The sequence below is a fragment of the Vreelandella profundi genome, from assembly GCF_019722725.1.
In the GTDB taxonomy this organism is placed as follows: domain Bacteria; phylum Pseudomonadota; class Gammaproteobacteria; order Pseudomonadales; family Halomonadaceae; genus Vreelandella; species Vreelandella profundi.
In genome coordinates, this window is sequence record NZ_CP077941.1 from 2,182,306 (window position 1) to 2,297,648 (window position 115,343).

Annotated in this window: 99 protein-coding genes and 4 tRNA genes (2 of these 103 only partly in view); 43 read left to right on the top strand and 60 right to left on the bottom strand. The window is 53.8% G+C overall.

Annotation, left to right across the window (positions count from 1 at the left end; genetic code table 11):
- The 9 genes from KUO20_RS10045 to KUO20_RS10085 form a co-directional block, all read right to left on the bottom strand.
- A protein-coding gene (locus KUO20_RS10045) for a multidrug effflux MFS transporter (protein WP_235039742.1) crosses the window boundary here: on the bottom strand, nucleotides 1-783 show its 5' portion. 414 nt of this gene lie to the left of the window's left edge; the window shows 783 of its 1,197 coding nt (coding positions 1-783); its start codon is at nucleotides 781-783; the stop codon falls past the left edge of the window.
- A gap of 274 nt (nucleotides 784-1,057) precedes the next feature.
- Entirely contained in the window at nucleotides 1,058-1,576 is a 519-nt protein-coding gene (locus tag KUO20_RS10050) for an STAS domain-containing protein (protein ID WP_235039743.1), read from the bottom strand.
- Nucleotides 1,566-2,759 (bottom strand): PP2C family protein-serine/threonine phosphatase, encoded by a 1,194-nt coding sequence (locus KUO20_RS10055; RefSeq protein ID WP_235042463.1) that lies wholly within the window; start codon nucleotides 2,757-2,759, stop codon nucleotides 1,566-1,568. The genes KUO20_RS10050 and KUO20_RS10055 overlap by 11 nt, the downstream gene beginning before the upstream one ends.
- Nucleotides 2,760-2,767: 8 nt before the next feature.
- Nucleotides 2,768-3,595 (bottom strand): MlaA family lipoprotein, encoded by an 828-nt coding sequence (locus tag KUO20_RS10060; protein ID WP_235039744.1) that lies wholly within the window; start codon nucleotides 3,593-3,595, stop codon nucleotides 2,768-2,770.
- Between the two features lie 31 nt (nucleotides 3,596-3,626).
- Nucleotides 3,627-4,748 carry a beta-ketoacyl-ACP synthase III gene (locus tag KUO20_RS10065; protein ID WP_235039745.1) on the bottom strand — a complete coding sequence of 374 codons (1,122 nt, stop codon included), beginning with the start codon at nucleotides 4,746-4,748 and terminating at the stop codon, nucleotides 3,627-3,629.
- Between the two features lie 118 nt (nucleotides 4,749-4,866).
- Nucleotides 4,867-8,871, bottom strand: coding sequence for an ATP-dependent RNA helicase HrpA (hrpA, locus tag KUO20_RS10070; RefSeq protein ID WP_235042464.1), 4,005 nt, complete (start codon nucleotides 8,869-8,871; stop codon nucleotides 4,867-4,869).
- Between the two features lie 117 nt (nucleotides 8,872-8,988).
- On the bottom strand, nucleotides 8,989-10,659 hold the full coding sequence (locus KUO20_RS10075) for an AMP-binding protein (RefSeq protein ID WP_235039746.1): 1,671 nt from the start codon (nucleotides 10,657-10,659) through the stop codon (nucleotides 8,989-8,991).
- Between the two features lie 192 nt (nucleotides 10,660-10,851).
- Nucleotides 10,852-11,631: a class II glutamine amidotransferase gene (locus KUO20_RS10080; RefSeq protein WP_235039747.1), complete on the bottom strand. Its 780-nt coding sequence runs from the start codon at nucleotides 11,629-11,631 to the stop codon at nucleotides 10,852-10,854.
- An 81-nt stretch (nucleotides 11,632-11,712) separates the two neighbouring features.
- Nucleotides 11,713-12,138, bottom strand: coding sequence for a hypothetical protein (locus KUO20_RS10085; protein ID WP_235039748.1), 426 nt, complete (start codon nucleotides 12,136-12,138; stop codon nucleotides 11,713-11,715).
- Between the two features lie 62 nt (nucleotides 12,139-12,200).
- On the opposite strand from KUO20_RS10085, the gene KUO20_RS10090 reads away from it, so the two are divergent.
- Together KUO20_RS10090 and KUO20_RS10095 are read left to right on the top strand one after the other, a co-directional pair.
- Nucleotides 12,201-14,297: a S9 family peptidase gene (locus KUO20_RS10090; protein ID WP_235039749.1), complete on the top strand. Its 2,097-nt coding sequence runs from the start codon at nucleotides 12,201-12,203 to the stop codon at nucleotides 14,295-14,297.
- A 227-nt stretch (nucleotides 14,298-14,524) separates the two neighbouring features.
- Nucleotides 14,525-14,683, top strand: a complete 159-nt coding sequence (locus tag KUO20_RS10095; protein WP_235039750.1) for a hypothetical protein — start codon at nucleotides 14,525-14,527, stop codon at nucleotides 14,681-14,683.
- A gap of 11 nt (nucleotides 14,684-14,694) precedes the next feature.
- Here the strand turns inward: KUO20_RS10095 and KUO20_RS10100 are convergent, their stop codons facing one another.
- From KUO20_RS10100 to grxD, 8 genes are all read right to left on the bottom strand, one after another.
- Nucleotides 14,695-15,150 carry a YcgN family cysteine cluster protein gene (locus KUO20_RS10100; protein WP_235039751.1) on the bottom strand — a complete coding sequence of 152 codons (456 nt, stop codon included), beginning with the start codon at nucleotides 15,148-15,150 and terminating at the stop codon, nucleotides 14,695-14,697.
- Nucleotides 15,151-15,184: 34 nt separating this feature from the next.
- Nucleotides 15,185-15,760, bottom strand: a complete 576-nt coding sequence (locus tag KUO20_RS10105; RefSeq protein ID WP_235039752.1) for an acyl carrier protein phosphodiesterase — start codon at nucleotides 15,758-15,760, stop codon at nucleotides 15,185-15,187.
- Nucleotides 15,761-15,768: 8 nt separating this feature from the next.
- A complete protein-coding gene (locus KUO20_RS10110; RefSeq protein ID WP_235039753.1) occupies nucleotides 15,769-16,071 on the bottom strand; it encodes a YcgL domain-containing protein in 303 nt (100 codons plus the stop codon).
- The gene (gene rnd, locus KUO20_RS10115) at nucleotides 16,068-17,204 is read right to left on the bottom strand and encodes a ribonuclease D (RefSeq protein ID WP_235039754.1); all 1,137 of its coding nucleotides are present in this window, start codon (nucleotides 17,202-17,204) and stop codon (nucleotides 16,068-16,070) included. Before rnd ends, KUO20_RS10110 begins: the two co-directional genes overlap by 4 nt.
- Before the next feature lie 63 nt (nucleotides 17,205-17,267).
- On the bottom strand, nucleotides 17,268-17,873 hold the full coding sequence (gene recR, locus KUO20_RS10120; protein ID WP_235039755.1) for a recombination mediator RecR: 606 nt from the start codon (nucleotides 17,871-17,873) through the stop codon (nucleotides 17,268-17,270).
- A 3-nt stretch (nucleotides 17,874-17,876) separates the two neighbouring features.
- On the bottom strand, nucleotides 17,877-18,203 hold the full coding sequence (locus tag KUO20_RS10125; RefSeq protein ID WP_096279178.1) for a YbaB/EbfC family nucleoid-associated protein: 327 nt from the start codon (nucleotides 18,201-18,203) through the stop codon (nucleotides 17,877-17,879).
- Between the two features lie 60 nt (nucleotides 18,204-18,263).
- Nucleotides 18,264-20,270 carry a DNA polymerase III subunit gamma/tau gene (dnaX, locus tag KUO20_RS10130; RefSeq protein WP_235039756.1) on the bottom strand — a complete coding sequence of 669 codons (2,007 nt, stop codon included), beginning with the start codon at nucleotides 20,268-20,270 and terminating at the stop codon, nucleotides 18,264-18,266.
- A 30-nt stretch (nucleotides 20,271-20,300) separates the two neighbouring features.
- Nucleotides 20,301-20,651, bottom strand: coding sequence for a Grx4 family monothiol glutaredoxin (gene grxD, locus KUO20_RS10135; RefSeq protein ID WP_235039757.1), 351 nt, complete (start codon nucleotides 20,649-20,651; stop codon nucleotides 20,301-20,303).
- A gap of 157 nt (nucleotides 20,652-20,808) precedes the next feature.
- On the opposite strand from grxD, the gene argF reads away from it, so the two are divergent.
- Nucleotides 20,809-21,729 carry an ornithine carbamoyltransferase gene (argF, locus tag KUO20_RS10140; protein WP_235039758.1) on the top strand — a complete coding sequence of 307 codons (921 nt, stop codon included), beginning with the start codon at nucleotides 20,809-20,811 and terminating at the stop codon, nucleotides 21,727-21,729.
- Between the two features lie 78 nt (nucleotides 21,730-21,807).
- On the opposite strand, the gene KUO20_RS10145 is transcribed toward argF, so the two are convergent.
- Nucleotides 21,808-21,883, bottom strand: a tRNA-Ala gene (locus KUO20_RS10145).
- A 190-nt stretch (nucleotides 21,884-22,073) separates the two neighbouring features.
- Here KUO20_RS10145 and uvrY point away from each other — a divergent pair.
- The 6 genes from uvrY (at nucleotide 22,074) to KUO20_RS10175 (ending at nucleotide 25,658) form a co-directional block, all read left to right on the top strand.
- Entirely contained in the window at nucleotides 22,074-22,724 is a 651-nt protein-coding gene (gene uvrY, locus KUO20_RS10150) for a UvrY/SirA/GacA family response regulator transcription factor (protein WP_235039759.1), read from the top strand.
- 42 nt (nucleotides 22,725-22,766) lie between these two features.
- A complete protein-coding gene (gene uvrC / locus KUO20_RS10155) occupies nucleotides 22,767-24,581 on the top strand; it encodes an excinuclease ABC subunit UvrC (protein ID WP_235039760.1) in 1,815 nt (604 codons plus the stop codon).
- Nucleotides 24,582-24,675: 94 nt separating this feature from the next.
- Nucleotides 24,676-25,224, top strand: coding sequence for a CDP-diacylglycerol--glycerol-3-phosphate 3-phosphatidyltransferase (gene pgsA, locus KUO20_RS10160; protein ID WP_235039761.1), 549 nt, complete (start codon nucleotides 24,676-24,678; stop codon nucleotides 25,222-25,224).
- 101 nt (nucleotides 25,225-25,325) lie between these two features.
- Nucleotides 25,326-25,400 (top strand) — tRNA-Gly (locus KUO20_RS10165).
- Between the two features lie 11 nt (nucleotides 25,401-25,411).
- Nucleotides 25,412-25,485, top strand: a tRNA-Cys gene (locus KUO20_RS10170).
- 86 nt (nucleotides 25,486-25,571) lie between these two features.
- Nucleotides 25,572-25,658, top strand: a tRNA-Leu gene (locus KUO20_RS10175).
- A 596-nt stretch (nucleotides 25,659-26,254) separates the two neighbouring features.
- Here KUO20_RS10175 and KUO20_RS10180 read toward each other — a convergent pair.
- Nucleotides 26,255-27,244 (bottom strand): phage integrase, encoded by a 990-nt coding sequence (locus KUO20_RS10180; RefSeq protein ID WP_235039762.1) that lies wholly within the window; start codon nucleotides 27,242-27,244, stop codon nucleotides 26,255-26,257.
- Nucleotides 27,245-27,448: 204 nt separating this feature from the next.
- Here KUO20_RS10180 and KUO20_RS10185 point away from each other — a divergent pair, with 204 nt between their 5' ends.
- Together KUO20_RS10185 and nadB are read left to right on the top strand one after the other, a co-directional pair.
- The gene (locus tag KUO20_RS10185; RefSeq protein WP_235039763.1) at nucleotides 27,449-28,024 is read left to right on the top strand and encodes a hypothetical protein; all 576 of its coding nucleotides are present in this window, start codon (nucleotides 27,449-27,451) and stop codon (nucleotides 28,022-28,024) included.
- Between the two features lie 413 nt (nucleotides 28,025-28,437).
- Complete coding sequence (nadB, locus tag KUO20_RS10190; RefSeq protein ID WP_235039764.1) at nucleotides 28,438-30,039, top strand: L-aspartate oxidase; 1,602 nt, start codon at nucleotides 28,438-28,440, stop codon at nucleotides 30,037-30,039.
- Here the strand turns inward: nadB and KUO20_RS10195 are convergent.
- Together KUO20_RS10195 and KUO20_RS10200 are read right to left on the bottom strand one after the other, a co-directional pair.
- Nucleotides 30,016-30,441: a hypothetical protein gene (locus tag KUO20_RS10195; RefSeq protein ID WP_235039765.1), complete on the bottom strand. Its 426-nt coding sequence runs from the start codon at nucleotides 30,439-30,441 to the stop codon at nucleotides 30,016-30,018. The genes nadB and KUO20_RS10195 overlap by 24 nt on opposite strands.
- Nucleotides 30,401-30,694 (bottom strand): FAD assembly factor SdhE, encoded by a 294-nt coding sequence (locus KUO20_RS10200; protein WP_235039766.1) that lies wholly within the window; start codon nucleotides 30,692-30,694, stop codon nucleotides 30,401-30,403. Before KUO20_RS10200 ends, KUO20_RS10195 begins: the two co-directional genes overlap by 41 nt.
- Nucleotides 30,695-30,900: 206 nt before the next feature.
- Between KUO20_RS10200 and KUO20_RS10205 the strand changes: the two genes are divergently transcribed.
- The 3 genes from KUO20_RS10205 to lapB all read left to right on the top strand — a co-directional run bounded on the left by KUO20_RS10205 (nucleotide 30,901) and on the right by lapB (nucleotide 32,808).
- Nucleotides 30,901-31,197 carry an integration host factor subunit beta gene (locus tag KUO20_RS10205; RefSeq protein ID WP_008959540.1) on the top strand — a complete coding sequence of 99 codons (297 nt, stop codon included), beginning with the start codon at nucleotides 30,901-30,903 and terminating at the stop codon, nucleotides 31,195-31,197.
- 99 nt (nucleotides 31,198-31,296) lie between these two features.
- Nucleotides 31,297-31,602 (top strand): LapA family protein, encoded by a 306-nt coding sequence (locus tag KUO20_RS10210; protein ID WP_096279160.1) that lies wholly within the window; start codon nucleotides 31,297-31,299, stop codon nucleotides 31,600-31,602.
- Complete coding sequence (gene lapB / locus KUO20_RS10215; RefSeq protein WP_235039767.1) at nucleotides 31,603-32,808, top strand: lipopolysaccharide assembly protein LapB; 1,206 nt, start codon at nucleotides 31,603-31,605, stop codon at nucleotides 32,806-32,808.
- 55 nt (nucleotides 32,809-32,863) lie between these two features.
- Here lapB and pyrF read toward each other — a convergent pair whose 3' ends face one another.
- Nucleotides 32,864-33,565 carry an orotidine-5'-phosphate decarboxylase gene (gene pyrF, locus KUO20_RS10220; protein ID WP_235039768.1) on the bottom strand — a complete coding sequence of 234 codons (702 nt, stop codon included), beginning with the start codon at nucleotides 33,563-33,565 and terminating at the stop codon, nucleotides 32,864-32,866.
- Between the two features lie 279 nt (nucleotides 33,566-33,844).
- Between pyrF and KUO20_RS10225 the strand changes: the two genes are divergently transcribed.
- On the top strand, nucleotides 33,845-34,129 hold the full coding sequence (locus KUO20_RS10225; RefSeq protein WP_235039769.1) for a ComEA family DNA-binding protein: 285 nt from the start codon (nucleotides 33,845-33,847) through the stop codon (nucleotides 34,127-34,129).
- A 152-nt stretch (nucleotides 34,130-34,281) separates the two neighbouring features.
- Here KUO20_RS10225 and KUO20_RS10230 read toward each other — a convergent pair whose 3' ends face one another.
- The 6 genes from KUO20_RS10230 to KUO20_RS10255 form a co-directional block, all read right to left on the bottom strand.
- A complete protein-coding gene (locus KUO20_RS10230; RefSeq protein ID WP_235039770.1) occupies nucleotides 34,282-35,778 on the bottom strand; it encodes a bifunctional 2-methylcitrate dehydratase/aconitate hydratase in 1,497 nt (498 codons plus the stop codon).
- A 38-nt stretch (nucleotides 35,779-35,816) separates the two neighbouring features.
- The gene (gene prpF / locus KUO20_RS10235; RefSeq protein ID WP_235039771.1) at nucleotides 35,817-36,995 is read right to left on the bottom strand and encodes a 2-methylaconitate cis-trans isomerase PrpF; all 1,179 of its coding nucleotides are present in this window, start codon (nucleotides 36,993-36,995) and stop codon (nucleotides 35,817-35,819) included.
- Nucleotides 36,996-37,013: 18 nt separating this feature from the next.
- Nucleotides 37,014-39,623, bottom strand: coding sequence for a Fe/S-dependent 2-methylisocitrate dehydratase AcnD (gene acnD, locus KUO20_RS10240; protein ID WP_235039772.1), 2,610 nt, complete (start codon nucleotides 39,621-39,623; stop codon nucleotides 37,014-37,016).
- 65 nt (nucleotides 39,624-39,688) lie between these two features.
- On the bottom strand, nucleotides 39,689-40,816 hold the full coding sequence (gene prpC, locus KUO20_RS10245) for a bifunctional 2-methylcitrate synthase/citrate synthase (protein WP_235039773.1): 1,128 nt from the start codon (nucleotides 40,814-40,816) through the stop codon (nucleotides 39,689-39,691).
- 101 nt (nucleotides 40,817-40,917) lie between these two features.
- Nucleotides 40,918-41,808, bottom strand: coding sequence for a methylisocitrate lyase (gene prpB / locus KUO20_RS10250; protein ID WP_235039774.1), 891 nt, complete (start codon nucleotides 41,806-41,808; stop codon nucleotides 40,918-40,920).
- A 43-nt stretch (nucleotides 41,809-41,851) separates the two neighbouring features.
- Nucleotides 41,852-42,640, bottom strand: a complete 789-nt coding sequence (locus KUO20_RS10255; RefSeq protein ID WP_235039775.1) for a GntR family transcriptional regulator — start codon at nucleotides 42,638-42,640, stop codon at nucleotides 41,852-41,854.
- A gap of 285 nt (nucleotides 42,641-42,925) precedes the next feature.
- Between KUO20_RS10255 and pabB the strand changes: the two genes are divergently transcribed.
- Nucleotides 42,926-44,281 (top strand): aminodeoxychorismate synthase component I, encoded by a 1,356-nt coding sequence (gene pabB, locus KUO20_RS10260; protein WP_235039776.1) that lies wholly within the window; start codon nucleotides 42,926-42,928, stop codon nucleotides 44,279-44,281.
- Between the two features lie 133 nt (nucleotides 44,282-44,414).
- Nucleotides 44,415-45,035: a phosphoadenosine phosphosulfate reductase domain-containing protein gene (locus KUO20_RS10265; protein ID WP_235039777.1), complete on the top strand. Its 621-nt coding sequence runs from the start codon at nucleotides 44,415-44,417 to the stop codon at nucleotides 45,033-45,035.
- Between the two features lie 11 nt (nucleotides 45,036-45,046).
- On the opposite strand, the gene cysB is transcribed toward KUO20_RS10265, so the two are convergent.
- A complete protein-coding gene (gene cysB / locus KUO20_RS10270) occupies nucleotides 45,047-46,021 on the bottom strand; it encodes an HTH-type transcriptional regulator CysB (RefSeq protein WP_235039778.1) in 975 nt (324 codons plus the stop codon).
- Nucleotides 46,022-46,385: 364 nt separating this feature from the next.
- Between cysB and trxA the strand changes: the two genes are divergently transcribed.
- Nucleotides 46,386-46,709 carry a thioredoxin gene (gene trxA, locus KUO20_RS10275; protein WP_096279135.1) on the top strand — a complete coding sequence of 108 codons (324 nt, stop codon included), beginning with the start codon at nucleotides 46,386-46,388 and terminating at the stop codon, nucleotides 46,707-46,709.
- A gap of 78 nt (nucleotides 46,710-46,787) precedes the next feature.
- On the opposite strand, the gene KUO20_RS10280 is transcribed toward trxA, so the two are convergent.
- Nucleotides 46,788-47,891, bottom strand: a complete 1,104-nt coding sequence (locus tag KUO20_RS10280; protein ID WP_235039779.1) for an AI-2E family transporter — start codon at nucleotides 47,889-47,891, stop codon at nucleotides 46,788-46,790.
- Between the two features lie 179 nt (nucleotides 47,892-48,070).
- On the opposite strand from KUO20_RS10280, the gene KUO20_RS10285 reads away from it, so the two are divergent.
- Nucleotides 48,071-48,928, top strand: a complete 858-nt coding sequence (locus tag KUO20_RS10285) for an SIMPL domain-containing protein (protein ID WP_235039780.1) — start codon at nucleotides 48,071-48,073, stop codon at nucleotides 48,926-48,928.
- Here the strand turns inward: KUO20_RS10285 and serS are convergent.
- Nucleotides 48,873-50,150 (bottom strand): serine--tRNA ligase, encoded by a 1,278-nt coding sequence (gene serS, locus KUO20_RS10290; protein WP_235039781.1) that lies wholly within the window; start codon nucleotides 50,148-50,150, stop codon nucleotides 48,873-48,875. The two genes, KUO20_RS10285 and serS, sit on opposite strands and share 56 nt — an antisense overlap.
- Before the next feature lie 230 nt (nucleotides 50,151-50,380).
- Here serS and KUO20_RS10295 point away from each other — a divergent pair, with 230 nt between their 5' ends.
- The 3 genes from KUO20_RS10295 to ydiJ all read left to right on the top strand — a co-directional run bounded on the left by KUO20_RS10295 (nucleotide 50,381) and on the right by ydiJ (nucleotide 55,663).
- Complete coding sequence (locus KUO20_RS10295; RefSeq protein ID WP_235039782.1) at nucleotides 50,381-51,628, top strand: dicarboxylate/amino acid:cation symporter; 1,248 nt, start codon at nucleotides 50,381-50,383, stop codon at nucleotides 51,626-51,628.
- A gap of 190 nt (nucleotides 51,629-51,818) precedes the next feature.
- The gene (locus KUO20_RS10300; protein WP_235039783.1) at nucleotides 51,819-52,409 is read left to right on the top strand and encodes a DUF4202 domain-containing protein; all 591 of its coding nucleotides are present in this window, start codon (nucleotides 51,819-51,821) and stop codon (nucleotides 52,407-52,409) included.
- Nucleotides 52,410-52,522: 113 nt separating this feature from the next.
- Nucleotides 52,523-55,663 carry a D-2-hydroxyglutarate dehydrogenase YdiJ gene (gene ydiJ / locus KUO20_RS10305; RefSeq protein ID WP_235039784.1) on the top strand — a complete coding sequence of 1,047 codons (3,141 nt, stop codon included), beginning with the start codon at nucleotides 52,523-52,525 and terminating at the stop codon, nucleotides 55,661-55,663.
- Between the two features lie 29 nt (nucleotides 55,664-55,692).
- Here ydiJ and trpC read toward each other — a convergent pair whose 3' ends face one another.
- From trpC to KUO20_RS10320, 3 genes are read right to left on the bottom strand one after another with little or no spacing between them, the layout of a single operon-like run.
- A complete protein-coding gene (gene trpC / locus KUO20_RS10310) occupies nucleotides 55,693-56,496 on the bottom strand; it encodes an indole-3-glycerol phosphate synthase TrpC (RefSeq protein ID WP_235039785.1) in 804 nt (267 codons plus the stop codon).
- Between the two features lie 40 nt (nucleotides 56,497-56,536).
- A complete protein-coding gene (gene trpD, locus KUO20_RS10315; protein ID WP_235039786.1) occupies nucleotides 56,537-57,556 on the bottom strand; it encodes an anthranilate phosphoribosyltransferase in 1,020 nt (339 codons plus the stop codon).
- Nucleotides 57,557-57,592: 36 nt separating this feature from the next.
- Nucleotides 57,593-58,198 carry an anthranilate synthase component II gene (locus KUO20_RS10320; RefSeq protein WP_235039787.1) on the bottom strand — a complete coding sequence of 202 codons (606 nt, stop codon included), beginning with the start codon at nucleotides 58,196-58,198 and terminating at the stop codon, nucleotides 57,593-57,595.
- Between the two features lie 321 nt (nucleotides 58,199-58,519).
- Between KUO20_RS10320 and KUO20_RS10325 the strand changes: the two genes are divergently transcribed.
- The gene (locus tag KUO20_RS10325) at nucleotides 58,520-59,434 is read left to right on the top strand and encodes a metal ABC transporter substrate-binding protein (RefSeq protein WP_235039788.1); all 915 of its coding nucleotides are present in this window, start codon (nucleotides 58,520-58,522) and stop codon (nucleotides 59,432-59,434) included.
- A 10-nt stretch (nucleotides 59,435-59,444) separates the two neighbouring features.
- Here the strand turns inward: KUO20_RS10325 and trpE are convergent, their stop codons facing one another.
- Together trpE and KUO20_RS10335 are read right to left on the bottom strand one after the other, a co-directional pair.
- Nucleotides 59,445-60,932 carry an anthranilate synthase component I gene (gene trpE / locus KUO20_RS10330; protein ID WP_235042465.1) on the bottom strand — a complete coding sequence of 496 codons (1,488 nt, stop codon included), beginning with the start codon at nucleotides 60,930-60,932 and terminating at the stop codon, nucleotides 59,445-59,447.
- Complete coding sequence (locus tag KUO20_RS10335) at nucleotides 60,932-61,660, bottom strand: phosphoglycolate phosphatase (RefSeq protein WP_235042466.1); 729 nt, start codon at nucleotides 61,658-61,660, stop codon at nucleotides 60,932-60,934. Before KUO20_RS10335 ends, trpE begins: the two co-directional genes overlap by 1 nt.
- 132 nt (nucleotides 61,661-61,792) lie before the next feature.
- On the opposite strand from KUO20_RS10335, the gene KUO20_RS10340 reads away from it, so the two are divergent.
- Entirely contained in the window at nucleotides 61,793-63,091 is a 1,299-nt protein-coding gene (locus KUO20_RS10340; RefSeq protein ID WP_235039789.1) for an NAD(P)/FAD-dependent oxidoreductase, read from the top strand.
- Between the two features lie 20 nt (nucleotides 63,092-63,111).
- On the opposite strand, the gene rpe is transcribed toward KUO20_RS10340, so the two are convergent.
- The gene (gene rpe / locus KUO20_RS10345) at nucleotides 63,112-63,807 is read right to left on the bottom strand and encodes a ribulose-phosphate 3-epimerase (protein ID WP_235039790.1); all 696 of its coding nucleotides are present in this window, start codon (nucleotides 63,805-63,807) and stop codon (nucleotides 63,112-63,114) included.
- Between the two features lie 247 nt (nucleotides 63,808-64,054).
- Between rpe and cysP the strand changes: the two genes are divergently transcribed.
- The 5 genes from cysP to KUO20_RS10370 are packed head-to-tail and all read left to right on the top strand — an operon-like array spanning nucleotide 64,055 to nucleotide 68,518.
- On the top strand, nucleotides 64,055-65,065 hold the full coding sequence (gene cysP / locus KUO20_RS10350; protein ID WP_235039791.1) for a thiosulfate ABC transporter substrate-binding protein CysP: 1,011 nt from the start codon (nucleotides 64,055-64,057) through the stop codon (nucleotides 65,063-65,065).
- A gap of 26 nt (nucleotides 65,066-65,091) precedes the next feature.
- Nucleotides 65,092-65,946, top strand: coding sequence for a sulfate ABC transporter permease subunit CysT (gene cysT / locus KUO20_RS10355; RefSeq protein ID WP_235039792.1), 855 nt, complete (start codon nucleotides 65,092-65,094; stop codon nucleotides 65,944-65,946).
- Nucleotides 65,946-66,773: a sulfate ABC transporter permease subunit CysW gene (gene cysW, locus KUO20_RS10360; protein ID WP_235039793.1), complete on the top strand. Its 828-nt coding sequence runs from the start codon at nucleotides 65,946-65,948 to the stop codon at nucleotides 66,771-66,773. Before cysT ends, cysW begins: the two co-directional genes overlap by 1 nt.
- Nucleotides 66,770-67,864, top strand: coding sequence for a sulfate/molybdate ABC transporter ATP-binding protein (locus KUO20_RS10365; RefSeq protein WP_235039794.1), 1,095 nt, complete (start codon nucleotides 66,770-66,772; stop codon nucleotides 67,862-67,864). The genes cysW and KUO20_RS10365 overlap by 4 nt, the downstream gene beginning before the upstream one ends.
- Before the next feature lie 60 nt (nucleotides 67,865-67,924).
- On the top strand, nucleotides 67,925-68,518 hold the full coding sequence (locus KUO20_RS10370; protein ID WP_235039795.1) for a YajG family lipoprotein: 594 nt from the start codon (nucleotides 67,925-67,927) through the stop codon (nucleotides 68,516-68,518).
- Nucleotides 68,519-68,561: 43 nt separating this feature from the next.
- Here KUO20_RS10370 and KUO20_RS10375 read toward each other — a convergent pair whose 3' ends face one another.
- From KUO20_RS10375 to KUO20_RS10385, 3 genes are all read right to left on the bottom strand, one after another.
- The gene (locus KUO20_RS10375; RefSeq protein ID WP_235039796.1) at nucleotides 68,562-69,194 is read right to left on the bottom strand and encodes a class I SAM-dependent methyltransferase; all 633 of its coding nucleotides are present in this window, start codon (nucleotides 69,192-69,194) and stop codon (nucleotides 68,562-68,564) included.
- Nucleotides 69,195-69,244: 50 nt separating this feature from the next.
- Nucleotides 69,245-69,880 (bottom strand): TIGR04211 family SH3 domain-containing protein, encoded by a 636-nt coding sequence (locus KUO20_RS10380; protein WP_235039797.1) that lies wholly within the window; start codon nucleotides 69,878-69,880, stop codon nucleotides 69,245-69,247.
- Between the two features lie 88 nt (nucleotides 69,881-69,968).
- Entirely contained in the window at nucleotides 69,969-70,298 is a 330-nt protein-coding gene (locus KUO20_RS10385; protein ID WP_096279094.1) for a DUF1820 family protein, read from the bottom strand.
- A gap of 219 nt (nucleotides 70,299-70,517) precedes the next feature.
- Here KUO20_RS10385 and KUO20_RS10390 point away from each other — a divergent pair, with 219 nt between their 5' ends.
- From KUO20_RS10390 to KUO20_RS10400, 3 genes are read left to right on the top strand one after another with little or no spacing between them, the layout of a single operon-like run.
- A complete protein-coding gene (locus KUO20_RS10390; RefSeq protein ID WP_235039798.1) occupies nucleotides 70,518-71,741 on the top strand; it encodes an ATP-grasp domain-containing protein in 1,224 nt (407 codons plus the stop codon).
- A gap of 30 nt (nucleotides 71,742-71,771) precedes the next feature.
- A complete protein-coding gene (locus KUO20_RS10395) occupies nucleotides 71,772-73,820 on the top strand; it encodes a hypothetical protein (RefSeq protein WP_235039799.1) in 2,049 nt (682 codons plus the stop codon).
- Nucleotides 73,821-73,862: 42 nt separating this feature from the next.
- Nucleotides 73,863-74,636 (top strand): TlyA family RNA methyltransferase, encoded by a 774-nt coding sequence (locus tag KUO20_RS10400; protein WP_235039800.1) that lies wholly within the window; start codon nucleotides 73,863-73,865, stop codon nucleotides 74,634-74,636.
- On the opposite strand, the gene mscK is transcribed toward KUO20_RS10400, so the two are convergent.
- Nucleotides 74,633-77,995, bottom strand: coding sequence for a mechanosensitive channel MscK (gene mscK, locus KUO20_RS10405; protein ID WP_275415634.1), 3,363 nt, complete (start codon nucleotides 77,993-77,995; stop codon nucleotides 74,633-74,635). The genes KUO20_RS10400 and mscK overlap by 4 nt on opposite strands.
- A gap of 164 nt (nucleotides 77,996-78,159) precedes the next feature.
- On the opposite strand from mscK, the gene KUO20_RS10410 reads away from it, so the two are divergent.
- From KUO20_RS10410 to KUO20_RS10425, 4 genes are all read left to right on the top strand, one after another.
- Nucleotides 78,160-79,203 (top strand): phospholipase A, encoded by a 1,044-nt coding sequence (locus KUO20_RS10410; protein ID WP_235039801.1) that lies wholly within the window; start codon nucleotides 78,160-78,162, stop codon nucleotides 79,201-79,203.
- A gap of 79 nt (nucleotides 79,204-79,282) precedes the next feature.
- A complete protein-coding gene (locus KUO20_RS10415; RefSeq protein ID WP_235039802.1) occupies nucleotides 79,283-79,615 on the top strand; it encodes an ElaB/YgaM/YqjD family protein in 333 nt (110 codons plus the stop codon).
- Nucleotides 79,615-80,019 carry a phage holin family protein gene (locus KUO20_RS10420; protein WP_235039803.1) on the top strand — a complete coding sequence of 135 codons (405 nt, stop codon included), beginning with the start codon at nucleotides 79,615-79,617 and terminating at the stop codon, nucleotides 80,017-80,019. Before KUO20_RS10415 ends, KUO20_RS10420 begins: the two co-directional genes overlap by 1 nt.
- Nucleotides 79,994-80,305 carry a YqjK family protein gene (locus KUO20_RS10425; protein ID WP_235039804.1) on the top strand — a complete coding sequence of 104 codons (312 nt, stop codon included), beginning with the start codon at nucleotides 79,994-79,996 and terminating at the stop codon, nucleotides 80,303-80,305. Before KUO20_RS10420 ends, KUO20_RS10425 begins: the two co-directional genes overlap by 26 nt.
- Before the next feature lie 187 nt (nucleotides 80,306-80,492).
- Here the strand turns inward: KUO20_RS10425 and KUO20_RS10430 are convergent, their stop codons facing one another.
- Entirely contained in the window at nucleotides 80,493-81,677 is a 1,185-nt protein-coding gene (locus KUO20_RS10430; protein ID WP_235039805.1) for a BaiN/RdsA family NAD(P)/FAD-dependent oxidoreductase, read from the bottom strand.
- 93 nt (nucleotides 81,678-81,770) lie between these two features.
- Here KUO20_RS10430 and KUO20_RS10435 point away from each other — a divergent pair, with 93 nt between their 5' ends.
- Nucleotides 81,771-82,853 (top strand): efflux RND transporter periplasmic adaptor subunit, encoded by a 1,083-nt coding sequence (locus KUO20_RS10435; protein ID WP_235039806.1) that lies wholly within the window; start codon nucleotides 81,771-81,773, stop codon nucleotides 82,851-82,853.
- Complete coding sequence (locus KUO20_RS10440; RefSeq protein ID WP_235039807.1) at nucleotides 82,853-86,005, top strand: efflux RND transporter permease subunit; 3,153 nt, start codon at nucleotides 82,853-82,855, stop codon at nucleotides 86,003-86,005. Before KUO20_RS10435 ends, KUO20_RS10440 begins: the two co-directional genes overlap by 1 nt.
- A 68-nt stretch (nucleotides 86,006-86,073) precedes the next feature.
- Here KUO20_RS10440 and KUO20_RS10445 read toward each other — a convergent pair whose 3' ends face one another.
- Nucleotides 86,074-86,502 (bottom strand): DUF3617 domain-containing protein, encoded by a 429-nt coding sequence (locus KUO20_RS10445; protein WP_235039808.1) that lies wholly within the window; start codon nucleotides 86,500-86,502, stop codon nucleotides 86,074-86,076.
- 129 nt (nucleotides 86,503-86,631) lie between these two features.
- On the opposite strand from KUO20_RS10445, the gene KUO20_RS10450 reads away from it, so the two are divergent.
- On the top strand, nucleotides 86,632-86,841 hold the full coding sequence (locus KUO20_RS10450) for a zinc ribbon domain-containing protein (RefSeq protein WP_235039809.1): 210 nt from the start codon (nucleotides 86,632-86,634) through the stop codon (nucleotides 86,839-86,841).
- A 6-nt stretch (nucleotides 86,842-86,847) separates the two neighbouring features.
- Here the strand turns inward: KUO20_RS10450 and KUO20_RS10455 are convergent, their stop codons facing one another.
- From KUO20_RS10455 to KUO20_RS10470, 4 genes are all read right to left on the bottom strand, one after another.
- Nucleotides 86,848-87,687: an ABC transporter permease subunit gene (locus KUO20_RS10455; RefSeq protein ID WP_235039810.1), complete on the bottom strand. Its 840-nt coding sequence runs from the start codon at nucleotides 87,685-87,687 to the stop codon at nucleotides 86,848-86,850.
- 42 nt (nucleotides 87,688-87,729) lie between these two features.
- Nucleotides 87,730-88,638: an ABC transporter permease subunit gene (locus KUO20_RS10460; protein ID WP_235039811.1), complete on the bottom strand. Its 909-nt coding sequence runs from the start codon at nucleotides 88,636-88,638 to the stop codon at nucleotides 87,730-87,732.
- Between the two features lie 36 nt (nucleotides 88,639-88,674).
- The gene (locus KUO20_RS10465) at nucleotides 88,675-89,856 is read right to left on the bottom strand and encodes an ABC transporter ATP-binding protein (RefSeq protein ID WP_235039812.1); all 1,182 of its coding nucleotides are present in this window, start codon (nucleotides 89,854-89,856) and stop codon (nucleotides 88,675-88,677) included.
- A gap of 95 nt (nucleotides 89,857-89,951) precedes the next feature.
- Complete coding sequence (locus KUO20_RS10470) at nucleotides 89,952-91,055, bottom strand: polyamine ABC transporter substrate-binding protein (RefSeq protein ID WP_235039813.1); 1,104 nt, start codon at nucleotides 91,053-91,055, stop codon at nucleotides 89,952-89,954.
- Nucleotides 91,056-91,413: 358 nt separating this feature from the next.
- Between KUO20_RS10470 and ahpC the strand changes: the two genes are divergently transcribed.
- Together ahpC and ahpF are read left to right on the top strand one after the other, a co-directional pair.
- Nucleotides 91,414-91,977 carry an alkyl hydroperoxide reductase subunit C gene (gene ahpC / locus KUO20_RS10475; RefSeq protein ID WP_235039814.1) on the top strand — a complete coding sequence of 188 codons (564 nt, stop codon included), beginning with the start codon at nucleotides 91,414-91,416 and terminating at the stop codon, nucleotides 91,975-91,977.
- A 118-nt stretch (nucleotides 91,978-92,095) separates the two neighbouring features.
- The gene (gene ahpF / locus KUO20_RS10480) at nucleotides 92,096-93,652 is read left to right on the top strand and encodes an alkyl hydroperoxide reductase subunit F (RefSeq protein WP_235039815.1); all 1,557 of its coding nucleotides are present in this window, start codon (nucleotides 92,096-92,098) and stop codon (nucleotides 93,650-93,652) included.
- 116 nt (nucleotides 93,653-93,768) lie between these two features.
- Here ahpF and phaC read toward each other — a convergent pair whose 3' ends face one another.
- From phaC to prmB, 5 genes are all read right to left on the bottom strand, one after another.
- Nucleotides 93,769-95,640, bottom strand: coding sequence for a class I poly(R)-hydroxyalkanoic acid synthase (gene phaC / locus KUO20_RS10485; protein ID WP_235039816.1), 1,872 nt, complete (start codon nucleotides 95,638-95,640; stop codon nucleotides 93,769-93,771).
- A gap of 113 nt (nucleotides 95,641-95,753) precedes the next feature.
- A complete protein-coding gene (locus KUO20_RS10490; RefSeq protein WP_235039817.1) occupies nucleotides 95,754-96,164 on the bottom strand; it encodes a phasin family protein in 411 nt (136 codons plus the stop codon).
- 169 nt (nucleotides 96,165-96,333) lie between these two features.
- Nucleotides 96,334-96,780 carry a hypothetical protein gene (locus KUO20_RS10495; protein ID WP_235039818.1) on the bottom strand — a complete coding sequence of 149 codons (447 nt, stop codon included), beginning with the start codon at nucleotides 96,778-96,780 and terminating at the stop codon, nucleotides 96,334-96,336.
- A 75-nt stretch (nucleotides 96,781-96,855) separates the two neighbouring features.
- Nucleotides 96,856-97,947 (bottom strand): chorismate synthase, encoded by a 1,092-nt coding sequence (gene aroC, locus KUO20_RS10500; RefSeq protein WP_235039819.1) that lies wholly within the window; start codon nucleotides 97,945-97,947, stop codon nucleotides 96,856-96,858.
- A gap of 13 nt (nucleotides 97,948-97,960) precedes the next feature.
- Nucleotides 97,961-98,920 (bottom strand): 50S ribosomal protein L3 N(5)-glutamine methyltransferase, encoded by a 960-nt coding sequence (gene prmB / locus KUO20_RS10505; protein WP_235039820.1) that lies wholly within the window; start codon nucleotides 98,918-98,920, stop codon nucleotides 97,961-97,963.
- 186 nt (nucleotides 98,921-99,106) lie between these two features.
- Here prmB and KUO20_RS10510 point away from each other — a divergent pair, with 186 nt between their 5' ends.
- Nucleotides 99,107-99,676, top strand: coding sequence for a Smr/MutS family protein (locus KUO20_RS10510; protein WP_235039821.1), 570 nt, complete (start codon nucleotides 99,107-99,109; stop codon nucleotides 99,674-99,676).
- 3 nt (nucleotides 99,677-99,679) lie between these two features.
- Here KUO20_RS10510 and KUO20_RS10515 read toward each other — a convergent pair whose 3' ends face one another.
- The 4 genes from KUO20_RS10515 to KUO20_RS10530 form a co-directional block, all read right to left on the bottom strand.
- Nucleotides 99,680-100,687: a patatin-like phospholipase family protein gene (locus tag KUO20_RS10515; protein ID WP_235039822.1), complete on the bottom strand. Its 1,008-nt coding sequence runs from the start codon at nucleotides 100,685-100,687 to the stop codon at nucleotides 99,680-99,682.
- A gap of 14 nt (nucleotides 100,688-100,701) precedes the next feature.
- Nucleotides 100,702-101,607 (bottom strand): alpha/beta fold hydrolase, encoded by a 906-nt coding sequence (locus KUO20_RS10520; protein ID WP_235039823.1) that lies wholly within the window; start codon nucleotides 101,605-101,607, stop codon nucleotides 100,702-100,704.
- Between the two features lie 235 nt (nucleotides 101,608-101,842).
- Nucleotides 101,843-104,410 (bottom strand): ABC transporter permease, encoded by a 2,568-nt coding sequence (locus tag KUO20_RS10525; RefSeq protein WP_235039824.1) that lies wholly within the window; start codon nucleotides 104,408-104,410, stop codon nucleotides 101,843-101,845.
- Nucleotides 104,407-105,228: an ABC transporter ATP-binding protein gene (locus KUO20_RS10530; protein ID WP_235039825.1), complete on the bottom strand. Its 822-nt coding sequence runs from the start codon at nucleotides 105,226-105,228 to the stop codon at nucleotides 104,407-104,409. The genes KUO20_RS10525 and KUO20_RS10530 overlap by 4 nt, the downstream gene beginning before the upstream one ends.
- On the opposite strand from KUO20_RS10530, the gene KUO20_RS10535 reads away from it, so the two are divergent.
- Nucleotides 105,227-105,916 (top strand): arylesterase, encoded by a 690-nt coding sequence (locus KUO20_RS10535; protein WP_235039826.1) that lies wholly within the window; start codon nucleotides 105,227-105,229, stop codon nucleotides 105,914-105,916. The genes KUO20_RS10530 and KUO20_RS10535 overlap by 2 nt on opposite strands.
- A gap of 3 nt (nucleotides 105,917-105,919) precedes the next feature.
- Here KUO20_RS10535 and KUO20_RS10540 read toward each other — a convergent pair whose 3' ends face one another.
- The 4 genes from KUO20_RS10540 to bcsA all read right to left on the bottom strand — a co-directional run.
- Nucleotides 105,920-106,924 (bottom strand): family 8 glycosyl hydrolase, encoded by a 1,005-nt coding sequence (locus tag KUO20_RS10540; protein WP_235039827.1) that lies wholly within the window; start codon nucleotides 106,922-106,924, stop codon nucleotides 105,920-105,922.
- 44 nt (nucleotides 106,925-106,968) lie between these two features.
- The gene (gene bcsD / locus KUO20_RS10545) at nucleotides 106,969-107,448 is read right to left on the bottom strand and encodes a cellulose biosynthesis protein BcsD (RefSeq protein WP_235039828.1); all 480 of its coding nucleotides are present in this window, start codon (nucleotides 107,446-107,448) and stop codon (nucleotides 106,969-106,971) included.
- Nucleotides 107,432-111,508, bottom strand: coding sequence for a cellulose biosynthesis protein BcsC (locus KUO20_RS10550; protein WP_235039829.1), 4,077 nt, complete (start codon nucleotides 111,506-111,508; stop codon nucleotides 107,432-107,434). The genes bcsD and KUO20_RS10550 overlap by 17 nt, the downstream gene beginning before the upstream one ends.
- A gap of 77 nt (nucleotides 111,509-111,585) precedes the next feature.
- Nucleotides 111,586-115,343, bottom strand: partial view of a UDP-forming cellulose synthase catalytic subunit gene (gene bcsA, locus KUO20_RS10555; protein WP_235039830.1) — the 3' portion only. The gene runs 769 nt beyond the window's last position; the window shows 3,758 of its 4,527 coding nt (coding positions 770-4,527); its start codon lies off the right edge, out of view — the gene reads right to left on this strand; the stop codon is at nucleotides 111,586-111,588.

Consider the following 115,343-nt stretch of genomic DNA (forward strand, 5'->3'; position numbering starts at 1 on the left):
GGAAAGCGCAATAACCAGTACGTTCACACCAAACACAAGAGGATAAGTGCCTGGAGACAAACAAAAATAGTCTAGATAAAGAAAGGGCGACGCGGTTACAAATGCAAATAGGCCGGCAAACGAAGAAGCGACGGCACAAATATAGCCCATTCCCTCCCGGTGCTTAAGCACGCTGGCATAGTTACGAATAACCTGCCGTGGTGACGCTGCCGGTAATGACATATCGCGTGTTTCAGGCAGGCGCGTACCTAAAAGCCATAGTAAGAAACCGGCATAGACCGCTAAAAATACGAAAATTAGCCACCACCCGGCCACATGAAGCAGCAAACTGCCCACCGCCGGTGCTACGAGCGGCGCCAGCATCATTATCATCGCCATAGTAGACATGACTTTGGCAGCCTCTCGGCCGCTAAAACAGTCGCGCACAATCGCGGCCGAATTGACCACGCAGGCACCTCCGCCAAGCGCTTGTATAAAACGCCAGAAGAGTAGCGTAGACAAACTATCCACCGTGGTAATCGCTAGGCTTGCCAGCATAAAAACGACTAAACCACCGAGCAGTACCGGCTTGCGCCCCATTCGATCAGATAGCGGACCAAAGCAAAGCTGGCCTAATGCAAAGCCAAACAAAAAAACGCTAATGGAAAGCTCAGTACGATGAATGCTAGCACCAATGCTCTCAGCAATGATGCCTATAGCGGGCAAATACGCATCAATAGCAAAGGGAGCAAGCGCAGTATTGGCAGCGACCAACAGTGCCACCCGGCGAGGATTAAGGTGCATGGGTCTCCTTAGGAGGCACAACAGGTGCGCACAGGGATAGATAGGCCGCTAAGCATAGACGATTTGATTACATTTGTCGGTATTTACACGCTGTTACCACTGCTTCGCCCAGCCTAAGCGTTCTAATCAAAGCTTGATGGATAGGGCGAAAAATTTAGATAGCAACAGATAAAGAGGCCAGCACGCGCAAGCGATCATAAAAAGCAGGAACACGACGGCTCAGCGTACTACGCAAACCCCGCTATTTTAGCCGCAGGGTCAGTTCAAAGGCGTGCTAGCAATGAGTTGCCGCACACTGTGATTCAAGCATCTCCACCAGCGGCTGAAACTGCTCGCGGTTATGCTCGTTCATGTGCATTAAAATGCGGTGGGCCTCAAGAATTCGCTCACGCAGGCCTTCTTCGTCTGCGGGTTCTTCTGGCAATTCTTCAAGAGAGTCACTGAGCGCGACCGGTTGCTGCAAAGGCGCTTCCATTAAGGTAAAAAAGCGCGCAAAGCCCATCACGTCCAGCATTTTTCGAACGTCAGGATTATCGACAATAATGGTTGGCGGCTGCTCCAGGCGTCCTTTGACAGCCATCGCTACCTTAGCGAGAAAGCCCAGTGCGGTGGAGTCCACGTTAGTAGCCTCTCGCAGGTCAATCAATACGGCGCGCAGCCCCGGCGTCTCGGCAAGACGTTGGGCTTGAGAGTCAAGCGTAGCGCATAGCGTCAAGCGCACATCGCCACACAGCTTTAAAACAAAAACACCAGTATCGAACGCCGCTTTAATGCGACCTTCTTCAATCAGCATGACCAAATCCGCTCACCATCATGATTGTAAGATCATCGGGTAAAGCATCACGCTCCTGATTAGCATCAAACTGCGCATCCCCTTTCGCCAGGAGTGCGTTAGTTCCTACTAATCGATCGCGCAACTGCTCAAGCGTTACACTCTCGCTTACTAATTGCTCAAGTTCCTTGAGCCGCGTGTCGAGCGTCTTACCCGGCAAGCATTCCAATACACCGTCTGAACATAGCCACAAACGAAACTCAGGCGGCAAGGAACAGCTCAGCGAAGGATACTCTACATCGGGGAAAAGGCCTACCGGCATTCCTTCGCCTTCTAAGCGGCTTAGCTTTCCCTCTACCACTAACAGAGGCATGGGCAGCTGAGCGCCGAGCGAATAGTGCAGAGTCTTTTCCTCATGGTCAATAACACCGACAAATAACGTCGCGTGCTTGCCAATATCAGTGCCCTGCAACTCACGGTTCATGGCCGTTAGCCAATCTGGCGGTAAGTTCTCAGGCTTTTGACCATCCCACTCACTGAGCCAGCGGTTACATAAATACTTCAAAAGCACCGTCACGAATGCTGATGAGGCACCATGCCCCGACACATCCGCAAAGTAAAAAGCGCTATAGCGTTCGTTATAGCGCTGATAATCAAGAAAATCCCCGGATAAATACAGCGAGGGAGCAAACCAGTAATCGAAATACACCCCGTTGATGACTTTAGGATGAATCGGCAGTAAGCGCCGCTGGATATGGCCTCCGCTCTGCTGATCCATACGCAGCAGCGCTAGGTGCGTCTCTAGGCTTTCATTTAGCTCAGCCAGGCGCTCGTGGTCGCGTTCACGCTCCAGGGCAAGATCATTAAGCTCAATTGCTTTACGAATCATCCGACGTAACAGCTCAGCATGGCGCAGTGGATGAACAATATAGTCCACCAGGCCAACATCAATCGCCTTAATAAGATCCGCATCTTGGCGCGAGTCGCTGACCACCAGCGTCGGTAGGCGCCGGGTTAGCTGCGACCACTGCTGCCTAGGTACCGCTCTGGCATGCGCAACAATAAGCGCAGTGCCAGCGGGTAAATGCTCAATACTCTCTGATGCAAACACCCACATGCCATCGCAGGTAATGGCTTCAGCCAGCGCATCGCGCCCACGACCCGGTTCATCGATGACCGCGATCAGCTGCTTAGAATGATCCATCATTAGCCTCAATCGGCGCTATTATCGCCATTAACGCCGTCATCACTAAGGTCGCTATCATCACTAAAGTCGCTATCATCAAAATCAAAGGCATCGGCGGCAAATGGGTCATCGCCCAGTTCTCCATCACTCACCTCAAATTGACGACTCTGTAAGAAAGCATCACGGATAAAGCTATAACGATCACCGCGGATCAACTCCTCCTGATCAAGCAAGCCTGCACGAACATCGATTACCCGCAGTGCAGTAAGGCTTATACGAGCGGTATCATCATCGACATAGGTGACCGGGTACGCAGCCATGTCGGCCGGTAAGCCGGAAGTGTCACGCAGCGTACTTGGGCCTAACAAAGGCAGTACAAGATAGCGCGAATCATCCCACCCCCACACTGCTAGTGTTTGACCAAAATCTTCTTTATCGGCGTTTATTTCCATCAAGGTGGCATAATCTAATAACCCACCAATGCCCACGGTGGAGTTAATCAAAAACCGTGACGTAGCAAGGCCCGCGTTTGCTGGTTTGCCCTGAAGAAGACTATTAAGCGCCGTTCTCACTTCGCCTAAATTGGAAAAAAAGTTACCTACTCCCGTTTGTACCGGATCAGGCGTCACCGTGCGGTAGCCTTGAGCGACTGGCTTCAGCGCATAGCGATCTAACACGTCGTTAAACGCAAACACTTTGCGGTTAAAGCCTTCCCAAGGATCATCAGGATTAGTGTCTTGCGCCACCTGCGTGCTGGCACAGCCACCGGTTGCCAATAACGCCACCAACAGTAGCGGCAATCCTCGTGTACGCCAGGTAAGCGCTGACTTTTCTTTATTTAACAACGGCTGCATGACCTTTTCCTTTATCAATTTCAGCGCCACGTTACCGGCGACGAACCACCACACTTCCAGCACTGTAACCCGCCCCGAAGGAGCAAATTACGCCAATGTCGCTCTCAACCAGCTCTTCGCGATGAAGGTGAAACGCAATAATCGAACCCGCAGAGCTAGTGTTCGCGTAGCGATCCAAAATAATCGGCGCCTGGGCGGCGCTTGGGTCGTAGCCAAGCACTTTGCGGGCAATCAAGTCATTCATATGCTGATTGGCTTGATGCAGCCACATACGCTTTAAATCGCTGCCACTCAGCTCCAAAGACGCTAAATGATCGGTGATCAATTTAGCCACCATTGGACAGACCTCTTTAAAGACCCGCCGCCCTTCTTGTACAAACAGCTTATCAAGGGCCAGCGGATCACTGTCCGTTACACGGTTGAGAAAGCCAGCGTTATTACGAATCGCATTGGAAAACTTAGTAACTAGGCGCGTACCCAGGATTTCAAACTGTTCATCGGCAGTGGCCATCGCGCTATTTTCTAGCACAATGGCGGTGCAAGCATCGCCGAAAATAAAGTGACTGTCACGATCTCGGAAATTGAGATGCGCCGAGCAAATTTCCGGATTGACCACTAGCGCGCGCTTAATGCTGCCAGACGCTATCGCATTGGCCGCGGTTTCCAACGCAAACGTCGCTGAGCTGCAAGCGACATTCATATCAAATCCGTAGCCACTGGTACCCAGCGCTTCCTGCACTTCTACTGCCACGGCGGGATAAGCACGCTCTAAATTCGAACAGGCAACGATCACAAGCTCAATGTCAGCAGGATCAACGCGCGCAGCGGCCAAAGCTTGGCGCGCAGCGGCAGTAGCCATTTCACACTGAAGTGAGGCTTCATCATTATTCCGCTGTGGCAGTTTAGGCCGCATACGCTGTGGGTCAAGTATACCCTGCGCATCTAGGACGTAACGATTCTTAATACCTGATGCTTTTTCAATAAATTCACTGCTCGAGTGAGCCAGTGGCTCATGCTCTCCTCGGGCAATTGCGTCAGCATGCTGATGATTCTCACCGTCTACCCAAGTATTAAAGGCCGTCACTAGGGCGGCATTATCAACGGCGTGTTCCGGCGTATAGAGACCTGTTCCGGTGATCACCACATGTGTCATGCCAATCTCCTTTTAGCGGCTTACCGACGTCATTTTCGGCGCAACCATAACGTTACTGTGTGCGTAAAATAGCGCTTTTTCCAGCAACTTTTTTTCGACACCTATTTTAGCCAACGCACTAGGTGCTAATAATTTCTTGCCAGCGCTTTTCTAGCCGTTTCACCGAAACCGGCATGCTGGTACCCAGCTGCTGAGCGAACAGTGACACCCTGAGCTCCTGTAGCCACCAGCCGAAAGCAACCAGCTCGGGGCCTTCCACCTGACCACGCCGCTCACTCTTACGCCGCGCATCAAAACGCGCCTCCAGCGCTTGAACATCGTGCATCATCATTTGATCACGGCCACGCTCCCGGGCAGCTTTTTCAAGGCGTAGAAGCGCCGCTTCGGTATAGCGCGGATATTCATCTAGCCAAGCGCCAGCATTGCGAATGAAGCCGGTATAAACCAGGCGCTGCATCTGTGCGCTGACATCGCTATACACCAGCGCAAGGGCAAAATTGAGTTTTCCCTTTAGCAGCTTACTAATCGCTAAATGGCCCTTTAGCGCGGCCTCTACCCGTAACAGTAGAGCGCTCGTCTCGTTAACAAGCTGGTTCTGAGTATCGTTGAGTCGTTGGCTCAACTCCCCGGCCGAGCGCGGCAGCGGATGCTGAGCCGCCACCTGAGTAAACACCGCCAGCAGCAGATCATCCACCAGCGCTTGCTTACTTCCCACTTTAGCAAACAGCAGCGCGCACTTCTCAACGCCAGGTAACTGCTTGATCGCTTTGACCTGCTCCGGCAATTTGGCAATAGCTAGCCGCGCAATGCCTTCCTGATGGGCGGCATCAGCTTTCGCAGGATGATCGAACAGCGCAACTTTAAACTCACTAGCTTGCGCTACCAGAGCAGGGTACGCCTCAACGCGAATACCTGCCTGAGTGGTAACGCGGGAAGCCGGTAACGGGGCCTCAGGCAGACCGGCAACGGCAGGCTCAATGCTGACCTGTTCGGCCAGGGCTTGAGCACCTGCGCTGGCCGCCGCTTCATAGCGCCGTTCTAGGGCGCGCAGATCGCGACCCTGACCCAGGGTTTCACCCGCGTGATCCACCACGCGAATATTCATAATCAGGTGCGGCTCAAGCAAATCTAAGCGCCAGTCTTCGAGCTGCACGCGTGTCGATGTACGACGGCGAATAAACTCCCCAAGAGCCTCGGTTAATGGGCGCTGATCAGGCACCAGGGTTTCCAGCGCAGCATCGACCCAATCAGGAATTGGCACAACCTGACGGCGAATACTTTTCGGCAGCGACTTCAATAGCGCAATGCACTTTTCACGTAATAGCCCGGGCACCAGCCATTCTAAAGCATGCACCGGCACCTGCGGCAGCATGGCCGCGGGAACGGTCAGCGTGATGCCGTCGTCTTCTGCGTCAGGGTCAAAGTGATAGCTAACCGGATACGCAACGCCGGCCAAGGTTAAATAATCGGGATACTGCATTTGGGTGACGTCGTCAGCATCGCGCGCTTTTAACGACTCAAGGTCGAAATGCAGTAACTCTGGATCACGCTGCTCGGCTTGCTTGCGCCAGTGTTCAAACCCTTTGCCGTTAACCGTTTCGGCGGGGATACGCGCATCGTAAAAATCAAAAAGCGTGTCTTCATCGACCAAAATATCGCGCCGTCGAGCGCGATCTTCTAGCGCCTCGACTTCGCTGACCAACGCTCGGTTGTGGGCGAAAAAAGCGCCTTTAGTCTGAAACTCACCTTCCACCAGCGCGCGGCGAATAAACAGCTCCCGAGACTCCTTAGGCGCTATTGGCCCGTAATGAACACGGCGCCTCGCGACAATCGGCAGACCAAACAGCGTGACCTGCTCAAACGCCACCACCTGTGCCCGCTTCATTTCCCAATGCGATTCGCTGTAAGTGCGCTTTATCAGATGCTGCGCCTGGGGCTCAATCCAGTCTGGGTCAATTTTGGCCACCGTACGGGCAAATAGCTTTGACGTTTCGATCATCTCAAACGCCATCATCCACTTGGGTGATTTTTTAGCCAGCCCAGAGCCAGGGTGAATCATAAACTTTCGGTTGCGGGCGCCAAGATATTCACGATTCTCAAGCAGCGTGCCCACATTAGAAAGCAGCCCTGACAACAACGCCTGATGCAGCTTGCCCGAGGTTTTACGCCGCATCTGTCGAGCCTGCTCTTCGCTCTCTTCTTCGTCACGCGGCAAGGGAGCCGGTACATCAATATCCATATCGCGCAGCAGCTGGCGCAGCTGCCGGAAGGTATCGTGCCACTCGCGCATGCGCAGGTAGTTGATGTAGTGCTCGCGACACCAGCGGCGCAATTGATTTCCGGACAGCGCCTCGCGGGCGTTTTCGATGCCGTGCCAAAGGTTCAGCAATGCGACAAAGTCAGAATCCGGGTCGTGCCAGCGCTGGTGCGCTTGATCAGCTGCCTGGCGTTTGTCCGCCGGCCGGTCGCGGGGGTCCTGAATAGCCAACGCCGAGACCACAATCAGCACATCGCGCAAACTACCCATATCGACGCCTGCTAACACCATGCGGGCTAAGCGAGGGTCAATCGGCAATCGCGCAAGCTTACGCCCCAGCGGAGAAAGGCGCTGCTGCTCATCCACGGCGCCCAGCTCGAACAGCAGCCGAAAACCGTCCTTAACGAAGCGACTGTCCGGCGGATCTACAAAGGGAAAAGCTTCTATATCGCCAAGCTTGAGGCCCAGCATCGAGAGAATAACCGACGCTAAGTTAGTGCGCTGAATTTCAGGGTCAGTAAAGCCTGGCCGAGATAAGAAATCCTCTTCGCTGTAAAGACGAACACAGACCCCGTCGGCAACTCGACCGCAGCGCCCTTTACGCTGGTTCGCGCTGGCTTGGCTCACCGCTTCTACGGGCAGGCGTTGAATTTTTGACCGATAGCTGTAGCGGCTGATACGCACAAGCCCAGGATCGATCACATAGCGAATGCCGGGTACCGTCAGCGAGGTTTCTGCAACGTTGGTGGCCAGCACAATTCGGCGCCCGCGGTGTGAGGCAAATACACGGTTTTGCTCTTCGTTGGAAAGGCGTGCATAAAGAGGCAGAATTTCAGTGCCTTTTAAGTCCGCGCGGCGCAGCGTATCCGCAGTTTCTCGAATTTCACGCTCGCCGGGTAAAAATACCAGCACATCGCGAGGGCCATGCAGCCAGCCTTTTTCACGCTCAATGGCCTCGATTTCTTCTACCGCATGCAGAATGCCCTCTTGCAGCGTGCGGTCTTCCTCATCGTCGTCATCACGCACCAGCGGCCGGTAGTGCACCTCAACGGGATAAGTCCGACCGGTCACTTCTACTACCGGCGCGGGCGTCTTAGCGGTGCCGAAATGCTGGGCAAAGCGCGCCACGTCGATGGTCGCCGAGGTAATAATAACTTTCAGGTCGGGCCGCTTGGGTAATAAACGCTTCAGATAGCCCAGCAGAAAATCAATATTCAGGCTTCGCTCGTGAGCCTCATCGATGATGATGGTGTCATAGCGCAGCAGCAGCGGGTCGTGCTGCGTTTCAGCCAGCAAGATACCGTCCGTCATCAGCTTGACTAAGGTGCTGGGCGTACTCTGATCACTAAAACGTACCTGATAGCCGACCTGCTCGCCCAAAGAGACGTTCAACTCTTCGGCCAAACGCCCTGCTACGCTTCGGGCGGCAAGGCGCCGTGGCTGAGTGTGACCAATCAAACCACGGCGGCCACGCCCCAGCTCTAAACACATTTTTGGCAGCTGGGTAGTTTTGCCTGAGCCTGTCTCCCCCGCCACCACGACGACTTGATGGTCACGAATGGCGTTAAGAATATCTTCTCGCCGCTCGACTACCGGCAATTCAGGCGGGTAGTTAAGCGCGACCTGCTGCGCCTGACGCAGGCTTAGCAGCTGCTGAGCGCGGCTGATCTCGCGCTGCACCTCATCTAAACCGCGGCTGATAGGTTTGTTATCGCGCAGGCGACGGCTCAAACCACTCAGGCGTTTCTCCAGCCTCTCGGTATCGCGCAGCATCACATCGCCCGCTGCCTGTGTCAGCGATGCAAGGCGTTGGCTATCGGTGGGGGCTGTGGGGGTGTCAGTGGTCACGATTGAGTAGGCTTCCATTCGCTTGAGTGGCACAAAAAATCAACCCGCTCAAGTGAGCGGGTCGTAAGTACAGCCTCATAGTGTAACGCTTTCATTAGCTCGGCGCCTAACACAGCGCCTGTGTGCGTTAAGCGCTTACGCCTTTGGGGCGTCTTCGTCGCGCAGCTGGCGGCGCAGCACTTTGCCCACGTTCGTTTTGGGCAGCTCATCACGAAATTCGATAACTTTAGGCACCTTATAGCCGGTGAGCTCTTTTTTACACCAGTCACGCAGCGTTTTTTCATCAAGCTGGCTATTTTTGCTAACGACAAACAGCTTGATCGCCTCACCAGAGTTTTCATCCGGAATGCCTACCGCAGCCGACTCAAGCACATCGGGATGGCCAGCTACGACATCCTCAATTTCATTGGGATAGACATTAAAACCAGAGACCAGAATCATGTCTTTTTTCCGATCAACAATGCGGATGTAGCCATCATCTTGAAGTATGGCGATATCACCGGAGTGAAACCACCCACCTTCATCAATGGCCGCGCGGGTGTCATCCTCGCGCTGCCAGTAGCCTTTCATCACCTGCGGCCCTTGCACACACAGCTCACCTGGCTCGCCCATCGCTACGTCGTTACCGTCGGCATCGACGACTTTGACTGCCGTACCCGCCACGGGCTTGCCAATCGTGCCCAGCTGGATCGCATCGGTAGGATTAAAGCTAACGATAGGCGATGTTTCAGTCAGCCCGTAGCCCTCGGCAACCGGGCAGCCGGTCGTTTGCTCCCAGCGCTGAGCGACGGCCTTGGTCAAGGCCATACCGCCAGAAATCGTCAGTTTTAATTTAGAAAAATCTAGCTGTTTAAAATCGTCACGGTTACACAGAGCATTAAACAGCGTATTAAGGCCAATGAAGGCGGTAAAAGGCAGCCCTTTGAGTTCTTTAATAAAAGCATCCAAGTCGCGAGGATTGGTGATCAACAAAGAGTGGTTACCGGTCTCCATCAAAAACAGGCAGTTAACGGTAAAGGTGTAAATGTGGTAGACGGGTAGCGGCGCGATAACGAGCTCTTCGCCATTACTTAAGTGTGCCCCTATCGCTTCACGTGCCTGCAGCATGTTAGCGACCAGATTACGGTGCGTCAGCATTGCCCCCTTGGGCGTGCCCGTCGTGCCTCCCGTGTACTGGAGGGCCGCTAAGTCATCGTGTGTCTGCTTGACCTCGGTATGACTTAACGAAGCGCCTTTTTTCACAGCCTCTCGAAAATCAGTCGCGCTGGGCAGTGAGTAGGCAGGCACCAGCTTTTTGACGTGCTTAACTACTGCGTTGATTAACCAGCGCTTGGGAACATCGTGTAAATCCCCGAGCTGCGTCACCACAACGTGCTTGATATCCGTTTTATCGAGCACTTTCTCAAGCTTGTCCGCCATGTTGGCCAGAATAACAATCGCTTTCGCGCCGGAGTCTTTGAACTGGTTCGCCATTTCCCGCTCGGTATAAAGCGGGTTGGTATTGACCAACACAAGGCCTGCGCGCAGCGCGCCAAAGACTGCCACGGGGAATTGCAATACGTTGGGCAACTGAATGGCGATTCGGTCACCGGGAACCAGGTCAGTTTCGTGCTGCAACCAGGCGGCAAAATTCCCCGACAGGCGGTCAAGGTCGGCAAAGGTCAGCGTTTTTCCCATACAGGAAAAGGCAGGCTTATCTTTAAAACGCTCTACTGCGGAATGAAAAACATCGGTGACTGAATCATATTGATCCAATCCTTCAAGCGCTGGGCCACGTAAAACGGCGGCGTTGGCGTGTTCACTCATGGGCAATCTCCGCTATCCGTGTCGGCGAGATCACCGACCTTGTTGTTGTCGCGAGGTTGAGAGAACCAACGATATACGACGCGTAAAGACCTGTAAAACGATGGATTAAAACTTACGTTTCAATCTTAGCCGGACGCCAAACATGCTTTATTCATTACTCTCCCTCACCTGCTACTTTAGCAACTCATTCATTTATGGACAGTATCGCGCCTGAATTTCTCCATCGCGCCAGACTAATAGCTCGCCAGGCACCATTTTCTCCCAGGCTTCATTATGGGTAAGTGGCTCAGTGGCAATGACCGAAACAATATCATCGGGAGTGGTATGCTCAGCAAAATTAACCGTCATTTCAGCATCTGACAGCTCAGCATCGCCAAACGGCGCACAGCGGGTAATGTGCGCAAGCTTAGTAGTACAGAATGTATATAAATAGCGGCCATCAGAGAGCAGCATATTGAATACGCCCAGCGCTCTTAGCTGCTCACACAGCTGGTGCAAGCATTCCCACAGGCTTTCAGGTGAATCGGGCGGGGTAGGAAAGGCGCGTCGTAGCTCGCCCAGCAGCCAACAGTAGGCATGCTCGCTATCGGTACTGCCCACCGGGGTGTAACTGCCTAACGGTAGGTTTTCCCAGCTGCTTAACTGGCCGTTGTGCGCATAACACCAGGGGCGCCCCCACATTTCGCGCATAAACGGGTGTGTATTAGACAACCGTACTCCGCCTACGTTGGCTTGCCGGATATGGCTAATCACCACGTTGGACTTAATAGGATAGTCGCAAATCAATCGAGCAATAGGCGAATTGACCGAGGGGTGTGGATCACGAAAATCGCGATAGCCGCCTTCTTCATAGAAGGCGATACCCCAGCCATCACGATGAGGACCCGTCCCGCCCCCACGGTGTAAAAAGCCCGAGAAACTAAAACAAATATCTGTGGGTACATTAGCGCTCATACCCAGCAACTCACACATGCCTAGCCACCGGTAAAGATCTCAACTTAATTTGGGATACTGGGCAGACCACCAAGTCAGCCACCCATACGCATAAAATCATTAGCCAATCACCGGTTCGCGGCGACGTGAAGGCTGCGCATCACCGGCGCGCTGTTCGTCCTGCTCGACATCGTTGTATTCATCAGGGCGGCGCCACCACCAAAGAGCAACACCCATAAGCGCACCCACGGCGACGCCAAAGATCAGCCACATCAGGCCGCCACGCAGCGCTGCACCGTTATGTTCTAAAAAACCAACCGCTGACACCATCGCCGACGGTGCCCAACCGGTATAGAATTCATCCTCTTCTATCAGCGGCAGCCGAAAACTAGCGGGCATCAGCACAGCGCCAGCGACAGACCATGTCAGTACCAGCCGTGGTAAACGGGGCAGCAGAGATAGCGCAAAGTAAACAGCGACAATCACTAATAGCGCTATCCCGTAGTAACTCAACCACAACATTGACGTTGAATTTGCAAATAACATAATACCCCTCATGTGGGTGAACTCACCCGACGTTGATTTCTCGTTATGGTACCTATGAATTTATGAAAGCACAGCCAAGCATCCACTCAAACTTACCCGCTGCGCGCTATTATCGCGCTAATGACCCTCAATGGCACTGGTTAGAAAAGCGCGATGATGCAGAGGTTACTGCTTTTTTAGAAGCTGCCAATGAGCAGCAGACTACTTGGTTCGCCCCGCTTGCACCGCTAGAAGAAGCGCTCTATCAAAGCCATTTAGCACGCCGCGAGCTAGCGGTGACCAGCCTTAAGACAGCGCTTGACCACTTCACGTTCTGGAGCGAAACCGGCGCTAAAGACGATTACCCCTGCTGGTGGCGTCATCCTAACGCTAGACACGAGCAGCAGGAGTGTTTTTTTGATGTCGGTGCCCGCGCCGCAGAACATGACTTTTATGACATGGGCGATATGGCACTCTCCCCGGATGAGCAGTGGCTAGCCTGGACGGAGGACACTCAGGGCGACGAGCGCTATACGCTGTGGTTAAAAGCACTGCCTAACGGCCAGCCCCGGCAACTGTTGAGCGATATTGGCGCAGGCCTTTGCTGGGCAGAAGATCAAACAGCAAAGACGGCAACGTTGCTTTTCACGCGCTTCGACGACACCCAGCGCCCCGATAGCGTATGGCGTTTACCGCTAGCGCTGACAGAACCACATGCCTTAACGACCCCCGTCCTTGTGCTACGCGAAGATGATCCTGAGTTTTGGCTGGGTATCGGCAAAACGCGGTCAAAGGCGTGGCTACAACTTGAAAGCGGCTCAAAAGATACCAGCGAAATTCATCTTTTACCGGCGCACTCTCCTGCCTCTACGCCGATATGCATTCAAACACGCCAAGCAGGCGTTGAGTACAGCATCGACCATCGCCCTGGGTCGTTTTACCGCTTACACAATCAAGCCGGCGCTCACTTTCAGCTTGATCACCTGCCGGAAAACCAGCTTGGTCAGCCCCAGCCTAAGTGGCAGACGCTCATCAGCCATCGCGAAGACGCAACGCTTGAAGGCATTGATGCATTTTCCTGGGGACTGATGCTCGCGGAGCGTGACCATGCCCAGGCACAGGTGCGCCTACGGCGGCTTGTCTTAGATAGCCAGCATTGCTTCACGTTAGATGAGTATTTGACACTACCCGAGCAGCCCTGCTCACAGCTATTAGAAGACGCGCCTCATTTTGATAGCCAAGTGCTTCAACTGCGCGAAGAGTCCTTTACCCAGCCGCCCAGCTGGTTCGAGCTCGATCTTACGAACGGCCAGCGCACGCTGCTAAAACGCGTGCCCGTTTACGGCAACCTTTTACCCGAGCAACTCGTCAGCCGCCGCCTATGGGCGACCAGTCAGGACGGCGAGCAGGTGCCTGTCTCCATCGTCATGCGTGCAGACCTGGCAGATCAGCCACTACCCACGCTGCTGTACGGCTATGGTGCCTACGGCGAAGCGCTTGATCCCTGGTTCTCTATCGCACGCTTAGAACTGCTGGAGCGCGGCGCAGCCTTTGCCGTTGCCCACGTGCGTGGGGGCGGCGAGCGCGGCGAACCCTGGTACTTAAACGGCAAGATGGCCCACAAAGAAAACAGCTTTAATGATTTTCTGGCCGCGCGTGAGGCACTTGTCGAACAGGGCGTCAGTGATCCTCAACGCATCGTAGCCTGCGGCGCAAGTGCCGGCGGACTACTGGTCGGCACCTGCATCAACCGGGCACCCGAGGCGTTTTGCGCCGCACTGCTAGACGTGCCCTTTCTTGATGTATTACGCACCATGCAGAATCCTGAACTCCCCCTGACCACCGCGGAGTACAGCGAATGGGGCAATCCAGAAGAAGTAGACGTCGCCGAGCGCATTAGCGGCTATTCCCCGATCGACAACATCAAACCACAGGCATATCCTGCGCTTTGGATTGAGGGCAGCTGGTTCGACACGCGGGTGAGTTATTGGGAGCCTGCCAAATTCTATGCTCAGGTATCTCAACAGCAGCAGGGCTCAGCGCCTATTCTAATGCGCACTGATATGAGTAGCGGCCACGGCGGCGCATCCGGACGTTTTAAAGCATGGCATGACACCGCAAGGCAAGATGCGTTTGCTCTCTGGGCGATGGGCCTCGCGGAACAGGCAATGCCCAGCTAACCCTCCCACATTATTAGGTATACACAAGAGTCACTTTAAAGCAGCGCTTCAAGCGCTGCTTTTTAATGGCTTTCAATAAACACCTACTGCTGAGCAGCCCTCGTCAATAGCTCGCACCACATTTTATGGAAATACTTTCCATAAAATATTCACAGACCAATAAAAATACGCCATACTAGACATTAGTCGCATACACTATCGTCTAATCAAGACTGTCTGGAGATATTATGAAATACCAAGACCATTTTCCCACTATTTGGGATGCGCCACGCCAGAAAACAGTTGTAAGCAAAAAGCCAGCAAACGCAGTCCCTGCTAAACAAGAGCGCTCAGCATTCAAGGATGTGTTTCTGTCTATTTGGGATACACCTAAATCCAACGCTTAAACAAGCGAAGGCTACATCGGCAGAATCGCGATGATGTGAGATTCTAGCTGTTGCTCCGGCACATCATCTTGCGATACGGCAAAACTGCGCACACTGATCCCCTTGCGATGAACCCGCTCTGCATCGTTACTCAGTAGCGGATGCCAGCCGGCCAGCTTGCGGCCTTCCGACACTCGCCGATAGCCGCAGCTTTGTGGTAACCAGGTAAACTCCTTAACCAGTGCAGGCGTGAGCTGGGTACAGTCAGGCACGCTGTCAAAACGATTCGGGTAGTCACTGCATTGGCACGATTGAATATCCAGCAAACGGCAGGCAACGTTAAGCACCGCTAGCTCTTGAGTTTCTTCATCGTGCAACTTTAGCAAGCAGCACTGCCCGCAGCCGTCGCACAACGCCTCCCATTCCGGCGGCGTGAGCTCTTCAAGCGTAAAGCGCTCCCAGAAACGTTCGCGCATGGTGGTTTCCATCGCCTCCTCCTTCGTTGTCACGCAGCAACACACGCTATAAAGCTGTGTTTTGGCGACTTAGTGTTTCAAATAAAACCGGCCATAATGACTGAAAATCTTGCTCTAGCCTTGGATAATCATCATGCAGCCATGGCACAAGGGCCGCAAGCTGATTAGGGCCGGATAAGCGACGCCCAATGCCAGCAACGGCGCGGCAAGTGAACTCAAAGTCAGCGTAGCCTCTTAGCCAGTCATGCTTGACCAGCAGCGGCATCATACCCGCTAAGCGATTAGGGGCTGGGCGCGTCGACAGCAGCTGATAGCAGCGCTCAACCAGCTGCTCTTGATCTCGTCGACCGGCCATATCCCGCGCTAAGAAATGATCCCAAACCATGTCTAACGCGATTCCCGCATAGCGACGCTGAGCGGTTGGAGCGCGACGCCTTGCCCCCGCCACACAGGGGTGACTATCAACCCAGGCATCTACGCGGCGGTGATGGCGAATACCCTGAGCAGTCGCATCCGACCAGTCGCTTAAATCGCGCCCTTTAACGCCATCAGCAATCAGGTTGCCGTATAGAAAATCATCGCTACCGGCGCGCGCCAACCATGCATGGGCTAGAAAATTCATGGTACCGGTTATTCAGCGTCTGAGCGGGACGCGACATGGGCGCGGTGCACATCGAGCAGATAGGCTTCTTTAGGAGGAGGCATCTGCAAATAATATCCTTTGTCCTTAATCCCTTCGACCACATCAGCCGCACTGACGCGTGAAAGCTTTTTGTCAGCAGTCAGCAGCATGGTAAACACAGGCAGCGGTTTGCCAAACGTCTCCATGAGCAATTCAGGCACCTGTGACATGCCCTGACGCTTATCAACGTATAGATACATTTCATCTTTGCACGAGCTTTTGAAAACATCACAAATTAGCTTGTCGCTCATGATGGTAGCTCCTCAAGGGCCTGAACCAGCGCAGTATTTAAACACTCGCCGCGCCAACCGCTGGGTAATGAATACGGCTCACTGGCCAAATTCTGCATCACGAGCGTTTCAATATCTCGACGGCGCATCAGCATTTCAGGCGCCATGCCCAAGTCATCGGCTTTGGCGGTGATCACTTTTTTAAGGGCTTTAAAGCGCGTTTTAAAAGTAGGGTGCATCGGGTCAGGCCAACGTACCGGTAGGACCGACTCCTCGCAATGCTGTGCCTGCTTTACCATTGCCAGCAGCGCGTCACCCTCTTTTTTGATCAGCACTGGCTTAACGCCTTCCACCTCGGCTAGCTCAAAGCGATTGCCGGGCATTTTTTCTGCGATCGCAAACAGTAACTTATCGCTAATTAGCCAATTACGGGGTAAATCACGCCGACGTGTTTCGCCCTCTCGCCACGTGGTCATTAAACGATACGCCTCCATTTGGCGAGGCGCTAAGCGCCAAAGCTGGCGTTGCCGGGTATACCACTGCTGGTCGTTTTCAACACTGCGACCCGCCTGCTCAATTAAACTGGCGCACTCAGCATCCACCCATTCGCGGCGACCCAATATAGCGAGCTTTTCAGCCTGGAACTCCCATACTTTCAATAAATAAATAACGTCTAGCGCGGCGTAATGGCACTGCGCTGGGGTTAGTGGACGCACTAACCAATTCGAGCGTGTTTCCTCTTTGGGAAGCGTTTCATCGAACCAGAATTCGACCAGCTTTTGATATCCCATGCTGGGGTTCTCGCCTAAAAAACCCTGCGCCACCTGCGTGTCCATTAACGGCGTAGGCAAAACGCCGGCCCAGCATTGAAATACTTCCAAATCCTCGCTGCAGGCATGCAACAGTTTGATCGCGCTATTTTGCAGCAAAGCACGAAATTTTTCGGTACACGGCACCGCCACCGGATCAATTAAATATGCCTCCTCTCCCGCGGTAAATTGTAATAGCGCAGGAACGGGGAAAAACGTGTTCTCTCTGAAAAATTCGGTATCCAGTGCAATCACCGAGGCATCGGCTGCTTGCTCACACGCTGCATCGAGCGCATCTGGGGTATCAAGCCATTGAAAAGCGGGAGTAAGAGAGGACAAAAGCATTCTTCCAAGTTGACACACAATCGCCAGAGCGTTTGCGGTTAGAGAACTACTGATTAAGTAGGCTTATTCACTGATAAAAGGCAGACGCCCATTAAATGCGCGGCTCAATGTGCCCCCATCGACGTATTCAAGCTCCCCGCCCATTGGCACCCCATAGGCTAGCCGAGAGAGTTTGACGCCATATTCAGAAAGCTGCGAGGCAATGTAGTGGGCCGTCGCTTCGCCTTCGATGGTGGGGTTAGTGGCCAGCACCACTTCTTCGACCAGCCCTTCTGCGACCCGCGCTTCTAGCAAATCTAAACCAATCGACTCGGGGCCAATGCCATCCAGCGGCGAAAGGTGCCCATGCAAGACAAAGTAGCGCCCCTTAAACCCACCGGCTTCTTCAATGGCTAACTGATCAGCGGGCGACTCTACGACACATAGCAACGCATCGTCACGACGCACACTCTCACACAGTGCACAAATTTCAGCCTCTGTCAGAGTGCGGCAGCGTTGGCAGTAACCCACTTCCTCAATCGCTTGTTGAATCACCGCGGCAAGACGCTGCCCGCCTGGGCGCTCGCGCTCGAGAAGGTGCATAGCCATGCGTTGGGCCGTTTTAGGCCCAACGCCTGGCAGAACGCGAAAAGCCTCCATCAACTGCTCAACGAGGGGAGAAAAGCGCATTGCTTAGAACGGCATCTTAAAGCCGGGGGGAAGGCTCAGCCCGGACGTCGCTTCTTCCATTTTCGCCTTAGAGCTAACTTCTACTTTACGTACCGCATCATTAACCGCCGCCGCCAGCAAATCTTCCAGCAGCTCCTTATCTTCTTCCATGACGCTGGGATCGATAGTCACATTGGAGACGTCATGACGACCGTTCATAGTAACTTTCACCATGCCAGCACCCGCTTCGCCCTGAACCTCAACCTTGGCGACTTCTTCCTGAGCGTGCTGCATTTTTTCCTGCATTTCTTGGGCTTGTTTCATCAAGTTGCCCATTCCGCCTTTAAGCATGATTCGATCTCCGATATGGCTGAAAAAAACGTCTTAGAAAATGAGTCGCAGGATGCGCAGTTAGCGCAATTGCTCGGCAGGCTTCACGCTAGATTCTATCAGCTTTGCGCCAAACGCCTGCTGTAACTTTTGTACATGGGGGTCATGGTTGAGTAGATCAACCGCCTGGGCGTGCCGCTCTTTATTAAGACGCTCTTCGCGCTTGCGAGGTGTTTCAACATTTTCAGACAGCTCTGCGACGTAAAACGCCACTCGGCGTGGCATTCCTTGCTCGCCAAGCGCACGCTCGATGCGCGTCTGATGAACTTCCGCCTGCATAGCAGCCTGGCTTGGATCTAAGCGCAGCGTTAACAGCTTGCCATCATCACTTTCCACTAAGCAGTTGCCCGCAAGGTTTCGCGTCAAACCACCCAGGCCGAGAGAATCAAATGACTGCAACCAAAGCCCGTTATCCAAGATACCTGAGCCATTTTCGGCCATAGCACTCGACGGCATCACGATGTCCGGCTTAGCAGCTGGCTCTGGCTCTGGCTCTGGCTCTGGCTCTGGCTCTGGCTCTGGAAAGGATGCTGGCTCTTCCGGCTCAGCAATAGGTTCGGGGGCAGAAACGAACGCTGGCTCAGCGCGAACATCAGGCGCAGGTGAGGGCTCGGGGGTCGCTACTTCGGTGTCGACTGCCCAAGGTGGGGGCTCTTGAAGCGGCGGCTCTTGTTGAGCCACTGGGACTACAGACTCAACTGATTGAATCTGAAAAGGCTGAGCTGAAAAGACCTCTTGAGGAGCTATTTCGTCGCGCTGACCGCCCTCTCCGTGACTCTCACTAGGCGTGGACTCAATGGGCGGCGAAGGCTCGGGCGCAGCCGAGGGTGCGCGCGCAACCTGGGCAGCGGTATTGGCATCAGTCGCTGCTATTCCGGAAGGCTCACTTCTCAGCGGTAGCGGCGTACGCGGCGGTTTCGGCACGCCCTGGGGTCTAAAGGCCAGCATGCGCAGCAGCGTCATCTCTAATGCACTGCGTAAATCTGGCGCGTGCACCATGTCGCCACGGCCCTGAATACCGATTTGATAATAGAGCTGTATATCTTCAGCGGTAAAACGACTCGCCAACTGTAAGATAATGTCACGATCGCCGTGGCTGTTATCAACCGCGTCCGGCACCATCTGCGCAACCGCTAAGCGGTGCAACATACTTGCAAGCTCATCCAATACAGCTGCAAAGTCAGGGCCCTGCTCTGCGAGCTGAGATACTTCTGCCAGCAGCCGCTGCACGTCAACATCGGCTAACGCTTCTGCCAGCCCAAGAATATGGCGATGATCCAGCGTGCCCAGCATTGAGGCTACATCGGCGTGGCGCACCGAGCCTTGGCCAAACGCGATGGCCTGATCCGTTAAGCTCATGGCATCACGCATTGAGCCTTCGGCGGCCTTACCCAGCAGCCAGAGTGCGCTTTCATCGAACGCAACACCTTCTTCACCCAGCACATACGTCAGATGCTCAACCACCCGCTCAGGCGGCATGTGCTTAAGCGTAAACTGGAGGCAGCGTGAGAGTACGGTCGGCGGCAGTTTTTGCGGATCGGTGGTCGCCAGCAAAAACTTAACGTGAGGGGGTGGCTCTTCTAGTGTTTTCAGCAGCGCATTAAAGCTGCTGGTAGAAAGCATGTGCACCTCATCAATCAGGTACACCTTGTAGCGTCCTTGAGTGGGCGCGTACTGCACGTTATCTAGCAGCTCGCGGGTATCTTCCACCTTAGTGCGTGAAGCCGCATCAACCTCAATCAAATCAACAAAGCGGCCTTCATCGATGGCCTGGCAGCTAGCACACTGGCCGCAAGGAGTAGAGGTAACGCCCTCCTCTCCACGTCCGTTGGCGGTGCAGTTCAAACACTTGGCAAGAATACGCGCCAGCGTGGTTTTACCCACGCCGCGAGTGCCGGTAAACAGATAGGCATGATGCAGGCGGCCTTGGTCAAGAGCATTGACCAAGGCGCGCTGAACATGGGCCTGGCCCACGAGTTCGTGGAATGTGCGGGGTCGCCACTTGCGGGCCAGAACCTGATAACTCATGAAGCTGTTTTTCCTTCGAGAGGGTATTGCTTAAGCGTTGTCGCCGCCTTCTACCGCACCAGCGCGCTGAGCAGCGGCTTTTACTAGCTTTTCTAATTCGCCGTTTTGATGCATTTCTACCACGATGTCACAGCCGCCTACGAGTTCACCTTCAACCCACAGCTGGGGGAACGTCGGCCAGTTCGCAATTTTCGGCAGCTCGGCGCGAATATCCGGATTATCCAGGATATTAACGAACGCAAAACGCTCGCCACAGCTCATTAGCGCTTGAATCGTCTGGGCAGAAAAACCGCACTGAGGCAGCTGCGGCGACCCTTTCATGTAAATAAGGATCGGGTTTTCGCTAATTTGGCGCTGAATGTTTTCGGCAGTCGTGCTCATACAATTTTCCTCGCATAAAAATAGCCCGTGCTCACTCACTAATGCCCGAGTGGAACGCTAGGCTTTAACGTGTGGGCATCATTCTACGCATGCCGTACGCGTTGCGCATCCCCTGCCGCATCGCTAGGATAGTGTTTTTACGCGGAGAGAAGCCCCCATGGCGACACGCCATTTCCTGACCTTGCTAGATTTGTCCCCGGATGAGCTGGACTATTTAATCCAACGCGCCATTACGATTAAGACCAATCTTAAGGCCCAAGGCCCTGTTTATACACCATTATCCAACCGCACTCTGGCGATGATCTTTGAAAAATCATCAACGCGCACGCGGGTGTCGTTTGAAACAGGAATGGCGCAGTTTGGTGGCCACGCGCTCTTTCTCTCTCCCCGCGATACGCAGTTAGGCCGAGGCGAACCGATTGAAGACACCGCTCGCGTGCTGTCTGAGATGGTCGATGCGGTGATGATCCGCACGTTTTCACACGCAGGGCTGGAAACCTATGCCAGCGCTAGCAGCGTGCCGGTCATTAACGCGCTAAGCGATGACTATCACCCTTGCCAGCTACTCGCTGACGTAATGACCTGGACCGAGCTACGCGGCAGCGTTAAGGGCCGCACTGCAGTATGGATTGGCGATGGCAATAACATGTGCCATTCATGGATCAATGCGGCCCGCCAGTTCGGCTTTCATCTGCGCGTATGCTGCCCGAAAGGCTACGAGCCGCGCGCTGACATAATGGCGGCCGCCGGCGATCACGTTAGCATGCTGCACGACCCCCAGGCAGCGGTCAAAGACGCTGACTTAATCACCACCGACGTCTGGGCCTCGATGGGTCAGGAAGAAGAGCAGGCTAAACGCGAAGCAGACTTCGCAGGTTTTCAAGTCACCGAAGCGATGCTTGATGCCGCCCGCCAGGACGTGCTGTTCTTGCACTGCCTGCCGGCGCATCGCGGCGAAGAAATTAGCCTCACTCTACTCGATGACCCGCGCTCGGTCGTTTGGCAAGAAGCAGGCAACCGCTTACACGCGCAAAAAGCGCTTATCGAGTTTTTGCTGCTAGGCAAAATTGCAGCTTAGCCGCTGAAATTAAGCCAAAAAAAAGCCTCGCTTAAACCGCGAGGCTTTTTTATCGATGATCGTTAACTTTTAATATAATGGTGGAGCCTAGCGGGATCGAACCGCTGACCTCAACACTGCCAGTGTTGCGCTCTCCCAGCTGAGCTAAGGCCCCACTTACTGCGCGTATCTGCAGCGAGGCGGATACTACGATGAACATTTATCTCAGTCAAGTTTTTGAATCACCTGCTTTTATCTAATTCTCCTTTGTCGTTAGCTGTGGCACTCTATATGCAGTTAATACGATAGAGAGCGTACAAGGCCAACGCCTGAGCCCAAGATGTTTCCATGCAGGAGCCTGTCCATTGATCAGTGTCCTTATCGCCGATGATCATCATCTCGTTAGAACTAGCATCGCCCACCTGCTAAATGAAGAGTCCGACATTAAAATTGTGGGCGAGGTCGACGACGGTGAAAGCGCGGTAACTCAGTCCCGCCAATTGAAGCCTGACATCGTGCTGATGGATATTCGTATGCCGGGAATTGGCGGGCTGGAAGCGACGCGACGCATTCGCCGCACGATGAAAGACGTTAAAGTTCTCATCTTAACGGCGCACATGGAAGACAGCGTACTACGACGCATGCTCGAAGCCGGTGCATCAGGGTTTTTAAGCAAAGGCGCCGGTGCGCTAGAAATGACCGAGGCCATACGCCAAGTGTTTCATGGCGGCCGTTACGTCAGCCAGGAAATTGCCCAGCGCTTAGCTCTTTCGCATTTCACCAATGAAGACAATCCGTTTAGCCACCTCTCCCATCGTGAGCTACAGATTGCCCTCATGATTGTTAATTGCCAGCGGGTGCAAGATATTTCTGACCGCCTGCATTTAAGTCCTAAAACAGTAAACACCTATCGCTACCGACTCTTTGATAAACTACAGGTTGCCTCTGACGTTGAGCTAACCCATTTAGCGCTTCGGCATGGGCTGGTCGAGGGGTTTGACGCCACCCAAATATAACCCCACCTTCCGTCCGCTGTAATCGGGTACCGACACGCTGATATGACCTTTGATTCAAAACAGTTCTTGAGCTCCGTAAGCACCTCCCCCGGGGTTTATCGCATGCTCGATGAACAAAGTAATACGCTCTATGTCGGCAAGGCCAAACGCCTCAAGGCCCGCCTATCCAGTTATTTCCGTGGTCAGTTGAACACCAAAACCCAGGCAATGGTTGGCCGCATTGCCGACGTCCAAGTCACCGTTACGCGCACTGAAACAGAGGCTCTGCTACTCGAACAGACGCTGATCAAACAGCTGCGTCCGCCGTACAATATTTTGCTGCGTGACGATAAATCGTATCCCTTCGTATTTGTCACCGACCGTCATGCTTACCCAGCGCTAGAGTATAAGCGCGCGCGTCAACGCCGCGACGATGGCCGCTACTTAGGCCCCTACCCTAGTAGCGGCGCCGTGCGTGAAAGCCTTTCGTTGATGCAAAAAATATTTCATATCCGCAACTGCGAAGACAGCGTCTTCGCGCACCGTTCACGGCCATGCCTGCAGTATCAAATCCAGCGCTGCAGCGCGCCTTGCGTTGACTATATTTCAGCAGAGGATTACCGACGCGACCTTGAACATGCGGTGATGTGTCTAGAAGGTAAAAGTGAAAATGTGACTCAAGAGCTGGTAGCGGCGATGGAAGCAGCCAGCAAAGCGCTAAATTTTGAGGAAGCCGCGCGCCTTCGCGACCAGGTACAGCAGCTGCGCCAGCTGCAACAGCGCCAGTTTGTCGATACCGGCGGCGGCGATGCGGATATTTTCGCCCTTGCCACGCGCCCCGGTGCGCTGGGCGTTTCTGTACTCAGCGTTCGCGATGGCCGATTGCTGGGCGCGCGCCATCACACGCCGAAAAACGATTTAGACCTGCCAATTGAGACACTGCTTACTGAAGTCGTAAGCCAATATTATTTTGGTCAGCCGCATAACGTGCCCAGCGAAGTCATCACCAGCCACCCGCTAGAGGACAGCGACCTGATTGCCGAAGCGCTGACCCAGCAGGCGGGCAAGCGCATTCGTGTGACTAGCCAGGTGCGCGGCCACCGTGCCCAGTGGCAGCAGCTTGCTATCACTAACGCTGAGCAGCAGCTGGCATCGCATCTTGCCAATCAAACCCAGCTGACCCAACGTTTTAGCTCCTTACAGAAAGCGCTGGGGCTCGACGAAATACCCCAGCGCCTCGAATGCTTTGATATTAGCCATAGCCATGGCGAAGCCACCGTTGCTTCCTGCGTTGTCTTTGATCACCAGGGGCCGCGTAAAAGCGACTATCGGCATTTCCGCATTGAAGGAGTCGCCGCCGGCGATGACTACGCTGCTATGCAGCAGGCGCTGACACGCCGCCTCAAGCGGGTTAAAAGTGGTGAAGCGGTGGCGCCCGACATTGTGATTGTCGATGGCGGCAAAGGTCAGCTCAACATGGCGCGTGGCGTGTTTAAAGCGTTAGATATCACCAATATCATTCTTCTTGGCGTTGCCAAAGGCACGACGCGGAAGGCGGGGCTTGAAAGCCTATTCTTAGAAACAGCTGACAATCCACTCGACCTAGACCCTTCTTCACCGGCGCTGCACCTAATACAGCACATTCGGGATGAGTCACATCGCTTTGCGATTGCCGGGCATCGCGCTCAGCGCGACAAAGCAAGACGCACGTCTACCCTACAAGACATTCCAGGCGTTGGGCCTAAACGCAGACGCGAGCTATTACGCTTTTTTGGCGGCCTTCAAGGCGTACAAAAAGCCAGCCGTGATGAACTTATACGCGTACCGGGTATCAATGCGGCACTCGCCGAAAGTATTTACCGGGCGTTAAACGGATAAACACCCTGTTAGCATGGATGCTATCGGCTAAGGGGGATAGAATGACTCCAAACATTTCGAATCCTATGATTTCCAGCAAGGATCGCTTCCTGCGATGAATATACCCAACATACTGACCTTGGCGAGAATCGCCTTCATCCCGCTGCTCGTGGTGCTGTTTTATCTCCCGTTTAGCTGGAGCATGCCCGTGGCAGCGGGGCTATTTGGCCTAGCCTCGATTACTGACTGGCTAGACGGCTATTTAGCGCGTCGCTGGAATCAGTCAACGCCGTTTGGCGCTTTTTTGGACCCCGTGGCCGACAAACTTATGGTCGTGGTGGCTCTGGCGCTATTAATTGAGCGCTACGACACCTTAGTGCTAACGCTTCCCGCGCTCGTCATTATCGGCCGTGAAATCGTTATTTCAGCGCTGCGAGAATGGATGGCGGAAATGGGCAAGCGTGGCATGGTGGCCGTTTCATGGGTTGGCAAACTCAAAACAACGCTGCAAATGGTCTCCTTGCTCATCTTGCTAGCCTTCCCGCCAGCGCACCCGCTTGCGCTGGTAGGCGTTGTCGTAGTGTATGTCGCCGCCGCCCTAACGCTCTGGTCAATGATTCAGTACTTGAAAGCCGCCTGGCCGCATCTTAGCCGTTCGATGTAACTAGCCGCTCCATGTAAGCTGCTGATAAATAAATAAGGATCGCAGCTTAATTCATTGATTGACAACTCGCCGGTGATCCGTATAATTCGCCATCGAGTCGAGCGGGAATAGCTCAGTGGTAGAGCATCGCCTTGCCAAGGCGAGGGTCGGGAGTTCGAATCTCCTTTCCCGCTCCAATGACTCTTGAGGCTGGATGGCAGAGTGGTTATGCAGCGGACTGCAACTCCGTGTACGCCGGTTCGATTCCGACTCCAGCCTCCATATTTCTCGTGTAGTGATGCTTTTTCAAAGCATAATTTTTCAAAGAACTTTTTGAAAATAACTTTGAAACAACATTGCGATGATTTGCCCGGATGGCGAAATCGGTAGACGCAAGAGACTTAAAATCTCTCGGGGGAAACCCCGTGCCGGTTCAAGTCCGGCTCCGGGCACCATTATTTTCAATAAGTTAGATACCATATCTGACTTACCCCTTCTTGAAGCAAATGCTCGATGTCCACAAAGTGTCCACACCTGGGAATTTCTCTGTGTGCTCTGATTACTTTGAATGGTGGTGAGCGAAGCGAATGCATGACAAACAACAGACTTGCGGCATCCCCTCTTTTCGTCGCGGTCTCATTCCTTGCTCAATCCCCTTACTCCCCATCGCGGCCCTGGTAAACATTGGTTTTAACCACTCCGTCACCTATCGCCGTCGGTCGCACCTGATCAACGCCATGCTTATGGGGTAGCGTCATACTCTGCGCAGCACGGGTTGACGCGGCCCCATAAGCATGGCCGAATCCAATGCGACTGCGGCGAGCTGACGACGTGGTTAATCACTCTGGATCCTGGAGCCCGAGTGAGCGGGGATGCCGAGAAGGCAGAGAAACAACATTGGAGCCCTTTAGTCGCTCAATTACCCTGCCATACTCAGCGTGCAGGCTTTCTAGCATCTGAATATTCAAGTGCCTGGGTAAAACCCCCAACTCAACTATTCCCGGCGCTGCCCCAATGCGTGCGGAAACGTCTCTAAAATGCTGCTCAGGCGTCATTTGATAACCTCCAGAACATTCAGCTTTTTGGCCTCTTCGAGGTGATCCGGCGCTAAATGTGCATATCTCATTGTCATGGTAATGGTTGAATGATCTAAGATGCGCTGCAAGGTCAAGATACTGCCGCCTTGCATAATGAAATGACTGGCAAAAGTATGCCTAAGCACATGTGTCACCTGCCCCTTTGGCAGAGCAATGCCCGCTCTATCAATCGCATTTTTGAAAGCCTCATAGCTTCCTTTGAATAGCCTTCCCGGGCCACCAGCAGCAAGTATCTCAGCTTCAAGCTCTTGGCTTATAGGGATGTGTCGTGGCTTACCATTTTTCGTGCTCCAAAATGATGCTAAGCCGTTTTTAATATTCTCCCTTCGTAACGTTTCAGCTTCAGTCCACCGCGCACCCGTTGCTAGACATACTTTGGTAATTAACAAGGCTGAACCATTCCTTGATGCCCCCAACTCTTCAAGCAAGCGCTTAACTTCCTCTTTAGAAAGGTACCTCAACTCACGGTTATCATATTTGAGCTTTCTGCTTTGCCTAACAGGGTTAGGCTTGTCCCACTCCCCTGCTCTTGCCAATTCGTTGAACAAGGCATTCAAGTATGCCCTGTCATGATTCATCGTATTTGCCGAAACAGATTCGCTCCTAGCCTCTCTAAGTCGCGTAAACCACTCTTGATCTAGCTCATCTGCCAGTGGGTCACCAGAAAGCTCACAGAGCTTCATTAAGCGCTGTTTGCGCGACTGCCCATCAGTGTTGTGCTTTCCATGAACCTGATACCAGCGCTCAACTAAGTCCGAGAGTTTGCGGGCATCTTTTTTAGGCGGTTCCCAGTCAGGGGCTTGAACCACCTTAGCTTTGATGTGATTCTCGTACCTAAGCGCTTCAGCCTTGGTCTTAAATTTCTTTCTGAAACGCCTAGACCCTCTGCCGTTTCCTCTGAAATCAGCCAACCAGCTTCCATCCTCTTGTTTGCTTACTCCCATCGGTTGAGACCCTCCATGTAACACGTCTCCCAGAATAACAATCAAACCCGCTGTAACTCGTCACTGATGCACAGTACAGCATGACCTATATAGGTAGCCTATCATAAAACCTATATAGTTACGCAATAGAAACTGCATAGAATTATTGACCTTCTTAGGCCATGAAGCTATTTTGTTTCTATATATAAACTATAGGGCTTAGAAATGGCTTACTCTCTGGATAAAGAGCAAAGGCGGCGGCTTTCGACTTACCTTAAGAAAGGAAAACCTGAAGGCTGGAGAAACCTTCTTGAAGCAATGAACAATGGCCCTGGCTGGAAACAGTTTGGTCTGTATTACGAGTGCGTGCGCTTCGGAAGTGTAAGTGATAACGTATTCTGGGAACGCTGGTCGGTTGGCGGTCAGATGCTACTATTACCGTCGGTCGCAACCCATACGGAAAAAGGCCTAACTGATTTCTTGCTTTCGATTCGTCAGCAAAAGCTTTCAGAATCGTCCTCGCAGTCGTCCGACCAGCCTTCCACCCCACCTGATTCGAGCACCCTAAGGCAAACTACAGCGACCTCCAGCTCCCATGAACCGTTAGAGCAACCGCCTTCTAAGCCAACATCTAAAGAAAAGAAACGCACTATTTCTATGATGATTGAGCCCTCGCTTTACGATGAAGTTAAGCGCCTAGCCGATTTAAAAGAACGGTCTGTAGGTGCCCAGATACGCCACTCCCTTAAACAAAGCCTTAAAGCCAATGCCCACCTTTTAGGCTATGACGAACCGTATTGAGGAAATGACCACAAAATGTCCACTTTACTGTGCCACACTGCCATTCAGTGATCACTTTTCGAACCTAACTATTTGTTTTTAATAAGCACTGACACATAATGAGCTTCTATCAATGAGACTTAAAATCTCTCGGGGGAAACCCCGTGCCGGTTCAAGTCCGGCTCCGGGCACCATTTCTTTTGTTTGATTCTTCATTTATCTACAGCCATTGGCTGTCCTCCTTTCTATTGAGTTAGCTATTCTTATTGCCCCAGGCGAAAGCTTGCAGGGCCTATTTTGCGTTCACAATATCGTCATTCAGTCATTGCCACGCTATGATGCTCGCCTTTCGTTCGCCTTAATGTCGACCGTGCACAGATATCTGGCAGGCACGCGACTAACGCCGTTTCAGCCAACAATAAGGAGCGGGCATTATGAGCACGCCAATACCCGACGTACTGATCATTGGCGGCGGCGTTGCCGGACTAACGCTTGCTCTCGACATCGCTGACCACCTGTCAGTAATACTCGTGCGCCCCGCTCAAGACGACCAAGGAGCCAGCCGCTGGGCACAGGGTGGTATTGCCGCGGTTCTTTCGCCTGACGATAACCTCGAAGCACATATTAACGACACGCTGATTGCTGGAGATGGCCTGTGCGATACAGAAGCCGTCCGTTTTACCGTCGCCAACGGCCCCTCTGCCATTCAGTGGCTGATCGATAACGGCGTTCCTTTTACGCCTGAGACCGACCCTAACGCACGCTACCCGTATCATCTGACTCGTGAGGGTGGTCACAACGCCCGACGCATCATCCATGCTGATGACGCCACTGGGCGCGCCGTAGTAGAGACGCTATTAGATAAAGTCGCCAAGCATCCTCAGATTATACAGCGCAATGACCTAACAATCGTTGGCTTGCTACAAGATGACAGCGGCACGTGTCGAGGCGCCTATGGCAGTGACCTCAACCAACAGTGGCACTCGATCACGGCACGCCATACCGTTATCGCCACTGGCGGTGCTAGCGGGCTTTATCAACACACCACAACGCCAACCCCTAGCAGCGGCGAAGGCATGATGATGGCCGCCGAGCTAGGCGCTCAGCTAATGAACTTGGAATTTCAGCAGTTTCATCCGACCTGCCTATTTGACCCAGAAGGGCCCGCTTTTTTGATCAGCGAGGCAGTGCGAGGCGAAGGCGGATACCTGCTCGATGAAGCCGGCCAACGCTTTATGCTAGCGCTAGATCAACGCGCCGAGCTTGCGCCTCGTGATGTCGTCGCCCGGGCTATTGATGCGGAGATACAGCGCGGTACACTCGGTCACGTTTGGCTGGATATTCGTCACCTAGGCGCCGAGGTGATTCGCCACCACTTCCCGACTATTCAGGCTCACTGCATCACTCGGGGCATTGATATTACCCAGCAAGCCATTCCCGTAGTGCCTGCCGCCCACTATAGCTGCGGTGGCATCGCCACCAACCTACAAGGCGCTACCAGCGTTGCTAGCCTTTACGCCATTGGTGAAACAGCGTGCACAGGCCTGCATGGCGCTAACCGAATGGCAAGCAACTCGCTTCTGGAGTGTCTGGTGTTTGCCAGGAGCTGCGCACGAGCGCTATTGGCCTGCGCGCCAAAACAAGAGAAAGACTTACCCAGTGATGAGCTCCATCCTCCCGCTCAGCCTGTGGCTGGGGCTATTTCTCAATCGGCTCTGTCCAACATCCGTCAAGAAATGCGCCGAGTGATGAGTCAGCATGTGTGCATTGTGCGCAGCGAAGCCGGATTAAAAACGGCGATGGAGCAACTCAAGGCGCTGTTAAACAGCGCGGAAGGATTAGAAGGCATCCACGCCAATCCAGAGGGCCGTCGCCTGACGCAGGCGCTGCAGCTAGCCACGTTAACGGTACTGGCTGCCCAGCAGCGGCATGAATCACGCGGCCTGCATTTTACGACCGACTGGCCTAATCACCAGCCTAACGCCACCGCTTCAATGCTTTCAAGCATGCACTTAGCGCCCAGGTCGATGAAATAGCCGCCTTACTTCACGCAAGCGCTCAGGCGGCGCACTGTCCGGCCAGAGCCAAATCCGCTGCTTACCAACATAAAGGCCGATCAACCAAGGCCCCAAATAGTCGCAGCGCACTTGATACTCATCGCCCAGTGATGGACGGCTATTCATTGGCGGCTCTGGATCAAACGGCAGCAGCCAGCGGCCATGACATGACGACCCCGTTGAGCTCAGGCAAAGCAATCCTTTCGGGGCTTGAGTGTAAGCACGCCAGAGGGCAATACCTCCTAGCGCACTCACCAGCATCAGCACTAACGTACCGCCGACCCAATAGCTCAGCGCCGCCACACCAATAAAAAGGCAGCATTGAGCTGACAACCAATAGCTAGAGGGTGCGATAGGCAGAGTTATCGGTGGTTTCAGCATGTTCAACAATCATTTGTACAATTCGGCGCTGACTGGCTTCTTCAGGCCACTCTCGATGCATGAGCCAGACAAACAGATCCTGGTCTTCACCTTCAATTAATTGCTCATAGGCCAACTTATCCTCATCACTAAGCTGATCAAAACGTTGCTCAAGAAATGGAATTAGCAGCAAATCAAGCTCCCACATACCGCGTCGGGAGTGCCAATAAAGTCGCTTGCGCCGTACAGCTGCTGGGGATGTGTCGTCGCTCAACGTCAGCCTCTCCGTTCAAAAAAATGAAAAGCCAGTATACCTAAGCTGCAGGGTCGCGCCAGCGCCACACTTCGCCTATGCTGCTAATGAGTCTAGAACCTTGTTTTATCTGAATTGTTTTATATTCAATAGCGCAGTATGCTGAATTTGATGTTAGTGAGGTCGGGAGCGCGTCACGGCCTTCAATGTTCGCAGGGAGCTAACCGATGACTAAATCTGAATTAATCGAACAAATCGCGATGCGTCAGCCGGAATTATCCGCCAAAGATGTTGAAACGGCGGTGCGTATTATCCTAGACGATATGACCGACTCACTCGCAAGTGGCGGTCGCGTTGAGATCCGTGGGTTCGGCAGTTTTTCGCTGCACTACCGGGAGCCACGCGTCGGACGCAATCCCAAAACAGGCGATGCCGTTGATTTAGAAGGCAAGTACGTGCCGCACTTTAAGCCGGGCAAAGAGCTGCGTGAGCAGGTCGACGCTAGCCGCGCTCTTGGCTACTAGCGATCAGTTATTGCGCTACTCGGCCGAATCTGGGATGACGCCGGGCCTTCAGTCGTACACAATAGAGCTACCGTGAATGTAACAGACTAGGGAACTCTCATGCGTTGGATAAAAGGGCTGATTTTAGCCGTCATTTTACTGGCAGTTGTGCTGGTAGGCATCTTATTTGCCGTCAATAATCAGCAAACGATTGCCTTGAATCTAATTTGGCTAGAGCTACCGGCAGTATCGCTTTCGGTCTGGCTGCTAGCGACATTAGTCTTTGGCGTTCTGCTAGGCATGCTCGCGATGCTAGGTGTTTACGTGCGGTTGAAAGCAACACTAGCACGCAGCCAGCGGCATAATAAGCAGCAGCGTAAGGAACTCGATAGCCTGCGTACCCAGGAGTTCAAGGAACTGGCATAAATGCTGGATACTGCGCTGTTAGGCGTATTACTGACCGCTATTGCCATCGGTTACGGGTTAGGTTACCGGCAGGCTACACGTCGCCGGCAGCAGCATCTGTCGTCCGCGCCGCCTTCGCAGGCCTTATCGCGAGATTATTTCGTCGGGCTCAACTATCTGCTTAATGAGCAGCCCGACGAGGCAATCAATACGTTCATCAACGTGCTGACGGTGAACAGCGACACTGTAGATACGCACATTGCCCTAGGCAAATTATTTCGCGCCCGCGGCGAAGCCGACAAAGCGGTAAGCATTCACCAGAACTTGTTAGCCCGCCCAGAGCTGCCTCAGCATACCAACGAACAGATCCAGCTAGAGCTTGCCCGCGACTTCATGGCACTCGGTGTCCATGACCGCGCCCAACGCCTGCTTAATATTCTGCTGGAAAATAGCACCGACGATAGCCACCGCTATGCCGCTAAACAGCTGCTCATCGATCTATTAGAGCGTGAACAAGCATGGCAAGAGGCGTTAGAGGTTATTCAGCCCATACTCAAACAGCGTCCGGCAATGCGGCGGCCCGCAGCCCATTGGCTATGTGAGCTAGCGCTCAAAGAAATTAGTGAAGCCAGCCGTGCGATGGCGAAAAAGCACCTCAAAAAAGCGCTTCAACTGGACGAAAACTGCGTTCGCGCTACCCTGCTACTGGCCAACTTAGAGATGGATAACGGCCACTGTGGCCGCGCCATTGAGCGATTGGATTGTATCGTGCATCAGGAAACCGCCCACATACCCACTATGTTGCCGGCGCTTAAGCGCGCCTACTTACGCCAAGATGACGAAGCGGGTTATGAAGCACACTTGTTTCGCCTCCTTGAGCAAGCGCCTTACACCAGTATTATCATTGCCCTGGGGGAGCTCGTTCATCAGCGTGACGGCGTCGACAAAGCCATTGCGCTAATCGGTGAGCACCTACGTGCCGTGCCTAGCCTAGGCGGCCTGGACTACTTAATCGACCTGTATATTGAAAGCCAGCGACAAAGCGGCAAAGAAACCCCTGACACTCGCCTGCTGTTGCTTAAGCATCATACCGATGCGCTGCTTCTGAACCGCACGCGCCACCGCTGTCAGCGCTGTGGCCTTGCGAGTGACGCACTCCAGTGGCAATGCCCCAGCTGTCGTTACTGGGGAACGATAAAGCCCATTATTGGCGTAGAAGGTGAATAGCATCTCGCCTTTATAGCCCCTACTCCCCCTTACCCTTTTATTCGCTTGCTTTGACTTAGCGCTGCCCCAACTCCGCTTCAACCATATGTAGCGCGGCCATAGGATCATCAGCCTGCGTAATAGGACGGCCAATCACCAAGTGCGTGCTTCCTGCTTCAATAGCGGCGCTAGGCGTCATAATCCGCTGCTGGTCATCAGCCGACGCAAACGTAGGTCGAATGCCCGGCGTCACTTTCAAGAAGGCATCGCCGCACAGCGCTTTAATATCAGCAGACTCCTGCGCTGAACAAACAACGCCTTGCAGGCCGCTGTGCTTTGCCAGCAGCGCCAAGCGCGCGACGTGCTCCTTAACCGAGATATTGATACCGACATCAGCTAAGTCATCGGCTTGCATGCTGGTTAATACAGTAACGGCAATCAGATGAGTCGTTAAACGATGCTGGTCTAAACGCTGAACGGCTGCTTCCATCATCCTCCGACCACCGCTGGCATGCACATTAACCATCCATACGCCCTGCTCTGCGGCCGCCTGTACGGCACTCGCCACGGTGTTAGGGATATCGTGAAACTTAAGATCCAAAAACACCTCAAAGCCTCGCCCGTGCAGCGCATCAAGCACCGCAGGCCCGCTGCGCGTAAACAGCTCTTTACCGACTTTCACCCGGCAGCGGGCAGGATCTAGCTGGTCAGCCATGCACAGGGCAGCATCTAACGAGGGATAATCTAGCGCAATAATAATTGGGGAATCAGTGGCCACAGCGTTGCTCCAAATACGTTTTCAACCATTATATCAGCCTCCCCCCTCTTCTCGCGCCCTGAGTTTGTAAGCCATTTGCCATATATCCGTAGCTAAAAACTTACAACTGCTGTCACACATCGCTTACATAATCACTCAACATATAGCGCTAAGTTAACTATGGCGCGACGGTTATCGAGATGATATTTATTGTCTACAACGGTAATGCTCTCTATGGCATAGCGCCTGCACTATCTATCAATAATTTTTATTAGCAACCGTTATTAAAAGGATCACAAGATGAACATGACACTTAAAGGAATGTTAGTAGCACTACTGCTAAGCGTCAGTTTAGGGCTTTCAAGCGGCGTTCTAGCGCAGCAGCTGGCCCCCATCAATGTTAACACCGCCGACGCTGAGCTCCTGGCAGAGCTGCCGGGGATCGGCCCAAGCAGAGCAGAGGCTATCATTGAAGAACGTCAAACTAGCGGCGCGTTTGATAGCGCTGACGATCTTACTCGCGTGAGCGGCATTGGATCAGCGACCGTTGATAGCATGCGCGACCAGGTAACCTTTGAAGATTAAAACAATCATTCTGATGAATTAGCTCTGAGAAATTGGTTCTGATGAATTAGCTATAACGAACTAGCTCTTATAAATAGCTGCCCGGTCGCGTCGCAACGCGCCGGGCAGCTATTGGCCGGGCACTATTGGCCGGTAACTATTGATAGAGGCGCTTAGATCATCCACGCATTCATAAACTTATGAACGGGCAGCTGCTCCAGGGCGGCCTGGTCACTGCATAACTGGGCAATATGATGGCAGCGATCTTGCGCAAACCGCGTCGTTAGGTGGCGCTTAAACTTATCGATAAGTAGCGGCATCCCCTCTTCTCGCCGACGCCGATGCCCAACCGGATACTCCACGGCAACGTTATCGGTCGCGCTCCCATCGGTGAAAAAAACCTGTATAGCGTTAGCGATCGAGCGTTTTTCCGGATCATAATAATCGGCCGAATACTCAGGGTTCTCTTTTACCTGCATTTTACTGCGCAGCTCATCAATCAGCGGGTTCGCCGCATGAAAACTATCTTCATAGTGTTCGGCGCTAAGCGAGCCAAAGATAAGCGGCACTGCGGTCATGTATTGCAAGCAGTGATCACGATCCGCGGGATTCGCTAGCGCGCCGGTTTTAGAAATAATTCGAATGGCCGAGTCATGGGTGGTAAGCACAATTTTATCAATATTGGCCAAGCGATCCTTAACCTGTGGGTGTAGCGCAACGGCGGCTTCGCACGCCGTTTGGGCGTGGAACTCGGCGGGAAAAGAGATCTTGAACAAGATGTTTTCCATTACATAGCTGCCGAATTCGCGCTGAAACCGAAAACGTCGCTCAGCCGCTGGCTTTAAGCTCAGATCTTTATTGGCATGGCTAAACAACACATCGTAGAAGCCCCACTGAGGTGCCGAGAGCGCACTGGGGATACCCATTTCACCCCGCAAGGCGATATCGGCCAAACGCACACCTCGCGAGGTAGCATCACCGGCCGCCCAGCTTTTACGTGAACCCGCGTTCGGCGCATGACGATACGTCCGCAGGCTTTGACCATCGGCCCAGGCGTGAGAAAGCGCTGAAAGCATCTGCTCACGATTGGCCCCGGAAAGCTTGGCGGCTACGGCGGTAGACGCCACCTTTACTAACACCACGTGGTCTAGCCCCACGCGATTAAAGCTATTATCTAACGCCAGCACGCCCTGTATTTCATGGGCCATGACCATGGCATTAAGCACATCGCGCATTACCAGCGGTGCTTCGCCTTGAGCAACCCGCCGCTGGGAAAGGTGATCGGCAACGGCGAGTATCGCGCCAAGGTTATCGGAGGGATGCCCCCACTCGGCGGCCAGCCAAGTGTCGTTATAGTCCAGCCAGCGGATAATACAGCCGATATCCCACGCCGCTTTAACCGGGTCTAAGCGTAGCGAGGTGCCCGGCACCCGAGATCCGAACGGCACCACGGTGCCTTCCACAATGGGCCCCAGATGCTTGGTGCACTCAGGGAAGCGTAGCGCCAGCAGCCCACAGCCTAACGTGTCCATCAGGCAGTAACGCGCGGTTTCCAGCGCCTCAGAAGACTCCACCTGATAATTCAATACGTAGTCGGCAATAGCCTGTAGTTCAGGGTCATAATCCGGGCGCTCATTGGCTTCGGATGTTGCGGATGCTCTAGTGGACATAGTGCTCTCCTAATGTATAACCACCTATTCAGTATGGCCTAAAAGCTGTCACCGGGAATTCTCACGACGCCCTCCATCAGTACCCGCGCGCTCCGGCTCATAATGGCCTGATCAATCTGCCAGCGTCCCTCAACCAGATTAGCTTCAGCGCCAACACGCAAACTGCCCGAAGGATGGCCAAAGGTAACCGCCTGACGCTTTTCACCGCCAGCGGCCAGATTAACTAGCGTGCCCTCAATGGCAGCAGCCGCCGCAATGGCCACGGCAGCGGTTCCCATCATGGCATGGTGCAGCTTGCCCATAGAGAGCGCCCTCACCAGCAAGTCAATATCGGCGGCCTGCACCGGTTTTCCGCTCGATGAGACGTAATCTGCAGGCGGCCCAACAAATGCCACTTTCGGCGTGTGCTGTCGATGAGCAGCTTCACTCACATCGTTGATCAGCCCCATACGCACGGCGCCGTGGGCACGAATGTCTTCAAACATTTTAAGCGCGCGGCTATCGCTATTAATCACATCCTGCAATTCGGCACCGGTATATCCAACGTCGGCCGCATTGATAAACACCGTGGGTATGCCTGCATTGATCAGCGTGGCTTTCAGCGCGCCAACGCCAGGCACATCCAGATCGTCAATAAGATTGCCCGTAGGAAAAATAGCACCTTCACCATCAGCGGGTTCCATAAAAGCCACCGCAATTTCAGCCGCTGGGAAAGTCACGCCATCGAGTTCAAAGTTACCGGTTTCCTGCACTTGCCCGTTCACAATAGGCACCTGAGACACGATGGTTTTCTGAATATTGACCTGCCAAATTCTTACCTCAGCTAAACCGTTTTCGGGAATGCGTGAAGCATCCACAAGGCCATTGGCAATCGCGAAGGGACCTACCGCCGCCGAGAGATTGCCGCAGTTACCGCTCCAGTCAACCACCGGCTTGTCGATTGAAACCTGCCCAAAAAGGTAATCCACATCGTGCTCGGATGACTCACTTTTAGATAGAATCACCGTTTTGCTGGTACTTGACGTTGCGGCCCCCATCCCATCAATCTGCTTTTCATAAGGGTCGGGACTGCCAATCACCCGCAGCAATAGCCGGTCCCGTTCGGGCCCGGCTTGCTGAGCCACGCTAGGTAAATCACAGAGCTTAAAAAACACGCCTTTGCTGGTGCCGCCGCGCATGTAGGTCGCCGGTATTTTTATTTGTGGAGCACTGGCCATAATGCGATCTCCTAAAAGCTAAACGGCGGTTGATTCAAGAAAGTCCTGGGCAAAACGCTGTAAGACGCCGCCGGCGGTATAAATCGACACTTCTTCAGCGGTATCTAGGCGACACTTCATCGCCACACGCTCGCTTTCACCATTTTGTCGATGAATGACCAGCGTGAGCATCGCGCCGGGCGCGGCCGAACCTTCGACATCAAATATTTCAGTGCCATCAAGGCCCAGCGTCATACGCGTGGTGCCCGCTTCAAACTCCAGAGGCATGACGCCCATACCAATCAAATTAGTGCGGTGAATACGCTCAAAGCCTTCGGCGGCAATCGCTTCGACGCCCGCCAGCGCGACACCTTTGGCCGCCCAATCCCGCGAAGACCCCTGGCCGTAATCCGCGCCGGCAATAATAATCAGCGGCTGTTTGCGCGCCATATAGGTTTCGATGGCTTCCCACATGCGGGTCACCTCACCTTCGGGCTCAACCCGTGCCAGCGAGCCTTGCTTTACGCTGCCATCGGCCTCGCGCACCATCTCATTAAACAGCTTAGGGTTAGCGAACGTGGCGCGCTGGGCGGTTAGATGATCACCGCGATGCGTGGCATAGGAATTGAAGTCTTCCTCAGGCAGGCCCATTTTGGCCAGATACTCGCCCGCCGCGCTGTTCAGCTGAATAGCGTTAGAGGGCGACAGGTGATCGGTGGTGATATTGTCCGGCAAGATAGCTAGCGGACGCATGCCCTTAAGCGTGCGCTCTTTGGCCATGTTGCCCTCCCAGTATGGCGGGCGGCGGATATAGGTGCTCTCGGGGCGCCAGTCGTAAAGCGGGCTCACCAGGGTACGGGCGCTTTTATCCAGGTCAAACATAGGGATATAGGTCTGCCGGAACTGTTCAGGCTTCACCGCGGCTTTGACAATGGCGTCGATCTCTTCATCGGCTGGCCAGATGTCCTTCAAGGTGACGGAGTTACCTGCCTGGTCGATACCCAGCACATCCTTTTCGATATCAAAACGTATTGTGCCCGCAATGGCGTAGGCAACGACCAGCGGCGGTGATGCTAAAAAGGCCTGCTGGGCATGCGGATGAATACGACCATCGAAATTGCGGTTGCCGGAAAGCACGGCGGTCGCATAAAGATCGCGATCAATAATTTCCTGCTGAATGGCCGGATCAAGCGCCCCAGACATCCCGTTGCAGGTGGTACAGGCGTAAGCAACCACCCCAAAGCCGAGCGTTTCCAGCTCACTCATCAAGCCAGCTTCTTCCAAATACATCTTGACCGTTTTCGAACCAGGCGCCAGCGATGACTTCACCCATGGCTTACGCAATAAGCCCAGTCGATTGGCGTTGCGGGCAATCAACCCTGCCGCCACCATGTTGCGCGGGTTAGATGTATTGGTGCAACTGGTGATAGCGGCGATAATAACCGCGCCATCAGGCATCTTGCCGGCTTTCTCTTCTTCACGTGCGGCCTCAAGCCCCACGGCGATGCCGCGCTGAGCAAGCTCTGAGGTAGGTAAATGCGCGTGAGGATTAGACGGCCCCGCTAGTGTGCGATGTACAGAAGAAAGGTCAAAGCTCAGCACTCGCTCGTAGGTAACGCCAGCTAAGCTGTCTGCCCATAGGCCGGTGTGTTTGGCATAGGTTTCTACCAGCGCCACCTGTTCATCTTCACGCCCGGTGAGCTTCAAGTAGTCGATGGTTTGGCTGTCGATGTAGAACATCGCCGCCGTGGCGCCATATTCAGGCGTCATGTTAGAGATAGTCGCGCGATCGCCCACGGTCAGCGCATCAGCCCCTTCGCCGTAAAATTCTAAGTAGGCCCCCACTACCCGCTGTTTACGCAGAAATTCGGTAATTGCCAGCACCATATCCGTGCCGGTTATACCCGGCTGCAGCTTACCGGTTAGCTCAACGCCCACAATATCCGGCAGGCGCATCATGGATGCGCGCCCCAGCATGACGCTTTCGGCCTCCAACCCACCTACGCCCACTGAGATCACGCCCAGCGCATCGACCATCGGCGTGTGGCTGTCGGTGCCCACACAGGTATCCGGGTAGGCAATGCCATCGCGGTTCTGCACCACGGGTGACATTTTCTCCAAATTAATCTGGTGCATGATGCCATTGCCGGGTGGGATGACATCGACGTTTTCAAACGCCGTCTTAGTCCAGTTAATAAAGTGGAAGCGATCGTCGTTGCGACGATCTTCAATCGCTCTATTTTTTTCGAAGGCGCCTTCTTCTGAACCAGAGTGCTCAACCGCCAACGAATGATCGACAATTAGCTGGGTCGGCACAACGGGGTTCACCTTGGCGGGATCACCGCCTTTCTCGGCAATAGCATCGCGCAGCCCGGCTAAATCGACCAGTGCGGTCTGGCCAAGAATATCGTGGCAAACCACGCGGGCAGGATACCAAGGAAAATCCAGGTCGCTCTTACGCTCAATCAACTGCTTAAGCGCATCGGTCAGTAGCTCAGGATTGCAGCGGCGCACCAGCTGTTCAGCCAGCACGCGGGAAGTGTAAGGCAGCTGTGCATAGGCACCGGGCTGGATATCTTCAACCGCCTCGCGAGCATCAAAGAACTCAAGCTCGGTGCCAGGCAGTGGTTTTCGGTAGTCGGTATTCATAGCAGGCAGGCTCACAGGAAGGGGCTGAAAAAGCCCGGTCGCTAAGCCACCGGGCAGCACGCAGGTCAGTCTCGTGCTTCTATCGGCACCCACTCGCTCTTCTCGGGGCCGGTATAATCGGCGCTGGGGCGGATAATGCGGTTATTAGCGCGCTGTTCAAACACGTGGGCCGCCCAGCCTGTGACGCGCGACATAACGAAAATCGGCGTAAACAGCTTGGTGGGAATATCCATAAAGTGATAAGCACTAGCGTGAAAGAAATCAGCATTACAGAACAGCTTCTTCTCGCGCCACATAACCTCTTCGACCCGCTCGGAAACGGCGTACAGGACATCATCGCCCACATCGTCAGAGAGCTTTTTCGACCAGTGCTTGATAATCGCGTTGCGAGGGTCAGACTCGCGATAAATCGCGTGCCCAAAGCCCATGATCTTGTCCTTGCGCTCAAGCATGCTCATGATCTTGCTTTCCGCTTCTTCCGGCGACGTCCAATCCTCAATCATCGCCATTGCAGCTTCGTTAGCACCGCCATGCAGCGGGCCACGTAGCGAACCAATCGCCCCGGTCACGCAGGAATGCATATCAGAAAGCGTTGAGGCACACACACGAGCGGTAAAGGTAGAGGCATTAAATTCGTGCTCGGCATACAGAATCAACGATACGTTCATTACCCGTGCATGCAGCTCAGAGGCCGGTTCGCCGCGCAGCATATTGAGAAAATGACCGCCCACGGAGTTATCGTCAGTTTCAGTATCAATGCGCACGCCGTCGTGGGAAAAGCGATACCAGTAGCAAATGATAGAGGGCAGCACCGCTAATAAACGGTCTGAGACATCCTGCTGTTGATCAAAACTCTCCTCGGTTTCCAGATTGCCCAGCATTGAGGCACCTGTGCGCATCACATCCATAGGATGCGCGTCTTTGGGAATCTGCTCGAGCACGGTCTTCAAAGCGTCAGGCAGCCCACGCAGGCTTTTCAGCTTGCTAATGTACTCATTAAGCTCGGCTTGATTGGGCAGCTTGCCCTTTAGCAGCAGGTAAGCCACTTCTTCAAATTTGGCTTTTTCAGCCAGCTCTTTAATATCAAATCCACGATAGGTCAGGCCCGAGCCTGTTTTACCTACCGTGCACAGCGCAGTGCTGCCTGCACTCTGACCACGTAGTCCTGCACCTGTCACGGGTTTATCAGCCATGGTGTGTCTCCTATCGCTACTTTTATTTTGAGAATTTTATTGAGGTATTTTGTGTGAGCGCAGTTGGCTATTACCTTGGGGTCACTACCCTGAAGTAACGTTTATTGGCCATCGCCTTGCTCAACGAACAGCGCATCCAGCTTCTGCTCAAAATCGTGGTAATTCAGAAAATCGTACAGCTCGTCGCGTGTCTGCATCAGTGGCACCACCTCTTTTTGGTGGCCGTTATCAAGAATACTTTGATAAACCTGCAGCGCCGCCGCATTCATGGCGCGAAACGCAGAAAGTGGATAGAGCACCATGCGACAGCCAACATCGCCCAGCTCCCTTTGAGTAAATAGCGGCGTGGCACCGAACTCAGTGATATTGGCTAAAATGGGTGCGTTGACGCGTTCACAGAAAGCTTTGTAATCATCCAGCGTGTGGACTGCCTCAGCAAAAATCGCATCAGCGCCGGCGTCAATGCAGGCATTTGCGCGCTCAATAGCCGCATCCAGCCCCTCTTTTTGAAACGCATCGGTGCGAGCAATTAAATAAAAATCGGGATCAATTTTGGCATCGGCGGCGGCCTTGATGCGGTCCACCATTTCCTGCTGAGACACAATCGCCTTATTAGGGCGGTGACCACAGCGCTTCTGAGCAACCTGATCTTCCATGTGAATGGCGGCAACGCCTGCACGCTGCATTTCTTTAACCGTGCGCGCAATATTAAAAGCGCCTCCCCAGCCCGTATCGATGTCTACCAGCAGCGGCAGCTCAGTGGCGCCGCAGATCCGATGAGCATCTTCGACCACGTCGTTCATGGTTGTCATGCCCAGGTCCGGCAGGCCGAATGAGGCATTGGCAACGCCACCACCGGAAAGATAAATCGCCTGGTGACCCACTTTATCGGCCATCAGCGCGGTGTATGCATTGATAGTGCCTAAAATGGGCAGCGGGCGATTGGCTTCAAGCGCGGCGCGGAAACGAGCACCGGGAGTCATCTGTGACATGGGGCATTTCTCCTAGTTAATGTTTAGTTATTATTAGCTATTTTTAACGCTGCAATGTAGATACAGACTGTTGCAGGGCTGCTGCATAGCGGTCAGCCACATTGGCTCGAGAAGCGCTTACATGGCGGCGCATCAGCAGCTCTGCTAGCTCCGCATCGCCTGCCTCTATAGCATCGACAATGCGGTGGTGTTCCACAAAAGCGCGCTGCGGGCGGGTGCCGCTGGCACTAAACTGGGTGCGATACAGGCGCACTAAATAGTAGAGGTCATCGCACAGCAGGTTCATCAGCATTTTATTGTGGCTGCCCTGAACGATGCAGTAGTGAAAATCAAGGTCACCTTCACGCTGATAATAGGCCTCGCCTCGTTGCAAATCGGCTTGACCTTCATGTAGCGCCAACACATCACGTAAGCCCTGAACCTCTGCGGCTGACATATGCTCCGCGGCTAGCCGAGCGGCCATACTTTCCAACGCTTCGCGCAGATCAAAAAGCTCTAAAAGCTCTTTCATGGAAAGCTGAACCACGCGTGCGCCCACGTGAGGAACGCGCTGAATCAAACGATGTGCCTCTAAGCGCCGCATTGCCTCGCGCAGCGGCCCCCGTGAGATACCGTAGGTTTTCGAAAGCCCAGGCTCGGTAATTTTGCTGCCTGGTGCCAGCTCGCCGCGCACAATGGCATCCTGAAGCTGGTGAAATACCCGTTCGGCAAGGGTGCGAACTTCGGGCAACGTTGCTGCTGAAGCAGCGATTTCAAAAGGGGTGCTCTCTTCGCCCGTCGCTTTAGATGGTGCAGTAGCGGCGGGAGAGGAATGAGAAGTCAGTGTTGCCATAGATAATTGTCGACAATTGAAAAGTAAACAAACTTTAGCGCGTGCAAACTTAACCGTCAACCAGTCAATTTTGCCGATTTTATGCGCCTTTCGTCGTATGCATAGACTTATTCGAAACAGGCCTGTCAACAACCACGTCCTTTTAGACATTCTATCGTGACGCCGCCTTTCTTTTTTTCTTGAGCTCGCCAGTGCGTGAAAAAGGCGTCGAAGCCTAGCGCTGGTGTCATTAGTCAAGCCCCTTTAAAATGTCACGCCCCTCTTAACTGGTTAGGCGTTTGCTTCATGCTCAAGGCGTTAACGATTACTGCCCTGCCCTATTCGACCGACCCTTTGGGGGCATTCGCCTGCCTACGTAAACGCCCTGGCGCCGTTCTACTTGATAGCGGCCGACCTATCGCCACCGGCCGCTTCGACATTCTTAGCAGTGACCCGCTCGCCACCCTTGAAGTGAGCAGCGATGGCATGGTGAGCGTGGAATCTAACCAGCTTAGCCCACCGGCACAGCTAGCCAACGATGCGTTCGCAGTTCAGCAATGGCTATTAGATCAACTTAAAGTCCCTAGTGAGCCTAGCGAACTACCTTTCCTAGGCGGCCTGATCGGCTATTGGAGCTATGATCTAGGCCGTAATACGCTGTCTATCTCTGACCTGAAAACCAGCGCTGCCTCACTCCCCCAGGCGCGCCTAGGGCTTTACGACTGGTGCATCACGTTTGACCACGTGGCCCAACAGGCATGGTTAATCGCCACACCAGAGCGCCGTAGGCAAGTAGAAAACTGGCTTGCTCAAGAGCCAGTGCAAGACAGCGTCTTCACATTGAGCAGCACCTTTAAGGCTGAGCTTACTCCCGCCGAGTACGTCACGCGCTTTGATGCCGTTCAGCGCTATATTCGCGCAGGCGACTGCTACCAAATCAATCTGGCTCAGCGCTTTTATGCTGACTACCAAGGGGATGAGTGGCAGGCATACCTTTTGTTGCGCAAAGCGACGCCAACGCCTTTTTCAGGCTTTATGGCCTGGAATGACAGCGCCGTGCTTTCACTTTCGCCAGAGCGCTTTATTCAAAGCCGCGAGGGCCAAGTGGAAACACGCCCGATTAAAGGCACTCGCCCGCGTGGTAAAACGCCGGACGAGGATAAGGCGCTAGCGGAACAGCTTCTGAGTAGCCGCAAAGATCGCGCTGAAAATGTCATGATTGTCGACCTACTGCGTAACGATCTGGGCCGCGTGTGCCTGCCAGGGTCCATTCGCGTGCCGCAACTATGTCATTTAGAGAGCTACCCTAACGTCCACCATTTGGTCAGCGTGGTGCAGGGAACGTTAGCCGATGACTGTAGCCCGCTTGCGCTTCTCAAAGCCGCCTTTCCCGGCGGCTCGATTACCGGCGCACCGAAAATTCGTGCAATGCAAATTATTGACGAGCTAGAGCCCTGCCAAAGAAGCGTCTACTGCGGCAGCTTGGGCTATGTAGATGTGCGCGGCAGCATGGATACGTCTATCGCTATCCGCACGATGGTGGCAGAAGCTGGGAGGCTGCACGTATGGGGCGGAGGAGGATTAGTTGCCGACTCTCAAGCCGACGAGGAGTACACCGAAACGTTGGATAAAATCCGCCACCTCATTGAGGCTTTGGAATAAGCAACGTTAATTAAATATCAAAAAGGAATATAAAAGCCTAACCAAACGGTATTGGGGGAACCTGGCCTGAATTTGGTAGCCTAGCGCCTGATGAGCTTAGCAGCGATGACTCTACACCTGAATAGGAGGCGACATGTCCTCAGAGCTTGAAGCGGTTAACCGCGACTTCGCCAACAACCCCCAAGGGCTAATTGAATGGGCGCTGACCCAGGGCGAGCGACCTATCTGCACCACTAACTTTCGCCCCTTTGAGGCGGTGATCCTGCATATGGTAAGCCAGGTGCGCCCCGACATTCCTATCGTATGGATGGACAGCGGCTATAACACCGAGGCCACGTATCAATTTGCCGATAGCGTTATTCAACAGCTCGATTCAAAGGTAGTGAGTTTTCTACCTCGCCGCACCCGCGCCCACCGCGAAGCGTTGGATGGCCCGGTGCCGGGCATTGACGATGCGCGCCACGCGGACTTTACTCAAGAAGTGAAACTTGAACCCTTTGAGCGCGCACTGCGTGAAATGCAGCCCGACGTGTGGTTCACCGCGCTACGCGCTGAGGACACCCCCGAGCGCGCTAAGATGCAGCCGGTCAGCCGCAACAGCGACGGCCTGTTAAAAGTGGCCCCGCTGCTGCAGTGGAGTGCAAAGGATATGTACCAGTATCTAGAGGCACATGGCCTACCCAACAACTTCGATTACTTTGACCCGACCAAGGTTGAAGAGAAGCGCGAGTGTGGGCTGCACCTACAGCATTAATAATCGCAGCATTAATGCTCTGGCAGGTCTATATCATCAAACAAAGACAGCTCATGGCGTGGACCTGCCGTTAACGCTTCATCGACGAGATCACGGGTTAAATGAGGCGCAAAGCGCTGCAAAAAGTCATACATATAGCCACGCATAAACGTACCGCGACGAATGCCAATTTTGGTCGTAGAGCTTGCAAATAGATGGCTAGCATCCAAAGCGACGAGATCAGTATCAATCGCCTCATCGACCGCCATATGGGCCACGATCCCGACACCCATTCCCAGCCGTACATAGGTTTTAATCACGTCTGCATCCGCCGCCGTCAGCACCACGTTAGGCGAGAGCCCTTTCGCTTTAAAGGCATCGTCTAGCTGCGAGCGACCGGTAAATCCAAAAACGTAAGTGACCAGCGGATGCTCAGCCAATGCTTCAAGCGTCAAAGGCCCTTTGTGCGTTGCTAACGGATGCCCTTTCGGTACAAGCACACAGCGATTCCAGCGATAGCACGGCAGCAGCACTAAGTCGGTAAACAGCTCTAATGACTCAGTGGCAATGGCAAAATCTGCCTGTCCTTCACTGACCATTTGCGCGATCTGTTTAGGATTGCCCTGCTGCATATGCAGCGCAACATCAGGATACTTTAACGTGAATTCGCTGATGATAGGCGGCAGTGCATAGCGCGCCTGGGTATGCGTCGTCGCGATTGCCAAGCTGCCACGCCGCTCGTCGCTATGCTCTTGCGCCACCTGCTTGATATTATCCGTAAGGCGCAGAACCTGCCCGGCCAGATCAATAATCGACTGCCCGCCCGATGTCACTCGCGTTAGATGCTTGCCGCTACGGGCAAAAATTTCCACACCTAGCTCGTCTTCTAATAAACGAATTTGTTTAGAGATACCTGGCTGTGAGGTAAAGAGGCTTTGTGCTGTGGCTGAGACGTTCAGATTATGCCGACTGACTTCCCAGATATAGCGGAGCTGTTGTAGCTTCATATCCTCACCTTATTTGTTTGTCTATACAGACCACGCCTGAGCGTTCATCCTGACCTTGCAGCGGCGATGCGCTCAGCCACCTCAGTTAGTGGCAGTACGCTCCATAATATCAGATAGAATAAAAAACATTTTGATAATACTTTTATAGTATAAAAAATTTTTCTGACCGGCACTCATTAATTTCTACTTTTGTGATCATTTAGCGCACAGGAAATTTGCCAGCAACCCTCGCGAACGCTAACATCTGCCCACGATTATCGTGATAAACAGGAAGCGCTGTGAAAGAGCGCCAATTGATCGCGTAATGACCGTTGCTCCATTTGAGGCAACGAAACAGTAAGAGCAACGCAAACGGGAGAATCAAATGGCTAATAATGTTGATGTCACCAACGCCAACTTTGAGCAAGAAGTCCTCAACGCTGAACAGCCTGTGCTGATGAAATTCTGGGCGCCGTGGTGTGGGCCGTGCAAAGTGATGGCCCCGGTCGTTGACGAAGTAGCTGCTGAACGTCAGGACAGCCTGAAAGTGGTTAGCGTCAATGTCGACGACGCACCTGAAATTGCCGCTGAGCAAGGCGTGCGCGGTGTTCCTACCGTCATGCTGTTCAAGTCAGGCACCAAAGTTGCTTCACTGGTTGGCGCGCAATCCAAATCACAGCTGACGCAGTTCATCGAACAAAACGCTTGATGAATGTAGCTACCGCCGATCACGTCGGCGGTAGCACTCTTCTTTAGTATCTTTCTTCTTCGCTATCTTTCTTCTTCGTTATCTTTCGCGCTTCCATGGCGGCAGGCGCGCATCGCTAGATCTGGTATCTTTTAAACGACGTTTTCCAGGTCCTAATAAGCGCGCCATCCATCGGGTTTGCGGATGGCTATCCAGCGCGATCTTCAAGGTCATCGTAAGCACTACTGAGAGCAACATCCCCGCGGCACCAAAGATCCACCCCCATACTACCAGCGACAAAAACGCCACAAAGGTAGAAAGACCTAACGCCTGCCCCATGATTCGCGGCTCAATCAAGTTACCAATCACAAAGTTGATGCCCAAATAGGCCGAGGCCAAAAGCATGGCCTGAAAAGCGCCGCCATCTTGAGCAACCAGCAGCAATAGTACCGGCGGAATAGCCGCTAGCGCAGAACCGATATTCGGAATGAAGTTTAAGGCAAAAGCCAACACCCCCCACAGCAGTGCAAACTCGACGCCAATGATGATGCATGAAAGCCACACCATCACCCCAGTGGCCAGGCTAATCACGGTTTTGACCGCTAAGTAGCGCTTTAACGTTAAGCTAAATTCGCTGAATCGCTTTAAGCTCGGGGCAGGATTTTCAAGCGCTCGCGAGATTTTATCGCGAAAATTGAGCGTCTCAAAAAGCATAAAGATGACCAGCAACCCTACGATACAGCTTTGCATGAAGAGATTGCCTATCTCCCCCAGCAGTGTTGGCATCCAAGAATCTTCATCATCCATGGCAAACATTGAGTTGACCTGATCTGGACTAACGGCCATACCATGCACAGACAATGCATTGAGCAAATTCCAATACTGCTCGTAGAGCCGAGACTCAATATCCGGTAACGCGGCCAAAAACGTGCTGAAACTATTCACCACCAGCAAGCCGATAAGCGAAAGAAACCCCAGCATCACCATTAAGGTCAGAAACGCCGATACTCGCAGACTCAAGCCACAGCGGTGTAGCCATTGCACAGGGGAAGTACATACAACGGCAATAAATATTGCCAGCAGCAGTGGCACCAGCAAATCAGACCCGACCTTCATTCCCGCAACGATTACTACCAGCGAAGCGAGTGCCAAGGTGGCATGAAGAGGAACCGTACGGTAATCCTCGTCCGATAATTTCGACATAAACCCATCCCTAGACTGTTGTCATATTCATGGTGGCTGCCAGCACGATCATGCACCAACCGTGCAAGCAATAAGCAACTGTTTTACATCCATTCTTCAGCACTGAACTTTCCTTTCCAATGCGTTTCCAAGTCTTGACGATAATTAACATTAGCCTACCGACAGCAAGGATCTTTCATATGATAGCGACATCGCTACGAACTCAACGATTTGCGTCAAACCGGCTGCGTTACAGCCTGCTAGGTGGTGCCTTATTGGCACTACTTTGCGCGCCTCTTGCTCAGGCATCGCCCGCTCAACAACCGCCTCCCAGCCTGCACGTTCAGGCACAGTCATGGGTTGAGGTAGAACCTGACAAAGCGACGCTCAATGCTCGCCTATGGGAAAACACACCTGCGCTTTCCACGCTAGAAGAGAGTGATAGTAACGCACTAACCGATGCACGTGAGCGCCTGGAGACCCGTGCCCGCGAATTAATTGAGCAGATGGAAGCGACTGGCCTTGAACGCAGCGCCATTAATGCAGGCTCATTAAATGTTTATCCCGAGCACGTTCAAGGACAGCGTAACGAAAACGGCGAGTCTGAAACATTGCAGCGCACACGCCTTGAACGCCCGATCACCGTTGAATTAACGGACCTCGATCAGCTAAGCGAAGTGTTAGACGCGCTGATCGCCGCTGGCGTTAACGCCTTAGACGGCGTCCAGTTCGATTTACAAGACCGTGACTCAGCCACTGACGAGGCCTTAGTAAAAGCCCTTGAAAAAGCGCAGCATAAAGCGAACTTAATGGCAGGCAGCTTAGATGCCGAACTTGGCCCAGTGCAGCGTATTGAAGAAACTCAGTCACCGATTTTTCAACCGCGCATGATGATGATGCGAGCTGAAAGTGCTTCTGCCGATGCTGGCCAATCCGGCGCCGTCAGTGATTACAGCCCCGGCACCATTCGTATTGATGCCGGCGTTAACGTTGAGTGGGCGCTTAAAGGGCCAGACGCTCCAAACCGCCAAGGTAGCGACGTAGCGGCTCAGGAATAATTACCGAGCCATCCGCCTGCTGGTGGTTTTCAAGCACCGCCAGCAGGCAACGCCCTACTGCCAACCCTGAACCGTTCAACGTATGTAGCAACTGCGGCTTTTTCGAATCTGGATGACGATAACGCGCCTGCATGCGCCGCGCCTGAAAATCCTCGCAATTTGAAATCGAAGAAATCTCCCGGTACGTTTCCTGACTCGGCAGCCACACCTCTAAATCGTAGGTTTTGGTGGCACCAAACCCCATATCCCCAGTACACAGCGTTACCACACGATACGGCAACGCCAGCGCCTGTAAGATAGCCTCAGCGTGGCCGCGCATCTCTTCAAGTGCCGTATAGCTGTTCTCAGGCTCTACGATCTGAACCATTTCCACTTTATCAAACTGATGCTGACGGATCATGCCGCGGGTGTCGCGACCGTGCGAGCCCGCTTCGGCGCGAAAACACGGCGTATGCGCCGTAAGCTTCATCGGCAGTGCCGCCTGCTCGACGATTTCATCGCGAACAAAGTTCGTCAGCGGTACTTCTGAGGTAGGAATTAAATGATACCCGCGCTCATCATCCAGCTTAAACAGGTCTTCGCCAAATTTAGGCAGCTGGCCGGTTCCCATCAGCGAATCGCGGTTCACCATATACGGCACATAGCACTCTTCGTAACCGTGCTGCTCCGTTTGGGTATCCAGCATAAATTGCGCTAACGCCCGGTGCAGCCGCGCGATAGGACCACGCATCACGGCAAAGCGAGCGCCGGTAATTTTAGCCGCCAGTTCAAAATCGAGATAACCCGACTGCTTACCCAAATCAACGTGGTCTAAAACGGTAAAATCAAATTCACGGGGCGTACCCCAACGGTGCAGTTCAACGTTATCGTCTTCGTTTTTACCTTCCGGCACGCTGTCATGAGGCAGGTTAGGAATACCGCTAATCGCCTCATCCCATTCGACCTGCACAGCGGCCAGCTCAAGCTTGGCAGCGTCCAAACGATCGCCTAAATCGCTGACCTCATCCAGCAGCGGCTGAATATCTTCACCGCTGGCCTTCGCTTTACCAATCGCCTTAGAGCGCGTATTACGCGCGCTTTGCAGCTGCTCGGTTTGCGTTTGAAGCTCGCGGCGGCGCGACTCCAACGCCTGCAGTTCCGCTTTATCAAGCACAAAGCCCCGGCGGGCCAGTTGTTGAGCAACCGTATCAAGATCACCGCGCAGCAGTTTCGGATCGAGCATGAATCCTGTCCCTTGGCCTGAAAACAATAAGAGCAGCGCGCCAGCGCGCGTGCATAAAGGCGCCTATTGTAGGCAAAAGCGCGGCAAGGAGCCATGGCTGGCAGCACCAGGATAGTGTTTAGCTTCACTTCCACGCACCCCATCATTTCTCAAAAGTGATAAAGTGCCCGCCGATTCGACTGGCGAATCGCCGAAGGATAGGCTTTTATACTTTTGATAGGAGGTGGGCAGTGCCAGAAACAGCACAGCAAGGAAAATTTGCCTGGTGGCGACGAATCGCCTTATGGAAGAAGATTTTAGCCGGCTTGGCGCTGGGTATTTTAGCGGGGGCGCTGCTAGGCGAGACCGCTAGCGTATTTAAACCACTCGGCGACATTTTCATCAACGCGATCATGATGCTGATTGTGCCCCTGGTGTTTTCTACGCTGGTGGTAGGCATTACCTCGATGCGTGACCCGCAGAAAATGGGCCGCATTGGCGCTAGAACAATTACGCTCTATTTGATCACCACCGCCTTTGCCATCAGCATCGGCATGCTGTTATCTACCTTGCTGCAGCCCGGAGTAGGCGTCAATTTAAGCTTTGATAGCGAAGTGGCTGCAAACGAAGCCCCGTCGCTGATTTCTATTCTGGTTGATTTAGTGCCACGCAATCCGCTGGATGCCCTGGCCAACGGCAACATTATGCAAATCATTGTGTTTGCCATTGGCCTGGGTATTTCACTGACGCTCATTGGCGATAAAGGCGAGCCAGTGATGAAGGTGTTCGACAGCTTTGCCGAAGCCATGTACAAGCTCACGGGCATTGTAATGGCCTTTGCACCCTTTGGCGTATTTGGCTTGATCGCGCATGTCTCTGGCCAATACGGCCTAGAGATACTGCTACCGCTGGCCAAGCTGATTGGCGTCGCGTATCTCGCCAGCATCCTTCACGTCCTGCTGATCTACTCCGGCTTTGTCTATCTGATTGGGCGCTTAAATCCTATGCGCTATTTGCAGGGTAGCCTGGACGCTATTGTCGTAGCATTTTCGTCGGCGTCTTCTGCCGGCAGCCTGCCCATATCTATCCGCTGTGCGCAGAAAAACCTTGGCGTTTCCGAAGGTGTTTCAGGATTTGTGCTACCGGTAGGCGCCACTATCAATATGGACGGCACGGCACTTTACCAGGGTGTGGTGGTGCTGTTTATCGCTCAGATGACCGGCACTGATTTGAGCATGATGGATTACGGTATGATTGTTGCCACCGGCACGCTGGCCTCGATTGGCACCGCAGGCGTACCGGGCGCTGGCTTAATTATGCTCTCGATTGTCATGGCGCAGGTTGGCCTGCCGCTAGAAGCGATCGCGGTCGTCGCGGGGATTGACCGCATCCTTGATATGGCGCGCACCAGCGTCAATGTCGCCGGTGATTTAATGGTGACGACCCTCGTAGGTAAGAGCGAAGGCGAGCTCAACGAAACCGTCTATAACGCCCGCTAGACCTAACGCAGGCCGTTATTAATCAAAATCGTCCGCCTGCTGCGCTTTGCAGCACGGCGGATTCAAGCTTTTCCCACTCAGCCGTTGTGATTGGCGCTGTTTCGCGGCAACCTAGTGTCTATTCAAACTAGAAGCCATTCAATCTAGAAGCCATTCAATTTCACCATTCTCTTAGCCGAGCACCGCTGCTATGCCGACTGCTTTTGATCAAACGCTCGCTGCCATTGATGCGCTGCATGCACAAGACCCGCGCACCATTAGTCTCGCTGATGGCACGTCAATGCCGCAGGAACTGGCCTATTCTCAGCGCATGAGTGGCTGGCTAGATAGCGTGCATGACGAACCTGATGAAGTACTCCGCCTGGCGATACGTGCTCAGCATCTGCAACGCTGGTTAGTACCCCGCGAGCAGTACCCTGAAGGGCGCGTGGGTTACCTCACCTGGCGCCGCGACCAGGGCATTCGCGCTGGCGATACAAGCGCTCAGCTAATGCGCGATGCCGGTTTTTCAGCCGAAGACGCCGAACGAGCCGCCACCATTATTAGCAAGAAAGGCCTCGGACGCGATGCCGACGTCCAGGCGTTAGAAGACTGTGCCTGCCTCGTTTTCCTAGAGAATTACTTCGCGGACTTCTCGCGTAAGATTGAGCACGACCATATGGTGCGTATTGTGCAAATGACGTGGCGAAAAATGTCGCCCCGTGCCCACGCACTAGCCTTAACGCTGCCGATGTCAGACGCCTCTTTAGCGCTCGTCAAAGAAGCGCTGGGTGCCGAGTAAGGTACGGATAAGAGACTGAGTAAATCATCACGTTAAGATGCAGCTAAGCAACCGCTGCGGTAAAGTAGCCAACTTCCTTTATTGCGCCCCCGGCACTGACGGCTTAATCATCTATGATTGCACCCCTGGACACGCGTTCCGCTCCGTTTGAGCGTTTAGGTAGCGCCTATGTACGTTTTCTCGAAGCCCTCAAAACACGCGGCTTTGAAGGCGACATTGCCCCTGATTACGCTCATCGCACGGTACTGGCGACCGACAACTCTATTTACCAGCGCCTGCCTCAGGCGGCGGTTTACCCCAAGCATGCCGAAGATCTAGAGCGCCTGACCAAGCTCGCCGCACAAACGACTCATCGAAGCGTTGTGTTGACGCCACGCGGGGGCGGCACCGGCACTAATGGCCAGTCACTGACCGACGGCATAGTGGTCGATGTCTCGCGCCACATGAATAAGATCCTTGAAATAGATACTGAGAACCGCCGGGCGCGCGTGCAGGCCGGCGTGGTAAAAGACCAGCTCAATGCCGCTCTAAAACCTTACGGACTGTTTTTCGCCCCGGAACTTTCGACCTCCAACCGCGCCACCATCGGCGGCATGATTTCAACGGATGCTAGCGGCCAAGGTAGCTGCGAATACGGCAAAACCCGCCATCACGTGTTGGAACTTGATACCGTTTTACTCGGCGGCCAGCACCTGCACAGCCGCGCGCTAACCTCGGACGAAGAGCACAGCGAATGCCAACAAGAAGGTGCTTTAGGCCGAGTGCATACCACCGCCGCCGCGATTATCGACCAGCAGCGTGATTTGATAGAGGCAAAATTCCCGCCCCTCAACCGCTGCTTAACCGGCTACGACCTTGCCCACCTGCGCGATGACGAAGGCCAGCTCAATCTCAACAGCCTGTTATGTGGCTCGGAAGGTTCGCTGGGCTTTCTGAACGAAGCGGTGCTGAACGTGCTGCCGATTCCCAAGCACTCCACCCTGGTCAACGTGCGCTATACAAGCTTTATGGATGCCCTGCGGGATGCTAAAGCACTAATGGCGAGTGCCGCACGGCCCACGTCGATTGAAACCGTCGATGATACAGTGCTCCAGCTCGCCATGGAGGACTTTGTCTGGGATAGCGTGGCCGAGTTTTTTCCTGCCACCGGCAGCGTGCCGATTCGTGGCATTAACCTGATTGAATTCAACGACGATGACGAGAAAGCTCTCGCCCACCGCGTACAGTTATTTACCGACTATCTAAGCCAAGACCCAACGGTAGAAAGGCTGGGCTTTACTCTGGCGGAAGGACGCGCTCAGATTCAGAAAGTCTACGGCATGCGTAAACGCTCGGTGGGCCTGCTGGGCAACGTCCAAGGTGAAAAACGGCCGATTCCATTCGTAGAAGACACCGCCGTGCCGCCAGAACATTTGGCTGACTTTATCGCCGAATTTCGTGCCGCACTGGACGCCCGCAATCTAACCTATGGCATGTTCGGCCATGTGGACGCCGGCGTACTTCACGTGCGCCCCGCCATCGACATGAAGGACCCAGAGCAGGAAAAACTGATTCGCGTAGTCTCAGACGAAGTAGCCGCCCTTACCCAAAAATATGGCGGCCTGCTGTGGGGTGAACACGGCAAGGGCGTGCGCTCAGAGTATTCGCCTAAGTTCTTTGGCGAGCTCTACCCTAGCCTTCAGCGCGTAAAAGCTGCGTTTGATCCTTACAACCAGCTTAATCCAGGCAAGATCGCGACGCCGCTGTCCTCTGCAAACGAAGGCGTAGAGGCAACTGCAACCAGCGAGCCTAGCCAGCTAATTGCCCGCGAGCGCGATCCAGAACTGCTGACGATTGATGGCGTGACGACGCGTGGCCAGCTTGACCGTACCATCGATGAGCGAGCATGGCAGGCCTATGACGCCGCGGTGTACTGCAACGGCAATGGCGCCTGCTATAACTACGACGTTGACGACCCGATGTGCCCTTCCTGGAAGGCCACTCGGGACCGTCGTCACTCGCCTAAAGGCCGCGCCAGCTTGATGCGCGAATGGCTGCGCTTACAGTCCCTGGCGGGCATTGACGTAGTCGAAGAATCACGCAAGAAAAAAGCCGAAGGCGGCTGGGGCTTTATTAAAAGTTTTCCGCGCCGAATGGCCAATAGCCTCAGCCGCAAACAGCATCACGACTACTCCCATGACGTTTACGACGCCATGGCAGGCTGCCTGGCCTGCAAATCGTGCGCAGGACAGTGCCCGATTAAGGTCAATGTCCCTCAGTTTCGTTCGCAGTTCTTGGAGGTTTATCACGGCCGCTATCTGCGCCCGCTGCGCGACTATATCATCGGCGGCACCGAGTTCATGTTGCCCTCTCTAGCCAAAGCCGCGCCGCTGTATAACGCAGTAATCGGGCAGCGCTGGGTCGAAAAGCTAATGGGCCAACAGCTTGGCATTAGCGATTCGCCGGCGCTTTCGCCGTCAAGCGTTAAAAAGCAGCTACGGGCGTGGGGAGTGGCTGAAGCAACGCCCGCAGCGCTTGCCATCCTCACCGAGCAACAGCGCGCTAACAGCGTGATCATTGTTCAAGACGCCTTTACCACTCATTTTGAAGCCACACTGGTCATGGATATCGTCGAGCTACTCTCGCGGCTTGATCTGCGAGTGTTCGTGATGCCCTTCTCTGCGAACGGGAAACCCCTTCAGGTACAGGGCTTTCTGGGTGCCTTTGAGCGTACCGCGGCCAAACAGGCCAAGCGGCTGCGCACATTGGCACGCTTTGACATTCCGATGGTTGGCATTGATCCAGCGATGACCCTGACGTACCGCCAAGAGTATGTGAAAACGTTTGGGAATCAGGCAGTGCCCGACGTAATGATGCTCCAAGAGTGGCTAGTAACCCGCCTTAACACCTTGGCGCCTAGCCAGCTAACGCTCACCGACCCGGGCTTTAAGCTGCTATCTCACTGCACCGAGAAAACCAATGCGCCGGCCAGCCCCAAGGCGTGGCAGCAGGTGTTCTCGGCGTTTGGTTTGGAGCTTGAGTTGATGGCCACCGGCTGCTGTGGCATGTCCGGCACCTATGGCCATGAAACCCGTAACGTGGCGACCTCAAAGGTCATTTACGCACAGTCCTGGCAGCCGCAGGTGGAAGAAAAGCACAATGCGGGCAAGCTGTTAGCGACCGGCTACTCCTGTCGTAGCCAGGTGAAACGCTATTCCAGCCAAACCTTGCGTCACCCGCTTCAAGCGCTGCTTACGCTGTTACGCAGCGCTTAACCAATCGACAGCCAGGCTCGGCGCCAAGCTTAGAAAAACAGCTTCTTCAGCGCCAGGCCTGGATCGCCTTCACGCATAAAGGCCTCACCCACTAAGAAACCGTTAACGCTATGATCACGCATTAGCTTAACGTCATCGCGGGTATGAATACCCGACTCGGTGATCACCGTGACATGTTCAGGAATCCGCGACAGCAGATCAAGCGTGGTATTCAGGCTCGTTTCAAACGTATGCAGATTGCGATTATTGATGCCGACAAGCGTCAGGTCGAGTGCCAGGGCGCGCGCCAGCTCATCGGCATCGTGCACTTCTACCAGCACATCCATGCCTAGCTGGTTAGCCTGCTGATTCAGATCGCGTAGCTGGCTATCATCTAACGCAGCCACAATCAGCAAAATGCAGTCCGCACCAATCGAGCGAGCTTCTGACACCTGATAGCCGTGAGTAATAAAGTCTTTGCGAATCACCGGCAGTGAACAGACATCACGAGCGGCAATCAGATAGTCCTCATGACCCTGGAAAAAATCAGCATCGGTGAGTACGGAAAGACAGGCAGCCCCCGCTTGCGCATAGCTTTTAGCGATATCCGAAGGATGAAACTCTTCACGAATCACGCCTTTGGAGGGCGAGGCTTTTTTTACCTCTGCGATAATGGCCGGGTCACCTGCCGCAATGCGTGCATTGAGGGCTTTAATAAAGCCGCGTGGCGCGCTTTGCTGCTCACCTAGCGCCAATAGATCCTGCTCTGAAACCGCTTGACGGCGCTCAGCCACCTCTTGGTCTTTACGGGCCAGAATGCGCGTTAAAATAGTCGGCGTTGCCTGTTGAGTCATGATGATCTCTTCGTGTTTAAAGCTTATCTTGTTTAAGAGCCTACGGCTTAAAAACGCTAGTAAAGTGCGAAAGCTCTTTAAGCTTTTCAAGCGGCAGCTTGGACGCTTGCGCATCCTGGGCCACCAGTACGCCTTCTTTTAACGTGTCCGCCACCCCAGAACAATAAAGCGCGGCACCGGCATTCAGCGCGACCATATCCGCAGCGGCACCGTCACCGGCCAGCGCAGCTTTCACTAAACGCAGGCTATCTTCTGCATTATTGGCTTTAAGCGTGGCTAGGCTCTGACGCTCAATGCCCAGCTCTTCTGGCGTCACCGTATACTGGGTAATCTCGCCATTCTTGAGCTCCGCAATCAGCGTGGGGCTCGCCAGCGAAATCTCATCTAAGCCGTCTTCTGAGTGCACCACCATGACGTGGCGGCTACCCAGCGTTTTAAGCACTTCGGCCATTAGCGGCACAAGTTCCGGGGCGTAAACACCCAGCACCTGATTAGGCGCACCGGCGGGGTTCGTTAACGGGCCTAAAATGTTAAACAGCGTACGCACGCCCATCTCACGGCGAGGGCCAATAGCGTAGCGCATTGCCGGATGGTGGTTAGGTGCAAACATAAAGCCTACCCCCACCTGCTCGATACAGCGCGCTACTTGCTGCGGCTTAAGGTCAAGATAAATGCCCGCCACGTCGAACAGATCAGCACTGCCAGACGATGATGAAACGCTGCGGTTACCGTGTTTGGCCACATGGGCACCCGCCGCCGCCGCGACAAAGCTCGCAGCGGTAGAAACGTTAAACAAATTGGCACCGTCGCCGCCAGTACCCACGATATCCACCACGTTTTCAACGTTTAGCTCGACGCGCTTCATTAGCTCGCGCATTACCTGGGCAGCGGCGCTAATCTCTAACGCGCTTTCGCCTTTCATGGCTAACCCCATCAGCAAGGCGCCGATTTGCGCATCGCTCGCATCGCCGGTCATGATTTGGCGCATCAAAGCATGCATGGTGTCGAAAGAGAGGTTTTCGCGGCGCATGACCGCATTAATCGCATCTCGCATTTGCATGAGCAGAGGAGCCCCTAAAGCGTGTGAAACCGGCAATCAGCCGCGTTTTAAAAAGTTGGCCAATAGCTCATGACCTTGGCGGGTAAGAATCGACTCGGGATGAAACTGTACCCCTTCAATATCCAGCTCGCGATGGCGTAACCCCATGACTAAACCAGGCGTGACATCATCATCGCCTGTCCAGGCAGTCACTTCTAAACAAGCGGGCAGGCTCGCCTTATCGACCACCAGAGAATGATAGCGAGTCACTTGCACGGGGTTCTCCAGCCCTTCAAAAACGCCTTGATTATCGTGCCATACGTCTGACGTTTTGCCGTGCATAACCTGCGGAGCGCGAACCACTTTACCGCCATAGACTTGGCCAATCGCCTGATGTCCCAGGCAAACGCCTAAAATAGGCAGCTTGCCGGCAAAGTGTTCAATCACCGCCATTGAAATACCCGCTTCATTGGGCGTACAAGGGCCTGGCGACACCACTAGGTGCGTAGGCGCCAGCGCTTCAATCTGCTCAATGCTGATTTCGTCATTACGATGAGTGATTACTTCAGCACCCAGCTCACCCAAATACTGCACGATGTTAAACGTGAAGCTATCGTAATTATCGATCATTAAGACTTTTTGCACTGACTGTCCTTTCGCCATTGCCCCGCTTACTCCCTCGCCTTATGAAACTGCTAATAAAAACTATGGGCTCGATGATACCGCAACCGAGCACTTCCTTGCAGGGGTTAAGTGTGGCCCTTCATCAACAGTGCTTAAAAAGAATAAACCGCTCTGTTCGTCATAATGCACGCTATGCTTAGGAATGGCCCGTTTTTCAGCCTTATGGCACTTAGCTCTCTGCATAGGCCGCTGCATTGGAGCTGGCAACGAGCCATCGCAGTCTTTATTATCTGCCGTCTTTTTCGCTAGTTTTCAAGTTCGTTCTTTAAGTTAGTCCTTCAAGTCAGTCAGGAGCGTGGGATGTTAAAGCGGGTTATCTGGATGAGTACGCTCTTGTGCGTCGCGGTGCTGAGCACGGCGCCAGCCTATGCCAACCCCACACTACGCGTTATTGCCTCGTTTTCAGTTATGCAAGACCTGGTAAAGCGAGTCGCCGGTGATGCGGTTAGCGTCAACGTGATTGTACCTGCAGAAGAAGATGTTCATCGCTGGGAGCTAACGCCGCCCAACGTACTCGCTCTGGAAGAAACCGATATCGTGTTTTACAACGGACTGGGGTTAGAGCCCTGGATGCACCATGTTGAGGCGATGTCAGGTGACCGGCTGACGTTGGTAGAAGTAGCCGCTCAAGCAGATTTCGCGCCGATGACGGTCTCTACCGGGCTACATAAAGGCGAGCCAGACCCGCATATGTGGATGGATCCCCAAGGCGCCGCCGCCTACATTGATGTCATTGCTGAAGTTCTAGCCGAACATCTGCCCGAACAGGCCGATGCATTTTATGCGCGCGCTGAAGAGGCGCAGAAAGCGCTCGCAATCATTGATCAGGCGGTGAAAGAGCGTCTTGACGGGATTCCGCAAACTAATCGCACGCTGGTGACTAGTGAGGCGGGCTTTGGCTACTTTGCGCGCGCCTACGCCTTCCAGGCGCTTGGAATTTGGGGAGTGAATCATGAGACTCAAGGCAGCGCGCTGGCGATGGCTAAGATGAGCGAACGTCTTGCCGAAAAACGTCCATTGGCGCTGTTCTACGAGAGCACCACCCCGCCGATACACATGGATGCCTTGTCACGTGAGACATCGCTACCGCTGGCAGGCCCCTTATATGTCGATGCACTAAGCAATGCCGATGGCCCGGCGGCTAACTACTCAGCCATGTTGCGCCACAATGCGGAAGTGCTGCATACCGCGCTAGGAGGCGCAACGGCCGAGTAATCGCCCAGGATTAAAGGTTGTCTAACCCACGTTCAGCCATGGCCACTGCGCGGAAAATCGCGCGCCCCTTATTAAGCGTCTCCTGCCATTCCATTTCGGGAACCGAGTCAGCCACAATGCCTGCTCCGGCCTGAACATGCAGCTGGCCGTCTTTAATCACCGCGGTACGAATGGCAATCGCAGTGTCCATATTGCCATGCCAAGATAAATACCCCACCGCCCCAGAATAAATACCCCGCTTAACCGGCTCAACCTCATCAATTATTTCTAACGCGCGAATTTTAGGCGCCCCGGAAACCGTTCCTGCGGGGAAAGTGGCGCGCAGCGCGTCCATCGCCGTCAGGCCCGGCTTTAGCTGTCCGGTCACGTTGGAAACGATATGCATCACATGCGAATAACGCTCAACGACCATCTGATCAGTGACTTCAACACTGCCGGTTTTACAAATTCTGCCGACGTCATTGCGCCCTAGGTCGATCAGCATGAGATGTTCCGCGAGCTCTTTAGGGTCCGCCAGCAGCTCTGCTTCTAAGGCGTCGTCCTCTTCCTCGGTTTTGCCGCGCTTGCGGGTACCGGCAATCGGCCGTACGGTCACCTCACCGTCTTCCATCCGGGTTAAGATTTCCGGTGACGAGCCCACCACGTGATGGTCACCCAAGTTAAAGAAAAACATGTAGGGCGATGGATTTAGGCTGCGCAATGCGCGGTACAGGTCTAACGGCGACGCCTGATAAGGAATCGACATACGCTGGGAAGGTACGCACTGCATGATGTCCCCCGCCAATACGTACTCTTTAATTTTATCAACGGCGGCCTTAAAGCCGTCTTCGGTAAAACCAGAGTTAAAGTCACTCTCCTGCACGGGCTGTCGGTCGCTGCCGGCATTATTAGGGCTGATGTGCGCTTCGCGCAGGCGGGTCTCAACATGTTTCAAATGCGTTTGAGCACGCTCTAGGGCATCTGGCTTGGCAGGATCAACGTGGGTCCAGATGGTAAGACGTCCAGAAAGATTGTCGAATACCACAAAGTCATTGCACACCATGAGCAGAATATCAGGCACTTTTAGCGGGTCAGGCTTATCTGCGCCGCCGCGCAGACGCGGCTCAATATAGCGAATTGTGTCGTAGCCAAAGTAGCCGACTAGCCCGCCGTCAAAACGCGGCTGATCATCTAATTTGGGCACTTTAAAACGGCTCTGGAATGTTTCAATCCACGCGAGGGGATCTTCCACTTCGGCGACGCCAACGGTTTCACCCTCGTTGATGTGGTGCACCGTAAAGCCACGCACTTCAATGCGCTCATGGCTAGGCAGCCCAATCATGGAATAACGACCCCACTTTTCACCGCCTTGCACGGACTCAAATAAGAACGTCCAGGGTGTATTGGCGAGCTTTAAATAAGTGGAGAGCGGCGTATCTAAATCTGCCAGCACATCACGCGAAACAGGGATTCGGTTGTAGCCTGCCTGGCTAAGCGCTTGAAAACGTTCTGGGGTCATCATGAAGCGGTCCTTGTCGCATGGGGTGCGGTCATCAGCAATTCGGTTAACGAACTGACTACCAGGTCGGGGTGACTGTGCTCAATCGGCTCGCCGTGATTATAACCATAGGGCAGCGCGATCGTCGTAAAGCCCGCCGCTTTACCCGCAGCCACATCATGGCGCGAGTCGCCGACCATGACGCACTCAGAAGGGGATATTTGACACTTATCAGCGGCGCTCAGCAGCGGCAACGGGTGGGGTTTCTTTTCAGCCAGCGAATCACCGCCAATCCAAAGCGTGAAATAATCGATTAACTTGAAGTGGTTAAGCAGCGGCTCAATAAAACGCTCAGGCTTATTAGTGATTAATACCAGTGTCATGCCGTGCTGATGCAGCGCCTGAAGCGTTTGGATAACCCCCGGATAGAGCGTCGTGAGAGCATTGGGCGCGGCGCCATAATGTTTTATAAAAGCCTCATACGCGCGCTCTTGAAGCGCTGACTCTGTCGCCTCTTCCCCCGCCCAAGCCAAGGCTCGCTGCACTAATACAGATGCCCCGTTACCCACCCAGTTGCGCACCTCGTCTTCACTCGGCTCGCGCAGCCCTAAATCACGCAAGGTCCGCATGACGGCGATCGCAAGATCTGGCACGGAATCAATCAACGTGCCATCCAGATCGAACGCAATCAGTCGTTTGTCCTGTAGCACTGAATGTAATGTCGAGTGTCGTATTGAATGCACCTTGATTGCCCTCTCACTTCATTCGCTGCTGAAAATCTTTCGTTAGCCACCTATCTTACTCGCTCTAGGCCAACTTTCGCATTAGTCAGAAGCTGAAGAAACTTCTATGCTATGGCTAATTTAGCCATGGAGGTAATAATGACCACTCCCACCATTGTGATTGTCGGCGGCGGCGCGGGCGGTTTAGCCCTTGCAACACGTTTAGGCCGTACCTTAGGTAAGCGCAAACGAGCAGAAATCGTGCTGCTTGATCGTGACACCACCCATGTTTGGAAACCGCTGCTCCATGAATTAGCGACCGGCGTGCTTAATTCCAGCATGGATGAGGTGGATTATCGCGGGCACTCGTCGGCCCATTTCTACCGCTTTCAGCGTGGCTCACTAACGGGCATCAATCGTGAAAAGCAATTGTTGCAGTTAGCATCGATTCACGATGAGGACGGCGTCGAAGTACTCCCCGCCAGGGAGCTTTCGTATGACTATTTAGTAATGGCGCTAGGCAGCATTTCCAACGACTTCGGCACCCCTGGCGTTGCTGAGCATTGCCACTTTATCGATTCGCCACAGCAGGCCAAAGCCTTCCAACGCGACATGATCAATACCTTTTTGCGCTACACCGATCCGACTCTGCGCCAGCATACACAGCTGACCATCGGCATCGTCGGCGGTGGCGCAACCGGGGTAGAGCTGGCGGCAGAGCTGTTTGATGCCTCACGCATGCTGAATGCCTACGGCGTGACGTCATTAGATCATCAGACAATTAGCGTTCACTTATTGGAAGCAGCGCCGCGTTTGCTACCAGGCCTTTCTGAGCGAATCAGCCAGACGGTTAAAACTGAGCTTGAAAGCATGGGCGTGACCGTCCACACCAACACCGCCATTAAAGAAGCCCAGGCGCATCAGCTGGTAACCAATGACGGAGAAGTGATCGAAACGGATATCAATGTGTGGGCAGCCGGCATTAAAGCACCGCCATTTCTGGCGGAACTCGGGCTGACGACCAACAATAAAAACCAAATCAACGTAGCCACCACGTTACAAAGCGTCGACGACGAGAGAATCTTTGCCCTCGGCGACTGCGCGAGCTGCCCGATGGGTGAAAGCGGTACGGTGCCACCTCGTGCACAGGCGGCCCACCAGCAGGCAACGCTACTTGCCAAAAATTTGGTCAATCATTTAGCCGGCAAGCCGCTTGCTGACTTCCGCTACCGTGACCATGGCTCGCTGGTATCGCTTGCGCGCTACGACGCGGTGGGCAATTTAATGCGCAGCTCGGCCTCCAAAGGGCTATTTTTAGAAGGCTGGCTGGCTCGCCAGGCTTACGCCTCGCTGTACCGCATGCACCAGCTTTCTATTCACGGGGCGCCGAAAACAGGGCTGTCTTGGCTAGTAGACAAACTCAATCGCTATTTAAAACCGCGTATGAAGCTGCACTAAACGCCCCGCTATATTTTCGTTTACGCCTTTGCCAGCGCTGCGCGCAGCTGCTTGATGACCGTATCGTAGCCGTGCGGATCGCTGGCCTGGTGAGCGCTGAAGATAGCTGACCCAGCCACAAAGGTATCGGCACCCGCGGCGGCAATATCGGCGATATTGTCTACCTTCACGCCGCCATCGATCTCCAGGCGAATAGCATAAGGAGAGGCATCGATGCGCGCGCGGGCTTCGCGCAGCTTGTCCAGCGTGCCAGGAATAAAGGACTGGCCACCAAAGCCTGGATTGACGCTCATTAACAGCACCATATCGACTTTATCCATCACGTAGTCGAGGTAGGAAAGCGGCGTGGCCGGATTAAATACCAGTCCCGCTTTACATCCACCGTCGCGAATAAGCTGCAGCGAGCGATCCACGTGCTCAGAAGCTTCCGGATGAAACGTAATGTAGCTTGCCCCCGCGTCGATAAAATCATTAATCATACGATCGACCGGCTTGACCATTAAATGCACATCAATAGGCGCCGTCACGCCGTGCTTGCGTAGCGCTTTGCACACCATGGGTCCAATGGTCAGATTGGGCACGTAATGATTGTCCATCACGTCAAAGTGAACTACATCCGCACCAGCAGCCAGCACGTTATCTACTTCCTCACCCAGCCGGGCAAAATTAGCCGATAAAATAGAAGGGGCAATTAAAAAATCCTGCTCAGCGGTCATATTCCAATCCTGCTTATTAATCAGTAGACGAGATTAGCTCCCCCGAATGCCTGTGGGCACAGGCAAGAAAGCATAGCCAGCTGCCTATCTTACCAGAGCCAAACCCCAGCCACTTATACGCAGCGGCGCAGATTATCAGGCATATATTCTTAAATAGAATATAAAGCATGATTGTAATTCCACATTGATAGATTTAACCTTGCCAATATTGCGTTTCTAAGCGCTTACCGCTCAAAGGAGTTTATCAATGTCAATGCCAACCATTTTCAGCCGCAGCCTGATTGCCATCGCGCTAGGCGTTACCGTGAGTGGTACGGTAACAGCGCAAGAGCGTGAACTGCTCAACTCATCGTTCGACGTTGCTCGAGAGCTGTTTGCCGCTATCAACCCAGAGTTTCAAGCGAAGTGGCAAGAAGAGCACGGCGAAGAAATTGAGATTAGCCAGTCGCATGGCGGCTCTTCTGCCCAGGCGCGCGCCATTTTGCAAGGGCTACGTGCGGATGTGGTGACGTTTAACCAAGTGACCGATGTTCAGGTGCTCGCAGATGCCGGGCTGGTCGCCGAAGACTGGCAGCAGGCCTTCGAAAACAATGCGTCTCCCTATTACTCCACGACGGCTTTCTTGGTGCGTAAAGGCAATCCCAAGGGGATTGAAAGCTGGGACGACTTGGTGCAAGAAGACGTATCAATGGTCTTTCCGAATCCCAAAACGTCCGGCAATGGCCGCTACACCTATTTAGCGGCATGGGGGTTTGCCGATAACGAGTTCGATGGCGATGAAGAACAAATTGAAGACTTCATGCGTACGTTCTTAGCCAATGTTGCCGTATTTGATACCGGCGGCCGTGGTGCAACCACCAGCTTTATCGAGCGCGACATTGGCGATGTGCTGATTAGCTTTGAGTCTGAGGTAAACAATATTCGACGTGAATACGGCAGCGACGATTACGAAGTGATCGTACCGCCGATAAGCGTTCTAGCTGAATTTCCTGTCGCCGTGGTAGAAGAAAACGCTGAGCGTAATGGCAACAGTGACTTAGCGCAAAGCTACTTAGACTACCTGTACACAGAAGAGGCTCAGCGCCAGCTGGCGGGCTTCAATTACCGCGTGCACAACGAAGCCGTGGTGGCAGAATTCGCTGACCAATTCCCGGAAATTGAGTTATTAAAAGTAGAAGACGTGTTTGGTAGCTGGGATCAAGTCATGGACACTCACTTTGGCAGCGGTGGCGTTCTTGATCAGCTACAGCGCCGCTAATAACTATCTATGAGCAAGCCTCAACTATGAGTCAACTCGCATCTTGGCGAACCGGCAGCACACGCGTGCTGCCGGGCTTTGGCCTGTCTATGGGTATCAGCGTGCTATTCATCTCGCTGGTGCTGCTGCTACCGATTACCGGCCTGTTCGGACAGTTAGCGAAGCTTAGCCTTGCCGAGTATTGGGCGATCATCACCGAAGGACGCGTGGTGGCAAGCTATATGGTCACCATCGGCGCTGCGGCCGTGGCGGCGCTGATTAACGCCGTATTTGGACTGTTACTCGCGTGGGTACTGGTACGCTATGAGTTTCCTGGCAAGCGCTTGCTAGACGCGCTGATGGACCTGCCCTTTGCGCTGCCTACCGCCGTTGCCGGCATTACGCTGGCCACGCTTTACGCCAGCAGCGGTTGGATGGGCCGGTTACTCGAGCCACTGGGCTTTCAAGTTGCCTACACCTGGGTAGGCATTGCGCTCGCCATGGCATTTACCAGTATTCCGTTTGTTGTTCGGACCGTTCAACCGGTGCTAGAAGATCTGCCAATTGAAGTCGACGAAGCGGCTATGTCGCTAGGCGCAACGGATTCTGTCGCCTTTCGTCGCGTCATCATGCCTCACCTGTGGCCTGCGCTAGTGACCGGCACGGGGCTTGCCTTTGTGCGCTCGCTAGGCGAGTTCGGTGCGATTATTTTTATCGCTGGCAATATGCCTTACGAAACAGAAATCACCGCGCTGATGATCTTCGTCAAACTGCAAGAATATGATTACGCAGGAGCGTCTGCGATTGCGTCAGTGGTGCTATTTGTATCGTTGGCCCTGCTACTGGCCATTAATATTTGGCAGGGCCGTTTTGTGCGCCGCCTGCACGGAGGGAAAGGATAATGCATCGAATTGGGGATTCGCCACTTATCCGGCGCCTGTTAGTGGGCGCGGCTCTGCTGCTATCAGCGCTGTTTCTATTGCTGCCACTGATTGCTATTTTTGCCCAGGCGTTTTCGCAAGGTGTGATGGTGTTCTGGGCGAATGTCGGCAACACCTTTACCCTGCATGCGATTGGCCTCACTCTGATGATTGCGCTGTTAACCATTCCCGTCTGCTTAGTGTTTGGGGTTGCGCTGGCCTGGCTGGTCACTCGGTTTAGTTTTCCTGGGCGGCGCATTCTGCAAACGTTAATCGACATTCCCTTTGCAGTATCGCCAGTGGTCGCCGGGCTTATTTATCTGCTGCTTTATGGCCGCAACGGTTGGATCGGTAGCTGGCTCGATACTCACGACATTCAATTGATGTTCGCGTGGCCCGGCATTTTGATGGTGACTATTTTTGTTACCTGCCCTTTCGTTGCCCGAGAGCTTATTCCACTCATGCAGGCCCAGGGCTCTCGCGAAGAAGAAGCGGCTGTCACGCTTGGCGCTTCAGGCTGGACCACGTTTCGCCGCGTCACGCTGCCCAATATTCGCTGGGCGCTGCTTTACGGTGTCATTCTCACCAACGCCCGTGCAGTAGGCGAATTTGGGGCTGTCTCAGTGGTCTCAGGGGCTATTCGTGGCAAAACGAATACCCTGCCACTGCATCTTGAGCAGCTCTATCAGGATTACAACGCCGTGGGCGCATTTGCCTGCGCAGCGTTACTCGCATTCATTGCCCTACTCACGCTCGCGGCCAAGGCTGGGCTGGAATGGCGCGCATCGCGCCGGGAGGCATTCGCATGAGCATCCGTTTACATAATATTGCCAAGCATTTCGGCAGCACCCAAGCCTTAGAGCCTATCAATTTAGATATTCATGAGGGCGAACTGGTCGGCCTACTAGGGCCATCAGGGTCCGGCAAAACCACTTTGCTGCGTATTATTGCGGGCTTGGAAAATGCCGACCACTCTGCACAGCCGGGTAAAATTCTGTTTGGCGAACGCGACGTAACCAATGTGCATGTGCGCGATCGGCGCATTGGTTTTGTGTTTCAGCACTATGCGCTGTTTCGCCATATGAGCGTGTATGACAACGTGGCGTTTGGGCTGACCGTTCTGCCGCGCAAACGTCGCCCTAGTAGCGGCGAGATTCGCGCCCGAGTGTTTAGATTGCTGGAAATGGTCAAATTGGAGCATCTAGCAAACCGCTACCCTGCCCAGCTTTCAGGTGGCCAGCAGCAGCGCGTTTCGCTGGCTCGCGCCCTGGCGGTCGAGCCTGAGGTACTGCTATTGGATGAGCCGTTTGGCGCCCTAGACGCCAAGGTGCGCCAAGAGCTGCGCCGCTGGCTGCGTCATTTACACGACGAGCTCAACTTCACCAGCGTATTTGTGACCCACGATCAGGAAGAAGCGTTGGAGTTGTCTGACCGCGTCGTGGTCATGAGCAACGGCCGTATCGAGCAGATTGATACGCCCGATGAGCTTTACCGCGCCCCTAAAAATCGCTTTGTGTTTGAGTTCCTGGGCGACGTTAATCACCTAGAAGGTAACGTCAGTAATGGCGTATTAACCTGCGGCGACGCCTATTGGCACGTTGACCTGCCGGATGGCCATGAGGAACTACTGCTACGACCCCACGAAGTGCGATTAACGGAGCAGCCCACATCAGAAAGTCATCTGCCGGTCACCATTACAGCGATATCGCCAGTAGGGGCTGAAGTGCGCGTCGAGTTAGAGGCCGATTGGCTAGCCCAGCCTTGGCTGGCCACCGTGCGCCATACTGACTTTGAGCACTTGGCACTGCGCCGCGGGCAGCGCTTATTCGCCCACCCGCGTCACTGGCGACGCTTCCCCAAGGCGGCGTTGAATACAGAGCAACAAACACACTTAGCTTGAGCATACCGCCAACGCTCAGGGCGCGTTATACTGGCATTTTAGCCACCGTGGAGGAAGACCATGCTTCGGCGTCAATTTATACGCATGTCAGGCGTACTACTGGCCAGCGCATGGCTAGCCGGCTGTGCTAGCCCGCAATACTTGCAGCTCAGCCCTGAGCGCAACGCCGATGTGCCGCAAACCGGCTCAGGCCAACAGGTCACGGTGATTGCTCAGGATGGACGCGACAGCGACATTATCGGCAATCGTGCCGGCGGCAATATGTCGACGGCGCAGATTACGGTTAGCAGCCACGAGCTGATTCCACGTTTGCAGGAAGAGGCCGAGCGCGCCGTGCGTGACATGGGCTTTAGCCCGACCACCGAGCAGGCCAATGGACGCCCTAGCCTAACGCTAGAACTGGCCAACCTGAACTACGCCCGAGGCGAGAGCGGCCAGCCGTTAGTCGATGAAGCGCGTCTGGAAGGCGTGTTCCGCGCTATCGCGAAAAACAAGGGCACCACCTACACCGGTACCTATACATCACGCCGCACCCAGGGGTACGCGCTTAAGCCTGACGCCGACAGCAATGCGCGCATGCTGAGCGATCTACTCAGTGATGGGATGAATCGTGCGTTTAGCGACCCTGAACTAGGTCGATTGCTGGCTCGCTAGTCTGTTTATATTACCTCTAGCGTTAATGATACGGGCCACGCCGTTACAAGCGTGGCCCGCGTCGTTCTAGCGCCCATATACTTTCTGCTCGACCACGCTCATCAGGGCTACCCTGCTCCAAAAACGTTAGCGTAAAGTTAGGCGTAAAAAGACTTTCAATCTCGCTGGCCGGCACGCTGTAGGGCGGCCCAGCCCCTTCTTCGCTATGTGACAAACTGATCAGCAGGCCTTTGGCACCTGGCGGCACCAATTGAGCAAGATGAAACGCATAGCGCTGACGCGTCGCTGGCGGCAGTGCAATGAGCGAAGCACGATCATAAAACGCCCCAATCTCAGCAGCCTGTTGAATGTGCAGATGAAAGAAGTCGCCACACCATAGTTCGACGTTGCCTTGCCGGGAAACGGTAAAACCAGCCTGGCTATAGCGTGATACCGCAGTACTGCGCTGAAGCAAAAACTGTTCGATAGCCTCGGGCGCAAACTCAATACCCAGCACTGGATGGCCTATATCGGCCAACCAACGCATATCGACACTCTTACCACACAGCGGCACCAGCACTTTAGTGTCGACAGCCACTTCCAGCGAGGCCCAATGACGCAGCAACGCCGGATGCGACTGCTGCAGATGAAAACCAATTCGCCCTTCTTGCCAACGCTTGCGCCATTGATCGCTCATTATCTAGCCGCCTTGCTGCCTGTATTCACTCAAACGTTTATCCGTGGCGATTAGAACCAACGGTCACGCTTTTTACGACGACGCGGCAGGTGGGGAACAATCAGGCCAACCAATAAGCCAGCGCCCGCCACACCACCGCCATACATAAAGTAGCGCATCAGAAGATCTTCTTCCTGAGTCTCTAGGCGGGCCTGAAGCCCTCTTACCTGCTGGCGCGACGTTTCTGATTGGCTATCGAGCTCTTGGTTACTGGCTTCAAGCTCAGCAATCCGACGCTCACGCACGTCTAGCGTTTCAGTCATCGAAGAAACCCGCTGCTCCCAGGCGTCGTTAATGCCATCAAGTTCCGCGGTTAATTCTTCTACCTGGGTTTCTAAAGCAGGCAACTGCTCAACGGCACTGGGCGTTTGCTGAAGCTCATCGCTCAAAACCCAAACAGCATTGCCATCACCGTTGCGAACGCGCGAGTAATTGCCGCTGGTTTCCAGCACATCAACCTGCTCACCGGCATTAAGCGTACCAATAATGCGGTAGCCATCGGTCGGGCCGCTACGCACATAGGTGCTAAGCTCATCGGTTACCCACGCCTGACTGTCAGACTGGGCAGTAGCGTTAATACTCGCCACACTGAGCAAAACACCGGCCGCAGCGGCGTAATAATGAATACGAATTTTATTTACGTGCATGACATCATGTCCTAGTTAAAAACGCTGCAAGGCGGACGAAGCCAACAGCGCTTATCGCTTAACTTAGCGGTGCGCTTATCTTATACGCTTACCCTTCTCCGCGCGGAGGCAACGGAAAGGGACGGGGGAACTCTGCTACCCGTGCATCGGTTTTGACTGCCTTCAAAGGGCCTTCGCGTTCGACTTCATCAATGCGAACAATAGCGTTCAACGGAAGATAGCTTCGCTTAACGCCTTCGAAAGTTCGCTGTAGCTTCTCAGTCGTAGGGTCAACCACTACACGGCTAGCATCGTCAAAGACAAACTCCTCGACTTCAATAAAGCCCCAGAGTTCGCTTTGAAAGATTTCTCTGACGTATAAATCCCATATTTCACCCTGCTGGTGAACCACTACACGGTAGATCGGCTTGGCCGCCATCTTGGCCTATTCCTCTTGCCACTTGTACATGAAGTTGAACCGCCTAGCTTAGCATATTCACCCCTCTACGCCTTTAGCTATCCCAGCGTTAATGGTTTAAATCACCAGCTGCGTTTGTGCTGCGGACAATGCCCTCATTAGCCGAGCCTAGCTACCATCGTGTATGGTGATGTCGTTAATTTGGTAATTCTGCACGCTCACCAAGTAGGAGTCATCTACATGCAAAAGGATCCAAACAAGGGCTATATCGCCCTATTAGGCTGGAGCCTCAATGCGATTGAAGCGGCCGAAAACTTTGACCGCCGCTACATTGTCGTTGCACCTGACTGGGCTGAAGAGTATTGCCAACAACACAACATCCCTTACGTGCCCTGGAACTTTGAACGCCTCAACGATCGCTCCATTGAGATCGCCCAGACCCTCAAAGAAAAAGGCGTTGACGTCGCCATTCCGCTCTACGAAGAAACCGTTGAGTGGGCCGGCGCTATCAACTCTGTGCTACTTGATAACCCACGCATATACGGCCAGTCGCTGCTGCTGCGTGACAAGGCACTGATGAAGCGCCGTGCCCAGCTAGGCGGCATTCGCGTCGGTATCTTTGAAGAAGCCCACGACAAAGAAGACGTTGTGCGCTTTCTTAAGCGAGTTAACCAAACGCTGCTGAAGCTGGACGGTGACCCCAACGACCCGATCCACCTTAAGGCTTTTGATAAAGCGGGCTGCCTTGGCCACCGCGTTATTCGTACGCCAGATGAAGTAGATACCATCCCCGAAGAAGAGTTCCCGGTATTGATGGAATCGCATCTGGACGGCTGGGAGTTTGCCGTCGAAGCGTGGATTCACGATGGCAAAATTGCCTTCCTGAACATCTCTGAATACGTGACGCTGGGCTATTCAGTGTTTGTGCCTGCATCCCCAGAGCTTGAAAAATACCGCGACCAGATCACTCAGCAAATCGAAAAGCTTATTAAAGCCTTTGATATTGAGTTTGGCTTGATCCACCCGGAATACTTCGTTACTAGCGACGGCGAAATGTACTTTGGCGAGGTTGCTTACCGTCCGCCGGGCTTCAAAGTATTTGAACTGCTTGAGCGAGTTTATGGCTTTAATGCCTATCAGGCGTCTATGCTGGTATTTGATCCGAAAACCAGCAAAGAAGAAGTGGCCAATTTCTTTCCAAAAGAAGTGGTCGATGCGAACGGCTTTGCCGGCTGCTTTGGGGTTTACCCACGCCGCCGAGTGGTCAGCCGCCTGGAAATTCCGGAAGAAACGGAAGATCATCCGTACTTTGAGTCTCATGAGCTAACCTCACCGGTAGAAGAAACCGTGACTAAGCGCACAGCGTTTGGTACCCACTGGGGTCTGATCTACTTTAAAGGCGAGGATGCGCATACGATTCGCGATCTGCTAAAACGCCAAGAAGATCTCGACTTCTATGTATAATCCCCGCTAATGCTGGGATAAGGAGTCACCGTGAAGACAGATCAACTCGCGTCTTCTCAAGAAGATAGTAAGCTCAGTTCACTATTGAGCAAATTTGATGATGCCGTGCTCCTGCTTACGCAGGCGCCCGGGTTCTCAAAGCCCGCCAAACTGCCGCGTGTACTCGACACCGCGCGGCGCGTGCTGTTACAGGATGGCGGTTGTGAAGCGCTCGAATCTCGCGCGAAAGCGTATGAGGACGCGGGCATATTCTTGGGCTCGGATTGGGAAACGCCCCAATATTTAGTACCGACGCTGACAACCTTCGCGCTGAAAAGCGCTGATGCCAATGTGCTCGTCATTGAGGCATTAAGCGAACTTAGGCTTCTCGCCGTAGCCAAGGGCGATGTCGAACATCCTCTCATTTCCAAACAGCATGCCCATCATTATCTAACTCAAGTGATGGCCATCAATCTGTGGCTGCTTTTTTTGGCACCGAGTGAAGCGGAACGCGAAACCCAAGGCCGAATGGCCACTATTCCTCGCCAGCTTTTCCAGCATTTAGCCGACAGAATCGGCTACGAACACATCGTTGATCAACTGATTGAAGAGATTTGGCGCATTTTGAAGCAGCGCCCGATCCAAGTTGATGCGATCAAACAGATGATCACTCAGATTTCGCTTTGCCAGGCTAATCCTGCGATTGATCTAGGCATTAGCGGCCAAGGCGCCGATCGGCTGGTCAGCTCTCTCTATGGCACCACTCAAACCTGTCGCGAAGATCCCGGCGTCGACGTTTATCGCGAACGACTTGAACACATGGATCAAGCCGCTTTACAGGCTGAATCCACCGGTTTTGCCCGAGCGATGCACGATACCGGGCTCGTATCGCCTTACCATGCCGTACTGCTTAGGCACTTGCTGGAAGAAGGCGATCACTTGCTTTCTGAAGCGTTGGGCCTTTCATCCACCGGCCGCGACTGCTTACTGTGCTACCGCGAGCTGGTTCAAGCGCTGATCCGTGGTGGCGTTTATCCTGCTACGGCGCAGGCGGTCTACGGGCTTGCGTTGATGTTAGAGCGAGGCATTCTTTACCAGCCGCCGGTTGCGCCTGCAATGTGGCGCCAGCTGAACTTGCCGCTATCTGAGTGGGCGCAGTCTCGGCTTAACGTTGCTTACGGCGACAGCGCTTCTCCTCGAGCGCGCCTCATTGAAGGTGTGCTGTGCATGCTGGGATTGCCGCTGGGCGTTGGCCAGGGCAATAATCCCACCTGCCAATCTGCCCGAGCACTGTCGATGTGGGCATATAACGACCCGGACTATTTGCTACAGATGGTCGCGTGGGCCGCACGCGATGACGAAATCATTATGCATTTTGAGGGTCAGGCCATCTCATCAATGGAAAGCCTGTCTGGCGTTGCCACCGAGCTACCGATGGATCTCGATCCGGTGTCGCTGATTGTAGTGCCGCACCTGGATCGTATCTATGCAGAAATGGGCCGTCGTTGCATTGGCCGAGAAGGCGACCCTCACCGCTGGGTCAACCCTGAGTTTCACGGCTGGTGGTCGGGGCGTGGTTTTCGTATTAATGTCGATGTAGCGACGGGCCAGCTAACCGATGTAGATAATTTCGTGCGCCATTTCTACGCCTGCTACCATCCTTATTACAATGGCAATCAGCCGCTGATTCACCCACAGCCAGCGGGCATTGCCATTACCGATAGCGCGGCGCGCTTCATCGGCTGGCATGCCATTACTATATTGCGCGCATCGCTTGACCCTTCCGACGTCATGCGGATTTATTTCTATAATCCCAACAACGACAGCGGGCAAGACTGGGGTGAAGGCGTTCTCGTCAGCACCTCTGGCAACGGTGAGCGCTTTGGCGAAGCCTCGTTACCTTTTGAGCGCTTCGTCTCACGGCTGTACATTTATCACTATGATCCTCTGGAGCACGGTGAAATAGCCTCAGTAACGAGCGAGGAACTTGAAAGCGTCAAACACTACCTGCACCGTAGCTGGGGCGCTGCGCGCTTACCGCCTACCGAACTTCAGGCAGATGCTGGGCCCAATGCACCTTTAGACCCCAATGCACCCTAGGCATGGGATAACCGAGCCGTTTAACGACACACTCATATACTCATGATACGACTTGATCAACTGTTGGTCAGCCTAGGGCTGGCCAACTCACGTACGCGTGCCCAACGGCTGATTCGCCATGGCAGAGTCAGCCTAGCTGACAGTGGCAAAGTGCTGACCAAAGCGTCTGAAAAATGGCCCGACGATACTCGCTTTATCGTGGAAGACGACCCAGAAGAGCGCTACGTATCGCGCGCGGGCCTGAAGCTAGAAGGCGTGCTTACAGCGCTTGCCCTGCGCTTTGACGGCTGCGTTGTTATGGACATTGGCCAGTCCACGGGGGGCTTTACTGACTGTGCACTGCGGTTCGGCGCTCGCCATGTGATCGGCGTAGAGGTCGGCCATGGACAGCTCGTAGAGCAGCTGCGCATGGACCCACGCGTTACCTGCCTGGAAGGCCTCAATGCTCGCTACATGAGCAGCTCAACGACTCTTGCTGACGTTCTTGCGACCCAGCCTATACACGTCGCCATCATGGACGTTTCGTTTATATCCCAAACGTTAATTTTGCCCGAGATTGCCGCGCTACTGCCACCAGGTGGTCAGTTAATCTCACTGGTTAAACCGCAGTTTGAGTTAACGCCGAGCGCTTTGGACAAACGCGGCGTGGTGCGCGACGCAAAGCATTTTGCCGACGTAGAGACTAGCATTCGAAGCGCTTGTCACGCCTGCGGGCTCGCCATTCGCCACTGGCAGGAGAGCCCTATCACCGGCAGCGATGGAAATCGCGAGTTTCTTTTACATGCAGCGAAAGCACCTGCAACGGAAGAAGTTTAGCGTGGATCAGGGCGGAGCACGCTGGAGGACAGCCGCGCGGCGGACTGTACCTTAACCGCATCGCCCTGATCACGGTGTAGCCACACATCCATCTGCTCAAACGCCACGCGAACATTCTCTTCACGAAACAGCTCATCTACCCGGCAGTTAACTTCATCGGCGGCAAACAGACGATCAACTAGGTCATTAACAAAAATTCGCAACTCAAAATTGAGGCTGTGCTGCCCGTAGCTTAAACAGAACACCTGAGGCTCCGGGTCGGTTAGCACCCGGGCGTTTTCATCGGCCGCCTGGCGCAGCAGCTTGTGTACCTTAGGCATATCTGAGCCGTGCGCAACGCCATAGGTGAGCACCACGCGCGTCACGTTATCCGACAGCGACCAGTTAATCAGCTGGTCGGTTACAAACGTCTTATTGGGAATAATGATCTCTTTGCGATCGAAATCAGTCACCGTGGTCGCTCGGATACGAATACGGCTGACGGTGCCATGTAAATTACCTAGCGTGATGGTGTCGCCTATTCGTATTGGACGCTCAAACAAAATGATAAGCCCAGAAATAAAGTTGGCGAAGATCTCTTGCAGGCCAAAGCCTAACCCCACACTCAATGCTGCCACGAGCCACTGTAGCTTGTCCCAAGAAACGCCCAGCGTGGCAAGCCCCATCACAATCCCCGTGCCCACAATGGTATAAGAGAGCAGCGAGCTAATCGCATAGGCGCTTCCCTGCTTCAACGACAGCCTGGATAAAACCATCACTTCCAGCAGGCCGGGCAGGTTTTGCGCCATAATAAAGGTAATAGCAACGACTAGCAGTGCGGCAAAGACGTCGGAAATGGACAGCACGCTGTCGACTAAATCGCCCTCTTGAGACTCCCAAAGCGATACGTGGTCTAAATAACCAAGCACTGACAATAAGTCTGCCCACACTAAATAGAGCAGCGCGCTGAAGCCAATCAGCACAATCAACTTGGAAAGTCGTAATGACTGGCTGTTAATTTGCTCCATATCGAGCGGCGGCTCTTCTACTACCTCAAGCCCGCCCTCAGCGCCTTCCTGCACCTGAGCACGGCGGCGAGCCAGCGCACGGCGATAAGCAAGCCGTCGCGCGGCAACGGCTAAGCTTCTTACCAGCGTCGCCTCCACGACCACCCACAACCCCAGCAGATAAAGCGTAATGGCAAACCGACCCACTAAGCGCAGCGCGGTATATTCGTATCCCCACACCACAAGGCCAAGCAACATCAGCGGCACCGCTGCCATCGCAAGCCCTAGCAATAAGCGAAATAGCCGCACGCCAAACACCGGGATATGCGCCAGTATTAACTGCGCCAGCCACCAACTCATGGCCAATAAGCCAAACGACAGTAGCGCAAAAGCGACGGGGCGAAGCGCTAACGGCGTTTCCATTTGTTCAGACATTGTCGCAATCGCAATGACCGGCACCAGGGCAACGCCTAAGCCTCCCAGAAGTTGACGCAACCGCGCGGTATATTGCGGCGACCAGGTAAAGTGGCGCTCTGCGACGCCATCCGCGACCAGCAGCCTGCGTATCCATGCCACCACGCCCCAGCTCAAGGCCAGTTGAAGCAACCCAGGCGCAACGCTAGTGGCTAGCGGCCCAGCCGCTTCAAGCAGCCCGATGCCAATGCCGGCTAACGCGAGCGGACCTGGAAGTGCCAGCAGTGCATTGAACAGTACTGCTTTAGGAGTATGCAGCTGAGTGTCGCTTTTCAGTCGGCCAATTTGCGAATGTATGTCGGCCAGGCGCGTTTTGATCTTACGCCGTAACCCCATTAGCACGAGGCCAAGTAAGAAAATCGGCGCTCCCTTTAACACTTCCCAAGAAAAGCCCTGCCAGCGGGTAGGCAAAATAGCGCGCCACTCACCTTCACTCCACTCTACAAATAAATTGTGAGGCAATTGCCGCAGCCAGTTAAAGTCCAGTGGGCGACTATTGGCGACCCAGAAAAGCTGCTCATCAATCGTTTCGCGCAGCTCACTTGCGGTAATAATCAGCTGCTGCTGATTCAACTGAAGCTCAATAGCCGCGCTTAACAGGCTTCCATAGGACTGCTCTAACTGCTCAACCAGCTCACGTCGCGACTGATACAGGCGAGAAAGTGAGTCTACCAGCCCAGGCGTCGCCTCAATGCCCTCCTCTTCTAAGCGCGTCTGGGCAAACTGCGCGCTCTGACGAAGCTGGTCTCGCTGGCGCACCAAATCAAACTGCTTTAAACGCAGGTCCGCTATTTCATCCTGTAAGTCGCGCCGCACTGATAGAGGCGGCAGCGACTGGCGCTGTTCACGCAGAATGCGCGACAGTAGCTGACTACCGCGTATCGCATCAATCTGTTCATTAAGGCTGCGCTGCAGCTGTCGAACATGCTCTAACTGACGCTGGGCTTCTATATTTTCACGCACAATGCTGTTAGCACGATCCGTTGCGCGCAACAGCTCTTGGCTTAAGGTTTGATTGGTTTTCTGTACTTGCAGCACCACCGGATGCCCGGCGGCAATTAACGGGTCGTCGCGCGCGGCATCAGCGATGGCCTGTTCAGAGGCTAGGCGCCGCTGCTGATCAATCACGCCTTGCAGCATGCCCAGCTGCCGCTCTTGGTAATCAATCTGCAGCATGAGCACGTCTCGACGCTGTTGAGCCAGCTCACGTAGCCGGCTATTTGCGCTCAGCTCACGCTGATTAAAGCTCACTTCACGATCGGCCAGCATTCGCTCGAGGCGCAGTTGAATCAGCGCCGCATCATTTAATGCAGAAAGTTGTCGATCTGCTAACAAAGCCTCGCGCTCATCATGCTGTCGGCGTAAACTCTCCGCGCGCTGAAGTGTTTCAGCAATATTTTGCTGGGCACGCTCAGGGAGCGTCTGGGCAGTGAGTAGCTGTGAATTCACTTCGGCTAGCTGGCTTTGTAGCTGCTGAAGCTCGACCACTGCCTGCGTTTGCATTGTTTCTAGCTCGTCAAGCGGCCGGTCGCTTAAATTAGCCACTGAAAGCTGCTGGGAGGCTTCTTGAGCATCGCTTAAATCACGCTGTAAGCTCGCCAGTAGCTCAGGGGCCTGCTCAACGCGAGAGTCTAAGGCATTCAACCGCTCATCAACGGCCGCCAGCCGCTCGTATGCATCTAGCGCCGCCTCTAAGGCTTTTTTATCGCTAGCCTGCTGATTCGTTAACGCTCCTTCATTCGATTCTAATAGAGCGAGCCTTGATGCCAGTTCAGCTTGTTCGGGCACGCCTTCAAGCATATCGGCCTGGAGCGAAGCGTACGTTTGAGTGATGGCGGTGCTGCTTATTATCAGCAGTAGCAAACACGCTATTAACCATTTACCGGCGTCTCTAACCACGTTACTTATGCCTCGTTGACATCGAAAGCTCCGCACACACGGATAATGAACCCATTGTCAGACGTTCTGATACCCAGCGCAATCAGAGGTATTGACTTCACGATGTAGCGTGATAGAAACAACCTTGGCATTTGCCTCTTTTACTCATTTTGCGAGCCACCTTGATGGTCATCCGAAAACGGTCGTTGCGAAAATTTATTACTCTGTTTAGCCTCGCCACTGTTGTGAGCGCCGCGAGTGCAAATGCCTTTGCTGAATCAGAGGCTGAAATTGAGGCGCGCATTAATGCCCTCAACGCCGAACTGTATCAGCTTCGCCAGCAGCTTCAGCAAGTAAAAAGCCCCGAAGACGCAGCACGCGGCTTACCGGCTGAACCGCTGCCACAGGAAGTAGCGCTGGAAGATTTAAGTGAGCGCCGCCAGCTTGAGGAGGAGTCCAGCCGAAACCCGTTCTCAATCACAACGCACCATACAAACTACCTGTTCCCGTTCAGCTATAACGCCAATCAGGACGACGAAAACTTTCGCAACATCTCTGAAGATGGCACGGTGAATAGCGTGGAATTGAAATTCCAATTCAGCGCCAAGTTTAATCTCGCCGAGCAGGTATTTGGTGACTATGGTGATGTCTTTTTTGGCTACACTCAGCGCAGCTGGTGGCAGGCCTACAACACCGAGGCCTCATCACCATTTCGGGAAACCAATTACGAGCCTGAAATATTCGTCGATTTTGATAATACCTGGAGCGCGTTAGGCTGGGTGAATACCCTCAACCGTATATCGTTTAATCATCAGTCTAATGGCCGCTCAGACCCACTTTCACGTAGCTGGAACCGGGTCTATTTGGAAAGCACCTTCCAGAGCGGTGACTGGGCCTTCACCGTGGCGCCGCACTGGCGGGTGCCGGAGTCAAAAGACGATGACGATAACCCAGATATCGAACGTTTTATGGGTTACGGCGACCTCCGCCTAGCGAAACGTCTCAACAATAATCATGAAATGAGCGGCCAGCTGCGCGGCAATCCGAGCACGGGCAACTATGGCACCCAAATTGATTACAGCTGGCCGGCGTTTAATAGCCTGCGGGCGCATGTTCAGTACTATTACGGCTATGGTGAAAGCCTGATAGATTATGACAATCGCGTTCACCGGCTGAGTATTGGTTTTAGCTTAAACCCATTATTTAGTGCGACAGGCCTGAACCGATAGCAGCATTTACTTGTCTCTTACGATGTGGCTGCTATGCTTATAGCAGCCTTAATCATTCACTCGTCAAAGGAAAGACACCATGGCTAAACGTCAACTCCCCTTCTCTTCTCAGTCAGATCAACTTAAAGACGACTTGCGTCATTTGAGTGAAACTGTTGAAGAACTTATGAATGCGACGGCAAAGGACGCTAGCGGTGAGATGAACGACCTTCGCTCGCGTGCCGAACGCCGCCTGAAAGATACCCGCGCCCGTTTGGAAGCTCGCGGTGAGCGTATCTATGATGAAACGCGTGATTCACTGAATCACCAAGCCGATGCCTGCGATCGTTACGTCCATGACAACCCCTGGACAAGTATTGGTATTGGCGCAGCAGCAGGCCTAGTTGTGGGTATGCTGCTCGGTCGTCGCTAATGGCCTTGGGTCCTACCCAACGCGTCTTCTCTGCCGCCAAACGCTTGCTGAACTCGCTAATTGCTAATAGCGAAACCCGCCTGCGTTTGGCGGTACTAGAATTAGAAGAAGAGCGTTCTCGCCTAGCCGTTTTGCTTCTTTTGGCAGGGGCGAGTTTGGTGCTGCTGCTACTAGGCATTGCCACCTTGACGGCACTGGTTGTTGTGCTGTTTTGGGATACCTACCGCTTAACGGCTATTGGTATCAGCGCCGCCGTTCTGATAGGCGCCAGCTTGCTACTAGCGGTCATTGCTATTCGCCAGTCTAAGCGTCATTCGCTCTTGAAAGAAACGCTTAAACAGCTTGCGGCTGATAGGACGTTACTTGAGGAGCCCGGTAATGAAACCATCCGCAAAAACAGCTAAACCGCCAGCTCAGCCTCAGAGTCGCTCTCAGCGCAAAGCAGAGCTACTTGCTAAGCTGGAGCAGCAGCGTGTGGATATCTTAATAGAAAGCACGTTTTTGCAGCAGGCCACCTCACCGCTCGACAGGAGCTGGAAAAGTTTCAAGCTACCTCTTTATATTATAGGCGGGGTTGCTACGCTGAAATTGGTGCGCCATCCCGGAGGCGCTATGGCGGCAGGCAGAAAAGCGCTTGCGGGCTATATGCTTTTTAAAAAGCTTAAACTGTTAGCCAAAGTGGCCACTTAATTAGCCAATGATGCTCTAGCGTAGCCGCAGGCTTTATCCAATGTTGAATAGGCTAAAAGGCATCGTTAGCAAGCCGCTGATTGGCGTGATTCGGCGAAAAGACTTCGTTTACTTGCTGTAAACGAGAATTTTTCGCCGATTTTCGTTATAACCAATGATTTAAGCACAGCAATCCATTGGCCAGACCCTAACAGGATTGCCCACAGGCTACGCCACTGGCCCACGCCCACTGGAAGTTGTATCCCCCCAGTTCGCCCGTCACATCCAAAACCTCACCGATAAAACGCAGTTGCGGCAAGCCCTTAACTTCAAAGGTCTTTGACGACAGCTGATCGGTATTAACACCTCCCATCGTCACCTCTGCAGTCCGCCACCCTTCGGTGCCCGCTGGCTTTAGTTGCCAAGCATTCAGCCTATGCGCCCACGCATCCAAGGCCTGATTAGAGTAGTGAGCCAACGGCTGTGCGGCATCATCCTCGGGATACCACTCTAATAATGATTGGGCCAGGCGTTTAGGGAAGCGTTCGCCTAGCCATGTGGAAAGCTGGCGTTTGGGCGTATGCAGGCGAGCATCGCGCAAGGCATCAGCCGCGTTTTCACCCGGGAGTAAATCAATGCTGATACCCTGCCCTGGCTCCCAAACGCTGGATACCTGCAGCATGCCGGGGCCTGATAAACCGCGGTGGGTAAATAACATGGGTTCTACAAATCGGCGTTCGCCGGCACTTACCGCCACCGGCACACTGACGCCTGACAGCTGGGCCGCGCGGTCTTTCCATGTATCGCTTAGCGTAAAAGGCACTAGCCCAGGCCGCGTCGTTAAAACGTCTAAACCAAACTGACGGGCCAGGTCGTAGCCAAACCCTGTCGCACCCATAGTAGGAATCGAAAGCCCGCCGGTGGCCACCACGACCACGCCAGCATCAATCGCGCCCGCCGACGTGTTAAGCCGCATAGCGTCGCCTTGTTGCTCTACGGCGCTGATCTGTGTACTCAGCTGAATATCAACCCCTGCCCATTCGCACTCGGTTATCAGTGTGCGAACGATTTCTTTGGCCGAGACAGCGCAAAATAACTGGCCTGGTGTTTTCTCGACGTACTCAACACCGTGCCGTTCTATCAGCTCAACAAAGTGCTCAGGACGGTACCGTTGAAGTGCCGAGATGCAAAAGTACGGATTTAGGGAGTAAAAGTGCTGTGGCGTAGTGCCAAGATTGGTAAAGTTGCAACGGCCGCCGCCGGACATCAAAATCTTTTTGCCCGCTTTATTCGCATGATCAAGCACTAAGGTTCGTTTGCCGGCATAGCCCGCTTGAGCAGCACACATCAACCCAGCGGCTCCAGCGCCGATAACGACAACGTCATAAATCATAAAAAACTGCTCATAAAAGGGCCACTTACTCTGTACAAACAAACATTCTAACAGGGTCCGGGCTTAAAATTATTGACTAACAATGAGATAAATATGCACTTTCCCTTTCGCCGACGACTATTTTCGCGACTCATTCTAGTTACTCTCACCCTACTGTTATCCAGTGCAACGTTTGCTCAACTACCCCCCTCGGTCATCGGCACGCGCGCGGTTATGACCACATGGTCGGATCCTTTAGAAGCATTAGGCACGCTCAGTGCGGAGGAAAGCGTCGTGCTATCCACCACGGTGACCGAGATCGTTGCCCAGATCAATTTCGAAGACGGCGAGCAGGTTGAAGAAGGGCAGCTACTCATCCGCTTGGATGATACCGAAGAGCAGGCTCAGCTAAGATCCTCTCAGGCACTACGCGATGAAAGACGCAATACCTCGACACGCGCCTCTCAATTACAAGAACGTAACTTGGCAGCCAGAGCCGACGTTGAAGACAGCCAATCGCGGCTGCGCCAAGCAGAAGCCGATATTCAAGCCATAGAAGCCCGGCTGGCAAATTATCAGCTGCGCGCCCCCTTCAGCGGTCGCGTTGGGTTTCGCAATATCAGCATCGGCGCGCTGGTAACACCAGGAATGGAGCTGGTAACGCTCGATAAACTCGATGTAATGAAGCTCGACTTCAGCGTACCGGAAGTGTTTCTAGGCCGAATCTCTCCAGGCCTAATGCTACATACCGCCACCGCCACGTACCCTGACGATATTTTTAACGGTCAAATCGCCACCATTGGCACACGCGTGGACCCCGTTACGCGCAGCGTTAATGTGCGCGCAATACTCGACAATGCCGATGGCCGGCTACGGCCGGGAATGTTAATGCAAGTCATTGTTCAGCAGCGGGTCCGCGACGCGGTGGTGATTCCAGAAGCCGCCATTGAGCCCAGCGGTGACCGCCACTCCATCATGGTCATCGAGCAAAGCGAAGGCAGCACGCGCCTAACCAAGCGGGTTGTTTCGATTGGAGAAAGGCGTTACGGCGAAGTTGAAATTCTCGAAGGCCTGGCCGCCGACGAACTCGTGGTGGTTCATGGGCTGCAGCTTGCCCGGGACGGCCAAGAGGCACGTCTGCTTGGTATCGTTGATGATGAAACCAGCCTTCGAGCGCTGCTAGAGGCTGACCGCTAATGCGATTATCGGATATTTCCGTTCAGCGGCCGGTGCTAGCGATGGTCATCGCAGCGCTCATTATTGCCTTTGGTTTAATGGCGCTTAATCGCCTGCCGCTACAAGAATACCCGACCATTGACCCGCCGGTAGTCACGATTGACACCCGCTATCCTGGCGCGTCCGCAAGCGTCGTTGAAACTCGCATTACCCAGGTACTTGAAGACCGCATTGCCGGGGTGGAAGGCATTGATCTCATTACCTCGCAAAGCGAGGATGGCCGCTCTCGGATTGAAATAGAATTCTCTTTAGATATGGATATCGATGCCGCTGCCAATGATATCCGCGATCGCATTTCCGGGGCGCTGCGCAACCTGCCCGATGACGCAGACAGTCCTGAAGTCACTAAAGCCGACAGCAGCGAAGAAATCGTTGTGTGGCTGAGCCTTTCTGGGGAAGACTACTCGATTACCGAACTGACCGACTACGCTAACCGCTTCTTGGTCGACAGCCTTTCTGTTCAGCCAGGCGTGGCACGCGTACGCGTCGGTGGCGGCAGCGACTACGCCATGCGCGTCTGGGTTAATCGCAATGCGCTAGCCGCGCGTGGATTAACGGTCAGCGATATTGAAGATTCACTACGTGCAGAAAATGTCGAACTGCCGGCAGGCTCGATTGAATCACAGGATCGTCAGTTTATTGTTCGCCTTCCGCGCAGCTTTGCCAGTGCCGAAGACTTTCAGCGTCTGGCGCTCAATCAGGGTGACAATGGCTATCTTGTGCGTCTTGCTGACGTTGCACGCGTCGAAGTGGGCGCCGTTGAAGACCGCACGGTATTCCGCTCCAACGGAGTACCCATGGTAGGCCTTGGCATGATCATGCAATCAACAGCCAACGTCATAGAGCTATCTGATGCGGTAAAAATAGAGCTTGAACGCCTGCAAGGTACCCTGCCAGAAGGCATGTCGCTGAGTTTAGATTACGACGCGTCGCTGTTTGTCTCTGGCGCGATTGATCAGGTAGTCATGACGCTATTTATTGCCATGGGCCTGGTTGTGGTCGTGATCTTTCTGTTTTTAGGCAATCTACGCACGACCTTGGTGCCCGCTGTTACCGTACCTATAGCGGTTATTGGTGCGTTTACCGCCCTTGCCGCGATGAACTTCTCGATCAATCTACTCACCCTGCTTGCCCTGGTGCTGGCGATTGGCCTGATTGTGGATGATGCCATCGTGGTGCTTGAGAACATTAATCGTCGTATGCACGACTATGGTGAAACGCCCCTCGTTGCGGCCTTTCGCGGCACTCGGCAAATTGCCTTTGCGGTGATCGCCACCACCCTCGTGCTCGTCGCCGTTTTCGTACCCCTAAGCATGCTGCAAGGCGATATTGGGCGGCTGTTTTCCGAATTCGCGCTCACCATGGCTGCGGCGGTCGTTATCTCTACGTTATTAGCGCTGACGCTAACGCCGATGATGGCCTCCAAAATTCTTAAGCCCGGTATGCATGATAGCCGTATCGGTAAGTCTGTACAGTGGCTGCTTAACGGCACGCAGCGCCGCTATCAAACATCCTTGGAGTGGATGCTCAAAATGCGCTGGCTGGTCGTGGCTATGTTTATCCTGCTTATTGCCGCCACCGCTTGGCTCGCTACGGCTTTGCCGAATGAATACACGCCACAGGAAGATCGCGGCAACTTCATCGTGTTAGTCAACGGGCCAGAAGGCGCTACCTTCAGCTACATGATGGATTACATGGACGAAATTGAGGCCCGGCTGGCGCCCATGGTCGCCAGTGGCGAACTGGAGCGCGTGGTGGTTCGAGCCCCACGCGGCTACGGCAATATTGAGAACTTCAATAGCGGCTTTATTATTGTCAATATGGCCGACTGGGGAAGCCGACGCAGTGCGTGGGAAATTATGGCCGAGGTGCGCCAGACTCTTAGCAGGCTGCCAGGCGTGCAGGCCTTCCCGGTCATGCGCCAAGGCTTTGGCCAGCGCACTCAAAAACCGGTGCAGTTCGTGCTGGGAGGCGGGACCTACGAACAGCTTGCGCGCTGGCGCGATACGCTGATCGACCACGTGCGTGAAAACAATCCGAACCTGATGGCGCTAGAGAGCAACTACAACGAAACCCAGCCGCAGCTACGCGTGGATATTAACTACCAGCGGGCCGCTGCGCTAGGCGTCACCGTCACTGAAATAGGCCGAACGTTAGAAGTATTGCTGGGTGGGCGCAATGTCACCCGCTATGTTGACGATGGTGAAGAGTACGATGTGATTTTAGAGGGCGATCGCAGTAGCCAGAACAGCCCGCGCGCGCTGGATAACATTCAGGTGCGCTCGGCACGCTCAGGTGAACTCATCCCACTGGCCAGCCTAGTCACGCTTTCTGACTTTGCGGGCGCCAGCACGTTGAACCGCTTTGACCGCATTAGATCAATCACCATTGAAGCCAACCTAGCCGACGGTTATCCCCTGGGTGAAGCGTTAGCTTACTTGCAAGAAAGTGCTGCTGAGCTGCTGCCGGCCGAAGCGCAAACCAATGTGGCAGGCGCCTCGCGTGACTTCCAACAGGCCAGTGGCGCCACCGCCTTCCTACTGATATTCGGGGCGCTGGTGGTCTTTTTAGTGCTAGCGGCGCAGTTTGAAAGCCTTATTCACCCCTTTGTCATCATGCTCACAGTGCCATTAGCCATGAGTGGCGCTTTACTTGCCCTACTGCTCAGCGGCCAGTCGCTGAATATCTACAGCCAGGTGGGGCTAGTACTACTGATTGGTTTGGCGGCTAAGAACGGTATTTTGATTGTCGAGTTTGCCAACCAGCTGCGCGATGAAGGCCATGCTTTCAGAACGGCGTTAATTGAAGCCTCAGTGACACGCCTGAGGCCTATTTTGATGACCGCGGTGACCACAATGGCCGGCGCCATCCCGCTGATAATTTCAACCGGGCCTGGCGCAGAATCGCGCCTGGTTATCGGCACCGTGATTATGGCGGGCGTGGGTTCGGCAACGCTGTTTACACTCTTTGTCGTTCCCGTGGCTTACGACCTGCTGGCACGCTATACAGGCTCGCCAGGAGCTGTGAAGCGCCAGCTAGAAGACGAAATAGCCGGTGCTTCCAACACCCTAGATTCAACCCGTCAGGTGCAAAGCGAGACGCCGGAGCGCTAACAGCCGCTGACAAAAAAGGGCGTTCCATCACGGAACGCCCTTAATACAGCATGTTTCAAGCCTGGTGATTATTCACACTCACCGACATGCTCACCTGCAATGACCGTATTCATGCTCAGCTCACCCATTGGAGACTGGGTAAGGATATCGACGTTGCCTTCAATCAGCTCGCCCATAAAACGCATTTCGCCATCAATCGTCGCTTCACCGCCTTCAGCACGGCATACCATGCTATAGGTTAGGCCATCGGCGTTCATATCTTGGTCAAGCAACTCACAGCCTTCTTCTTCTTCGATAAAGCCAAACTCTGACCCATCAAGCTCTTCTTGAGTGATGCACTGGCGCTCGGTTTCCGTTTGATCCGGAATTTCCATTTCGCCACTGATGCTGGTGGTGCTCACAAATTCCCACTCACCAGGCTTCACGTTAGGAGTCTCAGCCAACGCGATCATCGGAAAGGCCACCAGGGCCGCTACTGCCATGTTACGTAACATCATCGCTACTCTCACTGCGTTGCTTTAGGAAACTGCGAATATCCTACCTGATTCCATTCAACGATGCCTCACCTAGCCATCACACTGCTACACTTAAGCATTATGATACACCTGCTTAAAAGGTAGTTAACGATGCAAGACGACGCCCTGGTTAATTATGATTTCCACTGCCCTTACTGCGATTCACCCCTAACCTTTGTGATTGATGTCTCTCAGGGCAGCCACGACACGTGGGAAGACTGCCATCAGTGCTGCTCACCTATCCAACTGCAGATTATCGTCTCGCCGATGAATGGCGAACTTGAAAGCGTTGTGGCGGGCCGCGATGACGACGTTATGTGACGATAACTAAGCCGTGTCGTCCTGCTTAAGGGCCAATTTGCGTTTAGTTTCACTGCGCCGCATAAAGAACCACGCCAATAGCGTCGCTAGCGACACCACCAAAATAATCAGCGTAGCCAGCGCATTAATTTTCGGCGACACGCCCAGGCGCACGGATGAAAATACCACCATCGGTAGCGTATTTGCTCCAGGGCCTGAGACAAAGCTGGCAATCACCAAATCATCGAGCGACAGTGTAAAGGCCAGCAGCCAGCCAGCGGCCAGCGCTGGCGCAATAATCGGCAGCGTGATTAAAAAGAACGTTTTCAACGGCGGCGAGCCTAAATCCATAGCGGCTTCTTCAATTGAACGATCTACTTCGCGTAGCCGAGCGGCCACCACTACCGCGACATAGGCACTGCAAAAGGTCGTATGGGCAATCCAGATAGTCGCCATACCTCGGTCGGCAGGCCACCCAGTAATCTGCGCCATTTGCACGAACAGCAACAGCAACGACAGCCCGGTAATAACCTCAGGCATGACCAGCGGCGCGGTAACCATACTGGAAAGCGCCGTTTTACCTCTAAAGTGCCCATAGCGCGTCATCACAAAGGCCGCTACGGTGCCCAGGCAAACCGCCATGCTCGCCGCGAAGAAAGCGATTTTCAGGCTTGTCCACACGGCCGATAAAATCTGCTGATCCCGGAACAGCTCGCCATACCATTTGGTTGAAAAACCAGACCATACCGTGACCAGCTTTGACTCATTAAACGAATAGACGACCAGCACCACCATCGGCAGATACAGAAACAGCAGCCCAAGCACCAGCATGACCGTCGAAAAGTTAATCCGCCGCACAAACCTCATTCTTTATCGCTCATTATTCATCACTCATTATTCAAACATCCACTATCCAAGTTCCCGGGACTGATAGCGATGGAACCAGACGATGGGCACCAGCAACAGCAATAACATGACGATGGCTAGCGCCGAGGCGACAGGCCAATCCCGGTTAAGGAAAAACTCCTCCCACAGCACTTTACCAATCATTAACGTATCGGGGCCGCCAAGCAGCTCAGGAATGACAAACTCCCCTACTGCCGGTATAAACACCAACATTGAGCCTGCCACAATGCCGCCCATCGAAAGCGGTAGGGTCACTTTAAAAAAGGTATTCAGCTTACGCGAACCAAGGTCGGCCGCGGCTTCAAGCAGCGAGTTATCCAAGCGCGTGAGATGGGCATACAGTGGCAACACCATAAACGGCAGGTAGGCATAAACGATGCCGATAGTAACCGCGAACTGAGTATTCATCATGCGCAGGGGCGACTCTATGAGTCCTAGCCCCATCAGCAAATTATTGATTAGACCGCTGTTGCTTAAAATACCCATCCAGGCATAGACGCGAATCAAAAATGAGGTCCATGACGGTAGCATCACGAGCAGCAGTAAAAGCAGTTGCCAGCGCGCTGGCGCCCGCGCCATGGCATAGGCCATCGGATAACCAATCAGCAAACAGGCCGCGGTGGAGATAAACGCTGTTTTTACTGAGCCCCAATAAGCGGCGATATACAGCGAATCGGAGAGCAGAAAAATATAATTGCCCACATTCAGAAATACATGCAGGGTTTGATCAGCGTATTCCAGTAACGGGCCATAAGGTGGAATGGCCACCGCCGCATCGGACAGGCTGATTTTGAGCACGAGCGCAAAAGGCAGCAAGAAAAACAGTGCCAACCAAACTAGCGGCAGCGCGATCACCGCCCGACGCCCCAGCTGCAAACGTTTGAGCAGCGCTGAAGAACGAGATGGCTTCATTTAAGGCAATCTCCTCGCATAAAAAAATGCACTCATCTAACGGTTCAACACAATGATGCTGTGGTCTTCCCAGTAGACATACACGCGATCTTCCCAAGTAGGTCGGTCACCGCGACGCTCGGTATTGGCCATACTGACCTTAATCATTTGGCCAGAGGGTGTACGCACGTAATACAGCGAGAACCCACCTAGATAGGCAATATCGTCAACTCTCCCTTCTGCCCAGTTATATTCCGTCGTCGGCTTTTCACGGGTTAACCAAATCTTTTCAGGACGCAGTGCGACCCACACTCGCCTGTCCATCGCCTGGGTGGTAATGCCATGGTCAATATAAATAGGCCGCTCAAGCGCCGGGGCGGCAATCCGACAGTGATCGGCGGCATCTTCGATAATCTCGCCTTCAAAGACGTTCACCGTGCCGACGAACTCAGCCACCATGCGACTAACGGGGCTTTCATAAATATCCACCGGCGAGCCCACCTGCTCTATCCAACCATCGGCCATAATCGCTACGCGATCCGCCATGGTCATGGCCTCTTCTTGGTCGTGGGTAACCATAATGCAGGTAACGCCTACCTGCTCGATAATCTCGACGACCTCTAGCTGCATCTCAGTACGCAGCTTTTTATCCAGCGCGCCCATGGGTTCATCTAGCAGCAAGATCTTGGGCCGTTTCGCCAGCGAGCGCGCCAGTGCCACCCGCTGACGCTGGCCACCCGACAGATGGTGCGGCTTGCGCTTGGCAAAGCGTTCCATATGCACAAGCTTGAGCATTTGCGCTACGCGGGCATCAACATCTGCTTTCGAGAGCTTGTCCTGCTTCAAACCAAAAGCAATGTTTTGCGCCACAGTCATATGCGGAAACAGTGCATAAGACTGAAACATCATGTTGATAGGCCGCTTATGCGGCGGCATTGCGGTGATATTGACACCGTCTAATAAAATGCGGCCTTCGGTGGGTGTTTCAAAACCCGCGAGCATTCGCAGCAGCGTTGATTTACCCGATCCGGAACCACCTAGTAGCGCGAAAATTTCGCCGCGCTTAACCTGCAAGTTGACATCATCCACCGCCAGCGCATCATCAAACCGCTTGCTTAAGCGTTTGACTTCCAGCACGACATCTTCAGCAAACCGCGGGGTCTTGCCCTGGGCGCGTGGTGCAGTCGTGTTGATAGGTGCGGTGGATAAAGCCTCGTTCGACAGGGGCGTAGTGACCATTCGCCACTCCCATCAAAAAGCCCGAAAACCCGAGCGTTTAAAGACAAACAGCGAGACAAGCACGATGCTTGTCTCGCCGCCAGACGATGCAATTATTAATGACCTGATTTAACGCGATTCCAGGTGCGCGTCAGGACGCGCTGAACGTTTTGCGGCTTTTCCAAGGGTACAAATGAATTCTTCAACACCTCGGCCTCCGGGTAGATAGCCGGATCATTAATGATCTCGTCAGAGAGGTATTCATTCGCCGCTAAGTTGGGATTGGCGTAGCGAACGTATTCAGTAATTTCAGCCGCTATCTCAGGGTCAAGAATAAAGTTGATAAATGCGTGCGCGTTCTCAGTATTGGGGGCGTCAGCAGGTACCGCCATCATATCAAACCATAGCTCAGAGCCTTCCTTGGGGATGCTGTAAGCGATAGTGAAATCACGCCCCGCCTCTTGTGCGCGCTCGGCGGCCTGAAAGATATCGCCCGAATAGCCGGCCGCAACGCAAATATCGCCGTTCGCTAGATCGGCAATGTAACGTGAGGAATGAAAGTAGGTAATGTCGTCGCGAATGCGGGTTATTACCTCGCCTGCGGCTTCCAGGTCGTCGCTATCATTACTTTGTGGGTCGAGCCCCAGATAGGACAGCGCTGCTGGCAGCATTTCGATACCAGAATCCATTAGCGAGATACCGCAGCCCGCAGCGCTCAGCGCACCGGTAATTTCTGGATCAAACAGAAGCGCCCAGCTGTCGACTGGGGCGTCTTCGCCAAGAATTTCTTCGATACGTTCGACGTTATAGCCGATACCGTTGGTTCCCCACATATAAGGAACTGCATACTCATTCGTTCCGTCGATACGTTCCAGATTAGCCATCAAATCTGGATCAAGGTTGCCAAGGTTGCTCAACAGCTCATGGTCAAGGGGCTGATAAACGCCCGCACTCAACTGGCGTGTAAAATATTGGCTAGAAGGCACGACCACATCATAGCCAGAGCGGCCGGCAAGCAAGGCGGCATCAAGCGTTTCGTTGCTATCGTAAACATCATAGGTCACGTCAATGCCGGTGCGCTCGGTAAATTTTTCAAGCGTTTCCGGAGCAATGTAATCAGACCAGTTAAACACCCGCACCTCATTGGCGTAGGTAGTGCTAGCCGCTGCGGCGAACGTGATGGCCGCAACGGCCGCGGAAAGTTTGTGAATGTTCCCCATATTACTGCTCCTATTATCTATATCCATCAAGCTATGCGATCTTTTCAACACGGTTCTAAGCGATTATTGTGCCACGTATTCCCCGTGGCAAACTGTCTGCCACTCAAACAGCGTACGTCATAATGTTGGCCGTGCGAATTTTGCGGTGCGTGAGCCCCTATCGCAAGCCAATGTGAAAAATTCTTGTATTCCGCACCATCGGCCCCCACTTAAAAGCAGTGCGGCGACGTCGGCCAGCCCTTCAATAGCTAAATGCTATCAACTGAATGGCTATTCTTAATTTTATTCATTAGTCGTAAGCCCTTAGTATTATCATCACTTCTTAACCATTAACTCATCAATTGCGGAGATTACCTGAATGTCGTTAATCAACACTGAAGTTAAGCCATTTAAAGCAACAGCTTATGTTAACGGTGAATTTGTCGATGTTACTGAAGCCGACATGCAAGGCCAGTGGTCTATCTTTTTCTTCTACCCCGCTGACTTCACCTTTGTATGCCCAACCGAGCTTGGCGACCTAGCCGATCACTATGCCGAGTTCAAAAAACTGGGCGTTGAAATCTACAGTGTTTCTACTGACACCCATTTCACGCACAAAGCATGGCACGACAGCTCTGACACTATCGGCAAGCTGCAGTATCCGATGATTGCTGATCCGACGCTGCGTATTTCACGCAACTTTGAAGTGCTGATCGAAGACGCTGGTCTTGCCGAGCGCGGTACCTTTGTTGTCGATCCTGACGGCAAAATCCAAATTGTCGAAATCAACGCTGGCAACATCGGCCGTAATGCCGAAGAGCTGCTGCGTAAAGTGAAAGCCGCTCAGTACGTTCGCGCTAACCCGAACGAAGTTTGCCCGGCTAAATGGAAAGAAGGCGAAGAAACGCTAGCGCCTTCTTTGGATCTGGTAGGCAAAATCTAAACTGCCTATCGATCTAACCGGCCGCCAAGCTTAGCTTTGGCGGCTAGTGATACCTCAGCACCCGGGTCCTGCCCGGGTGTTCTGTTTCTACTCAGAGTACTGCGAGGAAGCTACTGTCATGCTGGACGCCAATTTAAAATCCCAGTTGAAAACGTATCTGGAGAAAGTGACTCAGCCGTTCGAGATCGTTGCGTCCCTCGATGACGGTGCCAAGTCACAAGAACTACTGGGTCTGCTGCAAGATATCAGCAGCTTAAGCGATAAGATTACCCTGCACAGCGACGGCCAAGATCCCCGCACGCCGTCGTTTGCGATTAACCGCCCCGGCGAAGACACCGGCGTGGTGTTTGCAGGCATCCCGATGGGCCACGAATTTACATCGCTGGTTCTCGCGCTGCTGCAAGTAGGCGGCCATCCGCCTAAAACCTCTGATAAATTGCTGGATCAAATCAGAGCGCTCGACGGCGTAATGCTGTTTGAGACCTACTACTCACTTTCCTGCCAGAACTGCCCCGACGTTGTTCAGGCGCTTAATCTCATGGCCATCTTTAATCCTAACGTGCGCCATGTCGCGATTGACGGCGCGCTGTTTCAGGATGAAGTTGAGTCTCGTGAAATCATGTCGGTGCCGAGCGTATACTTGAACGGCAAGCCGTTTGACCAGGGCCGCATGACGCTTGAGCAGATTTTAGCCAAGGTCGACACCGGCGCTGCTGAGCGTGATGCCAAACAGCTCAGCGAAAAAGCGGCCTTTGACACGCTCGTGATTGGCGGTGGCCCCGCGGGTGCGGCGGCAGCGATTTATTCGGCTCGTAAAGGTATTAACACCGGCATCGCCGCGGGGCGCTTCGGTGGCCAGGTGGCCGATACCATGGGGATTGAAAACTTTATCTCAGTTTCGCACACCGAAGGTCCAAAGCTTGTCAGCGCGCTCGAAGAGCACGTGAAAGATTATGAAGTCGATGTAATGAATCTGCAGTTCGCGACTACCTTTAAAGCAGCTGAGGCTCAAGGCGGCCTGCATGAAGTGTCGTTTGACTCAGGCGCGACGCTTAAGAGTAAAACGCTGGTGCTCGCGACCGGTGCCCGCTGGCGCGAAATGAACGTTCCCGGCGAGCAGCAGTACCGCAATAAAGGCGTTGCCTACTGCCCTCACTGCGATGGCCCGTTGTTCAAAGGCAAGCGCGTTGCCGTTATTGGCGGCGGCAACTCTGGGGTTGAAGCAGCTATCGACTTAGCGGGCATTGTGGGCCACGTGACGCTGATTGAGTTTATGGGCGAGATGCGCGCCGATGCAGTGCTGCAGAAAAAACTTAAGAGCCTGACCAACGTCGATATTATTCTTAATGCACAGAGCACCGAAGTCACTGGCGACGGCAGCCGTGTAAACGGCTTGGTCTATAAAGATCGCACCAACGATGAAAGCAAATCCATTGCGTTAGATGGCATCTTTGTACAAATTGGGCTGGTGCCCAACACCGAATGGCTGAAAGGCTCACCGATTGAAATGACGCCACGCGGGGAGATCATCGTCGATGCACACGGAATGACGTCGGTACCCGGCGTATTTGCGGCTGGCGATGTTACCACCGTGCCCTACAAGCAAATCATTATTGCCATGGGCGAAGGCGCCAAAGCGTCGCTCGGCGCGTTTGACTATCTCATTCGCAATTAACGATTGGGAAATGCAAAAAAAGCCCGCTGGGTTGAACTGTTGAGGGTCAACTGTTGAGGGTCAACTGTTGAGGATCAGCTCAACGTCAGCGGGCTTTCTTATGATCATAGCAGCACTTACGGCGTCGTTGGTATGTCTCCTAGCACCTCAGGGATGGTCATCTTGACGTAGCGCCCTGGCGACGGCTCGATGATCGAAAGTGCGCCATCGCCAGGTTGGCGCACGGGCACCATTTTCTCGCGGTCGGCGTAGCCATTGTCAGTCATCCACGCCTGCCAGTGAGGCCACCATGAGCCCTCATGCTCACTCGCGCTTTCCAGCCACGCTTCATGGCTTTCCGGCAATGCATCGTTGGTCCAATATCCGTACTTATTCTTATGCGGCGGATTAACAATACCCGCAATGTGTCCAGAACCGCCAAGCACAAAGGTTGCCGGCCCCTTAGGTAGCAATGCCCCGTAGTAAGTGCTGTTCCATTTAGCGATATGATCTTCTTTGGTCGATACGAAATAGCTGGGCGTTGAGATTTTGCGCAGATCAATCTTTACGCCATCTAATTCAATGCCGTTTGGTTCAACTAAGCGATTCTCTAAGTACATATGACGCAAGTACCAAGCGTGGGTGCCTGCAGCCAAATTGGTGCCATCGGTATTCCAGTAAAGCAGATCAAAAGCGGCAGGCGTTTCACCCTTTAAATAATTATTAATGTAGAACGACCAAAACAAATCATTTTCACGCAGTAAATTAAAGGTGTAGGCCATTGAACGGCCGTCCAAATAGCCTTTCAACTGCAGCGTTTGCTCAATACCTTCAACCACACGCTCGTTGAGGAAAACGCCGATATCACCAGGATCGCGAAAATCCTGCAGCGTAGCCATATAGGTCACCGACTTCACTTTCCGCCCACGCCGAGTACTCGTAAGGTAAGCCACCGTTGAAGCCGTTAGCGTGCCGCCAACACAATAGCTCAGTAGATTCACCGACTTCTCGCCACAGGCCTGCTCAATGGCATCCATCGCGCTAATGGGCCCCATCTGCATATAGTCGGCCCAGGTGATATCACGCTGTTCAGGGCCGGGATTGCGCCAGGAAATCAAGAACACCGTATGCCCTTGCCCCACTAACCACTTAACCATGGAATTATCGTCACGAAGATCAAGGATGTAATACTTATTGATCCACGGCGGCACCATTAGCAGCGGCGTTTTAAAGGTTTTTTCTGTGGTGGGTGTGTACTGAATCAGTTGGATCAATTCATTTTCATACACCACCGCGCCGGGCGTCACCGCAATATTGTGACCCACACCAAAAGCGCCGCGGTCGGTCATGCGAATATTGATCCCCTCGGCGGAGTTGCCCAAATCTTCGCGTAAGCTCGCTAAACCATCAACCAAGTTCTGGCCGCGCGTTTCAAGCGTTTTACGCATAACCTCTGGATTAGTGGTCATAAAGTTCGTCGGCGCCATCGCGTTCACCAGCTGACGCGCGTAAAACATCAAGTTTCGCTTATGGGTTTCATCCAGGCCGCTCAAGCTTTCCACCAGCTCTTCAACGACCTGGGAAAACAGTAAATACTGCTGCATGATCGCCATGTAATACGGCTCTTGGGTCCAAGCATCGTCTTTAAAGCGGCGATCACTTTTCGCCGGGGTGATCAGTGGTGAGACCTGCTCGCCGGCCATGCCACGCATTGCCTGCTGACACAAGAGCCACTGGTCTTGTAGCAAACGGGTTTGGGTTTCAAATAGTAGGGTAGGATTCTGCATCAGCGACTGCGCCCCGGCCTCAAAGCTTTCACGCATATCGGCATAGATAGGGCCGGCAGCTTCGCTGGGGGCAATACGAGAAAGCAAGTCCTGCATCAGCCCCTGATACTGGTCGCTAATATCACTAAGCTGGATAGTCCAAGCATCGGCTTCGGCCTGAGAAAGCCCTTCAGAGAGTTTTTGAGATATAGCCTGAAACGGATTCTGCCACGCTGACTGCATACTTACTCCCCCTCGCCTACTCGCGGCGCACCAAGCGCTGTCGACCGGCTTGGCCATGGATCAAGATGATCAAAGCATCGCGGCGCCCTTAGGCGCCGCGATGATGATCTCACTCAGCTTTTACGCGATGCCTGGCTAGAGGCTTTGGCCGATGGTCCGCCTTTGGTTGCAGCCTTGGCTTGGTCCGACATTTGCTGTCCGGCTTCGCTAAACATCTTTTCCATTTCAGATTTGAACTGCTGGCTCATCTCACTCATTGCCCTCGCATCTTCCTGCATCTGCTGGGACACTTCGTTCATCATTTCTGCTTGCTTAGTGCTAAAATCGCGCAGCCCTTCAGCATCTTTGATTTCAGTAGCGCTACGCATCCGCTCGGTGCCCATTTGGCTGTAGCGTTTCATAGCTTCCAACTGATACTGGGTCATTTTTTCCATATTGTTGAGCATCAGCGAATTGATTTTGCGCATAGGCTCAAACATTTGACGCGTTTGGGCGTTAAAGGCGTCCGTCATATTGTCTTGCATTGTGTCTGCTCCTCTCGATGGATCCTTGGCATGAGCCTTAGGCTACACATGTAAAACGCCTGGAGTGACTCATAGTGACGCAGCATTGCTGCACTGTAAAAACGCACTACAAAACGAGTAGCCGCTGACATGCGGGTTTGCAAACTACTCTAGAAAGCATCCTTGCCTTCTATCCTTTCGCTCGAGAGCGCGAAGAAGCGGCTGTTTTCGCCTTAGCGCTCTTCTCGCTTGAACTGCCTGTGTCCGACGCTCCTGAAGACGATGCGCCGTTGCGTGATGCACCAGAGCTGGCCTTTTCATCCGCGGCAGTAGAATCATCAGACGCAGCGGCATTACCTGCTTGGCGCAGCATATCCAGCATCATTTGCTGGTAGGTGCCGAAGTTAGCTAAACCCTGGGAAAGCCCTTGTGATAGTCCTTCTGAAAGCCCCTGCTGCATCATCGGCTGTTGCAAGAAAGGCCGCATAAGGCTCATAGGATCATAACCTTCAACCCCGGATTCCATTTGCCGCTGAATATTTTCCAGCAGATGCTTTTGGAATTCCTCGACATCAGGCAGCCCCAGCGATTGGCGAAACTCATCAGGGGTAAGATCAAACTCAACGTTAATCTTCATAGGCGGCTCCTGCCAAGTTTTACCGACACTCGTTTTATCTGAGTGTAGCAGCGATAGGCAAATTTCACCGTGGCTTTAACGCTGCGTTAAACGCGGTGTATCAACGCTAACGTCGCCATTTTGGCCCCGCTGGCGCAACCAGTGGTCCAGCAACGTTATGGCCATCATTGCTTCGGCAATCGGCGTCGCGCGAATACCCACGCAGGGGTCGTGTCGCCCTTTTGTGATCACTTCAACCGCTTGACCATGCACATCAATAGAGCGGCCCGGCGTGGTAATGCTCGACGTCGGTTTTAGCGCCAACCGTGCAACGATTGGCTGACCGCTGGAAATACCGCCGAGCACGCCGCCGGCATGATTAGACAGAAATCCTTCAGGCGTCATCTCATCGCGATGTTCGCTGCCGCGCTGGGCAATACACCCAAAGCCTGCGCCGATTTCAATGCCTTTGACCGCATTGATGCTCATCAAACCATGCGCAAGCTCAGCGTCCAGGCGGTCAAATACCGGCTCACCCAGCCCCACGGGAACACCTTCAGCAATCACGGTAATTTCAGCGCCTACCGAGTCTTGATCACGCCGCAGTTGATCCATATAGGCTTCAAGCTCGGCTACGCGCTCTGGGTCAGGGCAGAAAAAGGCATTTTGCCCTACCGACTCCCACTGTTTGAAATCAATTTTGATCGGCCCTAGCTGACTCATATAGCCACGAATCTGCACCCCTTGAGCCGCCAAATATTTCTTGGCGATGGCCCCGGCGGCTACCCGCATCGCAGTTTCTCGGGCACTGGAACGCCCGCCGCCCCGATAGTCGCGGTGGCCGTATTTATGATGATAGGTGTAGTCCGCATGTGCGGGGCGGAACTGGTCTTTAATTTTCGAGTAATCGTTAGAGCGCTGATCGGTGTTTTCAATCAGCAAACCAATCGACGTGCCGGTGGTTTTACCTTCAAAAACGCCTGAGAGAATGCGCACCTGATCCGGCTCTTTGCGCTGGGTCGTATGCCGCGAGCTTCCCGGCCTGCGGCGATCCAAGTCGTGCTGCAGATCCGCCTCGCACAGCGGAAGCCCTGGCGGGCAGCCATCAACGATTGCGCCAAGCGCGGTGCCGTGGCTTTCACCAAAGGTTGTGACACTGAAGAGTTTGCCAAACGTATTGCCAGACATGGCCGTTAATTCCTTACACGAAAGACGCCGCATGGGCGTCGAGTTCAGCGGCGCTCAGGACAAACACGCCCTGGCCGCCACGCTCGAATTCAAGCCACAAAAAAGGAACATCCGGAAATGCTGCTTTCACATGGCAATCTGAGTTACCGACCTCAACGATCAGCCAGCCCTCGTCGGTTAAGTGTTGCCGCGCTTCACTCAGTATACGCCGCACAATATCCAAACCGTCACTACCTGCACCCAGTGCCAATGACGGCTCATGGCGAAACTCAGCGGGCATCAGCGCAAGATCACGCGCATCGACGTAGGGTGGATTAGAAACAATCAAATCAAAGCGCTGGCCTTCCAGGCTATTGAAGACATCCGACTCTAACGCGCGCACGCGATTGCCCACATCGTGGCGGGTAATATTTTGTCGCGACACGGCTAAGGCATCTTGGCTAATATCCGCCAGCGCCACTTCGCAGGTGGGTAGATACAGCGCCGTGGCAATGCCAATACAGCCCGAGCCCGTGCATAGATCTAGCACCTTAGCGGGAGGCTCTTCTGGAAACCAAGCCGCAAAACCATCTTCAATTAACTCAGCAATTGGTGAGCGTGGGATCAGCACGCGCTCATCAACGTTAAACGGATGACCGGCAAAAAAACTTTCACCTAGCAGATAGGGCAGCGGACGACGCGTGGTAATACGTTCGCGCGCTAAATTAATAATACGCAGACGCTCAACGGGCAGCAGCCGCGCCTCTAATACACCGGGGTCAACGCTCCACGGCAGATGCAAAGCGCCCAAACAGAGCGCGACGGCTTCGTCCCAGGCGGAGTCTGTACCATGGCCATAATGCAAACCGGCCAGATAAAACTCGCTGGATACCCAGCGTAGGTAGTCGCGCAGTGTGAAGAGTTCGCTCACCAGCGCTGACTCCGGCAGGGAAAGGGTTGAGTGAGAATGCTCAGCGTTAAGATGCGTGGTCACAGCGACTCCTGGGTTAACGATAATCATGGATTCAGCCAGGCCGTGCCTGATAACGCCTTGTCCACATAACGAATAAAAGATTGTACCTTTCACGCCGCCCGGTTCACAGCAACGCTCAGCCCGCTATACTGTGCTTCTTTAGCTGATTCACCGTTTTTACACCTATTTTTCACACCTGAGCCTGCCATGACGCGACGCCGCCACCTTCCCAGTGATGATGATATCAGTGCCTTTCGTGAAGCGTTAACAGCGGCGGGCGTGCGCCGTATCGCGACCAATCAAGCCGATCCTGGCAAGCCTAAACGCGATGTAAACGCACATGAGGCGCGCCGCCACGCGGCGGTACAAAGCGATGCGAAGCAGGTCAGCGGTCGCACGTCGGATGGCCGCGTGGAAGCCGTACGGCCGTCTGAATATCTGGAGTTCAGCGTTGTTGACCTGCCGCTGCGTACCTTTAGCCAGTTAAAGCGCGGCCAAACAGCTTGGCAATCGGGGTTGGATTTACATGGCTATACGCTTGAAGAGGCGCGTACGGAGCTTGAGAGCTTTCTACGCGACTCGGCCAGCCAAGGCCTGCGCTGCGTACTCGTAGTGCACGGCAAAGCGTGGGGTGCCACATCTGATTTCCCCGTACTCAAAAGCCACACCAATACATGGCTGCGCGAATGGCCGGGGGTGCTGGCATTCTGCTCGGCGGTGCCCGTCGATGGCGGCACCGGTGCCGTGTACATCCTGCTACGCAAACGTGGCCTTTAGCCGTTACTCAGCGGCATCCGAAGCAACACTCGGCATGCGTCGCTCTAGCGCTTCATCCGCCAAGTGGCGGCCTAAGCGAATCAAGTCTCTACCGCGATGAAATTCATAGGTGCTACAGACGGTCTTGGGTATTTCAATCAGCACATCGGGTGGATAACCCGCCACTTTGTATTTAGCCAGCGCCGCCTGGGTAATATCAAACGACTCCAAAATCATATCCAGCTTGCTCCACTCACGCTTACCACGGGTTTCGATGGTCTCTTCAGGCTCTTCCTCTCCGTTGTCGCCCAGCCCACCCCAAAGCTTACGCGTCGCCGCGCGCACATCGCCAATCCACTTGCCCATACTCTGATCACGCTCGCGCTCATTGTCACTGCGGCTATCGGCGGCCTCTTCTTCTTTAGGAAGTAATTCCTCTAGCGTCACCGGTAGCGGGCTGTGCGCGGTGACGTTGACCGCCACGACGAAATCCGCTTGGTGTGCCGCCACCACGGGCATAATGGGTAAAGGATTGAGCAGCCCGCCGTCGACCAAGACTTGCTCACCAAGGTGAACGGGCGTGATAACGCCCGGCACTGCGATCGATGCACGAATAGCGCGCAAAAGAGAGCCGTTTTGAAACCATACCTCGCGCTGGCGCACCAAGTCAGTTGCCACGGTTGTCACTGGAATCGACAGATCTTCAATCAAAATGTCGCCTACCAGCGCTTCTAGCTTACTCATCACTTTGCTGGCACGCATCGCACCCATGGGGCTCCACGTCACATCCACCAGTTTGAGCACATCAAAGTAATCCAGATTACATACCCACTCGCGGTACTCCGGCAGCTTACCCGCGGCGTAAATACCGCCAATCAGCGCCCCCATTGAGCAACCCGACACGGCGATAATCTCAAAGCCACGCGCCTCTAATGCTTCAATAACACCTATGTGCGCGTAGCCCCGCGCACCGCCGCTACCCAGCACCAAGGCGACTTTTTTGCCACCGGCCAAGTGAGCCAATTCATTCATGCTAACGTCCTTCCTTAGCGATTATCGGTCTTGTTCCAGTGATTGCCAATAACCGTAGCGACTTGCGCTACCGCACGAGGCTCCAAGTGCAAATGATGGCCACCAATAAGCACTTGGCGGTGTAAATCTTTGATCGCCTCACGCGCTTGAACGGCCCACTCGCGTTCGCCCAGAATGCCGCTATCGCCTTCGATCAACAAAACCGGGGCATTAATATCTGTCAGCAATGACAGCACTTGTTGCGGCGTAAAGCGCACCAACGATGGCTTCAGCAGGCGGCTGTCCGTGCGCATTTGCACATGGCCATCGGCGGTAGGTTGCGTATTGCGCTCCACCAGCGGCGTGGCCGTTATGCTATCTAACGGCGTCACACCGCCCGCCACGCGAGCAGCGACTGCGCTTTCTATATCCGCATAGCGTGGGGCCCGAGAAAGTGGCCGGCGGTAGGCTGCCAGCCCTTTGCGCAGCTGGCTGGTGGTCTCCTCCATCGGCGTATTGAGTGCGCCTAATCCGTCAATCAAAGTTAAGCGCACTACCCGCTCAGGCAACGCCGCGGCCACCAGACATGCCACTGCCGCGCCCATTGAATGGGCCAGCAGGCTAGCTTGTTCCAATCCAAGCGTGTCCATAACATCTAGCACGTCGTGACAATAGCCCCAGAGTGCATAATCGGTGCCTTCAGGCACATGGGAAGAGTGTCCATGCCCCCGAAAATCCACCGCTACAATACGAATACCTAGCGCCTCAACCAGCAGCGGTGCCAAGCGTGAAAAACTGGCTGCGTTATCTAACCAGCCGTGCAGCGCCAGCCACGTAGGAGCATCTGAGCGCCCCCAGCTCAGCGCGGCAAGGCGGCCTTCAGCCAGCAAAAGTGGCTGCGGCGCAAAAACGCGAGAAGCCGTTAAATCCGAGTGGTACATAAGCTAAAAGTCCTGAGCCATTAACACCGCGTGCAAGCAGCCAAGATGACGACGCGGGCAACAAACGGTACCATGCCCGGCGTAATGCTTCCGCTGCTTTTCTCTCCACGCTTATTTTGGTGTTGCCATGAAACCACGCCGCGATACCCGCGCCCGTAACCTTGTCTTTCTTATTGCTGTTATCAGCGCCACCGTCGTCGGCCTTTGGCTCGCTCGCTAATACGCAGCGATACCGCTATGCCTCCCCGAGAAGCCCTAGACTGGCCGCTGGGGCTTGGCGACGCAGCCCACGTGAAAGCGCATGACCAATCACGCCAATCAGCACCGCCCCGCCGAGTGGCAATAATAGCCATAGCCCTAGATGGAAGGTTGGCGTGAGGTCTAGCCAGTAAATATACAGCGCCGCCGTAGCAAGCTCCGCCAATACCGCCCCCATCAAACCGCTGGCAAAACCTAGCAGCGCATACTCGGCTCCCTGCACTCGTGAAATCATTCGAGTGCCTGCTCCAAAGACACGCAACAAACCGCTTTCATGGGCGCGTACCGGAAGACTTGCGGTTAATGCCGCATAAAGCACGCTAACCCCGGCCAAGAGTACCAGCGCAAGCACCAGCTCCACGGCACGCGTCACTTGGCTAAGCACGTCGCGCACTTGGCCTAAGATGGCATCCACGTTGAGTAACGACACACCGGGGAAATCGGTAATCAGCTCTCTAATCAGGTCACTTTCTGCTTCAGGCAAATGAAAAGCCGTGATGTAGCTGTGGCCGAATTGCTCCAGCACACCCGGCGGAAAGATAACGAAAAAATTAGGCTGAAAGCTGTCCCAGTGAAGGCTACGCAGGCTGGTAATTTGCGTCGCTATTTCATCGCTACCAACCGAGAACGTGATCTCATCGCCAATGCCTAGACCTAATCTTTCCGCCAGCCCGTCTTCCATCGAAATAGGAACCGGCGTTGCTTGCGGGGTTGCCTCAACCGCACTCATCCATCCTTGGCTGACATCGCTTGCTTGCGCTGTCGAAAACCATTCGCCGGCGACTAGCTCGTTACCATCGGGCAGCTCTGCTTGCCAGGTGAGATTTAGCTCACGGCGTAGCGAGCCATCGCCACGCGCATCCTCTGGCACGGCCTCCTCAGGGGGCTGATCATTAATAGCAATAACGCGACCGCGTACCATTGGGTATAGGGTGCTTTGAGTTTCTACACGCGGTGAAACGACCGCTTCAAAAGGATCCCGCTCGGACGGCTGAATATTGATAGCGAAATAATTAGGCGTATTTTCCGGCAGCTGATCTTGCCAGGTACTCAACAGATCACCGCGCACCAATACAATCATCGCCATCGCAAAGAAGGTCACCGAAAATGCTAGCAGCTGCCCCAATCCTGCCTGGCGTCTGCGAGCCAGCTGACGACCGCCTAAACGTAGCGCCTGCGACCACTCGTTGCTCCCCGCTATGCGTTGCACACCGCGTAATAAAGCGCTGAGTAAAAAGGCGCTAATCAGCCACAGCAAACCAAGTAGCAACGCCCCGCCGATTAATAGCGCAATCGCTAGCACTAGGCTGCCCGAGTAAAGCCATAGCAACCCGCCAAACACAATACTCGCCACCCCCACCACTAGCCATGCAGAAGGTGGCAAAGGATCCAGCTCGCGGCGCAGTACTTTCAGCGCGCTAACTTGCTTAATACGCAGCAAGGTTGGCCCAGCAAACCCGACTAACACAGCAAGCGCTGTAAAAACGCCAAGCCCTAGCGGCATCAGCCCCGGTGGTGGCAGCGTCATGGGCAGAAAGCTTACCAACAGACGTAGTAATACTGCTTGGCCAACAAGCCCAAGCAGCGCCCCAATCACTGAGGCGACCAGGGCCAGCCCGAGTAGTTGAAGGGTGAAAATTGAGACCAGCTGGCGCTGACTGGCGCCAAAGCAGCGCAGCAGCGCGGCGGTGTCTAAGTGACGTTCAACGTAGCGCCGGGTCGACATCGCGACCGCAACGCCTGCCAGCAGTACGGCGGCTAGCCCTGCAAGCCCTAGGTAGCTTTCGGCGCGCTGTAAAGCATTACCCAACTGGGGCCGATCGACTCGCACGTCGCGAACATCAACACCGTCGCTGCGTAGTTCTGCCAGCAGGCCTTGAACTTGCTCTAACGCCGCAGGCGAGCCTGCCGCTAATATTTCAAACTCTATGCGTGAGCCAGGCTGGATTAGGCCGGTCGCCTCCACGTCCGCGGTGTTCATCATTAAGCGCGGGTTAAAATTGCTAAACCCAGCGGACTGGTCTGCCTCACGCTCTACAATACCCGTCACGATAAGCTCGGTTTGGCCTACCTGTACTTGATCACCGAGCTGTATCTCGACTAATTGCATAAGGCGCGGATCGGCCCATGCTTCTCCGGGGGCTGGGCCTGATGCAACTTCCTCCGTGCCATCGCCAAAATCGACGTGTGATACGCCGTAATGAGGATAAGCATCATCGACCGCTTTGAGACTCGCAGGCTGAAAGCGGTCGCCGCGGCTAATCATGGAAACGAGATCAACCTGATCGCTTAACGCAAAGCCGGCATTTTCAAGATTGGCCCGCAGCTCTTCCGAAAAAGGATCGCGCTGCTCTAACACTAAGTCGCCGCCCAGCATTTGGCTTGCTTGCCGCTCCAAGCCACGTTCTAAACGATCCAAAAAGAAAGCGATCATCGTCGATGCCGCCACGGCCAGTACCAGAGCAATAAACAAAGCGCGAACGTCGGCAGCCCGAAGGTCTCGTTTAAGACTGCGCATGGCTAAGCGCCAATTCACATCACTCATTGCGTCCCCTCATCTATCGAGGCGGCCACTGGCACAAAAGGTTCTAACTTGCCTTGATCCAAGCGCAGACAGCGGTCGCAGCGGCGAGCCAGGGCGTGATCGTGGGTGACCAAAATGAGCGTAGTGCCTGCTTCACGGTTTAAGGTAAAAAGCAGATCAATAATTTGAGCGCCGGTATCCGGGTCAAGGTTGCCGGTTGGCTCATCGGCAAACACCAGTTCAGGGTCCGTGACGAAAGCGCGAGCAACCGCCACCCGCTGCTGCTCGCCACCGGAAAGCTGCTTAGGCAGATGGTCCACCCGCTCACCAAGCCCTACGCGCGCTAGCCACTTAGTGGCGGTTTGAGTTTCTCCGGCACGGGGTGAAAGCTCCAATGGCAGCATGACGTTTTCTAGCGCACTCAACGTGGGTAATAACTGGAAATTTTGAAACACGAAGCCCACTCGCCCCGCCCTTAATGCCGCCCGGCCATCCTCATCTAATCGGCTGAGCGCTCGACCGAATAGCATGAGCTCACCGTCACTCGGTGTATCAAGACCCGCCAACAAACCCAGCAACGTTGATTTACCCGCGCCGCTTTTGCCTAAAATCGCAACGCTTTCACCCGCTTCCACGCTTAGTGACAGGTCGTGTAAAATAGTCAGCGAGCGCTCTCCACTGGTTACTTTTTTCGACAGCCTGTCGGCATGTAGAACGGGATGCCCGGTAACACCATGAGGAACGTTATGCGCTGCGGGAGTGTCTGTAAGAGGACGGGGTTCGCTCGTTGACGAGGCGTGTGCAACTGAGTTTTCGGTTTGATCAGAGGAGTAAGGCATGAAGCATGGCATCCCTAAAGCTTGGTGTGGGCTGAATCGTATGGTAACCGTATGGGGGCTAGTACTGGTAGCCGCATGGACCTCGGCCTCAGTCAACGCAGAGCCTCTCAATGAAGACACGCGCCCTACTCTACTGGTAATGGGCGACAGCCTAAGCGCCGCTTATGGCCTTGAGCGTGAAGAGGGCTGGGTGAGCTTACTAGCCGAGCGCTTGGACGATAAAGCACAGGTTATCAATGCCAGCATTAGCGGTGAAACAACGTCTGGGGGCCTGCAAAGATTCACCGATATTATCGGACAACGACAGCCGGATATTGTTCTACTCGAACTGGGCGGTAACGACGGCTTACGCGGCTTGACCCCCAATCAAATGCAGGCAAACCTAGCCAGCATGATAGAGCAAAGCCAAGAAGCCGGCGCTCAGGTGCTGCTGCTGGGCATTGATATTCCACCGAACTATGGCCAAGCGTATCGCGATGCGTTTACCGGCGTATTTCACTCTTTGGCGGAGGAGTACGACGTGGCGCTAGTGCCCTTCTTACTTGAAGATATCGCCTTGGATACACAGCTGATGCAAAGTGACGGCATTCATCCCACGGCTGAAGCGCAGCCAATTATTTTAGATAATGTGTGGCCCGCGCTAGAAGCGCTGCTGGAAGAACTCTCAGCCGAAGCACAGCTGTCCTAACGCCTAACGCATGTCCTCAGCCATATGCGCCAAAAGCAAAAGCGTCGCTGAAAAATAATCGTCTTCTGATTGGGGCGTTGCGCTGGGTAGTTGTTCACCGCTCGCATAGGCCCTAATTGCATCTACGCCGCGTGAAATTGGATATTCCGCACGTTCTTCACTTTCGACATCAACCCACGCTGACGGAGGTTGGTGCGCAGGGTCATTCCAAAAAGCAGTCATACTGCCGATAGCGCGTGCTTCATCGCGCCCACCCCAGACAAAATAGAGCGGGATGCGCACAGCGTCAAAGCTAAACCTAGGCGCCCAGTTGGATGCTGGCGCAACCTCGCCTTGTTGATTAATAACTACCCAGTCAGTGGGTAATAGATAAGCACCAAAACGAGCTTCATCCAGCACCGCAACGCCGTCATCAATCAGGCGCTGCCAGGGTTGTTCAGGCTCAATGTCAGCAAAATCCCTTAGTGCCGGTAAAAACCAGTAAGAAAGATTAATGTCGACCTCTTGATCGCGTCGAAACCCCTCTATCGCTGGCAGAAGCACTTGATAGCCCGCAATCTCATAGGTTAGATTTTCTAACACCGCGCGGCGGATACTTCGAGAAGCGCTCGCGTAATTAGCGTTGTTCCAACGCTCTGCGGCCAGATGTAGCGCCCAGGCGATAAATAAATCGCCATCCGTCGCATTGTTAAGGTCACGCACCGCAGGCTTATCGCGGGGATCGTAGCGCCACGAAAAGAGAGAGACATCAGGGCGACTCAAGTGCCGACGCGTCCACTGCCAAAGCTGATCAAACGTTTCTTGGTCATTATGATGCTGAGCAAGCATCATGCCCCACCCCTGACCCTCCGAGTGGCTGACATTGTTATTGCCGGTATCAATGACCCGTCCATTGGCGTTGATAAAGCGTTCTTTATATACGCTCCAAGACGTATCTGCCTGGGCTGCGCAGGCACCCGCCAGCATACAAACAATAAGCCCAGTGCTTAACATAAGCCGACGCCACATAATGAGCTATTCCTTTAAATGCGCAGTTCCCGTATTAGGAACGGCTAACGTCCATAAATAAAGGTACATTCACGCTGCTCAACATTGCGGCTAATGCAGGTAATCGGCACCTCCATGTCCCCACCCTGCTGGCTTAGCCACCCTTTATACAATCCTTCTAACAAGGCAGACATTGCTAGCAAACTGATGTCGATACGCTCTTCTGAGTCACCAGGGATAGGGCATGCAGAATGACAAATCCGCATCTTTTGATTATCAGCAATGATGCTGGTATATCCCCAATCTAGCAGATCTAATGCCTCATTGATGGCCCTCTCAAGGCTTTCTAAAGTAGCGCACTCGCCCATAGGCATTTCTAGCGCCATACGGCTGCCGATGTGACGCCAGAAACCCGAAGACTCTTCTTTGCCTGCACTGTTGAAAAGCTCATCAAAAACCAGTTCTAGGAAAAGCCGCCACTGGGTGCTGCAATGGCGCTGTGCATAATGTTCAATGTGTTTGGAATGATTATCTGGCTCGTTCACCGCTATCTCCAAAGATATAGTTCATAAACATGCTAGCGGATGTATCGTTGTAATCACCGAAGCTGTTGAAATCCACTCGTCCGCCAAGCGAAAGGTCAGGAGTCATTTGGTACTCCATAGCACCGCCAAAGGAAAGCCCTATCCCACTTTCACTTTCCCCTGAATAGCGTGATGTCGGAGTAGCCCCGAGAGCAGAAAACACATCAAGAAGTGCCTGCGCCTCTGGATCTGTCGGAAAATAGTCGCTGTCATCGGTGCTATAACTTTGGAAGCCCGGCGCCACATAGCCGCCCAGTGTGAGCTGGTCGGTGAAACTCTCACGATAGTTAATAGGAAAGGCGACGCTGACATAATCTTGGGGGCTAAAATAGCCACCGTGGCCATAGGTGAAATGGCTCAGATCATCATCGAAGGCCATGGCGGAAACATGTACACCGGCTTGCAGCTGGCGGCGTTCATTATTGACTGGGCGAGCATAGCCGCCTAAAGAGAGGTTGTAAGACTGGTTATCAGCAACGTTATGACCGGTATAGCGATAGGTGCCAATATCCGCATAAAGGCCACCCGCCTCAGTGTCATAGTTAATACCGGCGCGGCCACCGGTTCGCACAACGCCGCCCCACGTATCACCACTGTAGGCATCATAAGCGCCCGCATATGACAGCACGCTATCTTTCACAGCCCTTCGTTCCGCGGTGAAATTCAGCGTTGTGTTCTCAGCAATCTCCGGCTGCCAATGAATGCCGCCCACTAGGTTAGTTTCTTCAAATCCGAGGGGCGTACTGCCCATATCAAGATTGACACTACCATTCTCATAGCTAAGCGCTAGCCCCGCACCGCTGTCACGTAAGCTGGAGGGCCTAGCTGACTGCGCCGTAGACTGCAGCCGGCTCTGAATGCCAGCGAGGGCCGTTTCTATTTGCTGACGGCTCTCGACAAAGGCACTCAGCGACTCTCCGTCAAAATTTAATGCCTCAAAATCGACACTATTGCCTTCTAGATATTGATTGAAAAGCTCGCGCTGCTGTTCAGTAAGGCTGGCAACCGTTAAGCCCGCTTCAAATAAAGGATTACGCTCAAGAGCGGCATCATAAAAACGTCTGGCCTCTTCTAACACAGCTGCCAAACGCACCCGCTCTTGCTCATTTACCGCAGCGTCTAAATTACTCTGGGCCGTAAAGAAGTTAGTAACGGTAGTTTGAATTTGATCCAGGATCGGTGTCACGCCGCTAAGCGATTCATTTAGAGAAGCAGCACTTTCCGCGAGCCCACTACGCCCGTAGCGTCGCAACGCATCGCCCTCAGGTGTTCCGGCGGTGATTTGGGTAGGTGTTAAAGCGACCTCAAATCGACCTTCTCCAAACGGCACTAGCGAAAAGCGCACAGGGGCTTCGACACGGTCCTGTCGACTAAGACCGCTCTCGCCATCACGCAGGTTAAAGGCGAATTCAGTGGCCACCGTTGGCGCACGCTCACGTCTGATCTGACGGGAAAGCTCATCTATCTGCTGGCTGGTAGATGGCGTCACCGCTACCGATTCAGTCATGGCTATGTCATAACTAACCTCACGACTAGCGCCCGGCAACCAGTTAGGTCGCTGTGACGCACGCGCACCTTGAGACCTGTCGGTAAACGGATTTTGTCTCTGAACAAAGGCCGCCGCACCGCCTTCTTGTACGCTCAACCCCTGGCGAGCTTGGCTGAGTAAGGCGAGCGCTTTCAAGCTTTCGCCATTAGCTCTAGCGACTTGAGCACTGAGCAATAACGTATCGGGGGTTTGTTGCTCGGGCCCATAACGACTCAGAAGCTGGCTTGCCTGGCGCGAACGATTGTTAGCAAGTGCCGTCTGTACCGCACCCTGTAAGGCTTGCTCACTTTCAGGATGACGCGTGAGCACATAGGTATATATCTGCTCAGCTTGGGCTTGACGCCCACCGTCGGCGTATAAACGGCCCATCGCCAACAGCAAGTCCTCGTCATCTGGCGACTGTTGCATCGGCTCTGCCAACACATCATAAGCGCTGGCCAAACGGCCACTCTGGCGTAACTGATCGGCTTCAATGATGGCTAAACCACGCTCAGCGGCCAAGGCGTTGGGATCCTCACGCCACTGAGGAGAAGCGGCTAAACGATTGAGCAATTGTCGGGCAGCGTCAGGTCGACCGGCCTGAGCCATCACCAGCGCATGATTGATATAATCATTGGGTATTTGTTCGTCAATACCACGTGCTAAATCGCGCTCTACCCAGCGTAAAGCCTCACTTTTAGCACCCGCATCAGACAACGCCCCCGCAATTTGACTAACTTGGCTGGGGGTAAGGCCAGCCCCTTCAGAACGCAGGTAAAGTTGCTGTAGTGAGGCAATCGCCGCAGACTGACTTCCTTGCTCTAGCTGCACTAATGCCTGATTCAGCGGCTGTTGAATCTGAGCCTGCTGCTGAAGAGATTTCATCTCAACCGTAAGCGTATTTGACGGTATGTTCGACAACAGTCGCTGGGTTTCTGACCAACGACCCTGCTCCGACGCAAACAAAGCTGCGGCATAACGTTGATCGACCGTGGCATCGCTCGCAAGAAAAGGCCCCATCAATGCCTGCGCTTCATCTGAGCGCGATTGCCCCGCCAGCAAACGAGCTAGGTCAAGGCGCGCCCATGGGTTGCTCGGCGCCAAATCAAGTGCTTCGCGAAGCGCAGCTTCCGCTCCAAAATCATCTTGCTGGCGCGCCTGAAGGCGCAGCGCTTCTACTTGTGCCGTGGTTAACCCACTCATCTGAGCGCGCCTGCTTTCCGGCAGCGCCTGAGCTATTTGCTGTGCAGCGGCCCAGTCACCTTTGTCAGAAAGCACTTGGACTAGTCCTACTCGCGCGTCAACGTCGCTTTGACGCGTTTCCAGCATGGCGCGATAGGCCTGTTCTGCGGCATCTAAACGCTTCTGGCGACGCAAAATGTCGGCTTCCAACAAGCGTGCGGCGCGTCCGGCATCGCTGCTCTGCTGAGTAAGCGGCCGCACTTGTTCAAGCGCTTGGTCAAGATTATTGGCTGCCGCTAAACGACGCGCCTCACCTAAGCGGGCATAAAAGGCCGCACTTTGATACGCCGCGGCCCACTGCTCTCGGCGCTCAGGCGCCTGGTCCATCGCTTCTGACAGAAGGTCTCTAGCTTCAGCAAACTGCTGCCTACGCAGCAGTATTAGCCCTAACCCACCTTTCGCCTCAGCATCTTGCGGGTTTTCTTCCAACGCCTGCCGAAATGACTCTTCGGCGCTTCCCAGTTGCCCCGCCTGTAAGGCCGTAAAACCTACTGCGCGCGTATTCTGAGCAGTTGAATCTTCAAAATGCTGGGAGACGTCGGCATCGTCCGGATTAACCTGCGTGTAGACCTGATAAAGCGTTTCATCAGCCGGCGTGGCTTCTAGCCACAGCAGCGCTTGCCGCCAACCGCTTCTCGCAGCAACGGCTTCAGGGCCGCCTTGCCGCGCTAATTGAGCTAGCTGACTAATCCCCTCACGCCGAGTGCCTTCGCGATAGGTTAATACTTCACTTAAAGCACGCTTTAATGGCGCATCATTGGGATAGTTGTCGCTAAACTGACGCAGGCCGTCACGCGCTTGTCGCCATTGGGCATCAGTGCCCCCAGCCAGCGTTTGATAGTACTCAACGGCTAGACCACGGGGAGGTGTATCGCTACCAAATAAAGTGCGGTATGCCGATGCCGACTCTTCATAGCGATTAGCGCGTGCTAGCTGGCGAGCGCGGTTCAACTGCGTAGTATCTAAGTTGTTGCCCTGCTGCAGTTGGTCTAGCTCAATCAGGTGCTGGCTATTAGGCGACGCTTGTTCCAGCCGCCGCGTCCACTGCGCTACTTGATCTGGCTGGTCATCTATCACCGCTTGGCGCGCTAGCCTGTAAAGCACTTCGGGGTCATCAGGACGTCCGGTAAGGTAGCGCTCAAGCGCTTGCCGCGCTAAGTCAGGGCGTTGATTTTCTTGCCAAAAGTCAGCTTGGCGCAATAAAGCATCTAAGGCCGCCTGCGAGTTTTCCTGTCCCCATGCTGCGGTCATCGGCGCACAGCTAACTAAGGCACTCAGCAAAAGCCGATTTTTTAATTTCATGAACGTTGGTACGGGCGTACGCATGGTTATTCTCCGCCTGAGTGCGTTTTGCTACCAGCATTTGCTCGACGCAGTGCTCGGCGTTTGAGAGTGCTATAAAGAAGTCCGGACAGTAAAAGCAGAACAATCCCCATGGCTAATAACATGGGAATAATATATTGGCCGGTGTACCAGCGGATCAGACGATGCCAGACCATTTCACCTCGAGGGGTCCGCGGCCCAACCTGATAAGCACTGACCTCTTGGCTCGGCGACACCATGACTAAATCTCCCACAGCCTGACGGCTAATTTGGGGCTGATCAATCACGGCCGGTAGCATGCGCATGCCTTCATCATGAAAAGCAGTGGCTACTATAATGCTGCGCGTGGGGTTCAGCGGTGACCGAACGCCCAGTAAAATCTGTTCAGGAGACTGACTGCCAATCCTATTGCGAGCGCGCTCGGTATCTCGCCCCCACTGGGCTTGTGCCCAAAGATTTAATCTATTCGTTAAGTTCAAAGGCGTGACGCGTAAAGCCCCTTGCTCAATACTGAAAGGCCCAAGATAACGATTAAGCTCACTGCGTTCCAATTGATCCACACGCGCAACAACCAACATATCTCGGTCTGATAAATTGTCGTTAAGCGTTAGTCCCTTGCGCACATCCAGCGCAATACTGGGATATCCCGTAGAGGCCCCCATGCGCCCAATCAGCCCAAGCGCGGTGCCAATTTCGACAGCATCAGGTTCAGCGGCAAGCAGCAGCGTCGTGTGCGACAAATCGGCCCACTGTGTAAAGGGAAAGCCTGCACTAAGCCAATATGAGAGCTCTGGTAACGCTGCAAAATACTGTGCATCGCTCATATCCAAATAAGAATCAGGATATAGGCGCGTTTCAATTCGATCAGGAAGGCCAAGCTCACATCCATTTTCCGGCATATTCACTGCCATATTAAAATAAAAGCTGAGCTGGTTATTACCGTATAGCTTTTCCTGGGGAATGCGTAATGTAGCGCGCTCTTTACGAATATCATTACCGAGAAAGCGCCATGCTTCCCAGGCTAACGAACGCTTTTCAACGGGCAAAGAGGCTAAATAGCTGCCGTTAAGAGCAATCTCCAGTCGTGACTCATCTTCATTTAACCACTCGCCACGAGGAAACTCATAGCCCACCTCTAACGTTACATTATCGCCCGGCCATAAATGCATATTCGGGGGCAGGCGAAAGCTGTAATTTTGCGGCGATGGGCGAATACCCTCACCAACCATCTCATTCTCACCGGCTATTCGGTCAAGATAGATCGGCTCATTAAGCGCCTGCCAGTTAGGTGCATCATAGGCCTCTCTAAGGGCTAGCTGGGGCGCACTTACCGTTTCACTATCGCCGCTTAAACGCTCTTGATAATGGGCTAGATATGCAGCGGCGCTTTTTACGTCTTGCTCTGTTGCTCCCGTGACGATCAATAAGCGATACATAGCATTATTAGGGTTAGCCAGCTGAAGTAAGGTAGGGCCGTCAATTTCAGGCAGCTCTACCCCTAAAGGCATCTGTTCGGTGGTCCCTACGACGACCGCATGTTGATCAGGTATTTGAGTATGATGAACGGGGAAGTCGGCCCCTCTAAAATCCGCTTTAATCGCAAAATACGATGCTAATATTGCGCTGGCACTCAGCAGCGTTTCTGAAGGCATAGAGGGCATAATGAAGGGCAATACCAACCGTTCCATGTCTGCCGCATCAGCAAAGGGGGCAGGTAAATTAGCTAGCCCATTAAGCGGAGGTAACGACTGAACATTCACGTTGAGCGTTGAACTTGGTAATACCTCGACCCAAATATCTTTACTGAGCAAATTATTACACTGCTCGAGCGTTTGTCCGGCCACGCTTAGCACTAGCGTGTTATAGGTAATGATTAGCTCAGGCGGAATCGCGACTTCAGCGACTAGATGCTCAGCCGTAAAGCGGTCAAGTTCGAGCGTCTCGATGACAATGCCATTGAGGGTAACGTCAAGTCGGCTAAGCCCCTCTAAAAGAGCATCTGAATAGCGTATATCTAAGTGCAGCACCGCGCCGGTAGACACTTCATCACTACGTAAAGAGAACTCGATACCCGCCTGAGCGCCGTTTCCCTGAATGCGAAGTGGTTCAGGCTCGCCTTCGTCTATACGCTGCAAAAGTGGATAAATTCGCTCCCGAGTCTCCACGGGCATATTGAAAGCTAAGCCGCCCCGAGCCTTCACTTGAACATCAGGTAACGTCGCTGCCTCATTAGGCAGCATCTCTAGCATTAACGGCCGAGCGTTGCCTGACAAAGTCTGAACATCTAGTGATTGGCTCCATGCTCGCTGGGTAGATAAGATGCCTACCATAATCAACGCGACGAGCACCATTCGCCATACCCAGGTGGATACAGGTGTCGCCGCTGTTGCCATAGATGCAGAGCTATCAGGACGTGCGTCTGCTTGGCGTTCCTTGCCAGAACTGCCACCCCCACCGGCAAATAAACGCCGCTCCTTCCAGTTTCGAAAAAACAGCCCGGTGACGGCACGTATAACGGTCCACATAGAACGCAACGGCTGGTCGTGCGGAAGCTTGCGTTTCTGTAGCCAAGCATCCGCACGACCCATGACAAGCTTCACTAACTGGCGGCGCTGAACCACATTCAACGTGCCAAACCGTAGACGTATATGCTGTGCATCTCGGCTTACTATGTGCACAGGAAATAGGATCGGATTGCCATCGAATTCCATTTCGATAAAATCAATGCGCGCATCTTTTGTAAAGCCAGCCACTGCAGCAAGCTGCATGCCACCCATAGACAAATTTTGCGTCGTAGACGACAGCGTATAGCCGCCTGAGAGATGTAATACCACAGGTCGGCTTAACTTGATTCGTACGTACTCACGCACCTGCTTTTGTTCGCTGCCAACAGCGATAGCCGCCATCAGGAAAATCGCACTAAATGAGGCCCATGCTACGTTAAATAGCAATACGCTTACTTGCTCACCTTCAGGATTCCACCAAACTAAGCGTACGACACCCCATACTAGGCCCGCAGCCAGTAGTGCTAGTAAAAAAAGATGAGGGCGTGTCACATTAAAATCAAAAAAGCTTTGCTCAAGTCGCCCACCTTTTTCCGTGACATCAAACTTCCCCCGATTGGGGTTAAACAATGTGACAAGGGAAGGCTTGAGCAAATGAAAGGTTAAAACCGTTTCATATATTTCATTCCAGAAGGTATAGCGATACTGCCCTACCAGCTTCGCATTGGTATACACGGCTGCAAATAAGTGAGGCAGAACATAGACAGCAACGGCCTGAGGAGATGCTTGAATAATATTGAGTCCAAACAGCATATAAGCCAACGGGGCCGTTAAAAAAATAAACCGTACTAACGGAAACTGAAAGTGCAGCATCGCGCTTAAATAGCAGAGCCGCTGAGGAATGCTCAACCCTCTGCCTAACAGTGGATTATCGCGCCGTAATATCTGCGTCATTCCCCGAGCCCAACGCGCACGCTGAACAATATGCAGTGCTAGACGCTCCGTCGCTAATCCGGCGGCCAGGGGTATGCCTAAGTAAGCGGTAGACCATCCTTTTCTTTGAAGTTTTAATGCTGTATGAGCATCCTCGGTGACTGTTTCAACCGCAAATCCACCTATTTCCTCTAATGCACTGCGCCTAATGACTGCACACGAGCCACAAAAAAAGGCTGCGTTCCAATAATCATTGCCCTTTTGAATAGGACCGTAAAAAAGTTCACCCTCGTGTGGCACTTCCCTGCCACTGACTAAATTTCGCT

Excerpts from the sequence above, each read along its gene's own strand:
- KUO20_RS10050 (WP_235039743.1), bottom strand. The coding sequence starts at position 1,576 with ATGCTGATTGAAGAAGGTCGCATTAAAGCGGCGTTCGATACTGGTGTT.
- KUO20_RS10055 (WP_235042463.1), bottom strand. The coding sequence starts at position 2,759 with ATGGATCATTCTAAGCAGCTGATCGCGGTCATCGATGAACCGGGTCGT.
- KUO20_RS10060 (WP_235039744.1), bottom strand. The coding sequence starts at position 3,595 with ATGCAGCCGTTGTTAAATAAAGAAAAGTCAGCGCTTACCTGGCGTACA.
- KUO20_RS10065 (WP_235039745.1), bottom strand. The coding sequence starts at position 4,748 with ATGACACATGTGGTGATCACCGGAACAGGTCTCTATACGCCGGAACAC.
- hrpA (WP_235042464.1), bottom strand. The coding sequence starts at position 8,871 with ATGGAAGCCTACTCAATCGTGACCACTGACACCCCCACAGCCCCCACC.
- KUO20_RS10075 (WP_235039746.1), bottom strand. The coding sequence starts at position 10,659 with ATGAGTGAACACGCCAACGCCGCCGTTTTACGTGGCCCAGCGCTTGAA.
- KUO20_RS10080 (WP_235039747.1), bottom strand. The coding sequence starts at position 11,631 with ATGTGTGAGTTGCTGGGTATGAGCGCTAATGTACCCACAGATATTTGT.
- KUO20_RS10085 (WP_235039748.1), bottom strand. The coding sequence starts at position 12,138 with ATGTTATTTGCAAATTCAACGTCAATGTTGTGGTTGAGTTACTACGGG.
- KUO20_RS10090 (WP_235039749.1), top strand. The coding sequence starts at position 12,201 with ATGAAAGCACAGCCAAGCATCCACTCAAACTTACCCGCTGCGCGCTAT.
- KUO20_RS10095 (WP_235039750.1), top strand. The coding sequence starts at position 14,525 with ATGAAATACCAAGACCATTTTCCCACTATTTGGGATGCGCCACGCCAG.
- KUO20_RS10100 (WP_235039751.1), bottom strand. The coding sequence starts at position 15,150 with ATGGAAACCACCATGCGCGAACGTTTCTGGGAGCGCTTTACGCTTGAA.
- KUO20_RS10105 (WP_235039752.1), bottom strand. The coding sequence starts at position 15,760 with ATGAATTTTCTAGCCCATGCATGGTTGGCGCGCGCCGGTAGCGATGAT.
- KUO20_RS10110 (WP_235039753.1), bottom strand. The coding sequence starts at position 16,071 with ATGAGCGACAAGCTAATTTGTGATGTTTTCAAAAGCTCGTGCAAAGAT.
- rnd (WP_235039754.1), bottom strand. The coding sequence starts at position 17,204 with ATGCTTTTGTCCTCTCTTACTCCCGCTTTTCAATGGCTTGATACCCCA.
- recR (WP_235039755.1), bottom strand. The coding sequence starts at position 17,873 with ATGCGCTTTTCTCCCCTCGTTGAGCAGTTGATGGAGGCTTTTCGCGTT.
- KUO20_RS10125 (WP_096279178.1), bottom strand. The coding sequence starts at position 18,203 with ATGCTTAAAGGCGGAATGGGCAACTTGATGAAACAAGCCCAAGAAATG.
- dnaX (WP_235039756.1), bottom strand. The coding sequence starts at position 20,270 with ATGAGTTATCAGGTTCTGGCCCGCAAGTGGCGACCCCGCACATTCCAC.
- grxD (WP_235039757.1), bottom strand. The coding sequence starts at position 20,651 with ATGAGCACGACTGCCGAAAACATTCAGCGCCAAATTAGCGAAAACCCG.
- argF (WP_235039758.1), top strand. The coding sequence starts at position 20,809 with ATGGCGACACGCCATTTCCTGACCTTGCTAGATTTGTCCCCGGATGAG.
- uvrC (WP_235039760.1), top strand. The coding sequence starts at position 22,767 with ATGACCTTTGATTCAAAACAGTTCTTGAGCTCCGTAAGCACCTCCCCC.
- pgsA (WP_235039761.1), top strand. The coding sequence starts at position 24,676 with ATGAATATACCCAACATACTGACCTTGGCGAGAATCGCCTTCATCCCG.
- KUO20_RS10180 (WP_235039762.1), bottom strand. The coding sequence starts at position 27,244 with ATGGGAGTAAGCAAACAAGAGGATGGAAGCTGGTTGGCTGATTTCAGA.
- KUO20_RS10185 (WP_235039763.1), top strand. The coding sequence starts at position 27,449 with ATGGCTTACTCTCTGGATAAAGAGCAAAGGCGGCGGCTTTCGACTTAC.
- nadB (WP_235039764.1), top strand. The coding sequence starts at position 28,438 with ATGAGCACGCCAATACCCGACGTACTGATCATTGGCGGCGGCGTTGCC.
- KUO20_RS10195 (WP_235039765.1), bottom strand. The coding sequence starts at position 30,441 with ATGCTGAAACCACCGATAACTCTGCCTATCGCACCCTCTAGCTATTGG.
- KUO20_RS10205 (WP_008959540.1), top strand. The coding sequence starts at position 30,901 with ATGACTAAATCTGAATTAATCGAACAAATCGCGATGCGTCAGCCGGAA.
- KUO20_RS10210 (WP_096279160.1), top strand. The coding sequence starts at position 31,297 with ATGCGTTGGATAAAAGGGCTGATTTTAGCCGTCATTTTACTGGCAGTT.
- lapB (WP_235039767.1), top strand. The coding sequence starts at position 31,603 with ATGCTGGATACTGCGCTGTTAGGCGTATTACTGACCGCTATTGCCATC.
- KUO20_RS10225 (WP_235039769.1), top strand. The coding sequence starts at position 33,845 with ATGAACATGACACTTAAAGGAATGTTAGTAGCACTACTGCTAAGCGTC.
- KUO20_RS10230 (WP_235039770.1), bottom strand. The coding sequence starts at position 35,778 with ATGTCCACTAGAGCATCCGCAACATCCGAAGCCAATGAGCGCCCGGAT.
- prpF (WP_235039771.1), bottom strand. The coding sequence starts at position 36,995 with ATGGCCAGTGCTCCACAAATAAAAATACCGGCGACCTACATGCGCGGC.
- acnD (WP_235039772.1), bottom strand. The coding sequence starts at position 39,623 with ATGAATACCGACTACCGAAAACCACTGCCTGGCACCGAGCTTGAGTTC.
- prpC (WP_235039773.1), bottom strand. The coding sequence starts at position 40,816 with ATGGCTGATAAACCCGTGACAGGTGCAGGACTACGTGGTCAGAGTGCA.
- prpB (WP_235039774.1), bottom strand. The coding sequence starts at position 41,808 with ATGTCACAGATGACTCCCGGTGCTCGTTTCCGCGCCGCGCTTGAAGCC.
- KUO20_RS10255 (WP_235039775.1), bottom strand. The coding sequence starts at position 42,640 with ATGGCAACACTGACTTCTCATTCCTCTCCCGCCGCTACTGCACCATCT.
- pabB (WP_235039776.1), top strand. The coding sequence starts at position 42,926 with ATGCTCAAGGCGTTAACGATTACTGCCCTGCCCTATTCGACCGACCCT.
- KUO20_RS10265 (WP_235039777.1), top strand. The coding sequence starts at position 44,415 with ATGTCCTCAGAGCTTGAAGCGGTTAACCGCGACTTCGCCAACAACCCC.
- cysB (WP_235039778.1), bottom strand. The coding sequence starts at position 46,021 with ATGAAGCTACAACAGCTCCGCTATATCTGGGAAGTCAGTCGGCATAAT.
- trxA (WP_096279135.1), top strand. The coding sequence starts at position 46,386 with ATGGCTAATAATGTTGATGTCACCAACGCCAACTTTGAGCAAGAAGTC.
- KUO20_RS10280 (WP_235039779.1), bottom strand. The coding sequence starts at position 47,891 with ATGTCGAAATTATCGGACGAGGATTACCGTACGGTTCCTCTTCATGCC.
- KUO20_RS10285 (WP_235039780.1), top strand. The coding sequence starts at position 48,071 with ATGATAGCGACATCGCTACGAACTCAACGATTTGCGTCAAACCGGCTG.
- serS (WP_235039781.1), bottom strand. The coding sequence starts at position 50,150 with ATGCTCGATCCGAAACTGCTGCGCGGTGATCTTGATACGGTTGCTCAA.
- KUO20_RS10300 (WP_235039783.1), top strand. The coding sequence starts at position 51,819 with ATGCCGACTGCTTTTGATCAAACGCTCGCTGCCATTGATGCGCTGCAT.
- ydiJ (WP_235039784.1), top strand. The coding sequence starts at position 52,523 with ATGATTGCACCCCTGGACACGCGTTCCGCTCCGTTTGAGCGTTTAGGT.
- trpC (WP_235039785.1), bottom strand. The coding sequence starts at position 56,496 with ATGACTCAACAGGCAACGCCGACTATTTTAACGCGCATTCTGGCCCGT.
- trpD (WP_235039786.1), bottom strand. The coding sequence starts at position 57,556 with ATGCAAATGCGAGATGCGATTAATGCGGTCATGCGCCGCGAAAACCTC.
- KUO20_RS10320 (WP_235039787.1), bottom strand. The coding sequence starts at position 58,198 with ATGGCGAAAGGACAGTCAGTGCAAAAAGTCTTAATGATCGATAATTAC.
- KUO20_RS10325 (WP_235039788.1), top strand. The coding sequence starts at position 58,520 with ATGTTAAAGCGGGTTATCTGGATGAGTACGCTCTTGTGCGTCGCGGTG.
- trpE (WP_235042465.1), bottom strand. The coding sequence starts at position 60,932 with ATGACCCCAGAACGTTTTCAAGCGCTTAGCCAGGCAGGCTACAACCGA.
- KUO20_RS10340 (WP_235039789.1), top strand. The coding sequence starts at position 61,793 with ATGACCACTCCCACCATTGTGATTGTCGGCGGCGGCGCGGGCGGTTTA.
- rpe (WP_235039790.1), bottom strand. The coding sequence starts at position 63,807 with ATGACCGCTGAGCAGGATTTTTTAATTGCCCCTTCTATTTTATCGGCT.
- cysP (WP_235039791.1), top strand. The coding sequence starts at position 64,055 with ATGTCAATGCCAACCATTTTCAGCCGCAGCCTGATTGCCATCGCGCTA.
- cysT (WP_235039792.1), top strand. The coding sequence starts at position 65,092 with ATGAGTCAACTCGCATCTTGGCGAACCGGCAGCACACGCGTGCTGCCG.
- cysW (WP_235039793.1), top strand. The coding sequence starts at position 65,946 with ATGCATCGAATTGGGGATTCGCCACTTATCCGGCGCCTGTTAGTGGGC.
- KUO20_RS10365 (WP_235039794.1), top strand. The coding sequence starts at position 66,770 with ATGAGCATCCGTTTACATAATATTGCCAAGCATTTCGGCAGCACCCAA.
- KUO20_RS10370 (WP_235039795.1), top strand. The coding sequence starts at position 67,925 with ATGCTTCGGCGTCAATTTATACGCATGTCAGGCGTACTACTGGCCAGC.
- KUO20_RS10375 (WP_235039796.1), bottom strand. The coding sequence starts at position 69,194 with ATGAGCGATCAATGGCGCAAGCGTTGGCAAGAAGGGCGAATTGGTTTT.
- KUO20_RS10380 (WP_235039797.1), bottom strand. The coding sequence starts at position 69,880 with ATGCACGTAAATAAAATTCGTATTCATTATTACGCCGCTGCGGCCGGT.
- KUO20_RS10385 (WP_096279094.1), bottom strand. The coding sequence starts at position 70,298 with ATGGCGGCCAAGCCGATCTACCGTGTAGTGGTTCACCAGCAGGGTGAA.
- KUO20_RS10390 (WP_235039798.1), top strand. The coding sequence starts at position 70,518 with ATGCAAAAGGATCCAAACAAGGGCTATATCGCCCTATTAGGCTGGAGC.
- KUO20_RS10400 (WP_235039800.1), top strand. The coding sequence starts at position 73,863 with ATGATACGACTTGATCAACTGTTGGTCAGCCTAGGGCTGGCCAACTCA.
- KUO20_RS10410 (WP_235039801.1), top strand. The coding sequence starts at position 78,160 with ATGGTCATCCGAAAACGGTCGTTGCGAAAATTTATTACTCTGTTTAGC.
- KUO20_RS10415 (WP_235039802.1), top strand. The coding sequence starts at position 79,283 with ATGGCTAAACGTCAACTCCCCTTCTCTTCTCAGTCAGATCAACTTAAA.
- KUO20_RS10420 (WP_235039803.1), top strand. The coding sequence starts at position 79,615 with ATGGCCTTGGGTCCTACCCAACGCGTCTTCTCTGCCGCCAAACGCTTG.
- KUO20_RS10425 (WP_235039804.1), top strand. The coding sequence starts at position 79,994 with ATGAAACCATCCGCAAAAACAGCTAAACCGCCAGCTCAGCCTCAGAGT.
- KUO20_RS10430 (WP_235039805.1), bottom strand. The coding sequence starts at position 81,677 with ATGATTTATGACGTTGTCGTTATCGGCGCTGGAGCCGCTGGGTTGATG.
- KUO20_RS10435 (WP_235039806.1), top strand. The coding sequence starts at position 81,771 with ATGCACTTTCCCTTTCGCCGACGACTATTTTCGCGACTCATTCTAGTT.
- KUO20_RS10440 (WP_235039807.1), top strand. The coding sequence starts at position 82,853 with ATGCGATTATCGGATATTTCCGTTCAGCGGCCGGTGCTAGCGATGGTC.
- KUO20_RS10445 (WP_235039808.1), bottom strand. The coding sequence starts at position 86,502 with ATGATGTTACGTAACATGGCAGTAGCGGCCCTGGTGGCCTTTCCGATG.
- KUO20_RS10450 (WP_235039809.1), top strand. The coding sequence starts at position 86,632 with ATGCAAGACGACGCCCTGGTTAATTATGATTTCCACTGCCCTTACTGC.
- KUO20_RS10455 (WP_235039810.1), bottom strand. The coding sequence starts at position 87,687 with ATGAGGTTTGTGCGGCGGATTAACTTTTCGACGGTCATGCTGGTGCTT.
- KUO20_RS10460 (WP_235039811.1), bottom strand. The coding sequence starts at position 88,638 with ATGAAGCCATCTCGTTCTTCAGCGCTGCTCAAACGTTTGCAGCTGGGG.
- KUO20_RS10465 (WP_235039812.1), bottom strand. The coding sequence starts at position 89,856 with ATGGTCACTACGCCCCTGTCGAACGAGGCTTTATCCACCGCACCTATC.
- KUO20_RS10470 (WP_235039813.1), bottom strand. The coding sequence starts at position 91,055 with ATGGGGAACATTCACAAACTTTCCGCGGCCGTTGCGGCCATCACGTTC.
- ahpC (WP_235039814.1), top strand. The coding sequence starts at position 91,414 with ATGTCGTTAATCAACACTGAAGTTAAGCCATTTAAAGCAACAGCTTAT.
- ahpF (WP_235039815.1), top strand. The coding sequence starts at position 92,096 with ATGCTGGACGCCAATTTAAAATCCCAGTTGAAAACGTATCTGGAGAAA.
- phaC (WP_235039816.1), bottom strand. The coding sequence starts at position 95,640 with ATGCAGTCAGCGTGGCAGAATCCGTTTCAGGCTATATCTCAAAAACTC.
- KUO20_RS10490 (WP_235039817.1), bottom strand. The coding sequence starts at position 96,164 with ATGCAAGACAATATGACGGACGCCTTTAACGCCCAAACGCGTCAAATG.
- KUO20_RS10495 (WP_235039818.1), bottom strand. The coding sequence starts at position 96,780 with ATGAAGATTAACGTTGAGTTTGATCTTACCCCTGATGAGTTTCGCCAA.
- aroC (WP_235039819.1), bottom strand. The coding sequence starts at position 97,947 with ATGTCTGGCAATACGTTTGGCAAACTCTTCAGTGTCACAACCTTTGGT.
- KUO20_RS10510 (WP_235039821.1), top strand. The coding sequence starts at position 99,107 with ATGACGCGACGCCGCCACCTTCCCAGTGATGATGATATCAGTGCCTTT.
- KUO20_RS10515 (WP_235039822.1), bottom strand. The coding sequence starts at position 100,687 with ATGAATGAATTGGCTCACTTGGCCGGTGGCAAAAAAGTCGCCTTGGTG.
- KUO20_RS10520 (WP_235039823.1), bottom strand. The coding sequence starts at position 101,607 with ATGTACCACTCGGATTTAACGGCTTCTCGCGTTTTTGCGCCGCAGCCA.
- KUO20_RS10525 (WP_235039824.1), bottom strand. The coding sequence starts at position 104,410 with ATGAGTGATGTGAATTGGCGCTTAGCCATGCGCAGTCTTAAACGAGAC.
- KUO20_RS10535 (WP_235039826.1), top strand. The coding sequence starts at position 105,227 with ATGAAGCATGGCATCCCTAAAGCTTGGTGTGGGCTGAATCGTATGGTA.
- KUO20_RS10530 (WP_235039825.1), bottom strand. The coding sequence starts at position 105,228 with ATGCCTTACTCCTCTGATCAAACCGAAAACTCAGTTGCACACGCCTCG.
- KUO20_RS10540 (WP_235039827.1), bottom strand. The coding sequence starts at position 106,924 with ATGTGGCGTCGGCTTATGTTAAGCACTGGGCTTATTGTTTGTATGCTG.
- KUO20_RS10550 (WP_235039829.1), bottom strand. The coding sequence starts at position 111,508 with ATGACCGCAGCATGGGGACAGGAAAACTCGCAGGCGGCCTTAGATGCT.